Raw genomic sequence first — 114774 nt, forward strand, 5'->3', positions numbered from 1 at the left:
CCTATCTCTCCGTGGACCGGGACCTGGTCCTGGCGTACAAGGAATCGGCCCAGGGCCAGCTGATCCACCCCGGCATCAACGAAGCAGGGGCGGTCGCGGCGTTCACCGCCGCGGGAACTTCCTACGCCACCCACGGCGTACCGCTGATCCCGGTCTACGTGTTCTACTCCATGTTCGGGTTCCAGCGCACCGGCGACGCCTTCTGGGCCGCCGGTGACCAGATGGCCCGCGGCTTCATCATCGGCGCCACTGCCGGCCGGACCACCCTGACCGGTGAAGGCCTGCAGCACGCCGACGGCCACTCCCCGATCCTCGCCTCCACCAACCCGGCCGTCCTCACCTACGACCCGGCCTACGGGTACGAGATGGGCCACATCATCCGGGACGGCATCGAGCGCATGTACGGACCGGCCGCCAGCGGCGATGGAACCGGACCTGCATCCGATAAGAACCTGATGTACTACATAACGGTGTACAACGAGCCCATCTCCCAGCCGGCCGAACCTGAGAACCTCGACGTCAACGGAGTGCTGAAAGGCATCTACCGGGTGTCGGCGTCGGGCCTTGAAGGACCCAAGAGCCAGATCCTGGCCTCCGGCGTCTCCGTCCCCTGGGCTCTCGATGCCCAGCGGATCCTCGCCGAGGACTGGGGCGTCTCCGCCGACGTCTGGTCCGTGACGTCCTGGAACGAACTGCGCCGCGACGGGCTCGCGGCAGAGGAAGAGGCGTTCCTGAACCCGGGCCTGCCCGCCCGCGTACCGTTCGTTGCGCAGCAGCTCGCGGATGCGCGGGGGCCGGTGGTGGCGGTGACCGACTACATGAAGGCCGTCCCGGACCAGATCCGCCAGTTCCTCCCGCACCAGTTCGCTTCGCTCGGGGCAGACGGCTTCGGCTTCTCCGATACCCGTGCAGCTGCCCGCCGCTTCTTCAAGAACGACACCCACTCGATCGTTGTGAAGACCCTGCAGCTGCTGGCTTCGCGCGGTGAGGTGGACGGCGGCGCGCCCGCCTACGCGATGGACCGCTACAAGCTCCTGGACGTCAACGCCGGGACCACCGGCGGCACCGGAGGCGACGCCTGACCCCCCTCATCCAGACAACAGTTGACGGCAGTGTTCCTGTGGAACACTGCCGTCAACTGTCATGTGGCTGGATAGGCTGGGGCGATGGTTGACCTGGACAAACAACGCACGACGGCGGTGCTGCTCGCCGCCGGCGCCGGAACGCGGCTGGGGCTCGGCCCCAAGGCTTTGCTCCGGTTCCAGGGCCGCACGCTGGTTGAAGTGCTGGCCGACGTGCTGCTCGAAGGCGGCTGCCGGGAGGTGGTGACGGTGCTCGGAGCGGAAGCGGCAACGGTCCGCGCCGCCACCGATCTCAGCCGGCACCGGGCCATCGACAACCCGGACTGGGCCAGCGGAATGGGAAGTTCGTTCCGGGCGGGAGTTGCCGCCGCAGCCCCGGAGGACCATGTGCTCATCGCGCTCGTGGACCAGCCAGGCCTGGCCACCGAGACCGTTGCCCGTTTGCTGGCCTCCCACCGGCCCGGCCGCGTGACGGCCGCCGCCTACCGTGGCACGGACGGAAAGCTCCAGCGGGGACACCCGCTGCTCCTGGATTCCAGCCTGCGTGCTCAAGCCGCGGAAACGGCAACGGGCGATGCCGGGGCACGCTTCTTCCTCCAGGAGCACGCGGGGCTGATCGACCTCGTGGACTGCAGCGACCTCTCCGCCGGCGAAGACCTCGACACCCCCGAGCAGCTGCACCTCCTCGACTGAGGACCAGCCATGGATCGGTGGATCAAGGCTTAGTAATCCACCTGCCGCTTGAGTTTGTTGCCGAGCCACAGCATCGCCAGGCTCACTACCAGGAAGCCGACGGAAATGGCGAGGGCAAACACCAGCACCCCGCCCCAGCCACCTGCCCGCGCGGGGTCGACGAACCAGTACGGGTACCAGTTCACCAACGCCCCGCGGACCAGGCTGTAGACCAGGTAGCCGACGGGGTAGAGCAGCCAGTACCAGATGTGCTTGACCGTGAGCGTGGCCCGCGGCGGTTGGAAGAGCCAGTCCACCACCATGACCACCGGGATCAGGTAGTGCACCACGAAGTTGACCCACGGCAGCAGCGAGCCGAGGTCTTCCCCGGCGAGCAGCGCACCGAACACGAGTCCCACCACGGCCATGGCGATGGTTGCCGTGCCGCGCGTGACGTCGTCGATTTCGCTGGGGCGTTTGCGGATCAGCACCCTGTAGCCGCTGATGAGAAGCACCAACGCGGCGAAGATGTTGGACAAATTTGTGAAGTAGCTGAAGAAGTTCCAGACGTCGTAGCCCATGCCCAAATGAACTGTCAGCTGTGTTCCCACCGCCACCAACGTCAAAAGGCCAAAGAAAAAGCGTCCCCCGATAAGCACAGTTCTCTTGGTCATAGGCCCAATCCTTGCCGAATCCCCAGCTCAGACGCGGTTCGACACTCCAAAGTTGAATGGGCGGGGTCAATTCCAGACGCCAGGAAACCCCGCCCCTGATCAGGGGCGGGGTTCCGGGCGTTGGGTCTATGGTCAGCCGGGGATCCGGGGGCGGAAGTTACTGTCCGCCACCTGCGTCGGACGAGCTGTCAGGGGCGGCAGCGGCGTGGGTGGGCCGCCTCATGTGGAACTCGCGGATCTCTTCCGGGTTCGGTCCGCCGCGGAACTTGGGCGACGGCTCCTGTCCGCCGCTGATCCGCTCAAGCTCCTGGTCTTCGAACTCTTCCTCGACGCCAAGCATGATGGCGGAATCGTGGTTGGTGATCTCGCCGTTGAACGCCCTGACCATAACGCTCCGGTCGAACTGTCCCTCCCACTTGGAGACGACGAACGTGGCGACGCAGTTGCCCAGGAGGTTCACCACCACCCGCATGGAGTCCATGAGGCGGTCGGCACCGAGCAGCAGGGCCACGCCGGCGACGGGGAAGATCCCTAGTGCTGCGGCGGTGGCGGAGAGAGCCAGGAACGATGAACCGGGTACGCCGGCCATGCCCTTGGAGGTCAGCAGCAGGACGCCGAGCGCGGCCAGCTGCTGGCCGAGGTCCAGGTTGTGGCCGAAGGCCTGCGCCAGGAAGAGCAGGGAGATCGAAAGGTAGATTGCGGCGCCGTCGAGGTTGAACGAATAGCCGGTGGGCACCACCAGGCCGGTGGTGGCGCGGGAGCAGCCGGCGTTGGTCAGCTTGGTCATGATGCGCGGCATCACAGCCTCGGTGGAGGCGGTGCCGAGCGCCAGCAGGAATTCCTCGCGGGTGTACTTCAGGAAGTGCCACAGCGGGACGCGGGCAAAGCCCCAGGCCACGAGGAACAGCAGGCCGATGAAGACGATGGCCGCGCCGTAGCAGGCGGCAATGAGCAACGCATAGGTGCTGAGCGTGTCCAGCCCGTACTGGCCGATGATGAATGCCATGGCACCGAAAGCACCGATCGGGGCAACCTTCATGATCCAGGACATGATCTTGAAGATGAGCTCCAGGACGGTCTCCATGAGGCTGACGACAGGCATGCAGCGCTCGCGTCCGATAACGACGATGGCTGCTCCGAAGAAGACCGAGAAGAACAGGACCTGCAGGAGGCTGTTGCTCGCGAAGGCGCCGATGACGCTGGTGGGGATGACGTCCAGGATGAAGTGGGCGGCGTCCTTGGGCACGGCATTGCCGGTCTTGGCGGTCAGCGCTTCCTGGGAGAGGGTGTTGGGATCAATGTTCAGCCCGGCACCGGGCTGGACGATGTTGCCTACGATCAGGCCGAAGACCAGCGCGAAGAGCGTGGCCGCGGTGAAGTAGAGAAGGGCTTTGACTCCGACCCTTCCGACCGCCTTGACGTCGCCTACGGCCGAGATGCCGGTGACGATCACCAGGAAAATCAGCGGCGCGATGATCATTTTAATGAGCTGGATGAATCCATCACCGAGCGGCCTCAGCTGCGAGCCAAGGTTCGGCCAGAAATGTCCGATAAGAACACCTGCCACGACGGCGATCAGAATTTGGAAGAAGAGCGACCTATACAGGGGCTTCTTCTTCTGCGGGGCCGAACTCGCCTTCAGCGCCGCGGAATCTGGGATCTTCATTGATCTGTACCTATCAATCGGGAACAGCCCCGGAGATCGGGGTCTGTTTCAAACGTAACCCCGATCACACGATTCCGCAAGGGGAAATTGTATTTTCACAATGTGGAAACATGTGAAATTTCTGGGCGATGAAAAATCCGCCACCGAAATGGACGCCCGCCCGGCGAAACACCGGTGCGGACGTCCGCTTCCGCAGCGGAAAGGCGTGGATTATTCTTTGTCAGCCGCGGCCGATGAACGGCATGCCGGCGGCCGTGATCACCACGGAGCCCACGCTGGCCGACGGCGGCATGCCGGCCATCAGGAGCACGGCTCGCGCGGCGTCCTGCACCGGGAAAGTGGGCTCCACCCTGCGGCTGCCGTCAGCCTGCAGGGCGCCGGAGTCCACGCCGATGGTGGACATGATGTCCGTGGCCGTGTTGCCGATGTCGATCTGGCCGCAGGTGATGCCGAAGCCCCTGCCGTCCAGCTCGATGCTTTTGGTCAGGCCCGTCATGGCGTGCTTGGTGACCGTGTAGGCCACCGTCCGCGGCCGCGGCGAATGCGCTGAAATGGACCCGTTGTTGATGATCCGGCCGCCCTGCGGCTCCTGGGATTTCATGGCCCGGACGGCCGCGGCGGCGCACAGCATCGAGCCGGTCAGGTTCACCGCCACCACCGCGTCCCAGTCGGCCACGCTGATTTCATCCACCGACGCGGCCGGGCCGAACACTCCGGCGTTGTTGAACAGGAGGTCAACCCTCCCCCACTTCCCGAGTGCCGCGGCGAAAAGGCGCTCGACGTCGTCGGGCACTGTTACGTCGCAGGGCACCGTCAGCGCCTGGCGGTGGCCGGCCGCCGACTCCAGCAGCGGAGCCTCACGGCGGCCGGCCAACACCACGCGGTACCCGTCGGCCAGCAGGAGCCGCGCCACCGCCCTGCCAATCCCGGAGCCTGCACCGGTAACGACGGCGACCGGTGCCGGCCGGTGGGGATGTGCGGGCCGGTGGGTTGCAGCCATGGGTCGCTCCTTGGGTTGATGGCCGGGCTGTTGATCGCCGGCTTAGGGCGCAGCGGGCACGTCCGCTGCCGTTATTGGCCAGCCTATGACGGTCTTGGGCCGCGGGGTGGCGTAGGTCCGGACCTTTGAGGTGCTCAGCCGCAGCCGGACCAGCGATTCAGCGATGGTGACCGCAGCCGCCACACCGTCCACCACGGGGACCCCGGCACGCTTCCGGATTTCCTCGTCCAGGCCGGCCATGCCGCCGCAGCCCAAGACAATGACTTCCGCCTTGTCCTCACGGACAGCCAGCAGCGCCTGTTCGATGATGGCTTCCACAGCGCGCTCCGGCTCCTCCTCCAGCTCCAGGACGGCCATGCCGCTGGCCCGGACCGAGGCGCACCGGGCGTCGAGGCCGGCCAGCTTCAGCCGGTCCTCGATCAGCGGCACGGCCCGGTCCAGGGTGGTGATCACGGAGTACTTGTGGCCCAGGAACATCGCGGTGCTCGCGGCCGCCTCGGTGATGTCCACCACCGGAACGTCAAGGAGCTCCTGGAGCCCTTCGCGGCCGTGCTCGCCGTAGCCGGCCTGGATGACGGCGTCGAACGGCTCCGGGTAGTTGACGACGGCGTCCATCACCGCGATCGCTGCGAGGTAACTCTCAAAGTTTCCCTCGCAGGAGTCTGCGCCGAAGCGCGGAGTAATTCCCACAATCTCCGTGTCCGGCAGCGCGGCCTGTTTTGCCTGCGCGGCGATGGAATCGGTCATGGACTGTGTGGTGTTGACGTTGGCCACAAGGATGCGCATGGTGCTTTTCCTCTTTCGGGACAGGTTGGTTGGCCGGCGCGGGGGTTGGCCGGCGCGGGTGTCAGTGGGTGCTGGCGACGGCGATCGACTCGCCGTCGACGTCGTCGAGCCGCTGCCTGCGGTCCGAGATGACGTAGTAGACCACCGCGGCGATGCCGGCCGCGACGAACCACGCGAACGGGGCGGCCGCTTCCAGTGCCGGAACAAAGGCGATCAGGAGTGCAATGGCGGCAGCAGGCACCATGGCAATGATGGCCCGGGGGTTGTAACCCTTTTTGTAGTAGTAGGCACCTGCCGGGTCCTCGGAGTAGAGCTCAAGGACGTTGACCTTGCCGCGGCGCAGCAGCCAGTAATCGGCCATGACAACGCCGAACAGCGGGCCGAGCAGGGCTCCGAGTCCGCCCAGGAAGTACACGATGACGAGCGGGTTGTTGTACAGGTTCCACGGCAGGATGATGAGGCCGATGGCGCCGCTGACCCAGGCCGCCTTGCGGAAGTTCAGGTGCTTCGGGAAGAGGTTGGTCAGGGCATAGACAGGTGCCACAAAGTTGGCCATCAGGTTCACGGCGATGGTCAGGATCAGCAGGGCAAGGCAGGCCAGGACAAGGAACAGCGTATTCGGGATGGTCTGGACGATGTCCGACGGGCTCTGGATGACAGTGCCATTGATCTTGAACTGTCCACCGGCCATCACCACAACGATCGCGCCGAAGAGGAGCATGTTGATGGGGATGCCCCAGAAGTTGCCGCGAACCACGGCCTGCTTGGAGACGGCGGACCGGGTGAAGTCGCAGAAGTTCAGGACGAACGTTCCGTAGATGGCCACCCACAGGGCTCCGCCGGCGAAGATGGTGCGCCACATGTCGCCGCCTTCGAGGGCGTTGTCCCCGGCCCAGGCGATGGAGCCGCCGGCCTCGACGAAGATCCAGACGGCGATGGCCGCCATGGTGACCAGGATGATGGGGCCGGCGAAGGCCTCGTACTTGCGGATCATCTCCATGCCGAAGCTGACGATGATCAGCTGGACAATCCACAGGAATACGAACGAAGCCCAGCCCAGCGTGGACAGGCCGAGAATGGAGTTGGCATCGAGCTCCTGCAGCGAAGGAACCATGGCCACGAGCATGACCCTGAGCACCACGGACGCGAGGTACGTCTGGATGCCGAACCAGGCCACGGCCACTGCCCCGCGCAGGAGGCTGGCAATCTGGGCGCCCCTGATGCCGAAGCTGATCCGGCTCATGACCGGGAACGGGACACCGGTCTTTACCCCCATAAAGCCGGACAAGCTGAGAAGTGCAAACAGCAGGACGGCGCCGACCCCCAGGGCGAGCAGGATCTGCCAGCCGCCCAGCCCGAGGGCGAAGAGCCCGATGGCAAAGGCGTAGTTGCCAAGGCTGTGGACGTCGTTGGCCCACAGAGTGAAAATGCTGTAGCCGGTCCAGCGGCGGCCTTCCCGCTTCGTCGGGGCAAGGTCGATGTTGTAGAGGGTGGGGCTGATGGTTCTGCCGGAGGCGGCGCTGGCTATGTCGCAAAGCGTGTCGACACCCACGGAGGGGTGGGCTGCTTTGTCCAGGTCAACTGCTGCCTCGGGTGCCGGTTCAACGCCGGTCAACGGGGTTGTCTGCATCGTGATCTCACTTCTTGAAGATGTCTTCCATGTGTTCCGCTGTGGGATTTATGCCGGAATTACCGGCAGAAGCGTCGTTGCTTTTCCACAATGCGGAAAATGGGTATCGAGTAGTGAAATAACGGTATGACCCAGGTCACGCATCAGTCAAGGGGTTGCCGAAACGCGGCCAGTCACAAACGGTCAGCAACGGTGTCAGCGGGACGGAACTGCGGCTCCTTCCTTCAAGCCCAGGTAGATCTTGTCCCGGCCGATCGGCAGCTCCGCGAACCGGACCCCCGTCGCGTTCCGGACGGCGTTGGCCAGGGCGGGGGCCACCGGGTTGAACGGACTTTCGCTCATGGATTTCGCCCCGAGCGGGCCCACCTTGTCATTGGTGGAGGCGAAGTAGACCTCGCTGCGCGGCACGTCCGCGAAGGACGGGATGTGGTACTGCCGCAGGATGTCCGTGGTGACCCGGCCGACGTCGTCCACCCGGACCTCCTCATACAGTGCAGCGCCCAGCGCCTGCGCGATTCCTCCCTCGATCTGGCCGCGGCACTGCCGCGGATTAACCACCACGCCGGCGTCGGCTGCCTGGACACTCTGGAGAATCCGCAGCTCCCCCGTGCCGGTGTTGACCGCCACCCGGAACCCGTGGACGTTGAACGCCACCGATCGCGGGGTCCCGTCCCAGTGGCCCTCGACGGCGAGCTGCACGCCCTGGTGCAACGCGGCGACGTGGATGTCCGCGAGCAGAACCCGCCGTCCGGCACAGTCCACGCCGCCGTCGTCGAGCACACATTCGGTCTCCGGCACGCCGGTCAGCGCTGCGGCGACGGTGACGATCCGGGAGGCCAGCTCGGTAGCCGCCATCAGGGTGGCCTTGCCGGCCACCACCGTCCCGGCCGACCCGAACGCGCCGGTGTCGTGCTCCACCAAGTCGGTATCGGACTGCCGCACGGACACCTTGGCTGCTGTGGTGGACAGCGCCGTCGCGGCCAGCTGCGCGTGCACGGTGGTGGTGCCGTTACCGAATTCGGCGGTCCCGACGTCGGCCGCGAACGTTCCGTCCGGGAGCAGGCTCACGCGGGTGTGGGCGAAGTGGCCGCGGGGCGGGACGGTGTCGATCATGGACAGCGCGGAACCTTCGCCGGTGACCCAGTCCGGGCCGAGGTCGTCGAGGCCGGCGTCGCGGTAGCGCTGCTTGCCGCGGTCCAGGGCATCTCGCACCAGGGAGATGCACTGGTCCAGGCCGTAGCTGCCGTAGTGGACGTCTTCCTCGGGCTCGGGGTTGGTGGAGAGCATGTCATCGCCTTCGCGCACCATGTTCCGACGCCGGAATTCCAGGGGATCCATCCCGATGCCGACAGCCAGCTCATCGATGGCCGACTCGATCGCGAAGATCGTCTGGCTCAGCCCGTAGCCGCGGAACGCCCCGGCAGGCACAGTGTTGGTGTAGACGGCATGCGCGTCCACTTTCTTGTTGGCGCACTTGTACACGGCCAGCGATTCCCCGCAGCCGTGGAACATCACGCCGGGTGCGTGGTTGCCGTACGCGCCGGTGTTGGTGACGACGTCCAGCTGCAGCGCGGTGAGGAGCCCGTCCTTGCTGGCGCCCGCCTTGAGTTTGATGGTGAAGGGGTGCCGCGTGGTGGTGGCGGTGAACTGCTCCGTGCGCGTGAACTCCACCTGCACGGGCTGGCGCAGCGTGAGCGCGGCGAGGGCTACGAGGTCCTCGGTGAGCACTTCCTGCTTGCCGCCGAAGCCGCCGCCCACGCGCCCGGCCACCACGCGGATGCGGTCCTCCGGCAGGTCGAACACCCGGCCCAGCGTGCGCCGGACCAGGAACGGGACCTGGCTGGAGGTGCGGACCACGAGGCGGTCTTCCTCGTCGAGCCAGGCGATGGAGGAGTGCGTTTCCAGGGCGACGTGCTGCACGCGCTGCGTCCTGTACGTGTGCTCATGGATGAAGTCGGCAGCGGCGAAACCGTCCGCCACACTGCCCAGCTCCGAGTGCAGCTCGGCCACGACGTTCTGTCGCGGCCGCGAGATCCGGGCCTTCACGGCGTCCTTGTCCCCGTGCAGTGCCGGAGCGCCGGGGAGCATGGCGTCCTGCGGGCTGAAGACGGTGTCCAGCAGCTCGTATTCCACCTGCAGGGCGCGGGCCCCGGCTTCGGCGGCACCCACCGATTCGGCCACGACGGCGGCCACGCGCTGGCCGATGAACCGCACCACGTCATCGAGGACGCGGGTGTCGTCGGGATCGTCCGTGTAGAGCTCGTGCTGGGCGGTGGAAAAATGCTGCGCCGGTGCGTCCTCGTGGGTGAAGACCGCGACGACGCCGGGCACCTGGAGCGCGGCCGTCCTGTCGATGGAGACAATCCGGGCGTGCGCGTGGGGTGAGCGGAGCAGCTTCAGGTGCAGCAGGCCTTCTAGCTCGTCGGCGGGGACGTCCAGGGTGTAGCGGGCGGTGCCGGTGACGACGGCGAGGCCCGCCGGGGCGGGCACGTTGTCGCCGAGCTGCCCGGCGGGGGCTGACGTGGTGCCGGTGGCGGTATTGCTCACTGCGGTGCCGGCGGCGGAAGCCGGACGGACCGCGCCAGCTGCCGCGCCGCCGCCGTCGTGATTGTGCTTGCCGTGGGTCCCGCACACTGCGTCCGCGATGGAACGGTAGCCGGTGCAGCGGCAGAGGTTGCCCTTGAGGCTGCGGGGCAGGTTGGCTTTCTGTTCGTCGTCGAAGGTGGCTGCGGTCATCATCATGCCGGCGGTGCAGAAGCCGCACTGGAAGCCCTGTTCGGCCAGGAACTGCTCCTGCACGGGGTGCAGCGCTCCGCCGCTTGCACCGGACGTCCCGGCGAGTCCTTCGATGGTGGTGACGGCCTTGCCGTCGGCGCGGACGGCCGGGTAGATGCAGCTGTGCACGGGTGTGCCGTCCACGTGGACGGTGCAGGCACCGCAGTCGCCGCCGTCGCAGCCTTTTTTGACCCCGAAGTTGCCCTGTTCGCGCAGGAACGTGCGCAGGCACTGGCCCGGGCGGGGTGTGGCCGGGGCGGCGGTGCCATTGATTTCGATTGCCATGCTCAGGCCTCCTTCTGCTGCTTGTTCTCTGTCGTGACGGGTTGCGCGCTCGGCTGCGGCGAGGTGGCGTGCGGCCGGCCGGTCCAGAAATCGCCCGACACGGTGAGCCGTTCCTCCAGCAGTTCCGCACGGATCTCCTCGGCAAGCCGGAGGGTCATGTCCCGGCGCCACTCGGGCAGCCCGTGGATGTCGTCGTGGTACAGCTCCGCGGGAATGGCCTTCCCGACGGCGGCCGCCAGTGCCGCGGGGCCAGCCATCTTGGCAGCGGTGAACCGCAGCTGCACGGGACGTTTGGTGGCGGCGCTGACGGTAATGACCAGGCCGCCGTCGGCATCCCGCCGTCCGATCAGCAGGACTCCGGAACGGCCGAGGTTGCTGAGCGAGAGCCGCCGGAAGGCCACCTTCGCGGACAAGGCCGACGCCGGCAAGTGGATGCTGCGCAGGAGCTCGCCGGGTGCCAGGCTGTTTTGCCCGTCCCCGGTGATGAACGTGGCCACCGGGACCGTGCGGCTGCTGCCGCCGGGACCGAGGATAGTGGCGGTGGCGTCCAGCCCTGCGCAGAGCGAGATCATGGGCCCGGCCGGGAGCGAGGTGCACAGGTTGCCGCCCACGGTGGACATGTTCCAGACCTTGAACGATGCCACGAAGGAGTCGCAGCAGGGACGGAACAGGTCCAGGCCCGGCCACTCCCGGCCGGCAACTTCGTCCGAACCCGGCAGGGCGTAAAGCTCCGCGACGGTGCACGTGGCGGCCAGTTCTATCCCGGCGTCGCTCACGGTCACGGCGGGCCAACCCGCTTGGCCAAGGTCCAGCAGCCGCTTCAGGACCGTACTCCCGTAGGAGAACAGCACCGTGCCGCCGGCCAGCCAGGCATCGCCGTCGCGCCATTCGGCGGGGTCCGTCGTGGGCACGACGGCCTCGATCGTGTTCATGTCCATGGGTCCTCCTGGCGGGGTTCGTGCGTGCGGGGTTCGTGCGTGCGGGGTTCGTGCGTGCGGGATTCTGATGTGGGGTGGATGGGGCCGCTGCCGTCCTTGAGAGAGGGCGCCTTGAGCGGCGCCGGCGTGGTGCTGCCCCGTCCGGCCCGGCCGCGGGAGGCGATGATCTCGGCCGTAATGGACACCGCGACCTCGGCAGGCGTGACGGCGCCAAGATCCAGGCCGATGGGCGAATGGAGCCGCTCCAGTGCTTCGGCCGGCGTGCCGTCGGCGAGCAGCGCGTCGATCCGCTGGCGGTGGCTGCGCCGCGAACCCATGGCGCCCACATAGGCCAGGCCCAGGCCAAGCGCGGTTTCCAGCAGCGGGATATCGAACTTGGGGTCATGGGTCAGCACACACACCACGGTGCGGCCGTCCACGCGTCCTGCGGCTGCTTCTGCGGCGAGGTAGCGGTGCGGCCAGTCCGTGACCACTTGGTCGGCAGCGAGAAAGCGACCCTGGTTCGAAAACGCCGGCCGGGCATCACACAGGGTGACGTCATAGCCCAGCAGTTTCCCGGCCGGGAGCAGCGCGGCGCCGAAGTCGTTGGCGCCGAAGATCAGCATGCGCGCGGCCGGGAGCCGGCTTTCCACGAACAGGGTGATGGGTTCGGGGTGGGTCTGGTCCCGGCTGTCGGAGCAGCCGTCAGGTGGTGCCACGCGGACCAAACCGGCGCGGCCGCCTTGGAGCAGCGGCTCGAGCTGGGCGGCTGCCGCGTAAACAGTGGCGGGATGGTCACCCACCAGCCGGGCAAGTTCCGGGGACTCCATGGCGCGGAACCGCACAGGATCCTGCACGACGACGGCTCCCCCGCCGGCGTCGAGCCGGCGGATCAGTGCCAGGGCAGTGGTGGACTGGCGGCCCGCCAGGCTGTTCAGCATGGCGAAGTCCATGGCCTCCAGCGAGGATCCGAGCGGCTGGATGTGGACCTCCAGCTCTCCTCCGCAGGAGAGTCCGACGGCGAACGCGTCCTCGGCACTGTAGCCGAACGACTCAAGGCGGCTGCCGCCGTCGCGCATTACTGCAAGGGCGGCGTTCACCACGGCCCCCTCCACGCATCCGCCGGAGAGGCTGCCCAGGACGTCCCCGTGCTCCGACACAAGCATGGACGTGCCGAGCGGCCGGGGCACGGAGCCGCCCGCGGCCACGATGGTGGCGACGGCGCAGCGCTGGCCGGAGACCGCGGGCCGCCAGCCTCCCAGTGAAGGTATTAGGTCCAGCATGGCAACACGTCCTTTACCACTGAGGTCCCGGACGGGAATCCTGTCCGGAACAGAGCGCGGTCTTGCCTCATAATCTCATTCCTTGCTGGTGTAGAGGGAAAGTCACGGGAGTTGTTTGAGGGGACCGGGGCGGGGCCTCTAATCCCGCCCCGGTCCGTGACGGCCCAGCCGCACTCCACCGCCGCCCGCCGTCGTGGGTTCCGGTGCTGTGGACCACGGCGGCGGACGCCTACTCGATGCGGTGGGTGCGGATGGACCGCCGTTTAAGGCGCCCGAATGGGCGGTTACGCCGGGGACCTACGCGCCCAGCAGGGCGTTGATCGGCCCGCGGGCGAAGTAGATGATGAAGCCCGCGGTGACCACCCACATGAGCGGATGGACCTTGCCGGCCCGGCCGGACGCCGCACTGATGACCGCGAAAGAGATGAATCCGACGCCGATGCCGTTGGCGATCGAGTAGGTCAGCGGCATCGTGATGATGGTCAGGAAGGCCGGCAGTGCGATAGAGAACTTGCTGAACTTGATCTCGCGGATCTGTGCCATCATCATGGCGCCCACCACCACCAGGGCGGCAGCCGCCACTTCGAGCGGCACCACCGAGGTCAGCGGCGTAAAGAACATCGAGCCCAGGAACAGCACGCCGGTGACCACGGAGGCCAGGCCGGTACGGGCACCTTCGCCGATGCCGGCCGCGGAATCGATGTAAACGGTGTTGGACGAGCCGGACGTTCCGCCGCCCACCACTGCGCCCATGCCTTCGACGATGAAGGCCGACTTCAGCCTGGGGAACGTGCCGTCCTTGTGCGCCACTCCGGCGCTCTTGGCGAGCCCGGTCATGGTGCCCATGGCGTCGAAGAAGTTGGTGAACACCAGGGTGAACACCAGCATGGTGGCCGCGAGGCCGCCGATCCTTGAGAACGAGCCGAAGAGATCGAACTGGCCCACCAGGCTGAAGTCCGGGGCGGAGACCAGCTGGCCGGCGAGCACGGGCACGTTGAGGTGCCAGCCGCCGGGGTTGTCGGCGCTGCCGGGTCCGATGTGCATAACGGCCTCGACGACGGCGGCGAGGGCGGTGGTGGCGACGATGCCGATCAGGAGGCCGCCCTGGATCTTGCGGGCCACGAGGATTCCCATGACCAGCAGGCCGACGATGAAGACGAGGGTGGGGATGGACGTGATGGAGCCGTCGTTGCCGAGCTGGACCGGCGGGCCGCCTTTGGTGGGGCGGACAAAGCCGGAGTCGACGAAGCCGATGAAGGCGATGAACAGGCCGATGCCAACGGTGATGGCGGCCTTGAGTTCCTTGGGGACTGCCTTGAAGATCGCCGTCCGGGCACCCGTGGCGCCGAAGAGGACAATCAGGATGCCGTTGATGACCACCAGGCCCATGGCTTCGGGCCAGGTGACGTCCTGGATGACGGCCACTGCCAGGAACGAGTTGATGCCCAGGCCCGCCGCGAGCCCGAACGGGAGGTTGGCGACGAGGCCGAACACGATGGTCATAACGCCGGCGGTGAGCCCGGTAACGGCCCCCACCTGCGCTGCCGAGAGCCAGCCGCCGGCGACGTCCGTGGGGGCGTTCTCGGCCGAGAAACCGCCCAGGATCAGCGGGTTGAGGATCACGATGTAGGCCATCGTGAAGAACGTGACAATGCCGCCGCGGAATTCGCGGGCCAGCGTGGAGCCACGCTTGGTGATCTGGAAGAAACTATCCAGGAAGGATTTCGACGCCGGGGGCCGGGGTGCCGCCGTGTGCTCTGCGCCTTCGGGCGCAGCCTGCTTTTCAGCTGCGGTTCGCATTTCTGCGGGGTCCAGGATTGTCATTTCAGCCACCGGATCCTAGTAGTCAATCCTGGAATCGAGCGTGTTCCAGGTGTTGAACGGTTCCAGGATGGCGGGAGCCTGGGGGTCGCCCAGTTCCAGCTTGGCGACCGGCATCAGTGCATCCCGGTCCTCGTTCTCGAAGTACTCGTAGAAGACCGCGTCGTCGAAGCCCACGGAGGCTGCGTCGTGCCGGTCGGCGGCGAAGACCACGTTGCCGATCCGGGCCCACAGGGCCGAGGCCAGGCACATGGGGCAGGGCTCGCAGCTCGTGTAGAGGGTGGCTCCGCTGAGATCGAAGGTGCCGAGCTCGCGGCAGGCATTGCGGATGGCGGTGACCTCGGCGTGGGCCGTGGGGTCGTTCGTGGCGGTGACCCGGTTGACGCCTTCGAAGGCGCGGCCATCCGCGGTGACAACGACGGCGCCGAACGGGCCGCCACTGTCCAGGACGTTGGCTGTTGCCAGATTTATGGATGCGGCCAGGAAATGTTCGGCCGTGACGGTTGTGCTCATTTTGCGACTTCCTTAGTGGCAAGGAAGCCCAGTAACCCGACGGGGACGCGCCAGTGATACGGCTACCAGGCTTCAGCATGTGCTTTTGAAGGTTCGCCTGGTAGATAGCTTCCCGGAGTCCGGGTGCCCGCCTTTGGCAAGATCGAGATTAGCACCGGACCTGTGATCAGCGCCATAGTTTTCTGGAAACTTAATTTCGTGATGTGAAATTCAGGTTTCAGCGGGTCACATTGACGCGCTTCCGCGTGCGTCCTACGCTGATTGCCACCGGCTACCCATGGGCAGGCCGGCATCCTGGATCAGCAGACAGGGCCTAACTGAGCTGGAACGCATTTGTTGCCGACCAGACAAGGAGCCATCCATGGCCCACCCGCTTACCCCGTCCCCGGTCTCATCCCCTGCCCCATCCCCGTCCAGGCTCTGGATCAAGAACCCGCTCGCCGTTTTCACCGCCAACGGACTCGACGCCGGCGGCGGCATCGTGGTCAGCGGCGGCATCATCGCCGAGCTGGTTCCGGCCGGCGGACAGCCGTCCGCACCCTGCTCCGCCGTCTTCGATGCTTCCGCGCATGTCCTGATGCCGGGCCTGATCAACACGCACCACCACTTCTACCAAACCCTCACGCGCGCCTGGGGTCCGGTGGCCAACGCCCCGCTGTTCCCCTGGCTGCAGAACCTCTACCCGGTCTGGGCGCGCCTGACACCGGACAGCCTGGAACTCGCGGTGAAGGTAGCCCTGGCCGAGCTGCTGCTCTCCGGCTGCACTACGGCAGCCGACCACCACTACCTGTTCCCCGCGGGACTCGAGGACGCGATCGACGTGGAGGTCGGCGTCGTACGCGAATTGGGCATGCGGGCCACGCTCACGCGCGGCTCCATGACGTTGGGAACGGACGACGGCGGCCTGCCGCCGCAGTCCACCGTGCAGCGGCGGGAAGTCATCCTGGCGGACAGCGAACGACTCATTTCGAAGTACCACGAGCGCGGCGACGGTGCCGTCATCCAGATTGCACTGGCCCCGTGTTCGCCGTTCTCGGTGACCAAGGAAATCATGGCCGAGAGCGCCTTGATGGCAGAGCGGCTGGACGTCCGGCTGCACACGCACCTCGCCGAAACCATTGACGAGGAAGACTTCTGCCTCTCGATGTTCGGCCTGCGCACCGTGGACTACTTGGAGAGCGTCGGCTGGCTGGGCAACCGCACCTGGCTGGGCCACGGCATCCACTTCAACGACGACGAGATCGCCCGGCTGGGAGCCGCCGGCACCGCCGTCGCGCACTGCCCGACGTCGAACATGCGGCTCGCGTCAGGCACCGCACGCGTGCTGGAACTCGAGGCAGCCGGGGTCCCCGTGGGGCTGGGCGTGGACGGATCGGCGTCGAACGATGCCTCCAACATGATCCTGGAAGCCCGGCAAGCGCTCTATCTGCAGCGGCTGCGCTACGGCGCAGACGTGCCGGTGGAGCGCGCGCTGGGCTGGGCGACTCGGGGCTCGGCAGCCGTGCTGGGTCGCTCCGATATTGGTCAACTGGCGCCGGGGATGCAGGCCGACCTGGCACTCTTCCGCCTCGACGACCTGCGCTTCTCCGGGAGCCACGACCCCATTGCGGCACTGTTGCTGTGCGGCGCGGACCGCGCGGACCGGGTGATGGTTGGCGGGCAATGGCGCGTGGTGGACGGTCAGATCCCCGGCCTGGACGTCGCCGGGCTCATGGCGGAGCACTCGGCCGCGGCCCGGAAGCTCGTGAACGGCTAGTCCAGGGCAGGCTGCGGGCTCCGTCCGCTCCGTCCGGGCCGTCCGCCTCCCCCGTTTCGATGGTTCCCTGCGCAGACGATGGTTCGAACCATCGAGTATGCAGGGAACCATCGAAATGGCGCCGCTAACCTGCATGTCGGAGGGCCCGCAGGACGCGCATCTTGAACTCGTGTTCCTGGAACAGGTCCTGCCACTTGATCCGGATGAATGTCCACCCCTCCTCGGTCAGCGCCTTTTCACGTTGCCGCTCCTTGTAGATGACCTCGTCGGTTGGCTCGTAGTCGAAGTACTTCACCTTGCCGTCGAATTCCAGTGCCACCTTCTTCTCCCGCCAAGCGAAGTCCAGCCGGTGCTTGCCTTCCGGCGACCATACGACCACCTGGAGCTCGGGCGCTTCAATGCAGAGCCGGTGAATCAACTCACGCGTCAACGTCTCACCCGGTGACTCCGACCGCACGTCTGCGTTCTCAATGGCTCGACGCAGCGTTCGTACGCCATTGCGTCCCGCCAACGAAGCACTCATCCGACGGATTTCCGCCAGGTCAGCGCCCATCCTGAGGGCATGATCCATCAACACCAGGGCCTGCCTGTTGGTCAGCATGAGGCAGCAATCCACCACGGTGCGCTCCAGTGAAGTGCAGGGCATGCCGTCCACGAAGACAATGTCCGCTGTCTGCAGCGACCTGGTGTGGGCAACTACGTCGCGGCCATGGGAAGTGCGCGAAGGAGCCGACTCCTGGGTGACGTGCACACAATCGTCAACGTCCCACAGGTACAACCGGTGGAGGCGGGCAGCCGAGGTGTGGCTGTAGACGAAGCCGCCGCCCGACGTCGTGAGCGTTCCGTGAGCGTGCGCGGCGATCAGTTGCCGGCTGCGCACCCAAGGTTTTTGGCCCGCCCACGTGCTGCCGCGAATGTAACAACCTCGGCGGAGCCTGACCAGGCTGCCGGCTCGCACCAAAGCCGATACTTTGCGTGCATTGAGCCCGGACTCCTGCAGCTCGCCGGTCTGCCACAGGTCCATTCCAGTGGGCAGCACGCCACCCGTAGTCATCGTCAACTGCGCGTTGTTCGTCATGGGACAAGCCTCGAACGGCACTACCGGTGGGCGACAGCGGAGTTCGTCCTATGTGGATAACGCCGGATCGATGGTTCCCTGCGCACACGACGGTTCGAACCATCGAGTGCGCAGGGAACCATCGAATCGGCGCAGGCTCGGAGGCTCGTGAACGGCTAGGCATGTAAAAGCGGGCGGCACCTCCCCAGGTGCCACCCGCCCGTTGACTCTGTTGCGCAGAGTCCGCCCTGAACAGGGCCCACCGCCGCAGGGTTCCCTGTCCGAGCTTGCGAGGAGAGGGGCTGCTGGGGATGGAGCTCTTAGGGACGCTGCCGGCCGAATACCGGGAGCGCGCGCATCCAGCGGGAGAACCCGCCTGCACGGTCACAGTCGGCCGGAATGTAGAAGTCGGGATCCGTGGCGCCGAACGGCAGGTACAGCTCCTGGCCGGGGGCCGGGAAATCCACGACGTTGTTCTTATCCTTCGAGTCCATCTGTTCCTCCTCGTTCTTGCTGTTGACTTTTCCGTACTCCGGAAAACTTTTATTGTTATGTGGAAATTCTATGAGGGCCCGGGATCAGCGTCAAGACCTCGGCCGCAGGGACGCGCACCCGGCCGGTCACAATCGGAAAGTACATAACAATTCCCGGGAGGTGATGTACACCACTGGCAGGAGTGGGCTACGCTTTTTTCACTTCGTGGCGCAGGTCACGTAACCTGGGAGCAGCAGGCAGGGTCGTAATGAGCTGGCATCAATGGATGCCGGCTCTTTTTTGTTGGGTCGGCTCCACCAGAAACGCGTTGGAAATACGCGCTTAATTTCGTTGGTGGACCGTAAAGGTTCCACCTCGTAGAAGTTGGGATATGACCATGAGCAACAAAATCGTCCTCGGCGACAACCAGTACGGCAAGGCAGAAGTCCGCGTCGTCAAAGTCACCCGCGACACCGACCGCCACCAGATCGAAGACCTGAACGTAACGTCGCAGCTGCGCGGCGATTTCGAGGCTGCGCACCTGAAAGGCGACAACGCCCATGTCGTCGCCACGGACACCCAGAAGAACACCATCTACGCCTTCGCCAGGGCGGGCGTTGGCTCCCCCGAAGCCTTCCTTCTTCGCCTCAGCGAGCACTTCACGTCAGGCTTCGACTGGGTTACGGGCGGCCGCTGGGAAGCCGAGTCCTACACCTGGGACCGCATCCAGTCGCACGGATCCGAACACGACCACAGCTTTGTCCGGAACGGGCAGGAAGTCCGGACCGCCGTCGTGGTCCGGGACGGCAACACCACGCACGTGATCTCCGGGCTCAAGGACCTGACCGTCCTGAAGACCACCCAGTCCGGCTTTGTCGGCTACCCGCGAGACAAGTACACCACCCTGCCCGAGACCACGGACCGCATCCTGGCCACGGATGTTTCCGCCCGCTGGCGCTACAGTACGGGTCTGGACCACACGGCCACGGACTTCAACAAGAGCTACGAGGACATCAAGGCCCTGCTGCTCGAGGGCTTCACGGAGAACTACTCCCACGCCCTGCAGCAGACCCTGTTCGACATGGGCAAGAAGGTCCTGGAAGCACACGGCGAAGTGGACGAGATCAAGTTCTCGATGCCCAACAAGCACCACTTCCTGGTTGACCTCAGCCCATTCGGGCTCGACAACCCCAACGAGGTCTTCTTCGCCGCGGACCGCCCCTATGGCCTGATCGAGGCCACGGTCCAGCGCGAAAACTCAGGCACGGCCCCCGCCGCCTGGAACGGCATTGCCGGCTTCTGCTGATCTGCCACCGGGTCTCGACGGGCTCGACCACCGGACAACGCCGGTGGTTGGGCCCGTCTTCCCTGGTTGGGCCCGTCTTCCCTGGTTGGGCCCGTCCCCCTGGTTGGGCCCGTCTCCGGTGATTGAGCTTGTCGAAATCCACCCGGTCACGCTCCCCAAAGCCCCAAATTGTTAGCCAGACATTGTTAGCCAGACGAAGGCGTCTGCCATGAACCAAGAAAGTCTGCCATGAACAGCAAGAAGAATTCCCGGCCCGCGCCGACTAGTTCCGCGGCCCGCCCCGAGGACAAGCGCCTCTCCATCGGAAGCACGTTCGCGTACGGCTTCCAGCACGTATTGACCATGTATGGCGGCATCATCGCCCCGCCGCTCATCATCGGAGCCGCGGCCGGCATGTCCGCCACGGACATCGGCCTGCTCATCGCGGCCTGCCTGTTTGTGGGCGGCCTCGCCACCATTCTGCAGACCGTGGGCATCCCGTTCTTCGGATCGCAGCTGCCGCTGGTCCAGGGCGTCTCGTTCGCCGGCGTCTCCACCATGGTGGCGATCGTCCAGGGCGGCGGCGGCATCCAGGCCGTCTTCGGCTCCGTGATTGTGGCGTCCCTGATCGGCCTGGCCATCACGCCGCTCTTCTCCAGAATCATCAAGTTCTTCCCTCCTGTGGTCACCGGCACGGTCATCACCACGATCGGCCTGACCCTCATGCCGGTCGCCGCCAACTGGGCCATGGGCGGCAACGCCAAGGCCGAGAACTACGGGAGCGTGGCCAACATCGGCCTCGCCGCGGCCACCATGGGCATCGTCCTGCTGCTGAGCAAGGTGGGCAACGCCGCCATCTCCCGCCTGTCAATCCTGCTCGCCATGGTGATCGGCACCGTGATTGCACTGTTCACGGGCATGGCCGATTTCTCCAAAGTTGGCCAGGGCGACGTTGTCGCCTTCCCCACGCCGTTCGCCTTTGGCCTGCCGACCTTTGAGATTGCGGCGATCATTTCAATGCTGATTGTCATCCTGGTGACGCTCACCGAGACCTCGGCGGACATCATCGCGGTCGGCGAGATCGTGGACACCAAGGTGGACTCACGCCGCATCGGAGACGGCCTGCGTGCCGACATGCTCTCAAGCGCCATCTCGCCCCTGTTCAACTCCTTCACCCAGAGCGCCTTCGCCCAGAACGTGGGCCTCGTGGCGATCACGGGCATCAAGAGCCGCTTCGTGGTGAGCGCCGGCGGGCTCATCCTCGTGATCCTGGGCCTGCTGCCCATCCTTGGCCGAGTGGTCGCAGCGGTTCCGACCCCCGTCCTGGGCGGCGCCGGCGTCGTACTCTTTGGAACGGTGGCCGCCAGCGGCATCCGCACGCTTGCCAAGGTGGAGTACAAAAACAACATGAACCTGGTCATCGTGGCCGCCTCCATCGGCTTTGGCATGATCCCGATTGCGGCCCCGAAGTTCTACGACCAGTTCCCGTCCTGGTTCTCCACGATCTTCCACTCGGGCATCAGCTCGGCCGCCGTCATGGCCATCCTGCTGAATCTGCTCTTCAACCACCTCAAGGCCGGCAACTCGGAGAACCAGTCAGTGTTTGTGGCCGGCACCGCCCGGGTGGTCACTGAAGCCGACTTGAAGATCCTGGCCGACGGCGACCGGTACGAGGGCGGCAAGCTGATCGACGCCGAAGGCAAGGAAGTCCCGGTGGAGTCGTCGTCGAAGTCTGACCACTGACGTCACCCCACCACCCACAACGCCAAGCGCGAACGGGCACTTGGGGCCCAGAATCCGCAGATTCCAGGGCCCCAAGTGTCCGTTCGCGCTGTTGTGGTTAAGGGCGGACGACGGCGGGACGCATCAGTTCTGGTTGAGCTCCGCCGAGATCGCCAGCGCGGCCTGGCGCAGCAGCGGCACGGCGCGGTCGGCGAAACTCTGGTCCACGCGGCTGATCGGCCCGGAGACCGAGATCGCGGCAGGGGTGGGCGCGTTGGGCACGGCCATCGCGAAGCAGCGCACGCCAAGCTCCTGCTCTTCCTCGTCGATGGAGTAGCCGCGTTCACGGATCAGCTTGAGATCGGCCAAGAGGGAATCGATGTCGCCGATGCTCTTGGCCGTTGGGGTGGGCATGCCGGTGCGGGCCACGATGCCGCGCACCACGTCGTCGTCCAGCTGGGCCAGGATTGCCTTGCCGACGCCGGTGTCGTGCGTGTGGGCGCGGCGGCCCACCTCGGTGAACATGCGCATGGAGTGCAGGGAGGGCACCTGGGCCACGTAGATGACCATGTCCGAATCCAGCACGGCCATGTTGGAGGTTTCGCCGAGGCGCTCCACGAGGTTCTTCAGCTGCGGGCGGGCCACGGCTCCGAGCTGCTTGCTGGCGCCTTCGCCGAGCCGGATCAGCCGGGGGCCCAGTGCGTAGCGGCGGTTGGGCAGCTGGCGGATGTAGCCAAGCGAGACCAGCGTGCGCAGCAGTCGGTGGATGGTGGGCAGGGGCAGGTCCGTGGAGGAGGAGAGCTCGCTGAGCGTCACGTCTCCGCCGGCGTCCGTGATGAGTTCCAGCAGTTCGAAGACGCGCTCGACGGACTGCACGCCTCCGGAGGCTTTTTCAGCCATTCCGTTGCCTCCTTGGGGCTCAGATTCTGACAACTCTTATCCACATCGTGAAAAGAGTTGCTTAGAACACTCAACATACAGCACCGCCGGGCCGGACGCGATGCCCCCAAACATGACCGCCAGGGGGTTGCATTTCCACTTGGCAGATAATAATATCCATAATACGAAAACATTCGGTTGCACAAGCGGTCCGGAAACGGACCCCACGAGGAGGAAATTCAATGGCGAACCCGAGCCCCGGAAATTCGATCACCCTGCGCGTCGCGGCGCCGTCCAGCTTCACTGCCACGAGTGAACTCGCTGCCGCCGTCGGCGCAGCCGGTGCAGCCATCACGGCGCTTGACGTCACCGAATCCCACCACGACACCCTGGTTGTGGACGTCACCTGCAACACCACCGACGACGACCACGCCGCCCGCGTCAAGGACGCCCTGAACGCGCTCGACGGCGTCACGGTCCAGCACGTCTCGGACCGCACCTTCCTCATGCACCTCGGCGGCAAGCTCGAGGTGGTCCCCAAGGTAGCCCTGCGCAACCGCGACGACCTCTCCCGTGCCTACACGCCCGGCGTCGCCCGCGTCTGCCTCGCGATCGCCGAGGACCCGGCAGCGGCCCGCAACCTGACCGTCAAGCGCAACACCATCGCCGTCCTCACCGACGGTTCGGCCGTCCTGGGCCTGGGCAACATCGGCCCGGCCGCGGCGCTGCCCGTTATGGAAGGCAAGGCCGCCCTGTTCAAGCAGTTCGCCAACGTTGACGCCTGGCCGGTCTGCCTGGACACCCAGGACACCGAGGAAATCATCATGATCGCCAAGGCCATGGCGCCCGTCTACGGCGGCATCAACCTTGAGGACATTGCTGCGCCGCGCTGCTTTGAAATTGAGAAGCGCCTGCGCGATGAACTCGACATCCCCGTCTTCCACGACGACCAGCACGGCACCGCCATCGTCACCCTCGCGGCCCTCCACAACGCCCTGCGCGTGGTGGACAAGAAGCTCCCCGAGGTCCGCATTGTTGTCTCGGGCGTCGGCGCCGCCGGCTCGGCCATCATCCAGCTCCTCAAGGCCCAGGGCGCGCAGCACATCGTTGCCGCCGGCCGCTCCGGAGCCATCCACTCGGGCGAGCAGTACGACGACGAGCACCGCGCCTGGATTGCCGCGAACACCAACGAGGAGGGCTTCTCCGGAACCCTGCACGAGGCCATGGCTGGCGCCGACGTCTTCATCGGTGTCAGCGCCCCGTACGTGATCGGCGAGGAGCAGGTCGCCGCCATGGCTGAGAATGCGATCGTGTTCGCCATGGCCAACCCGACCCCGGAGATCGACCCTGTCATTGCGTCCAAGCACGCGGCCGTGGTGGCCACGGGCCGCAGCGACTTCCCCAACCAGATCAACAACGTGCTGGCCTTCCCGGGCTTCTTCCGGGGGCTGCTCGACGCCGGCGCGAGCGACATCACGCCGGAGATGCTGGTGGCCGCCGCAGACGCCATTGCCAACCGGGTAGCTGACGACGAGCTGAACGCGAGCTACATTATCCCCAGCGTCTTCGATCCTCATGTAGCCGCCGATGTGGCTGCCGCAGTGGCAGGCGCCGCTCACGCCGCCCGCGCTCTCTAGAAAAGGACTTACGAATATGGCTATCACTGTTACCGACCGCCAGCCGGTCGCCCGCGCCGAAGAGATCCTCACGCCCAAGGCCCTGGCCTTTATCGAGGATCTGCACCGGCGCTTCGCCGGAACGCGCAACGAGCTGCTCGAGGCCCGCCAGGCCAAGCGCGACGGCGTCGCCCGCACCAGCCGCCTGGACTTCCTCCCGGAGACGCAGGAAATCCGCGACGGCGACTGGAAGGTCGCCGAGGCGCCCGCCGCGCTGCAGGACCGCCGTGTCGAGATGACCGGCCCGGCCACCCCGGCCAAGATGGCCATCAACGCCCTGAACTCCGGCGCCAAGGTATGGCTGGCGGACCTCGAGGACGCCAGCACGCCCACGTGGCCCAACGTCATCGACTCCATTCTGAACCTGCGCGACGCCGCAACCGGCACCCTGGCCTACACCTCGCCCGAAGGCAAGGAATACACGCTCCGCACCGACGCGCCGCTGGCTGTTGTGGTGGCCCGCCCCCGCGGCTGGCACATGCCGGAAAGGCACCTGCTGATCGACGGCGAACCCGCCGTGGGTGCGCTGGTGGACTTCGGCCTGCACTTCTTCCACACCGCCAAGCAGCTGCTGCTCAACGGCCACGGCCCGTACTACTACCTGCCCAAGATGGAATCGCACCTCGAGGCCCGCCTCTGGAACGAGGTCTTCGTGTTCGCCCAGGACTTCCTCGGCATCCCGCAGGGCAGCGTCCGCGCCACCATGCTGATCGAAACCATCCCGGCCGCCTTCGAGATGGACGAGTTCCTTTACGAACTCCGGGACCACGCCTCGGGCCTGAACGCCGGCCGCTGGGACTACCTGTTCAGCATCATCAAGTACTTCCGCGACGCTGGCGAGGAATTTGTACTCCCGGACCGCGCCTCGGTGGTTATGACGGCTCCGTTTATGCGGGCCTACACCGAGCTGCTGGTGAAGACCTGCCACAAGCGCGGTGCCTTCGCCATGGGCGGCATGGCTGCCGTCATCCCCAACCGCCGGCACCCCGAGGTCACCGAGGCCGCTTTCGCCAAGGTCCGCGCGGACAAGACCCGCGAGGCCAACGACGGGTTCGACGGCTCCTGGGTGGCCCACCCGGACCTGGTCCCCACCTGCCGCGAGGTGTTCGACGCCGTCCTCGGCGAGCGCCCGAACCAGCTGGACAAGCAGCGCCCCGAGGTTTCGGTTACTGCGGACCAGCTGATCGACATCGCCTCGGCTGACGGCCAGGTCACCGAGGGCGGGCTGCGCCTGAACCTGTATGTCGCCGTCGCCTATACCGCCGTTTGGCTCTCCGGCAACGGCGCCGTGGCCATCCACAACCTCATGGAGGACGCCGCCACGGCCGAGATCTCCCGCTCGCAGGTGTGGCAGCAGATCCGCAACAAGTCCGTCCTCGCCGACACCGGAAACACCGTCACCCGCGAACTGGTCGAAAAGATCCTGGGCGAGGAAACGGAACGGCTCCGGACCGAATTCGGCGACGAGGCCTTCCGCCTGTACTACCAGCCGGCCAGCAAGCTGATCGCCGAGATCTGCCTGTCCGAGGACTACACGGACTTCCTCACCACTCCGGCCTACGAACTGGTGGGCTGAGTCATGGCGGTCTCCCCCACGCCGTCGCTCTCCGCGGCGGACCTTGCCGCCATCGACGCACAGCTGGCCGCCACCGACCAGTTGCTGGAACGTAATTACCCGGGCGACGACGGCACCCGCCAGCCCGTGCACACCGTGTACGTGCCGGCGGACCGTTTCACGCCGTCGTTCGCTGCCGACTGGGGTGCCCAGGCGCTTACGACGGCGGAGGCTCACGGCGGGCTCGAGAAGCTCGGCGCGCTGCTGGGTCAGGAGCCGGAGCTGGCTGCCGCCGTCGCCGCACGGGTCGGTGCCAAGCTGCGCACGGAACCGATCGAGGACCTGCGCCTCGACTTCGAGGATGGCTTCGGCGACCGCGGCGATGAGGCAGAGGACGCGGCAGCGGTCGCGGCCGCCAACGCTGTGGCCACCGCCGTCGCGGCCGGCACCGCGCCGCCGTTCATCGGCATCCGGTTCAAGTGCTTCGAGGCGCCCAGCCGGGCCCGCGGCCTGAAGACACTGGACCTGTTCGTCTCAACACTCGCGCAGGCCGGCGAACTTCCTGCCGGGCTCATCCTGACCCTGCCCAAGGTCACTACCGTGGCCCAGGTCCAGGCGATGGACTTCGCCGTGTCCCGGCTGGAGGAAGTCCACGGGCTTCGCGCCGGCCGGCTCCGCTTCGAGGTCCAGGTGGAGACGCCGCAGCTGATCCTCGGGCCGGAAGGCACCTCCCCTGTGGCGCAGTTGCCGCATGTGGTCCCGGGACGCATCAGCGCCCTGCACTACGGCACCTACGACTACTCCGCGTCGCTGCAGATCTCGGCCGAGTACCAGTCCATGGAGCACCCGGTGGCGGACTACGCCAAGGAAGTCATGCAGCTGGCCGTCGCCGGCACGGGCATCCGCCTCTCCGATGGTTCCACCAACATCATCCCGGTGGGCGACGCCGTCGAGGATGCCTGGAAGCTGCACGGACGCCTCGTCCGCCGCTCGCTGGAGCGCGGCTACTACCAGGGCTGGGACCTGCACGCCGCCCAGCTGCCCAGCCGTTTCGCCGCCACGTATGCGTTCTACCGCGAGGGGCTTCCGGCCGCCGCGGCACGCCTGCGCACCTACGTGGAACGAGACAACGCAGACGGCACCGAAGGCGGGGTCATGGACGAACCCGCCACCGCCCGGGCCCTGGCCGCCTTCGTCCTGCGCGGCGTCCAGTGCGGCGCAGTGGGGACCGAAGAGGTCCAGGCGCTCGCCGGCGTCGAACTTTCCCAGCTGACCGCACTGGCGCACCCGCGGCTGGCACACTCCACTTCAAAGTAAGGATCCAATGATGGGCAAGTACTACTACCCCCAGGGCGGGCTGCCGCCGCAGACGCACCTCACCACGGAGCGGGCCATCGTCACGGAGGCCTATACGGTCATCCCCAAGGGCGTTATGACCGACATCGTGACCAGCACCCTGCCGGGTTTCTCCAACACCCGCTCCTGGATCCTGGCCCGCCCGATCTCCGGGTTTGCCACCACGTTCTCGCAGCTGATCGTGGAGATTGGCCCCGGCGGCGGCGCTCCGAAGGCCGAGTTTGAGCCCGGCGTTGAAGGCGTCGTCTTTGTCACCAAGGGCAAGGTCAACCTGACGCTCGACGGCGAACTGCACCAGCTGGAGGAAGGCGGCTACGCCTACCTGGCCGCCGGTGCCACGTGGGGCCTGGAAAACATCTCCGACGATATTGTGTCCTTCCAATGGATCCGCAAGGCCTACGAGCGGCTGGAGGGTTACGAGGCAAAGTCCTTCGTCACCAGTGATGCCGAAGTGGAACCCACCGCGATGCCGGATACCAACGGCGCCTGGAAGACCACCCGCTTCACGGATTCCAGCGACCTGGCCCACGACATGCAGGTGAACATCGTGACGTTCCAGCCGGGCGGGGTCATCCCGTTCCCGGAGACCCACGTCATGGAGCACGGCCTGTACGTCCTGGAGGGCAAGGCCATGTACCTGCTCAACAACGACTGGGTCGAAGTGGAAGCAGGCGACTTCATGTGGCTGCGCGCCTTCTGCCCGCAGGCCTGCTACGCGGGTGGCCCGGGCGAGTTCCGGTACCTGCTCTACAAGGACATGAACCGCCAGATCAAACTGACCTAGGCCGCCGCTTACCGGCTGGCTCTTACCGGCTGGCTCTTACCGGCTGGCCGCCGAAATCGCTGGAACCATACCGGGTCGCTGCAAATTTGCGACCCGGACATGGTTCCGGCGATTTCGCGTTAACGGCCAATTCCCACCCCGCGGAAAATAAATTCCCACGCAATGGGAACTTCGTGATGCCATCCGTGATACCAGCCACTAACGTCGGTGTTATGCCTACAGATCCGAGCCATTCCGTGACACCGGAAGGCAACGCCTCGCGGTTCGTCGACATCCTGCTCGAATTCGCGCGGCACCGGACTCTGACTGCAGCCCAGATCAGCAAAACAACGGGCATCCCCGCCAGTGCCGTGTACCGGCACCTGGCACTGCTGGTGCAGTCCGGGCTGGTGGCGCAGACCAGGCGCCGCGGGCAGTACAGCGCCGGCCCGGAAACCCTGCGCCTCGCCGCCAACTTCCACCAGGAGGCCATGGTCAAGGGCCGCATCTCGGAGCAGCTACAGCTGCTCTCGGATGAAACCCAGGAGCTGGCCGCCTACCTGGTGGTCCGCGGTGCGGATGCCCTGTGCGTGGATGCCATCGAAGGCCCGCAGATGCTGCGCTGCAGCTACTCGCCGGGCAGCTCGCTCCCCCTGCTGAAGGGCGCCAGCGCCATGGCCCTGCTGGCACACCTGGACCCCCAGGAGCAGAGCAGGATCGTGGCCGGCCTCGGGCTTAGCTCCGAGGACGCAGACAACCTGAACCACGAGCTCCAGCTCGTCCAGGGCCGCGGCTTCGGCCTCAGCTACGGGGCGGTGGATGCGGGCGTCTGGGGCGTCAGTTTCCCCGTGTTCGACGACGGCGGCCGGCTTTTGGGTGCCGTCAGCACCATGGCTCCGGCGGACCGGGCGGTCCGGCGCGAAAAGCAACTCATAGCAAGCACCCGTGACGCCGCATTGGCGCTCGGACACGGAGAAGGATCCCGATGACCAACCCCACCACCCAGCACACGTGGACGGGCCGCGACGACGGCCCCGGCCCAGAGCACCGGCGCTGGCACCACGCAGTAAACACGGCCCAGGCCGGCACCACGGGAATCGCCATCCTTGGGTTCCGCAGCGATGAAGGCGTCCGCCGGAACAAAGGCCGGGTCGGCGCCGTCGACGGTCCCGCAAGCATCCGCTCCGCCCTGGCACCCATGGCGGCGCCGGCGGAACTCCTGGTCCACGACCTTGGCGACACCAGCGTTGTGGACGGAAACCTCGAGGACGGCCAGGAGCGCCTCGGTGCGGCCGTCCGCCAGGCCCTGGACGCGGGCCACCTGCCCGTCATCCTTGGCGGCGGCCACGAAACCGCCTTCGGCACGTACACGGGCCTCCGCGCCAGCCAGGTCACCGATGGACGCCGGATCGGCATCCTCAACCTGGACGCGCATTTCGATCTCCGAGCGGAGGCCATCCCGTCCTCGGGAACACCGTTCCGGCAAGTGGCCGAAGCGGAGCAAGCCTTGGGCCACGGGTTCAACTACACGGTGGTGGGCATCAGCCAGCCCGGCAACACCGAGGCCCTGTTCCAGACAGCCCGGGAGCTCGGCGTCACGTACCTCCTGGACGAGGAATGCACCGAGTCCAAGACTGAGCAGGTCCGGCAGTTCACGCAGGACTTCATCGACTCCGTGGACGTCGTCTACCTGACCATCGACCTCGACGTCCTCCCCGCGTACGTCGCCCCCGGTGTCAGCGCACCGGCGTCGTACGGCGTTCCGCTCTCCGTCGTCTTGGACGTATGCCGCCAGCTGGCCCGCTCCCCCAAGCTCGCCGTCGTCGACGTCGTCGAACTGAACCCCAGGTTCGACGTCGACTCCCGCACGGCCCGCACGGCCGCACGCCTCATCCACACGATCGCCGCAGAGCGATCCGGGCACCGGCATGCGTAGCCGCAAGCCCGCCTCCCCTCCCCAGAAACTCACGGTCAGGGCTCGGTAGCCGTCCGCTGTTCAGGTTCAATTGCCCACGCGGCTTCATGCAGGAGACTGGCCAGCCGCCGCTGGAAGATCGGCGCCCTGCCCCAACGGGCTGTACGCCTCCACCGCAATGCCCAGGGAGCGGTTCTTTGCCGCCAGCTCCTGCTGCTGGAACGAGGGGTGGATTTCGATCTGGTTGACGGCCGGGACAACGTCCGCCACCGCCAGGAGCGTGTCCAGGTGGTCAGCCAGGAAGTTCGCACGGGCGGGTTATGCATTCAACGCTAGGCACGCCGGCAGGCCGTGTCAGCAGATATGCCATTCCCTCCTTTTCCTAGGACTGGCACTCCTACCTTCGTCACTGGAAAGCGGGGACGCCGGCTTGGACAATGGAAGGCATGGGTCAGAGCGCGGAGTTTGGAAAGTTCCTGAAGGCAATGCGGTCGCGGCTGACGCCGGAGCAGGCCGGGATAGCCGCGACCACCGGTGGCAGGCGCGTCCCCGGGCTGCGACGCGAGGAAATCGCGCGCCTTGCGGACGTGAGCACCGACTACTACACCCGCCTCGAACAAGGCCGGAACATCCACCCGTCCCGGGCGGTGATGGATTCAGTGGCGCGGGCCCTGCGCCTGGATCCTGGCGAGCAGGCGCACATGTTCGACCTTCTGGAGAACTGCGCGAAGTCCCAGCATTCACCCATTCCGGAACAGGTTGTTCGGCCGGCTCTCCGCCAACTCCTGGACGCCGTGGGCAACGTTCCCGCCGTGATCCTGGGCCGCCGCACAGATGTTCTGGCCGGCAACCGCCTGGCGTTCCTTCTGCTTGCGGAATTCCCGGCCATGCCGGCGGCGGAGCGGAACCTCACCCGCTGGATCTTCCTCGATCCACGCTCCCACGATCTCTTCCGGGACTGGGAGACCGTGGCGGCCGAAGCCGTCGGGACCCTGCGCGCGGATATCGGCCGGCACCCCAACGACCCCCAGGCCAATCAGCTCGTCGGCGAACTCGCAGTGCACAGCGAACGCTTCCGCCAATGGTGGGCCGGACACCGGCTGGCAACGGGGTCCGCAGGCAGCGTTCGGCTGCACCATCCCGTCGTCGGGGACCTGGAACTGAACTTCGAAGACCTGACGCTTCCCGACGATCCAGACCAGGTGCTGCGGGTGTATTCAGCGAAGCCGGACTCGCCATCGGCCGATTCCCTGACCCTGCTCGGCAGCTTCGGCGCCGAAGTGCTGGCCGCCGCGGCAGCCCCTCGGGCCACGGAAGACACGGACGCGTCCGGCGCTAGCAAGGCGCCCTGACTTCCGGGAAGGACAGCGGGTCACATCCTGCGGTGGGCGTCTGTGACAAGACCTGACACCGGCCCCCGTGGTAGTCGTCGTAGGTCCGCATCGGGCTCGCCGGTGCGGACCTACACGACCCGAAGGATGGAAATGCGCAGCGCCACAGTAATGACCAGGAAGTCTTTGATAGTTGGATCCGGGCTGGGGCTGCTGGCACTTGTCACCGGCTGCAGCAGGTCTGCCGCCGGGGCCGCGGCACCATCGCCGTCCGCCTCCGCAGCTCCACACGCCTGGTCCTACGACGGCGCCGAGGGCCCTGAACACTGGGGCACCCTGAGTTCCGACTTCGGCTCCTGCTCGTCCGGCACCGCCCAGTCCCCCATCGAGGTCGGCGGCAGTTCGGGCCTTTCCCCCGCGCCGCTCGCCCTGGCCTATTCCGCCTCGGAAGGCGAGATGACGGACAACGGCCACACCACCGAGCTGCACGCCCTCTCGGCCCAGGGCATCACGGTTGGCGGCAAGCAGTACGCCTTCAAGCAGATGCATTTCCACGCCCCGTCCGAGCACACGCTGGGCGGTGTGCGGCACGAAGCGGAGTTCCACTTCGTCCACCAGGCCGACGACGGCGGGCTGGCCGTCGTCGGGATCCTCGCCACGGTGGGGGCTACCAATGCGGCGTGGGCGCCGTTCACGGACGGCGTGCCCGCCGCAGCCGGCGGGCAGAAGGTGGTGGCCGGCGTCGTGGACTTCCCGGCGCTGTTCCCGGCTTCGCTGGATCATTTCGCGTATGACGGCAGCCTGACCACTCCGCCCTGTTCGGAAGGCGTGCGCTGGCTGCTCCTCGAGACCCCCATTGAGCTGGGAGCCGGACAGCTCGCCACACTTCGCGCGGCGCACGCGGGCAACAGCCGGCCGCTCCAGCCGCTCAACGGGAGGGACGTCGTCGCGGCGGACCAGTAGAACCTCAGACCGTGGCGGGGTCCGTGTTGGCGCCGCAGAGGATCACGGCCACTCGTTCGCTGTCGTCCGGGACGTAGGCGCCGGAGAGCAGGGCGGCGAAAGCGGTGGCCGCGCCGTGCTCCACGATGATGCGGTACTCCTCCCACAGCAGGGAGCGGGCGGCCACGATGTCCTCGTCGGAGACCAACACGGCGCGGACACCGGTACGGACGGCCACGTCGAAGCCGATCCGGCCGATCTGCCGGGCCCCCAGCGAGTCGGCGGCGATCCCGGAGACGGCCACGTCCACGGGGGTCCCGGCCGCGAGCGCGGCGTGCAGGGTGGGCGTTGAGTGGGACTCGACGCCCACCACTTTGGCCCGGCCTTCCACGGCGGCCGCGACGCCCGCCATGAGCCCGCCGCCACCCACGGCCACCACCACGGTGTCCACGTCGCCCAGCTGCTCCAGCAGCTCGGTTCCGATGGTGCCGGCGCCGGCGGCGATCTCGGGCTGGTCGTAGGCGTGGCAGTAGACCGCGCCCGTCTCGGCGGCGTAAGCCATCGCGGCGTCGTAGGCCTCGGAGTATTCGGCGCCGCGCTGGACCACGTTGGCGCCGATGTCCCAGAGTTTCTTGACCTTCACGGCAGGGGCGGTCTCGGGCACGAACACCGTGGCCGGGACCCCCACTTCCGTGGCCGCGTAGGCGTTGGCGAGCCCGGCGTTGCCGCCGGAGGCCACCACAATGCCGACGTCGTCCTTGAGTTCGCCGCGCTCCCGGCAGGCCAGGACCCGGTTGAACGCACCCCGCGCCTTGAAGGTGCCGGTGTGCTGCATGAACTCGCATTTGAGCCACACCTCGCCGGGGAATTGGCCTCGGTCAGCCGCCAGCACGGGCGTGACGCGGATCCTCCCCGCAATCCGGGCAGCGGCTTCGTCGACGTCGGTGCGTGTGATCATGGGGAAATCCTCGTTCCGGGGTGGGGCTGGGTACAACGTTCAGGCTATCGCCCGCGTGGTGTCGCCGTCGTTCCGTCCCAGTGTCTCGGCGCAAAAGCGTCCCAAAGAGGGAAATGGGCCGCTTGCGCGCGCCGGGTTCGCGGCATGCCGGATTACCGGCCCTGCTGCCGGTCGTGTTCCCGGGGCCGCTTGAATTTGTTAACCGATGAAGATGACGAGGTCTTCGCAGAAGTCGCGTCCTGCCGTGTCCGCTTGCCCGTGACTGGCCGTCTCGCCGAGGTCCCTAATGAACTCGTCGTCGGAGGGGTCAGCAGGTGTGCCGCCGTGATCCATGAGGATCGCGAACCTGAAGGTACCCGTGTCCATGAAGAGACGCGTACCGTCCGGGCCGTAGACCTTTTGGACGCCGGAGACAGCGATCTCGACGGTCAGGGTGCCATCGCCGTTGTCGGTGATTTTGTGGTCCCGTGCCTGGCCTGACTCCGTGATCGTGTAGGTCTGCTCGTTCAAGGTGTTTGTCCACACATCGGTTGAGCGGATCGGACCCCCTCCGTATGCGAGGCCGTCGCCGTGATGAACGAAGAGGAACATCCCCTCGGCATGCCTGTCGTGTCGCACGGGGAAGTCTACGATCCCGGCGCAAAATCCGGGGAATTCTTCCTGGGCAATGGCGCTGCTGGACTCTGTAAAGTGGTCGTGCTCGAGCGGCCGCCCGGCCAACGCAGGGGCAGCCGATGCGACCGAGATTCCGATCGCGGAGATCACCGCTCCCACGGTGGCGAGTACCTTGTGCTTCATTTCATCCTCCTCGATTAGTGGCCCGCAGCAGCGAGCCAGAGATCATCTGTTCGTTGCTTGGGTGGCGATCGACGGAGAGGAGGCAACCACGGCCAGGGAATTCAGAAGCATCACGCACAAGACAATGAGTTTGAGATTCGGCTGTGATGCCGCTCCACCACTTTTCACAAGGGGCACCTCCACACCAAGAATGTGTCCGGAGCCCAGATCAGCGGAGATTTCTGATGCGGAAAACGCTACTCTCAGGGCGCCGTTGGCACCAGAGTTCAACACAAGAGACACATTCCGAACGAAATATCCCTGCGGGCGCCGGTGTTTCCCCGGATATGACAACCATCGGAATCATCGGCGCAGGACACATTGGCAGCCAGGTTGCCCGCAAAGCGGTGGAACTCGGCTACGACGTGGTGATCAGCAATTCCCGCGGCCCCGAAACGCTGGCCGCACTCGTGGCGGAACTGGGACCCCGCGCCGGGGCCGCGACGCCGGCCGAAGCGGCAGCGGCGGGCGATTTCGCCGTCGTGACCATTCCTTTCAGGAGCCTCGGCAGCATCCCCGTGGAGCCGCTCGCGGGGAAGATCGTGATCGATACCGGCAACTACTACTGGAAGCGCGACGGCCGTGTTCCGGCCCTCGACGCCGGCGAAACCACGTCCTCCGCACTGGTCCAGAAACACCTGCCGACGTCCAAGGTGGCGAAGGGCTTCAACCACATCCGGTACAGCGAGATCACCACGGACGGCACGCCTCCCGGCACCCCTAACCGCCGTGCCCTGGCCACCGCGAGCGACTTCGCCGAGGCCAGCGGGCTCGTGACGAAGCTGTATGACGAGTTCGGCTTCGACACGGTGGACCTCGGCCCGCTCTCAGAGAGCTGGCGCGCGGAGCCGGGCCGTCCGGCGAATGTGGTGCGGCAGAACGCTGCTGAACTCAGCGAGACCCTGGCCAAGGCGCCGCGGACCGTCTGACGCTTGGCGGGCGGTGCCGGCCTGGCAGTGCGGCTCTGGTCACCCGCCCGACGACGGCTGGTTGTCTGGTGTGCGGCCGGCGGGCTTCTCGCGGTGCAGGCCACGGTGACGGTTCAGGCGTTTTCAGCGCTCGACGCCGGCTTGGCGGGCGGAGCGCTGTCAGGCGTCTATTTCGCCGGGCTGCTCGCAGGGGTCATCGCAGCCATCGCTGCGAGCATGGTGGCGCTCCTGCTCGGTCGGCGAAATCCAGGGGCCTGACGGCCACGGGTATCGGACCCGACGGCGGGGCCGGCCCGACCGTCCTCCTGGCACTGGCCATCGGTCTGGCGGGCGCAGCCGTCCAGGATTTCGTCCGCCGGCGTCGGCGTCGCTGAAGGCCAGGACTCAGCCGCGGGACCGATACCGGAACTACCTAAATCCCCCGCATTCCCGCAGATCTTTTGGGCTGCCCACCGGTCCGTGGGGGCCATTCCTTTCTACAATTTAAGTGGCGGCATAGGCGGCAATCAGCCGAACCAGCCGCACCACAAGGAGGACCGCAATGGGTTTGGGTGACAGGATCCACAACGCCGCGGAGAGGCTTCACGGCAAGGGAAAGAAAGCCGCCGGTGAGGTCAGCGGAAACGACCGCATGAGGGCGGAAGGCAAGGCCCGCGCAGTCCGGGCCGACCTCAAGCAAGCCGGCGAAAAGATCAGGCACGCCTTCAAGCGGCACTGAATACGATCAATCGAACGGGCGGCCCCGCCAGGAGCCGCCCGTTTTTCTGTGCGCGGTCGGGAAGAGTTTGCTGTCCCCACCCCCTCCCAACCCACACACCCCCTTGACTCGCGCCTCCACCTTCCCTAAACTTTTCATAAAGCAGAATCTAAATTCCACAAAGCGGAAACTCGAGAAGAGCCAAGCAAGCGGAAGATAGATCAAAGCCCTCCCCGGAAGGACCTACGATGACGTACACAGTGAACTGCTCCATCCTCTTGACGGAGCTTCCCCTGCTCGAGCGCCCCGCAGCCGCAAAGGCTGCCGGGTTTGACGCCGTCGAGTTCTGGTGGCCCTTCGACACCTCCGTCCCCACGGACGCCCAGGTCACCGGGTTTGAGAACGCCATCAAGGATGCCGGCGTCCAGCTCACCGGCCTGAACTTCAACGCCGGCAACATGCCCGGCGGCGACCGCGGCCTGGTCTCATGGCCCGCGCGTTCCACCGAATTCCTGGACAACATCGACGTCGTCGCCGGCATCGGCGAGCACCTCGGCTGCAAGGCCTTCAACGCCCTCTACGGCAACCGCGTCGACGGCGAATCGGCCGAGAAGCAGGACGCCGTCGGCGCCGAAAACCTCGCCGCGGCAGCTGCCGGCGTCGCAGGCATCGGCGGCACCGTCCTCCTCGAACCCGTCAGCGGCGCCGCCAAGTACCCGCTCCTCACGGCAGCGGACGCCCTCAAGGTGATCGCCCGCGTCAAGGCGGAATCCGGCGCGGAGAACATCAAGCTCCTCGCGGACTTCTACCACCTGGCAGTCAATGGGGACGACGTCGCAGCCGTCATCGAAAACCATGCCAAGGACTTCGGCCACATCCAGATTGCCGACAACCCCGGCCGCGGGGCTCCCGGAACCGGCGAGCTTCCCCTCGGCGAATGGATCGCCCGCAGCCGCGAACTCGGCTACGACGGCTACATCGGCCTCGAATACAAGGAACCGGCGGAAACCGCCTTCAGCTGGGCCATCCGCCAGCGCGCCAGCCGCTAGTCCCCACAAACTTTCAGTAAAGGAACCACAATGAGCAACGTTGCAGTCATCGGACTCGGAATCATGGGCCTCCCCATGGCCATCAACCTCGTCAAGGCCGGCCACACCGTCACCGGCTTTAACCGCAGCCAAGACAAGATCGACAAGCTCGTCTCCGAAGGCGGCCAGGGTGCCACGAGCATCGCGGACGCCGTCAAGGACGCCGACGTCGTCATGACCATGGTGCCGGACTCCCCCGACGTCGAGGGCGTAGTCAGCGGCAAGGACGGCGTCTTCGCCAATGCGAAGAAGGGCACCTTGTGGATCGACGCCAGCAGCATCCGCCCGGACGTCGCCAAGCGCCTCGCCGACGATGCCAAAGAAGCCGGCATCCGCCCCCTCGACGCCCCGGTCTCCGGCGGCGAACAGGGCGCCATCAACGCCACACTCTCCATCATGGTGGGCGGCGAGGCAGCCGACTTCGAGGCAGCACAGGATGTCCTGAACGCCGTTGGCAAGACCATCGTCCATGTCGGCCCGTCAGGCTCCGGCCAGACCGTCAAGGCAGCCAACCAGCTGATCGTGGCCGTCAACATCCAGGTCCTCGGCGAAGCGATCGCCTTCCTTGAGGCCTACGGCGTGGACACCGACGCCGCCCTCAAGGTCCTCGGCGGCGGCCTGGCCGGCTCCAAGGTCCTCGACCAGAAGGGCCAGAAGATGCTCGACCGCAACTTCGACCCCGGTTTCCGCCTGGCCCTCCACCACAAGGACCTCGGCATCGTCACCTCAGCAGCCCGCGAAGCCAACGTCGCCGTCCCCTCGGCGCCGTCGTCGCACAGCTCGTCGCCGCCACCGTCAACCAGGGCGACGGCGGCCTCGACCACTCCGGCCTCTTCAAGCAGGTCCTGCAGCTCAGCGGCCGCAAGTAGGCACCTCCGGCAGTAGCCGGACAAGAAGCAAACCGGTGATCCGCCGTCGTACATCACGACGGCGGCTCCCCCACCACACCCAAATTCCGCCCCCAGCGGGCACCCCACAGACTTTTCAAGGAGTACACAATGACTAAGATGCGCACCGTTGACGCTGCCGTCGCGATCCTGGTTAAGGAAGGCGCCATTGAGGCGTTCGGCTTGCCAGGGGCGGCAATCAACCCGTTCTATTCGGCAATGCGGAAGAACGGCGGCGTCCGCCACACGCTGGCCCGCCACGTAGAAGGCGCCAGCCATATGGCGGACGGCTATTCCCGGGCCAAGGATGGCAACATCGGCATCTGCATCGGCACCTCGGGCCCTGCCGGCACGGACATGATCACCGGCCTGTACGCGGCCTGGGCGGATTCCATCCCCATGCTCTGCATCACCGGCCAGGCCCCCGTGGCCAAGCTGCACAAGGAAGACTTCCAGGCCGTGGACATCCAGACCATTGCCGCCCCGGTCACCAAGATGGCCATGACCATCATGGAGCCCGGCCAGGTTCCGGGCGCGTTCCAGAAGGCCTTCCAGCTGATGCGTTCCGGCCGTCCGGGCCCGGTCCTGCTGGACCTGCCGTTCGACGTGCAGATGGCCGAGATCGAATTCGACATCGACGCCTACGAGCCCATCGTTGTCCAGAAGCCCACGGCCAGCCGCAAGCAGCTGGAAAAGGCCCTGGACATGCTGACCGCAGCCGAGCGCCCGCTGATCGTGGCCGGTGGCGGCATCATCAACGCCGGCGCCTCCGCGCAGCTGGTGGAACTGGCCGAACTGCTGAACGTTCCGGTCATCCCCACCCTGATGGGCTGGGGCACCATCCCGGACGACCACGTGCTGATGGCCGGCATGGTGGGGCTGCAGACCAGCCACCGCTACGGCAACGAGACCATGCTGGCCTCCGACTTCGTGATCGGCATCGGCAACCGCTGGGCCAACCGCCACACCGGCGGTCTGGACACCTACACGGCCGGCCGCAAGTTCGTGCACATCGACATCGAGCCCACCCAGATCGGCCGCGTGTTCTCACCGGACCTGGGCATCGCGTCCGACGCCGGTGCGGCGCTGGACGGGCTGATTGAGCTGGCACGCGAGCGCCAGGCAGCGAAGTCCCTGCCGGACTACGCCGGCTGGGTTGCCGAGTGCACCGCACGCAAGGGCTCCCTGCAGCGCAAGACGCACTTCGAGAACGTACCGATCAAGCCGCAGCGCGTGTACGAGGAAATGAACAAGGCGTTCGGCAAGGACACCACGTACGTGTCCACCATCGGCCTGTCGCAGATCGCCGGCGCGCAGCTGCTGCACGTGTTCGGCCCGCGCCAGTGGATCAACGCCGGCCAGGCGGGCCCTCTGGGCTGGACCGCCCCGGCCGCCCTGGGCGTGGTCCGCGGCAAGCCGGACGAGACCGTGGTTGCCCTGTCCGGTGACTACGACTTCCAGTTCATGATCGAGGAGCTGGCCGTGGGCGCGCAGTTCAACCTGCCGTACATCCACGTGGTGGTGAACAACTCCTACCTGGGCCTGATCCGCCAGTCGCAGCGCGGCTTCGAGATGGAACAGAACGTGTCCCTGGCGTTCGAGAACATCAACAGCCCCGAGACCAACGGCTACGGCGTGGACCACGTCAAGGTGGCCGAGGGCCTGGGCTGCAAGGCCATCCGCGTGGAAGACCCGTCGGATCTGCCGGCCGCTTTCGACAAGGCCAAGGCACTGATGGGCGAGTTCCAGGTTCCCGTGGTGGTTGAAGTGATCCTGGAGAAGATCACCAACATCTCCATGGGCGTGGAAATCAACGCCGTGAACGAGTTCGAGGAGCTGGCGGCCCGCGGCGCGGACGCCCCCACTTCGATCATCGCCCTGCTGGACTAGTAGAAAACTGAGAGGAGGTACCGGAATGCGTGTGGTCATCGCCCCGGACAAGTTCAAAGGTTCGCTGTCCGCCCCCGACGTCGCCAGCCGCCTGAGCGCGGGACTGCAGTCAGCTGTGGCGGACCTCGAGACCACACTCATTCCGGTGGCCGACGGCGGCGAGGGAACCCTCGACGCCGCCGTCGGCTCCGGCTTCACCCGCCGGACCGCCACTGTCACCGGCCCCACGGGCCAGCCGGTCCGCGCCGACTTCGCGGTCCGCGGCCGGGAGGCCGTGATTGAAATGGCCGCGGCATCCGGGCTCGCGCTGCTGCCCTCTGTCATCCACGGCGGCGGCCCGGACTCCGGAACGGCCACCACCGCCACCAGCATGGGCACCGGAGAACTCATCCGTGCCGCCCTGGACCTGGGATGCCGGCAGATCATCCTGGGCGTTGGCGGCAGCGCCAACACCGACGGCGGCGCCGGCGTCCTGCAGGGCCTCGGCGCGGTCTTCCTCGACAAAGAGGGCAACGAGCTCCCCGGCGGCGGGGCCGCCCTGGCCCGCCTGGACCGGATCGATTTCTCCGGCCTGGACGTCCGGCTGGAGGACGCCCGCTTCACCCTGGCGTCCGACGTCGACAATCCCCTGCTGGGGTCCAGCGGCGCCGCCGCGATCTTCGGACCGCAGAAAGGCGCGACCCCGAGTGACGTCATCGCCCTCGACGCCGCCCTGGCGAACTTCGTCTCGGTCCTCGCCGGCGAGATCGGCACCCGCGCCGAGAGGGCCGCCGTCGCACCCGGTGCGGGAGCGGCCGGCGGCGTCGGCTACATTGCCATCGCGGCGCTGGCCGCGGCACGCAGGCCGGGCATCGACGTCGTCCTCGAATTCACTGGACTGGAGCAGCGGCTGGCCGGCGCGGACCTGGTGATCACCGGCGAAGGCAGCCTGGACGAGCAGAGCCTGCTCGGCAAAACGCCCATGGGGGTGGCACGCGCCGCGGCACGTGCCGGAATCCCTGTGATTGCCGTCTGCGGCCGCAGTACGCTGAGCCCGGAACAACTCACCGAAGCCGGATTCAAAGCCGTTCACGCCCTGACCGATCTTGAGACCAATGTAGAAAAATGTATGGCCGAAGCAGGCCCGCTGCTTGAAGAATTGGGTAGGCACATCGGCGTGCACCTGCCTGCGAATGCAGCGCGTACCGACACCAAGGAGAACGTCCATGTCTGAAGAAATCACCCCGGCGGCCGGCTCGTTTGACACCGTCATCCGCGGCCAGCGCATCCTCACCACCGCCGGCATCACCGCCCGCGAAGTCGGCATCCGCGGCGGCGTGATCGTCGCCATCGAACCGTTCGGCAACGGCCTCACCGGCACGCAGGTCATTGACCTGGCCGACGACGAAACCCTCATCCCCGGCCTCGTGGACACGCACGTCCACGTCAACGAGCCCGGCCGCACCGAGTGGGAGGGCTTCGCCTCCGCCACCCGTGCCGCCGCCGCCGGCGGTGTCACCACCATCATCGACATGCCGCTGAACTCCATCCCGCCCACCACCACGGTGGAAGGCCTCAAGCTCAAGCGCGAGGTTGCCGAGGACCAGGCGTTTGTGGACGTCGGATTCTGGGGCGGCGCCGTACCGGGCAACAAGAAGGACCTCCGCGGCCTGCATGACGAGGGCGTGTTCGGCTTCAAGTGCTTCCTGCTGCACTCCGGCGTGGACGAGTTCCCGCACCTCGAAGCGGACGAGATGGAGGAGGACATGGCCGAACTCAAGTCCTTCGACTCGCTCATGATCGTCCATGCCGAGGACTCCCACGCGATCGACCGCGCCCCGCACCCCGGCGGCGACCACTACGAAACGTTCCTGGCCTCCCGCCCCCGCGGCGCCGAGAACAAGGCCATCGCCGAGGTCATCGAGCGGGCCCGCTGGACCGGCGCCCGCGCCCACATCCTGCACCTCTCGTCCTCCGATGCGCTGCCCATGATCGCGAGCGCAAAGCGCGACGGCGTCCACCTCACCGTGGAGACGTGCCCGCACTACCTCACCCTGATGGCCGAGGAAATCCCCGACGGCGCCACGGCGTACAAGTGCTGCCCGCCGATCCGTGAGGCCTCCAACCGCGAGCTGCTCTGGAAGGGCCTGCAGGACGGCACCATCGACTGCATCGTCTCGGACCACTCCCCCTCCACCCTGGACCTGAAGGACCTGGAAAACGGCGACTTCGCCGTGGCCTGGGGCGGCGTCTCCTCGCTGCAGCTGGGCCTGTCCCTGATCTGGACCGAGGCCCGGCACCGCGGCATCAGCCTGGAACAGGTGGTGTCCTGGATGGCTGAGAAGCCCGCCGCGCTGGCTCGCCTGCACAACAAGGGCCAGCTGGCCCTCGGCTACGACGCGGACTTCTCCATCTTCGCGCCGGATGACGCGTTCGTGGTCGACGTCACCAAGCTCAAGCACAAGAACCCCATCACGCCCTACGACGGCAAGGCGCTCTCCGGCGTCGTCCGCAAAACGTTCCTTCGCGGCAACGAGATCGACGGCCGCACGCCCAGCGGCAAGCTGATCCGCCGCGGCGGCGTCTGAGGCGCAGCGCGATGGCCGTCAACGTCCATGCCCCGTACCCGGGGCGCGCCGGCTCCCGTGTTGGCGTTAGTCCGGGCGCCCGTCCCGGCCTCCAGCCAGGGCTTCAGCCGCGCGGCCTGGCGGTGTGGCTCCAGCCCTGTGAAGGCCAGGACATCGACCCGGCGGTCTGGGCCCAGGCAGCCCAAGCGGTCCTGGCGCGTGCCCGCCAGCTCGCTCCGGAAGCCGGATTCCACCTGTGGACCGCGGCAGGAACCGGGACGTCCGGCGTCGAAGGTTCAGCCGGTCCCGACGTTCCCGACGGCGGCGCGAATGTTTCAGAAACGGCGTCCGACGCCGGAAACGGCACCGCCGCCGTCGTCGCCCCGCCAGTCTCCCTGGCCGGGCGGCGGAGCATCGTGGCAGTGGATCTGGCCGCGGACACCGTCCTTCTGGATGGTGTCCCGGTCAGCTTCACCCACATGGAATTCAGCCTCCTGAGGTACCTTGTGGAAAACCAGTCGCGGACGATTCAACGTGAAGAACTGCAACGCGTCCTGGAATCCCTGGACTGCCCCGGCGCGGCATTCCGCTCCATCGACGTGTATGTTGGACGCGTCCGGCGCAAGCTGGGCTCGGCCCGCCACGCCATCGCCACGGTGCGCGGCGGCGGCTACCAGTTTGTGCCCGGACCGGGCAGCACTGTCCGCGGACCCGCGGAATACTGCATCTAGGCATCCCGTTGCACCGGTAGCTGATCGCCGGCCACGGCGGTTGCCCCACAACTCGTTTGCCCCACGAATCAAGGATCGAAACATGACCCAGAAACTCCTCGCCGGAACCCAGGCCCCCGATTTTGCACTGCTCAACGCCGACGGCCAGAAGGTCTCCCTCTCCGATTACCGCGGACGCAACGTCATTGTGTACTTCTACCCGGAGGCCGCCACCCCCGGCTGCACCACCGAGGCCTGCGACTTCCGCGACAATCTCGCCAGTCTGCAGTCCTCCGGCTACGAGGTCCTGGGCATCTCCCCGGACGCGCCGGAGAAGCTGGCAGCCTTCACCGGCGACTTCGCCCTGACGTTCCCGCTGCTCTCCGACGAGGACCACGCCGTGGCGCTGGCCTACGGCGCCTGGGGCGAAAAGCTCGTGAACGGCGAAGTGGTTGACGGACTGGTCCGTTCCACCGTGGTGCTTGACGCCGAAGGCAAGGTCACGCTCACCCAGTACCAGATCAAGGCCCAGGGCCACGTCGCAGCGCTTAAGGCTGAGCTCGGCGTCTAAGGAAACCTGCGCGAACGGACACTGCGGCCCTGGCCGAGCGGACGCACGACGGCGGGACCTCCCGCCGTCGTAGCTGCTTCTGCCGTCGTAGCTGCTTCTTGCGGGTTATTTGTTGCGTCCGCGCGCGGCCACGTGCCAGCGGTCCACGATTTCGCCTCGGCTGACCACGGTGACGTCGTCGACGAGGTTCATGGCGATGCAGACGTGATTGGGGACCACACGCAGCCGGTCTCCGAGAGCCGGCAGCGTTGCCTCTTCCGGCCATACAACGGTGGCGTGGTGTTCTGACAGCGCGGTGATGCGGGCGTCCGGGTGGTCAAGGAGCCGCCCGAAGCCGGTGGCCCAGCCGGGCCGGTCCCCGCCGAGGATCTTGCTGCCGGAGTCCAGGATGGCCCTCCGCGGGATGAGGTCGGTGCCTTCATGCCGGCTGACGACTGTTGCCGCGATGGTCAGTGCGATGTCTTCGGCTGCGCAGCGTTCCAGTTCCAGCTGCTGGGCATCTCCGAAGACGTACACGCCGGGCCGGACTTCTGTCGCTCCGGAGTTGCCCGTGAGGGTGGCGGTGGGCGTGGACCCGCCGCTGACGTGGGTGATGGGGAAACCTGCTGCGGTGAGCAGGTCGGCGGCTTTGCCGAGGGCCAACCGTTCCTCGTCCGCAGCCTTCAGCGGCATGCCCGGGGCATAGCTGTGCCCTGGAAACGTGAAAATTCCCGTTACCCGCAGCCCTGCCCGCGCCGCGGCCTGGGCGACGTCGACAGCGGCGTCGGGTGCTATCCCGCTGCGGTGATGGCCGCTGTCGATCTCCAGCACCACCTCAATCTCACCGACGGCACCGCCGAGCGACGCGGCCATGGTTTCGGCTGCTTCCCGCGAGTCCAGACCAACTGCGATCCTGGCTTTTGCTGCAAGGCGCCGGAGGCGTTCAGCCTGTCGGGGACCGACCCAGAGTGGATACGCGATGAAGAGGTCTTTGGCCCCGTGCTCTGCAAAGACTTCGGCCTCTCCGAGGGTGGCCACAGTCAGTCCGACGGCTCCGGCTGCCAGCTGCAGTTCAGCGATTTCGGGCACTTTGTGCGTCTTGACATGCGGCCGGAGGTGCAGGCCCTTGGCCCGGACAGCCGTTGCCATGCGGTCGATATTTCGCTGGAGCACGTCCCGGTCGATGATGATCTCAGGTGTGTCGATTTCCGCTGGGATGGTCATCCTTACACCTTATGTTGAACCCCTCGCATACTCTATGTATACAACACTGACCGTCGGTGGGACTGAAGGAGATGCAATGCGCAAACCGGAGCTGGAGTTCCACGAACCGATCGTTGGCTGGCAGAAGACAAACGGCGACGCCGAACACGGAATCTGGGAGCAGATCCTCGCTGCGGACCCCCTTAGCGGAGATTCGACCCTGCTCCAACGGTATGAGCCCGGTGCCGACACCCTAGCCAGCGGCGTGATCGTCCACGACTACTGGGAAGAGGTCATGCTTCTCTCGGGCGAACTCACCGATGTGACCCTCGGGAAGACCTTTACCGCCGGCATGTACGCGTGCCGTCCGCCCGGCATGCGTCACGGCCCTTACGTCAGCGGCGCCGGCTGCAGCATGCTCGTTGTTGTTCGGCCCTCCCCGTAACCCGGCGCGAACGGACACTTGGAGCCCCAAACAAGCGGACGCACGACGGCGGGACCTCCCGCCGTCGTCCGCTCTCGTTAATGCCCTAACTGCGTCCGCACGGGAACAGACAGCGGGCCGAGTTCGGCCGAGTGGGGCGGGTTTGCCCCCGGCCGGGAGCAGGTGATCGCCGCGGCTGCGTTGGCGTAGGCGGCGAGCGCATGCAGTTCATCGTGGGACAGGCTTTGGAGCCGTTGCCGGCCGCCGGTTCCGAGCGCCGCGAGCTGGTCCAGGCCGGAGATGAGTGCGGCCATGAAGGAGTCGCCGGCGCCCACGGTGTCTGCCAGGGTAACGGGTTCGGCAGCCATTTCCACGCGACCTTGGCGGGCCAGAATGACCGGGCCGGATGCGCCGCGGGTCAGGGCTACGAGTGCGGGACCGAGTTCAAGCCAGGCGGCCAGGCTTTCCTCCGGCGTTCGGTGCGGATAAAGCCAGGCGAGGTCTTCATCGCTGGCTTTGACGATGTCGCTGGCGGCGACGAAGCGTTCCGCCTGCGTGCGGGCCGCGGCAACATCGGGGCCTATCGCCGGCCGGCAATTGGGGTCGAAACTGATCGTCGCCCGCTCACGGGCGGCCTCCAACAGTCCATACGTGGCTTGGTCACCCGGCCCCAGCACGGCCGCGATCGATCCCGTGTGGACGTGTTTGGAGTCCTGCACCGCTTCAAGTGCAGGAAGGGCCGCCCCGTTGATGTCCCAACTGATGTCGAACGCGTAGGTGGCGCCGCCGTCGGGACCCAGCGTGGCGATCGCCGTCGACGTCCGTGCGCTGCCGCCCCTAATCGCGGTGACGCCGCTCGCGCTCAGGTGCTCCTCGACCATGTGCCCAGGCGGATCATCGGCGTAGTGCGTCACAAGGTTGGTCGCCAGACCCAGCCGCGCCACGCCCACAGCCACGTTGAGGGGACTGCCTCCCGGATGGGCCTGGATTCCGCCAGGCCTGCGGGGGTCGCTGATGATGTCCACGAGCGCTTCGCCGATGACGGTGATCATGGTCAACGGCCCGGGTAGACGACGGCTTTGAGCTGGCCGGCCTGCTTGCCGGCTTTCAGGGCTTCCTCGGACTCGGCAAGCGTGAACTTTCCGGTCACGAGGATGTCCAGGTCCACCTTTCCGTCGGCGATCAGCTGGATGGCCAGCGGCCAGGTGTTGGTGTAGCGGAACACGCCGGAGAGCCAGATTTCCCGGTTCTGGATGAACGAGACGGGAAGCTCGACGTCGTCCGCCCCCAAACCGACAAGGATGACCCTGCCGGCCGGTCCGACGGCTTTGATTCCTGAACGGACCGCCTGCGGTGCGCCGGAAGCGTCAATGAACGCGTCGACGTCGAGCCCTTCCACACTGTCCGTCCTGGCGTTCAGCGCGTGCGTTGCGCCGTGTTCGAGCGCGAACGCGAGCCGGTCCTCGGCGATGTCAGTGATGTAGATTTCCGTGGCGCCGAACGCGCGTGCGGCCTGGGCGGCGATAATTCCGATCGGGCCGGCGCCGGCGATCAGGACCCGGCTGCCCGGCTTGATCTCTGCACGCTCACAGGCCCAGAGGCCCACGGAGAGCGGCTCGATGAGGGCCGCCGCCTCGTCGCTGACACCGTCCGGGATGTCGTAGGCGAAGTCGGACTGGATGGTGACGTACTCGGCGAAGGCGCCGTCGATCGGCGGGGTGGCGTAGAACTCGATGTCCGGGCACAGGTTGTAGCGTCCGGCCTTGCACTGCTTGCAGGTGCGGCAGGGGCGCTGGGGTTCGACGGCGACGCGGTTGCCGATGCGGGCCGGGTCAACGGCGCTTCCGACGGCGGCGATCCGGCCGGAGAGTTCGTGGCCCAGGATCAACGGGTGGTCCACCACGTAGTCGCCGATCCGGCCGTGCTCGTAGTAGTGGACGTCGCTGCCGCAGACGCCGACGGCGGCCACCTGCACCAGGACCTGGTCTGCGTCGAGCTGCGGAAGGGGCAGGGTTTCCATCACCATGTCACCCTGACGCTTCAGGACGGAGGCGCGCATCGTTGCCGGCAGGTCAGCGGGGGCCAGGGTGGTGGACTGGGCGGTGGGTGTTGTCATCGGAGTGGTCCTTTCGGGAATTCGGAAGTGGAGGGCCGGGTGCCTGAACCCGTTATTTCACGGCGCCGAGGGACAGGCCCTGGACGAGCTTGTCCTGGGCGGCGAACCCGGCGAACAGCACCGGGAGGGAGATCACGACGGCGGCCGCGCAGACCTTCGCCAGGAAGAGGCCCTGGCCTGAAACGAAGCCGGTCAGGAAGACGGGCGCCGTTCCCGCCACCACGCCGGTGAGGACCCGGGCCAGGAGCAGTTCGTTCCAGCTGAAGATGAAGCAGATCAGGGCGGTCGCGGCGATGCCGGGCATCGCGACGGGTGCCACCACCTTGCGAAGCGTGAGGAGCAGCCCGGCGCCGTCGATCTGGGCGGCTTCGAGCATTTCGACCGGAACTTCAGCGAGGAATGACCGCATCATCCAGACCGCGATCGGGAGGTTCATGGACGTGTACATCAGGATCAGGAACCAGATGTTATCCAGGGCCCCGACCGTCCTGGCGAAGAGGTAGAGGGGCAGGATCGCAGCCACCACCGGCATCATTTTCGTGGAGAGGAAGAAGAACATCACGTCTGTCCACTTCTTCACCGGCCGGATGGACAGGGCATAGGCCGCAGGTATGGCCAGGACCAGCACGAGGACTGTGGACAGGATGGAGGCTGTGGCGGAGTTGATCAGCGCCGGCCAAGGGCTGACGCCGGATGTTTCGCCGAAGAACTCCCGGTACGCGTCCAGGGTGAGGTTCGCAGCTATGGACGGCGGGTTCGTGGCGGCGTCCGTTTCTGAGTGGAAGGACGTGAGGATCATCCACATCACAGGGGCGGCGAAGAGCAGTGCGAGCAGCCAGGCCGCCAGGCCCGCGGCGGTGTTGTTGCGGGTGGGGTCCATGCGCGACTTGCCTCGCCGGAGTGGTCCGGTGGCGCGTGCGGCGAGTGATGTGAAACGGGCCTGGCCCGACTCACGGGGTGCGGCAGGAGTGAGTGTGCTCATCGTGCTGCCTCCTTCTTGAAGAGCGAAAAGACGGTGCGGAGGGCAAAAGTGGCCACGATGATGGTGCCAATGACCACTACGACGCCGGCGGCGGAAGCCAGGCCGTATTCGTTGGCGAAGTAGAACGTCTGGTAGATGGCGTACGGCAGGTTGGCGGTGCCCAGCCCGCCTGCGGTAAGGGTGAAGACTGCGTCGAAGTTCTGCACGATGTAGATCGCGCCGAGCAGACCGCCCAGCTCCAGATATTGGCGCAGGTGCGGCAGGGTGAGGTGGCGGAAGATCGCCCACGGTGTGGCGCCGTCCATCTGGGCCGCCTCCACAGTGTCCATGGGACGTGACTGCAGGCCCGCGAGCAGGATGAGCATCATAAAGGGCGTCCACTGCCAGACCAGGGACACGATGACGGCCATCATCGGGGCCTGGGACAGCAGGTCCAGCTGGGGCGCTGTGGTGCTGCCGAAGAGGGACCAGAGCCAGGTCAGGATGCCGTTGATCAGCCCGTAGGTGGGGTTGAGCAAGGCGTGCTTCCAGATGAGGGCCGCGGCGACGGGCACCACCAGGAACGGTGCGATCAGCAGCGTCCGTGCCAGTCCGCGGCCGATGAACTTCTTGTCCAGCAGCAGGGCCAGGCCCAGCCCGACGACCAGGCTGGCCAGGACCACCGAGACGGTGAGGAGGATGGTGGTGAAGATGGCCTGGCGCAGGTCCGGATCGGTGAGGACCGTGACGTAGTTTTCCACGCCGGCGAAGGCCGTCTTGTCAGGGCTCAGGCTGTTCCAGTTCAGGAACGAGATGATCAGCGTCACCACGAACGGAAGCTGGGTGACAAGAATGAGGAAGATCAGGGCCGGAAGCAGCGGTGCACGCCGGGCCCAGGCCAGGGCGCGTTCCCGCGACCGGGTGTCTCTTTGAGGTTTGGCTGCGTGGTGTCCCGGGCGGGAGATGCGCGCCGTTGCGGTAGTCATGAGGTTCTCCTGCTGTTCGGTCATTGCTACTTGTACTTATTGCCGACTTTTTGGGCGGCTTCCTGGCCCTTGGCCAGTGCGTCGGCCACAGTGCCCTGGCCCGCGATGGCGGAGCTGACGCCCTGGGAGACGTTGGTGCCCAAGGCGGCGAACTCCGGGATACCGAAGAACTGAATGCCGACGGCGGGACGTTCCTGCGTGCCAGGGTTCTTCGGGTCGGCGTTCTCAATGGCGAAGCGTTCGGCCTCGAAGAACGGCGCCGCCTTTTGGAATTCTTTGTTCTCGTAGGTGGAGATGCGCTTGCCGGAGGGAACCTTTGCCCAGCCGAGCTTGGACGCCACGAGTGCTTCGTAGTCCTTCGAGCTGGCCCAGGCGATGAACTTCCCCGCCGCGTCCTGCTTCTTTGAGGCCGCCTGCACAGCCCATGACCAGGTCCAGAGCCAGCCGGAGGATTTGGTTTCCTTGACCGGGGCCTGGGCGTAGCCGATCTTCCCCTTCACCGGTGACGTATCGGCTTCCAGGGCGCCTGCGGCCGACGTGGCGTCGTACCACATGGCCACTTTGCTCTGGCTCATGTTGTTCAGGCACTCGGTGAAGCCCGCCTGCGCGGCTCCTGCCTCACCGTGTTCGCGGACCAGCTTGGTGTAGAACTCCACCGCTGCCGTGAACTCCGGACTGTTGACCTGTGCATTCCAATCCTTGTCGAACCACGTGCCGCCGTACGTGTTCACCACGGTGGTCAGCGGTGCGAAGACCTGGCCCCAGCCCGGCTGGCCGCGCAGGCAGATCCCCTTCATCCCCGGAGCAGCACCGTCGGCCTGCGCCGCTATTGCCGCGACTTCATCCCAGGTGGGCTTCTCCGGCATGGTCAGGCCCTTGGCCTCCAGGATGTCTTTCCGGTACATCAGGAAGGAGGACTCGCCGTAGAACGGTTCGCCGTAAAGCTTGCCGTCCTCTCCGGTAAGCGAGGCCGTGTACGCCGGCAGGATGTCGTCCTGGTCAAAGCCGGCATCGTTGGCTACGTTGTCCAGCGGTGCGAGCCAGCCATTGGCGGAGTAGAACGGGATCTCGTAGTTCGACAGCGAGGCTACATCGTACTGGCCGGCCTGGCTGGAGAACTCCTGGCTGATCTTGGCGCGGACGTCGTTCTCCGGCAGGATCGTGTAGTTGACCTTGATGCCGGTTTCCTTGGTGAAATTATCGGCGGTGAGCCGCTGCAGGTCCTCCATCTGGGGGTTGTTCACCATCAGGACGTTGATGCTGTTGGGGTCTCCGGCGGAATTGCCTCCGCCGGCGCCGGCACAGGCCGAGGCGCTAAGGGCCACGCACAGGGCGCCGGCGGCAATCGCGGCAGCGCGCATTTTTGGGCGCATTGAGGACTCCTTTGTTCTTCAGGGGGTACACAACCAGCTCGCGTCGACTGCGGTATCGACGTACTCGGCCTGGGGGGTCCGGTCATCGGGATTTCGATGTGCCGGGCTGGTATTCCTCAACTTTAGGCGTGTGGGGTAGGGCACAACTAGCGCCCTGGATGCCAGTTTCTGATACTAATTTTCCCTACCGGCTTTCCGTGCGCAGGCGCTACTGTGGGAAGGCGCCAACGGCGCTGTCCATATTTCATGAACCCGGATCCCTGGAGAACCACTATGAGCGCTGCAGATCCCAGCGACGGGGCATCGGCCAGGCTCGCCGAAAGACTACTGGGTATGCGTGCCAGCCGCGAGGTCGTACCGCCGGATCCGAACCATTCTGTCCGGTGGCATGAGCATGACTATCCCACCGCGGCGGCCCGCTGGAACTACCATCCCGAGTACGAGATCCACCTGATCAGGAAGGGCACTGGCAAGTTCATCGTCGGGGACCATATCGGCACATTCGAGGCAGGGCACGTGTCCCTGGTGGGATCAGGACTGCCCCACGACTGGGTCAGCGACCTCGAGCCCGGCGAGGTCATTGAAGGCAGGGACGCCCTGATCCAGTTCGATGGAAAGTGGGTGGAGCAGACCGCGGCGTTGGTTCCGGAGCTGGCCGAGATCGAGCCCCTGCTGGAACAGTCCGCCCGCGGGATCGAGTTCCTCGGACGCACGGCACGGGATGCGGCCGCCTCCATCGAAGCGATGGGCACGTCCACCGGGTTAGGACGGCTGCACCACCTGGTGGAACTGTTCGCCATTCTTGCGCAGTCACCACTGCAGGACCGGCGCTACCTTGCGGACGAATGGTTCAGGCCACAGCTGGACGGACAGGCCGCGGCCGTGGTGGACATCGTCCTGGAGTATGTGTTCGGCAATCACGCCGGCAGCGTCAAGATGTCCGAGGCGGCGGCCCTGGTGGGAATGTCCGAACCAACCTTCTCGAAATACTTCAAGCGCGCCACCGGCCAAAACTTCAGCGATCTGGTCCGCAAACTCCGGTTGGCCCATGCACGGCGGCTGCTGGAGCGCAGCGACAAACCCATCTCGGACATTTGCTACGAAGTCGGGTTTTCGAACCTGTCCAACTTCAACCGGCATTTCCTCAACGACGCCGGCGAGACACCCCGGAGCTACCGCCAACGGGTGCAGGGCTGAGCACTTCCGACGCGTCCAAAGCCATCGGCGAGCTAGAGTGAAAGCCAAATTTCGAGGAGGCCGCATGGAGAAGGAACCAACGTCGCCGCAGGCCAAAGATCCCGGGCCCTTCTACCACGGCACCAAAGCCGAACTGAAGCCCGGGGACTTGCTGAAACCCGGCTATGCCTCGAATTTCGGGGAGCGAAAGACGGCGAACTACATCTACCTGACCGCGACGTTGGATGCGGCCACCTGGGGAGCGGAACTCGGGGTGGGCGAGGGACCAGGCCGGATCTACCGGGTGGAACCCACAGGCCCCTTCGAGGATGATCCTCATCTGACGGACAAGAGGTTCCCGGGCAACCCGACGAGGTCATACCGTACCCAGGAGCCCCTGCGGGTAGTTGACGAGATCCTGGATTGGCAGCCCCATTCCCCCGAGGTGCTTCAGAACATGCGGGACCACCTTGAAGAACTCAAACGGCTGGGCATCGAGGCAATCAACTGAACTCCAGCCCTGCGCAGGCGCAGAGAGCTCCGGCCGGGCAGACCCGCCGGATCGGCGAGGGACTGGCAGTGCGGGGCGAGGAGGTCCAGGATGCCGGACCGGACATCAAATCCTGGCTACAGCGCACCGGGCTGCTCAAAATCTAGCCCACCGCAGACGCCTCCGCCCAGCTTGTTCCATCGCGGTAGCCAAGGAAATCTTTAGCTCCTGAATCCGCGCACCGCCGAGGAGCGGACGACGGCGGGACCTCCCGCCGTCGTCCGCTCTCTGTTTCAGAGGGGTGCTTTAGCGGCGATGAACTGCCGGATCCACTGAATGGTTTCCGGGCGGTCCAGGTGGAGGCCGTGGCCGGCGCCCGGGACCTTGACCAGCGTGGAGCGGCGGATGTGCCGGTGCAGCTGGAGGGCGTTTGGCATGGGCGTCAGAGCGTCATCGGTGCCGTGGAGGATGAGGGTGGGAGATTCGATGGAGCCGAGCTGGCTCCATGCGTCGTGGTCCCGGCTGGCGCGGAAGTGGCGTGCTTTGGCCCAGGCCGTGGCCCGCGAATTGAAGAAGGTGTGTGTTGCCTCCGGGCGGTCCGCAGCCCATTCCGGTGCGAAGAAGAGGGGCTCGAGGCGCACCATGTCGCCGCTGACCAGAGCTTCCATGGCGTCCTTGGTGGGCTCGGCTCCGGGCAGCTTGCCCCCGCTGGTCGCGGCAAGGATCAGCGTGCAAACACTCTGCGGATGGTCGATCGCGAGCCATTGGGCCACCCGCCCGCCCATGGAGTGGCCGTACACGTGTGCCGACTCGACGTTCGCCGCTTTGAGGACTGCAACAGCGTCGGCGGCAAGGAGCCTCGTGGTGTAGCGGCCGGCGTCGCCATTGCTGCTCCCGCCGATCCCCCGGTGGTCGAAGCGGATAACGCGGAAATGCTCAGCGAGGGCCTTGGCTGTTGGTCCCCAGCCGTCCATGGCCGTTGCCTGGCCGGCGACCAGAAGGAGGGGCTCGCCCTGCCCTTCTTCGACCCACGCCAGTTCGGCGCCGTCGGGAGCCAGGGCAATCTTCACCGTGACACTCTATCTTTACGCACGGCCAGGGCGCTGTGGTGCAGGGCACGGCGGGCATAGACGGGCCAACCCGGAACGCCGTCCGGAGGGCCCTTTAATTTGCCACTACCCAGATGGATTCTGCTGCGGAGGGGCCCAGATCAACGTCGCGGTCCCCAACCCGAATCGTGGTCACGTCAGCATACGGGCGGTGTGCCAAGACTTGGAGCCGGGTGTCCGGTCCCAGCCCGAGCTGGGTGAAGTACCGGAGCATGTCCGGGTCCGCGTCCGAGATTCTGGTGATGGTGACCGTCTGTTCCGGTTCCACGGATGTCAGGGGATCCCCTTGCGGCGGGTGGGGCAGCCCATCCCCCGAGGGGATGGGGTCTCCGTGGGGATCCCTCGTGGGGTGGCCAAGCTTCTCGTCGATGCGCCGGATCATGGTGTCGGAAACGGCGTGCTCAAGGATCTCGGCCTCGTCGTGCACCTCATCCCAGCCGTATCCCAGAATCTGTACGAGGAATGTTTCCAGGAGGCGGTGCCTGCGCACCATTTCGACGGCGTGTGCCCGGCCGGCGGGCGTCAGCTCGATGCTGCCATAGGGGGCATGAGTGACCAGGCCCTGCTTTGCCAGCCGACGGATGCCGTCCGAAACGGTTGACGGTTTGACCGCCATCCGCTCGGCCATGGCGCCAACAGTGATGGGAGCCTCTGCCCATTCCGTTGAGGACCAGATCATCTTCAGGTAGTCCTGCGCGGAAGCTGTCAGCTCGGAGACGGTCATATCCCCATATTACCAGCCGAACATGAATGTTAGACTGGCCTAACAAAAGTGTTTGATCAATGGAGATAAAATGGACGGCACGCCGAAAACCAAAGGAAAGACGATGCCGACGCGCCGTGCCATGCTCGCAGGAGCGGCGGCTTTCGCCGCGGCGCCTGCGCTGGTCGGATGGGTGCCGTTGGACTCCAAGGATCCCGGGCACCATGCCGGGCACGGCACGGTCTCCGGTCAGGCGGCGAAGACCACCACGGACGGTTCCTCTGCGGCAGGCGCTGGTTCGTCCCGCACGGACTCCGGCCACCTGGCGAACCATGCCGGTCACGCAGGCTTCGCCGGCGGGTCCGTCCCGCCGGAGCGCGCCGGGATCGACCCAACCGCGATCCTGCACGATTTTGACCGGGGGAAAACCAGCACTCTTCCGGACGGCCGCACCCTCCGGGAGTGGGACATCGTCGCGGTGGACAAAGATTTCGAGATCGCCCCGGGCGTGACGTTCCCGGGCTGGAGCTACAACGGCCGGATCCCCGGTCCGACCCTCTGGGCGCAGGAAGGCGACGCCCTCAGGATCCACTTCACCAACGCTGGCGCACACCTCCACACCATCCACTTCCACGGGATCCACCGGGCAGAGATGGACGGCACCCCGGGGATCGGCGCCGGGTCCATCGCCCCGGGCCAAAGCTTCACCTACGAATTCGATGCCACCCCGTTCGGCACCCACCTCTATCACTGCCACCAGTCACCGCTGGCCCCGCACATCGCCAAGGGCCTCTACGGCGGCTTCATCATCGAACCCAAGGAAGGCCGGCCGAAAGCCGACAACGAGATGGTCATGGTGATGAACGGCTACAACACCGACGGCGGCGACGACAACGAGTTCTACTCCGTCAACGGGCTGCCCTTCCACTTCATGGACTTCCCTGTCCAGGTCAGGCAGCACGAGCTGGTCCGGATCCACCTGATCAACGTCCTCGAATACGATCCGATCAATTCCTTCCACGTGCACGGGAACTTCTTCCACTACTACCCCACCGGCACCATGCTGACTCCCGCTGAGTTCACGGACACCATCTCCCAGGTACAGGGCCAGCGGGGCATTGTGGAGATCCGCTTCCCGTACCCGGGCAAGTACATGTTCCACGCCCACAAGACCGAGTTCGCTGAACTGGGCTGGATGGGTTTCTTCGAGGTGAGCCCATCATGAGCCTTGACGAAAAGTCGGCTGACGCCCTGGCCGCAGCACCCCACAGGCGGCCGCCGGTCCCTCGGTGGCTGCTCGGCATTGGGCCGCTGGTCCTGATCGCCATGCTGCTGGGGCTGTTCACCCTGCTCAACGCACCCGGTCTCAACAAACTCTCCGAGGGTGTTCCGCCGAAGGAGGAGGTCGCCGTCGAAGACGTCCGCCTGACGGCCGGACAGATCGCCATCACCGTCCGGAACGAGGGACCGGATCCGGTGTCCATCGCGCAGGTCAATGTCTCGGACTACTACGCCGTGTTCACGCAGACCCGGGAAACCATGGCGCCGCTGGAGTCCACCACCCTCACCATCATCTACAACTGGGTGGAAGGTGACCCCTACGAGGTGGCGCTGGTGACCTCGAACGGCGGCAAGATCCCGGCGGTTATTGACGCGGCCGCCCTGAGTCCGGAGCGCGGCAGCTCCTTCTTCGGACTCATGTTGCTCATGGGGATCTATGTTGGCGTGATACCCGTGGCCCTGGGAATGCTGTGGATGCCGTTCGTGCGCCGTTCGTCCGCGTCCTGGGTCCGCGTCCTCTTGGGAGTCACCGTCGGGCTGCTGGCCTTCCTGGCCATCGACGCGACCCTCGAAGCCGTGGGACTCGTGGCCGGCAGCGGCGCGTTCGGCGGCCCCATGGTCGTCTTCCTCGGCGCCGTGACCGCCTACCTCATCCTCGAGGGAACGGATGCGTGGATGCGCCGGCACCAGAACTCGACTACCGCCCACCAACCTTCAGCCCTGCCGCCCCAGCGTCTGGCGCCCCAGCGTCTGGCACTGCTGATCGCCATCGGCATCGGCCTGCACAACTTCGGCGAAGGCCTCGCTATCGGATCCGCGTACGCGGTGGGCTCGCTCGCCCTGGGCGCGTCCCTGATCGTCGGCTTCGCCATCCACAACACCACCGAGGGCCTGGCGATCGTTACCCCGCTTGCCAAGCAGCCCCCTGGCCTGGGCCGCCTGGCAATCCTGGGACTCATCGCAGGAGCGCCCGCGGCCGCCGGCGCCCTCCTCGGAGCGACCGTGTACCAGCCGGCCCTTTCAGCCTTCCTGCTCGGCATCGGAGCCGGGGCCGTCGCCCAGGTGGCCGTCAAACTCCTGCCAATGCTCAAGGACCCCGCGGGCAAGACCTTCACCCCGCTCACCGGCGCAGGCGTCGTCCTGGGAATGGGCCTGATGTTCGCCACCGGCCTGCTGGTCCAGGCTTAGGCCAGAACAGGCCTGGGCCAGGCGCGTACGACGGCGGTACCTCCCGCCGTCGTACTCTGACGTTTCGCTGGGTTCCCCCGATTTTTTCGGCGTGCCTATTGCCCCGGGGCCACCGCCTCAGGCACACTGGCTACAGATCCGCAGGAACAAATGCTTCCGCCGATCCAGCCCGCCGGACAATTCGGCCGGCCACCGCCCCATCAGAGATGCCGGGCAACCCCTCTGGAACCACCGCTTTCCGCCTCCCCGGGTACGCCCGGCCCCGGAAGCCTGTGCCTCCCCAGAGTCCCGGGATCCCGCCGAGAAAGAGACCACCATGATCAAGCGCCACTCTGACCTTGTCCTGGCAATCACAGCCCATGATCCTGACACGGTCGAAAACGACCTCAACACCGCCGTGGAAATGGCCCGCGAACACGCCATGAGGGAAAGCCGCCACGGCATCCTGGTCACCCAGCACAGCTACACCGACTACACGGTCGCCGTCAGCCGCGATGTCCCCTACGGGCAGACACACGAAAGGCGCGATCTCCCCGCATAGCAGTAAGGCGAGCGGACGACGGCGGGGACATCCCGCCGTCGTCCGCTGGCGTTTGGAGCCGTTCCCCACTGCGCGAACGGACACTTAAGCCCCCGCGCGGCGGAGTAGTTTTGTGGCATGACTGAAACCTATCGGTACGGCGTGGAGGTCCTGCATCTCCTGGTGTCGCCGGTGCACGCCTACTTCGGCCGGGCCCGCGAGGGTGCCGCGGATGTCCCCACGACGGATGCCGGGCGGGTGGAGTTCGTGGCGGGCAAGGGCATCGTTGGGGATCGGTTTTTCGGCAAGGCCGCGCATATGGACGCCGCAGTCACGCTGTTCTCGATCGAGTCACTCGAGGCCATCGCTGCGGAGCTGGGGACCGCACAGCTGGACCCGCTCCTGACCCGGCGCAACGTTGTGCTCCGAGGCGCCCACCTGGCTCCGCTCCTGGGGCACGACTTTGCCCTGGAATCCCAGGGAGACCTGGTGCGGCTTACGGCCGGGCGGCCCGCCCACCCCTGCGTCTGGATGGATGAGATGCTCGCCCCGGGCGCCCACAAAGCGATGCGCGGGCGCGGCGGTGTGCGTTGCCGGGTGTTGTCCGACGGCGTCCTGCACCGCGGACCGGCAGTGCTGGTCAGCCCGGTGCCGCTGGAGCCCGAACGGGCCGGCGAGGCCACACTGCTGCGGGCGTCGCGGCTGCCCTAGTCAGACGTGCTGATCCACCAGCACCGGGTTGCCGTCCGGATCCACGACAATAAAGCTCCCCGGCCCGGTGGTCGCCTCATCGGCCTCGGACACGAACTCCGTGCCCCCGGCCTTGAGTTCCCGCTGGAGGTCGCGCACATCGGTGAAGGAGTCCAGCGCTTCCGCGTTCTGGCTCCAGCCCGGGTTGAACGTCAGCATGTTCTTCTCAAACATCCCCTGGAAGAGGCCAATAACGGTCTCGCCGTTCTTGAGGATCAGCCAGTTCTGTGTGATGTCGCCACCGAACCTGCTGAAGCCCAGTTTCTCGTAGAACGCCGCTGAGGCCGCGATGTCCTTGACGGTGAGGCTGATCGAAAAAGCGCCGAGCTGCATGAGTAACTCCACTCTCAAAGGGACGGGTGTTCCGATGATACCCACAGGCGCAAACGGACGACGGCGGGAGGTCCCGCCGTCGTCCGCTCCCGGTCATCCCCGCTCGAGTCGGGCACCCCTGGCGGTCCAGTCCCGCTGGTGCAGCCGTTCGATGCCGTCGAGGAGGAGGTCCAGGGCGAACTCGAATTCAAACTGGTCGTCGCAGCCGCTGCCGACTACCGAGCCGTCATCGTGGCTGGCAGCAGTCGCCACTTGCAGGACGTTCGGGTAGCTGGCGGACATTTCCTGGTACACGGCGGCCTGGACTTCCGGTGCCACCGGCGCGGGAGCGTCGCCATCGGAAGTGGCCGTGGAGTCGAACAGTTCCTGCGTGAAACCCCACATCCGGCTTCCGATGGCATGCATCACGTGGTGCGTGAGGTCTACGGAAAAGCCCCCGGCGAAGAACATGCCGATGAACGAGTCCATGTAGCCCAGGACGGCGGGGGTCGGGTTGGTGCGGGTTTCCAGGACGCGCCTGGCCCACTTGTGGCGCTGGAGCACCCGCCTTGCAGACAGCACCCGCAGCCGCACGGCGCTCTTCCAGTCAGCACCGGCAACGGGAGGGTCAATCTCGCCGATGACCACGTCCACCATGCCGTCGAGGAGCTCCTCCTTGTTGGCCACGTGTTTATACAGCGCCATGGGCACAACGTCGAGCTCCTGGGCGAGGCGGCGCATGCTCAGCGGGCCGCTCCCCACCTCATCAGCGAGGGAGACGGCCGCCTGCAGCACACGATCCCGGTTCAACCGCGGCCGGCGTTCCACGGCAATCCGCTGAGCCACTGTTCCCTGCTTCCGACGCTGCAAACATCTTCCATTGACAAGTGTACTAAGTACACCTAATGTCAGTCCCATCAGATAGGTGTACGTCGTACACCTCATGGAATATCGAGGAGCCAAACCATGAACCCAAGCCAGCCGGCGGCCGCTACAGCCGCGGGAGCCCGGACCATGAAAGCCGCGACCTACCGCCGGTTCGGCGGGCCGGACGTGGTCCGCGTCGAGGAGATCGCACAGCCCGCTCCGCGCGCCGGAGAGGTGCTCATCAAAGTCATGGCCAGCACGGTCAGCGTCGCCGACCACCGCGTCCGCAGCCGCAATGTCCCCAAGGGACTTGTGGCACTCACGGCCCTGACCCTCGGCCTCTTCCGCCCGCGGACCCGGGTCCTCGGCATGGATGTGGCCGGCGTGGTGGAGTCCGTCGGCCAGGGCGTGACCACGTTCCGGCCCGGCGATGAGGTTATTGCGATGCTCGGCGCCCGGTTTGGCGGGCATGCCGAGTACGTGTCGCTCCCGGCGGACGGGCCGATCGCCGCCAAGCCGCGGAACATGAACTTCGAGGAGGCAGTCACGCTGCTCTTCGGCGGACTCACGGCGAAAACGTTCCTGAGCCTGGCGGCCGTCAAGACCGGCGACACTGTTCTTATCAACGGCGCCTCCGGAGCCGTGGGAACGGCCGCCATCCAGCTGGCCAAGCACCTCGGCGCCCACGTCACCGCCGTGAGCAGCGGGGCGAACAGGGAACTGGTGGAATCACTCGGCGCGGACAGCTTCATCGACTACACCGCAGCGGATTTCACCGCAGACGGCACAACGTACGACGTCGTGATGGACTGTGTGGGGAACGCTCCGTTCGCGAGGGCGCAAGGGAGTATCGCCCCGGGAGGTGCCTTGCTCCTGGTCATCGCCGACCTCAAGGGCATGCTCGGCGCGCGAGGACAGAGCCGCCGAAGCGGCAAGCTGGTCACTTTCGGCGGCCTCAAGCTCACGTACACCGCCGACGACGTCGCCTACCTTGTGAACCTCGCGGAGGAGGGCACGTACCAGGCAGTCATCGACCGGACCTACAACCTGGCCGACGTCGTCGAGGCCCACCGCTTCGTGGACACCGGACGCAAGCGGGGCAACGTGGTCCTGCGGGTCCCCTAAGCAGCGTGCCCCCTGATCACTTCTCCTCGGGGGACCCTTCTAGGGGTCCTTCGCCCTCGCTGTCCACCGGCCCGGTTCCTTCGGGTTGAGCCTCCGCATGGTGATGCGCATCGTCTTTCTGGCGAGCCTCCTGGAGGTGGTGCTCCAATTTCTCCTCCGCCTCCCGGCGGCGTTGACCTACGGTCCGCATTTGCTGCGTTGTCGGAGCGGCATGGGCGTGCTGGTGCGGGCCGTGATCCTGCACGCCGTCAGCGATCTTCTCACTCATACTGAAATCGTCCCACCGTGAGCCGGCGTCGGGAAGGCGCAAGTTCGGGTGTAACGGACGACGGCGGGACGTCCCGCCGTCGTCCGCTTGCCTCTGGCGCGCAGCGGGTTGTCGGGCTCCGGGGTTGAGATCACCGGCGGCGGAAACCCGGAGGCAGGCTGAGGCCAGCACTGCGCAAGGTGCAGGCGCACGCTGCTCTTAGGCACCCGTCAGGCGGTGGAATGGAGGAACCGTTCCACGCCGTTCTCTCCAAGAGACAGCCCGATGTGAACAAAATCCGGATCGCCGCAACCTTCGCGCGGCGTGGGGAGCCAGTGCCCGTTCCTGCGCGCTTCCGATTTTGGTTCTTTTGGCCAGTGTGGTGGTTCCCAGTCCTGGTGTTCGCTCTTGTAGTGCCGGCCAGTGGGCGATATCCAGCCAGGTGGTTCATTCTTTGTGGCTGGTGTGGGTTGCCAGGCGCTGGTGTGTCTCAGGCGGTGATGTTTGGGGCAGGGTTGACCCAAATTCGAGACGCCGGTGGTTCCGCCCTTGTCCCAGGCGAGGATGTGGTCTGCTTCGTTGTCCAGTGAATGGTTGGAACAGCCTGGGAAGGGGCACTGGCCGTCGCGTAGCCGGAGCCAGTTCCGCATGGCCGTGGTCAGACGGTAGTTGGCCCGGCCGATCTCCAGGGGTGCCCCGTCCCGGGGATCAACCAGGACCCGGTAGAACGAATCGGCCCCGTTCGCCACGAGGTCCCGGGCCATCGAGGCCGGGATCGGGCCGTAGCCGTCAAGCATCGCCGGTTCCTCGGTGGCGCCGAGCAGGGAAAACACCGGGACCGTCACCATCACGAGGGCCCGGGGCGGCGGAACCTGCCCGGGATCATGTTCTGCGGGGTTCCCGCCGCCGAGGAGGGCGGCGGCGAAGATGTCGGCCCGGAGCTGTGTGAGGGTCAGGGGCTCGTCCGGGCCCTGCAGACCGCGGGCGATCGCGGTGGTCCGGTTCCAGATTGCTGCCGCCTGGTCCGCGGGGAGGTAGGCCGAGAGCCAGGCCATCCCGTCCTGATCCGGGGCGTACTCGACCCGGCGGTCCAGGACGCCTTTGGCGTGGCGCTTCTCGATGCTCTCGGTGTGGTGGCGTTCGCGCCACGTGCGTGCCTGGTGACGGAACCGGGACGCCGGCATTTCCCCTGCAGGACAGCCGCGGGCGGGGTTCGGCGCTTCCGGGTCCAAAAAGTGGGCCTCCAGAGCTGCGGCCCCGGCCGGGTCAAGGGTTGCGGCTTCATCCACCATGGCCCGCGCGTGCTGCCACGAAATAGTGCCCGCTTGCAGAGCGGACAGCGTCAGCGGCAAGGCAGTCGTGAGCATTTGTGACTGGTTCAGCAACGCCCCCGCAGCCCGTTCGCCGATGGTCAGCGCGCACGCGACCTCCGCGGTCACCGCCATCTCCTGCGCCTGCACCGGGGCACCTGGCGAAGCGATGGCTTGGGCGGTGTCCGCATACTCCACTGCGGCCCGGGCCTTCAGGGCAGCCATCCGCGCCTCCACTCCCGCGGCGCCGGAGAGGATGTCCAGGCACGTATCCTCCAGGCCACGCAAAGGATCAGCCTCCGATGACACCACAGAACCGGACCCGACAGCCCCGTTCAGTACGGAATTCAGCACAGCAATGGCAGCAATGATGTCCGCATATGCCTTCGCCACCGCCGCGTTTCCCATGTCTCCATCATCTAGTGAGGGTCTGACATTTAAGCGAGAACGGTTTCGGGGCGTATGGCCAAAATGGAAGCCGGCCCTTGGCGATCAATGCAACCGCCCCGGATCATTTCTCCGCCGGGATACTATCGTCCCCGCTGTCCCGCCGGCCCCGCCTCCTCGGACTGAGACACCGCATCGTGCCGGGATGGCGCCACGAACGACGGCGCGAGGCCCCGCCGTCGCGCGGCACGTGGAAGTATTCAGGTATGACTACCGATAACGATGCTGCCAATACTCCGGCGCCAATGGACTCACCCGGCACAGACGCCTCTACCGAAGCCAGCCGCGGCTGGGACCACATCGGTGCCATCATTGTCGATGCCACGCTCCAGCGCCGGCAGAACTACAACGAAACCGTCAAGCCTCGCGTCGAAGCCATGGTCGCGGAATGGCCGGATGCCGCCACGACCAGTGGATTCCGGCAGCACCTGGATACGGGGAAGCTCTCGGAAGTTATCGACTGGCCGTCGCCTGGCCGCCTGGCCCAAGTAGAGGACATCACGCAAGTGTTCGAGCGTGAGGGCATCGAAACGGTAGCGGAACTCCGCGGCACGCTCGAGAATCACGCCAAAGGTGCCGCCCTTCGGGAAGCCTTGGCGGAGGTGCGGCACGTCAGTCCCAAGACGCTGGATTACATTGGCACGCTGACCGGGATCTCAACAGGTGCGGCCGCCGACCGGGCTGCCGGCGTGGAGGACCTGACCTAAGCGCAGATCGCTTTTAGTCGGCAAGTCAGCCAATGCGTTCTGGGTTGTCTGGCCGAAGCCGGAGGGCAACCCATAAACCGCAGCGCCGGCAAATGTAGGCGGGTTCGGTGCCGAGTGCATGAAGCTTCTTGCGACTCATCGTCCTGCCGCAGCAGGAGCATCTGCAGGTGGCTTCAGAGTCCATTGTTTTTGAGCGCTTCGGTTATTTGGCTGATCGTCGGAAGGCCCGCCAGCCCGCTTGGAGTCGCGTATATCCGGCAGGCCAGGTCGTCTGCAGTGGCACCGGTCGGAAAAATGTCGGACCCATTGAGGGTGATCGTGGGGGAACCCGCGAATCCCGTGCCCGCCGTATCGGGCGCGGACTCCATGAGTCGTATGGTCACCGGAATATCGCTGTGTCCCAAGGCGGTCAGGGCCGATTCCAGTCGCTCCTGCGCCTTAGCAAGGTTGGGGCACTCGTCGATGTGGAGCAGTTCGATCCTCATAGAATCATTCTCCACCCCCAGCATCAGCCTCCGGGACTCACCGGCGGTGACGCGGCCAACGGCTACGTGAGCGAAATTTACGACAACCTCAGATACATTTTGTTGTTTCATCAACTTCGCTCCTCGCTGCGCTACGGTAAGCATCACCATCAATTTTTCAAGGGGGAAAAATGGAGTTTGCAGAAAAGCTCTCGGCTTTGGCAGCAAAGGTGCGCCAGCAGCGAGAGGTAATCCAGACCGAAGAGGCAACAAAGAATGCGTTTGTGATGCCCTTCATTTCAACAATCCTTGGCTACGACGTCTTTAATCCAATGGAGGTCGTGCCGGAATTCATCGCGGATGTCGGCCTGAAAAAGGGCGAGAAGATCGACTACGCGATTGTTAAGGACGGCGAAGTCCAGATCCTCATCGAGTGCAAGAAGTCCTCGGAGCCGGTGAAAATCGAGCACGCGTCGCAGCTATTCCGCTATTTCGCCGTGACGAACGCGCGCATAGCGATCCTCACCAATGGCGAGTTGTACCAGTTCTTCACGGACCTCGATGCTCCGAACCGGATGGACGCGAAGCCGTTCCTGGTCCTGGACCTCACGGACATCGATGAGTCCTTGATCCCTGAGCTGCAGAAGCTGTCCAAGGACGTCTTTGACCTCGATTCGATCATCAACGCCGCCGGTGAACTGAAGTACATCGGCGAGTTGAAGCGGACCCTGGCAGCGCAGTTCAAGGAACCGGAGGATGAATGGATCAAGTTCCTCACTGGCCGCGTCTATCCCGGCGCGTACACACAGAAAGTGCGTGAGCAGTTCACGGCGCTGGTGACAAAAGCGTCCAAGCAATTCCTTAACGACCAGGTCAACGAGCGTCTGAAGAAAGCCCTCGGCGCCCCTGGCTTCCCACAGACTGAGGTCGCGGCCGCAAGTGTCACCAGCGCGCCGGTGGCCGAAGCCGACCTGGCCGACGCCGAAGCCCTCGAGACCACCCTTGAGGAGATCGAGGGCTACCAGATCGTCCGCGCCATCGTCTGCAGCGAGGTCAAGCCGGCCCGCGTTGTCCAGCGCGATGCCAAGTCCTACTTCGCGGTGCTGCTGGACGACAACAACCGCAAACCGATCGCGCGCCTGCACTTCAACCGGACGCAGAAGTATATCGGGATCTTCGATGACAACAGGGAAGAAACCCGTGTCCCGATTTCCTCCCTCGAGGAGATCTACGAGCACACCGAGGCCCTGCGCGCCAGCGTCAAGAGCTACCTGAGCGCGTCGCCCTCAAGCAACTAAGGGGAATCGCACAGCGTCGGACGACGGCGGGGCCTCCTTGAGTTCTAGCGGTCGATGTGAAAGGTCTCGCCCTTCTCGGTTCCCTTGTAACCCTGAAGCGTTCCGCTTCTGGGGGCCACGAGGGTAGGTTCTCCGCCGGCATCCTTGACGGCGTTCCATGGGCTCGTGAGCTCCACTTGTTCCAGGCCGTCGGTCAGCAGGAAAGCAACCTTCTTGCCTGCAATATTGTGCCCAGACATGTGTCCACCTCTTGCTTGAGCGAGCGATCAGGCGGGGACACTGCCCTCGGCTGCCCGCCCACCGTGGCCTGGCAGCAGGTACTGCACAAACCAATCCCTGGCCAGAATCGCCGCCTCCTCCAGAGTCCCAGGTTCTTCGAACAGGTGGGAGGCTCCCTGGACGAGCTCCAGCCGGTTGGGGCAGCGCATCAGGGCTTTCGCCCGGCGGTTGAGTTCGAGGACCCTGTGATCCGCACTGCCGACAATCAGGAGCGTCGGGGCGCGGACAAGGGCCAGCCTCTCGCCGGCCAGGTCCGGACGGCCTCCCCTTGAGACGACGGCACCGATCCGTGCGCCCTGTTCGGCCGCAGCCCACAAGGCTGCCCCGGCTCCGGTACTCGCGCCGAAGAATCCCACGCTGCATGACGCCGTGTCCGGCCTGCTGCCAAGCCAGTTCGTTGCCGAGGTCAGCCGGAGCGCAAGCAGTTCGATGTTGAACACGTTCGCGCGGTCGAGCTCTTCCCCGGGGCCGAGCAGGTCAAGCAGCAAGGTGCCCAGCCCTGCTCGCTGGAGCGTCGAGGCTACGAATCGGTTTCGCGGACTGTGGCGGCCGCTGCCGCTGCCGTGGGCGAACACCACCACTCCGGCAGCCGGCACGGGAAGGTGCATGTGTCCTTGGAGCCGCACGCCATCCGATTGGATCTGCACGTCTACATCGAGGCCAGGGTTTCCGGCCGCCGAACGCGCACGTTCCAGACGCTCAGCAGCAGCGTCGAGCAGCCACACGACTTCGTCGTCGCTCGTCGGCGAGAAGCTGCGGTAGTAGTAGCCGACAGCTGTGAGTTGCCGGGGCGTGGCAAGGCACACCACCTCGTCCGGCTCCGTCAGGGTGGCGAGGGTGTCGGCAGGGGCAACAGGAACGGCCAGGATCACTCTCGCAGCCCCCATCTTTCGCGCGATGCTGCATGCCACCCGGGCAGTTAACCCGGTAGCGATCCCATCATCGACGACGACGGCGATGCGGCCATGCAGATCCATGCGGGTCCGGCCTGTCCGGAATCGTGCCACCCGGGCATCGAGCAGAGCCCGTTCCTGTCTTTCGACGGCCCGCAGTTCTTCCTGCTTGACCTTCATGAATGAGACGGCATGCTTGTCGAGCGCGTAGGTGCCGTCTTCCCCGATGGCTCCCATCGCGAGTTCGGGCTGAACCGGTACTCCAAGCTTGCGCACGATGATCACATCCAGCGGCGCGTCAAGGGCCGCCGCAACCTCGAACGCTACCGGAACGCCGCCCCGAGGCAGTCCCAGGACAACTGCGTCCTGGGCACGCAGATACGCCAGACGCAGCCCCAGCTGCCGCCCTGCATCAGCCCTGTCCGCAAAAATGCCCATCGCCGCGACGTTCCCATCAGGACAGCGGCCGCAGGCCCCGTCCAAACCAGCAAACAGCACGGAATGAACGACGACGGCCGCCTGCTCCAACTATCTCTCAAGAATCGGGACCAAGCGAGAGTTTTTGCGGTACAACGAACGTCCGACGACGAGCGTCCTGCCATCGGCCGCAGCGCCATTGGGATTGAACACCGAACTGGCACCAGACCACGAAGCGGTCCATCCTGATAGAAAAGGCCCTGCCAACGTGGAGGTGGAGCATGCGGATCGCACTGCTGGGGGACGTCATGCTCGGACGGCTGGTGAACGAGCAGCTGAAAGTGGCCGATCCCGCCTATCCCTGGGGCGATACCCGCCCAGTCCTCCGGCAGGCGGACATCAGGTTCGCCAACCTCGAATGTGTCCTGGCGGACGGCGGAACACCTGTGGTGGGCAAAGCGTTCCGCTTCCGCTCGGACGTCAAGAACGTAGAGAGTCTGACGTCCGCGGCGATCGATGTGGTGTCGCTGGCCAACAACCATGTGCTGGATTACGGGATTGACGCGCTTCGGGAGATGTTGCCGGCGCTCGATCGGCACGGGATCCTCAGGGCCGGGGCTGGGATGGACGCTGAAGCTGCCCGGCAGCCGGCAGTCCGGCTGGTGGGCCCAACTGCGGTCGGCTTCATTGCCTTTACCGACAACGAACCGGGCTGGGAGGCGACCACCCAGTCTCCCGGGATCCATTACGTGCCCGTGGACGCCGGTGACCAGCGGGTGACGGATTTGCTGGAACTGGTCCGGCGGACGAAGGGCCGCGTCCAGCTGCTGATCGTTTCGGCGCACTGGGGCCCCAACTGGGGGGCCGCTGTCCCGGCCGCGCATCAGAGCCTGGCGCGGGCGCTGATAGATGCCGGGGCCGACGTCATGTTCGGGCATTCGGCCCACATTTTCCGCGGCGTCGAGATCTACAGGGACCGGCCCATTATCTATAGCGCCGGCGACTTCGTGGATGACTACGCAGTGGACCCAGCAGAACGCAACGATCAGTCATTCATCTTCCTGTTGGAAGCCCGCGAAAGCGCACCGCTCAAGCTACGCCTGCATCCGACGACAATCACCGATTTCCAGACCCGGCTGGCACGTCGGAGCGCGCGGAAAATTGCCGAACGGATGCAGCGGCTGAGCGAGCAGCTCGGCACGCGGAGCGTCTGGATCGAGGCCGAAAACGTGCTGGAAATCCCGATCGACTCGATCCGAGAAGGCTCAACGGGCGCGAGGACACGGAGGTAGATGCACTCTAAGAAGCCACAGCACCGTCGAGCGGACGACGGCGGGACCTCCCGCCGTCGTCCGCTCGGTGGTTGAGCTTGTCGAAACCTGGCGCTCGCCTACGCCGCGGCGGAGGCGGGAACCTTCAGCGGCTCCACCTTGCCCAGGACGAACAGGTAGTTCGCCGCACCGGCCAGCGACACCAATCCGATGACCGCGAGCGGTGCCACATAGGATCCCGTCTGGTCCACCAGGACACCGATCAGGACCGGCGTGAAGATGCCTGCCAGGTTGGAGGCGAAGTTCTGGAGCCCGCCAATGGATCCGACGTGGCGGGAGCTCGGGGCAACGTCCGCGGGGAGCGACCAGATGCCGGTGGCGGCGACGGTGAGGCTGGAGTATGCCACCGACAGGAGGGCAAGTGCCATCCATGCCTCGGGGACCACGGCGGCGAACATAATGATCGAACCGCCGATCAGACCGCCGGCGATGGCGGTCTTGCGGACCCGTGTGACCGAGACCCCGCGCTGGACGGCCCGGTCGGCAACGTAGCCGGCCAGCCAGCCGAAGGCCACCGCGCAGATGCCCGGGATGGCACCGAAGAGGCCGAGCTTGAGCAGGTCGAAGCCGCGTTCCTTCACGAGGTAGCTCGGGAAGAAGGTGATGAAGAAGTAGATGGCGCTGTTCAGGCAGAAGAAGCCGAACATCATGCTGAGGATGGTGCGGTATTTGAAGAGTGAGCGCCAGGGGAGCTTCGCTGCATCGGCGTCGTCGTTCGCTTCGCTCCTGGCACCGCCTCCCCGGATGTAGGCCCGCTCCTCGTCATTGGCCGTCGGGTGATCCTCGGGGCTGCGGTAGATCTTCCACCACACAACAGCCCAGATCAGGCCGGCCACACCGATGATGATGAAGACCGCGTGCCAGGACGTGAAGGCGACGATCAACGTGACGATCGGCAGCGCGATGACCGCACCCACCCGGGAGCCGGAATCCCAGATGCTGGTGGCAAAGGCCCGTTCGCGGACCGGGAACCAGGTGGCCACCACCTTGGCGGCGGTGCTGGGGGCCGGACTTTCACCGACACCGAGCAGGAACCGCGCGGCGAACAGCGACCAGAAATTCTGCGCAAAGGCGGTGACCATGGTGAAGACGGACCACCAAACGGCTGCCAGGGTGAAGGACTTCCGCGGCCCAACCTTGTCCACGTACCACCCGGCAGCCAGCTGGCAGAAGTCGTACGCCCAGAAGAAGGCGGCGAAAATGAGGCCTTGCTGGGTTGCCGAGAGCTCAAAATCCTTACCCATGAACGGCAGGGCCACGCTGAGGCTGGAGCGGTCAAGGTAGTTAATGCTGAGCCCCACGAACGCGAGCCAGATGATCACCCAGCGCTTGCGGGTCATGGTGCGGGGAGCCTTGGAGGAAAGATCGGGGGAAGAATTGGGGGCGAGCCTGCTGCCTAGGACAGTCATACCGTCTCCTTTGACGTAAACGTGGCTTTCGGGTGCCTGGACACCGGGGAGGGCGCCGAGGATTCCGGCGCAATATCATGTAGGAATCGGAATAATCATATAGTTAATGTGATCCAGAGCAACTTCTGGACGAAAACACCCCACCCCGCCCGCTCCCACCCGTGGAATATGATTCCCACAGCGACTCCACCAACCAGCACAAAGAGGTAACCGCGTGCCCACACGTCAATCATCCGATGCATCCAAAGGCAAGGCAGCCGTCAGTGACGTCTACGCCGCCATGCGGGCCTCCATCCTCAAGGGCGAAATTGCACCCGGCGCACGGATCAATATTGATGCGGTCTCCCGCAGCCTGGGCGTCTCACAGACCCCGGTCCGCGAAGTTCTGCAACGGCTGGAGGGCGACAACCTCGTGGTCTACAGTCCCGGCCGAGGATACAGCACCACACCCCTGCTGGACCTGCCCGCGCTGCGATCGCTCTTTGAGTTCCGGCTACTGGTGGAACCGTGGGCCGCGCGGTCCGCGGCCGTGGACCGCCTCGCCAACCCTGCCGCGGCCCTGGAGAAGGAGCTGTCGGCCATCCGCACTTCCATGAAGACCACCAGCGGCGACGCCCGGCAGGACCTCGTGGCCCATGACACGCGCTTCCATGACACCATCCTGCTGGCGGCGGGGAACCCGGTAGTCCAGCACGCCTTCGCCCAGACCCACTGCCACCTGCACACCTTCCGCCTCTACCCGGCAGACATCGACGGCGCCATCACCATCGCCGAGCACGCCACCGTGCGGGAGGCCATCGCCGCATGCCTGCCCGACCGCGCCGAGGAGGCCATGGCCGAGCACATCAGGAACTCCTTCGCCCGGTTCGCCAAGGCCTTCGAAGGCAAGGCGGACCTCTCGCCACTGGAGAGCGACGGGCCACCAAAAAGGCATATCGTCACCTGAAATCGAAGCTCCGGCCTGCTGGCCGGGGCTTCTTTTTTCTCCGGCACTTGATCTGGATCGCCATTCCTATATGATTATGAGAATTCATATAGGAATCGTGTCCACGAAGTGAATTGACCAGAGAGAGAAGTAACCCATGACCTCCATCATTTCCATCCATACCCAAGACGTGCGGTTCCCCACGTCCCTGGAGCTCGACGGTTCCGACGCGGTCAACGTTGACCCGGACTACTCCGCCGCGTACGTTGTCATCCGCACCGACGCGGGCGACGAAGGCCACGGCTTTGTGTTCACCTGCGGCCGCGGCAACGAAATCCTCACGCACGCCATTGACGCCTACGCCGGCCTGCTCCTCGGCCGGGACATCAATGAACTGATCTACGACCTCGGTGGCGCGTCGAAGCGGCTCATCCACGATTCCCAGCTGCGCTGGCTCGGCCCCGAGAAGGGCGTCACGCAGATGGCGGCCGGCGCCCTTGTCAGCGCACTCTGGGACATCCGCGCACGGCGCGAGAACAAGCCGCTGTGGCTCCTGCTCAGCGAGATGCCCGCCGAAGAAATCGTCGACGTCGTCGATTTCACCCACATCCGCGACGCGCTCAGCCCCCAGCAGGCACTGGACATCCTGCGCGCCGGCGAAGACGGCAAGGCCGCCCGGATCGCCGCCCTGAAGGTTGACGGCTACCCCGCCTACACCACCTCGCCGGGCTGGCTGGGCTACAGCGACGAGAAGCTCGTCCGGCTGAGCAAGGAAGCCGCCGCGGACGGCTTCTCCATGATCAAGCTGAAGGTGGGCGGCGACATCAATGACGACCGCCGCCGCATGGCCCTGGCCCGAAAGGCCGTGGGCGATCTCCCGATCGCCATCGACGCCAACCAGCGGTGGGAAGTCTCCGAGGCCATCGAGTGGGTCAACCAGCTCTCCGAGTTCAACCCCTACTGGATCGAAGAACCCACCAGCACGGACGACATCCTGGGCCACGCGGAGATCCGGAAGGGCGTTGCCCCCGTCCGGGTCGCCACCGGCGAGGCCGTCGCCAGCCGCATCGTGTTCAAGCAGCTGCTCCAGGCGGGTTCCATCGATGTCCTCCAGCTGGATTCCACGCGCGTGGGCGGCGTCAACGAGAACATCGCCAACCTCCTGCTCGCGGCCCGCTTCAACGTACCGGTCTGCCCGCACGCCGGCGGCGTGGGGCTGTGCGAACTCGTCCAGCACTTCTCGTTCTTCGACTACGCGGCCATCACCGGCAGCCAGGACGGCCGGATGATCGAGTACGTTGACCACCTGCACGAGCACTTCGCCGAGCCGGTCCGCATCGTCAACGGCCGCTACGCCGCCCCGGAACTCCCGGGCACCGGCGCCGAAATGCTCAGCGCCTCGCGGGCCCGCTGGGAGTTCCCCGCCGGGGCCGGATGGCTCGAAGTGGGCGACCGCGCCGCGGTGACAGGCGCCTCGGTGACGGGCGCCTCCGTGACCGGAGCCGGTGCGCACCGATGACAACCACTGTCGATGACCTCAAGGCGAGTGTTGACGCCGCCCACGCCGCCTTCGAAAAGGGCCGCGCCGCGGACCCCGACACCCGCGCGGCCTGGCTGGAGGCGATAGCCGCCGCACTGGAGAACGACGCCGATGCGCTGGTGGAGACCGCTGTCCAGGAAACCCACCTGGGCGAGCCACGGCTCCGGGGCGAGCTCAAGCGCACGGTCTTCCAGCTCAGGCTCTTCGCCACGGAGGTCCGCGACGGCGAGCACTTCGACGCCACCATCGATCATGTGGACGCGGACTGGGGCATGGGCCCGCGGCCGGATCTGCGCCGGCTCAACGTGCCCATCGGCGTCGTGGGCGTCTTCGGGGCCTCCAACTTCCCCTTCGCCTTCAGCGTGATGGGCGGCGACAGCGCCTCGGCACTCGCCGCCGGGTGCGCCGTGGTGCACAAGGCACACGACGGGCACCGGAACCTCGCGCTCCGCACCGCCGATACCGTCATCGCAGCACTCGACGCCGCCGGAGCACCTTCCGGACTGTTCTCGCTCGTCACCGGCCGGCCTGCCGCGGAGGCCCTGGTGGACCATCCTGCCGTGAAGGCCATCGGGTTCACGGGGTCGACGGCGGGCGGCCGGGCTCTGTTCAACCGTGCCGCCGCCCGTCCCGAACCCATTCCCTTCTTCGGCGAACTGGGCGGCATCAACGCTGTGTTCGTCACCGAGAATGCCTGGGCGGGGCGGCGCGACGAAATCATCAGCGGATACGCCGCTTCATTCACGATGGGAATGGGCCAGTTCTGCACCAAGCCGGGGCTGCTGTTTGTTCCGGCTGGACAGGCCGACGGCGTCCGGCAGGTTCTGAGCGGCGCGCTGGCGGACTTTGCCGCAGCACGGCTGCTGAGCCCGCGGTTGCACGAAGGCTACCGGCAGTCCGTGCAGGATCTGCAGGGCACCACCGGCGTGGAGGTTCTTGTGGAAGGAGACTTCGACGAGGCACCGGCGCCAACCGTGCTCCACACGACGTCCGCGGCTGTCCGCAGTGATCCGTCAATCCTGCGGCAGGAAATGTTCGGGCCCGCCAGCCTCGTGGTGGAGTACGGCGACGAATCGGAACTCCTGGAACTCACCGGACTGCTGGAGGGACAGCTGACCACCACGCTCCAGGCGGAGCCGGAGGATGACGTGTCAGAACTGGCCGCACGGCTGACGGACATCAGCGGCCGGGTCCTCTGGAACGGCTGGCCCACGGGGGTCACGGTCAGCTACGCCCAGCACCACGGCGGACCGTACCCCGCCACAACATCGGCCACCACCTCCGTAGGAACGGCCGCGATCCGGCGCTTCCTCCGGCCCGTGGCCTTCCAGTCGTTCCCGGAAGGTCGCCGGCCCGAACCTCTGCAGGACGCCAATCCCTGGCGCGTTCCGCAGCGAGTGGATGGGGTGTGGCAGCGGCGCACACGGCAGCGGCCCACCCGGCAGGGACAGACTGCAGTCCAGACTGCAGGAAACGAGGTCCGGCCGTGAGCGCCGCACTGGACCTCGCCGGCGCATCAGTCCTCCCGGACGACGCGGCACGGGCACTCCTGATCGGCCGGGTCTGGGACGTCGAAACCGGCGGACCACGCGTGGTCGCCGTCCAGGAGCATGACGTCTTCGACCTCCAGCATCTGGCCGAAACCGTATCCGAGCTCCTGGAACGGCCGGATCTCGTGGCGGCCGTCCGCGCCGCCATGACGCTGCCCCGGTGGAAGACCAGCGAGATCATCCACGCGTCGCTGACGCAGGACGCGTCCCGTCCGCATTTCCTGGCTCCGGTGGATCTCCAGGTCATCAAGGCCTGCGGCGTGACGTTCGTGGACAGCATGATCGAACGGGTCATCGAGGAGCGCTGCGGCGGAGACGCCAGCCGCGCGGCCGAGATGCGGGAACTGGTGGGCCGTGCACTCGGCGGCAGCATCAGCTCCATCCGGCCCGGCTCCCCCGCGGCTGCCGAAGCCAAGAAGGTGCTCATCGCCGAAGGGCTCTGGTCGCAGTACCTGGAGGTGGGGATCGGGCCGGATCCCGAGGTCTTCACAAAGGCCCCCGTGCTCTCCTCGGTGGGGCTGGGCGCGGGGGTCGGGATCCCTGCGTTCTCCTCCTGGAACAACCCGGAACCGGAGCTGGTGCTTATTGCCACCTCGGCCGGCACAGTTGTGGGCGCAACCCTGGGCAACGACGTGAACCTGCGCGACGTGGAGGGCCGGAGTGCCTTGCTGCTGGGAAAGGCGAAGGACAACAACGCGTCCAGCGCCCTGGGTCCATTGATCCGGTTGTTCGAAGACGGTTTCACCCTGGAGACGCTGCGCCAGGAGGAGATCCTGCTGCGCGTTGAAGGCGAGGACGGCTACTCGCTGGAGGGACGCAACTCCGTGTCCCGGATCAGCCGTCCGTTCGAGGAGCTCGTCGCCGCGACGGTTGGAAAGCACCACCAGTACCCGGACGGCTTCGCCCTGTTCACCGGCACGCTGTTCGCGCCGACCCAGGACAGGGACCACCCGGGACAGGGGTTCACGCACCACATGGGCGACACCGTGACCATCCGCAGCCGCCACCTCGGCGCCCTCGTGAACGTCGTGGGGCCGGCGGAACAGCTGCCGGAATGGTCGTTTGGCCTGCGGCAGCTGTTCGGCTATCTTCAGGCCCAACGCGAAGTCCACGCATCAAGCAGTAAGGAATACGCCTCATGAAGTTCGCCCAGATTGGCGCCCCGGGCGCCGAACAGCCCGTCCTGGTCCACGGGGACCGGCACTACTCGCTCCAGAGCATCACACCGGCCATCAACGGTGACTTTCTGTCCAACGGTGGCCCCGCGGCTGCCGCCGCCGCACTGGCCGCAGGCACACTGCCGGAAGTCACCTCCGACGTCGTACGCTACGGCGCCCCGGTGGTGCGCCCGTCCGCCGTCGTCTGCGTTGGCCTGAACTACGCCGCCCACGCAGCGGAATCGGGCGCCCAGCCGCCTGAGCATCCGGTCATCTTCCTCAAGACACCCAATACGGTGAGCGGGCCGGACGATGCCGTGGCCATCCCCCGGGGAGCCACCAAGACCGACTGGGAGGTGGAGCTCGGGATCATCATCGGAAAACGCGCCTCCTACCTCGACTCCCCCGAAGCCGCCCGCGACAACATCGGCGGGTTTGTGGTGGTGGACGATCTCTCGGAGCGCGACTTCCAGCTGAACGTTTCCGGCGGCCAGTGGTCCAAGGGCAAGAGCTCACCGGGGTTCTGCCCCACGGGTCCCTACCTGGTCACCCCCGACGAGGTCGACGCCGGCAATCTGCGGCTGCGCAGCTGGGTCAACGGCGAAATCCGCCAGGATTCCTCCACGGCGGACATGATTTTCGACGCCGAGACCATCGTCTGGAACCTGAGCCAGTACATGGTGCTCGAGCCCGGCGATCTCATCTGCACCGGCACCCCCGAGGGCGTCGCGCTGTCCGGGCGGTTCCCGTACCTGAAGGCCGGCGACATTGTGGAAATCGAAATTGACGGGCTGGGGCGGCAGCGCCATGAATTCATCGCATGAACGGACACCCAGCCATGGAGTTTGAAGGCATCCGTGCCATCGTCACCGGCGGGGCATCCGGCATCGGAGCGGCCACAACAGCGCATCTGACCCGGCGCGGGGCGAAGGTGGCGGTGCTGGATCTGAATCCCGAGGCAGCGTCCGAAGCGGCGCTGTCGATTCGATGCGATGTGGCCGATGACGCTTCGGTGCGTGCCGCCGTCGAACGCGTTGCCCGGGAATTCGGGGGGATCGACGTCGTGGTCAACAACGCAGGCATTGGAGCCCAGGGCACCGTTGCGGACAATGACGACGCCGAGTGGCAGCGCGTTCTGGACGTCAACGTGATCGGCGCGGTGCGGGTGAGCCGTGCCGCCCTGCCCCATCTCCGGCAGTCCCCCGCCGCCGCGATCGTCAACACGTCCTCCATCGCCGCCACGGCCGGGCTGCCCGCCCGCGCACTCTACGCGGCCACCAAGGGCGCCATCCGGGCGCTGACGCTCAGCATGGCGGCCGATCACGTCCGCGAAGGCATCCGGGTCAACTGCGTCAATCCGGGCACGGCTGACACGCCCTGGATCAACCGGCTGCTGAGCCAGGCGGATGACCCGGCAGCGGAACGCGCGGCGCTGGAGGCCCGCCAGCCGCACGGCCGCCTGGTGGCGCCGGAGGAGGTTGCAGCGGCGATTGCGTACTTGGCCAGTCCGCTGGCCGGTTCGACGACGGGCACTGAACTGGCGGTCGACGGCGGCATGCAGGCGGTGCGCCTGCGTCCCGTCGAGTAGCGTCCCGCCGGGGTAACGCCCCGGCGAGTAACGTCCCGCCGAAGTAAGAAGCTGCGAGGCGCCGTCGTGTCCTGATTTACCGGGGCACGGCGGCGCCTTTGGCGTTTCGGGAGGAAGGTGCGGTCCCCTTCCGGCGGGCGCACGCAAGCGGTTTTCAGGAGGGTCTTGACCTGCGTCACATCCCCTATATGATAGTTCGTATTCCTATATGATCTTCGATGGCGAACGACCGGGATCCCCGGACTCCGTCACCCCCGCATCCGATCCGCATCAACAATCTCCAGGAGAGCACCCATGTTCAAAGCAACACCGAAGTTGCTTCTTGTCCCGGCTATCGCGTTGGCCCTCACGCTGGGAGGCTGCTCATCCGGCGGCGCCTCAGCCGGCGCTGCGAGCGCAACAGGAGCCGTGGCGGACAGCCACCTCACACAGATCCTCAAGACGAAAACGATCAAGATCGCCGTCAGTGCCGACTCTCCGGGATACGGCGTGATGACGTCATCAGGTGAGCACGAGGGCTTCGACATTGATGTCGCGAACGCGCTCGGCGCCTCGCTGGGCGCCAAGGTTGAGTTCGTCACGGCCACGAACGAAAGCCGCATCCCGCTGCTGCAGACCGACAAGGCGGACGCTGTCATTGCCACCTTCACGGCATCGGATGCGCGTGCCCAGGTGGTGGACATGTCCGAGCCGTACGCCGCCAGTTCCACCGTCTTTATGGTGCCCGCGGGAAGCCCGATCGCCAGCTACGCGGATCTGGACGGGAAATCCGTGGCCACGTCGCGCGGAAGTGTGGGCGAGCAAATCCTCAAGGCCACCTTCCCGAACGCCAAGATCGCCGGCTTCAACACCACGGCCGATTCCATCCAGGCCCTCAAGAGCGGCAAAGTGGACGCGCTGATTGAAAACAACGCCATCATCGGCGGGCTCGTGAAGAGTGATCCGTCCGCATTCCAGGTGCTCAAGGGCGACCCGATCAAGCCGGCGCTGTTCTCCATCGGCGTCAAGCAGGGCGACCAGACGTGGGTTAACTACATCAACAACTTCATCCGGAACTACACCATCTCCGGACAGAACGAGGCCTCCCTGCAGAAGTGGTTCGGGCTGGAACTTCCGCCCTTCCTCGCCCACTAACAGTATTCGGACGCACTCTCCGGTGTGGGTGGACGGCAGGCAGTCATTCACCCACACCGCCGTTCACGGATAGGACCCTTTGCTCATGGCTTTATATTTCGGAGACCTTCTCCCGTTCAGCTCGCTATTGCTTGAGGGGCTCTGGACAGCTCTGTACATCACGCTCGTGGCCATGGTGGCGGGAAGCGCACTCGGCGTCTTCCTGTACCTGGGGAAGGTCGGGCCCGGAAAAGCAGTCAGCATCTTCTGCACGTGCTACATCGAGGCCATCCGCAACACGCCTCTGCTGGTGCAGCTGTACCTGATCTACTTTGCCCTTCCCGCGCTGGGCATCAACCTCGAACCCATCTGGGCCGCCGTTATTGGCCTGACCCTCAACAACGCGGCATACACGGCGGAAATTTACCGGGCCGGCTTCGAGTCGGTGCCACACGGCCTGCGTGAGGCCGGCAAGGCGCTGGGCATGAAGAACGCCCAGATCGTACGCTACATCGTCCTGCTGCCGGCCACCCGGAACGTTTTCCCCGCACTGACCAACCAGCTGATTCTGCTGTTCCTGGCTTCGTCGATTGGATCCATCATCTCGCTTCCTGAACTGACCAACGCGATCATGAGCGTCAGCAACACCACGTACCGGACCATCGAGGTGCTCGCAGTGGGCGGGCTGCTCTACCTTGGCGTATCCGCCCTGCTGTCGCTGGCCTCGAAACGGGCCGAAACGACGCTGTTCCGGTGGGCGGTGGGCGCACGTGTTTAGGGCCTTTGACTGGCAGGACCTCATTCCGCTGGCCAAGGGGGCATGGCTGACCATTCAGCTCTGCGCCATGTCCGGCATTCTCGGCATCATCTTCGGGCTGATCCTCGGCATTGCCAGAACGTCCCCCAGCAGGATCGCCCGGTGGATCAGCACCATCTACATCAGCTGCGTGCGCGGCATCCCGATTCTGGTCATCATCTTCTTCATCTTCTTCGGGATCCCGCTGCTGTTTCCCGGCCTGGAACTGGACAAGTTCGCCTCGGCCGTCATTGCGCTGACCTGCTTCGCCGCCGCCTATGTGGCAGAAATTGTGCGGGGCAGCATCGAAGCCGTGCCCCGGGGACAAAGTGAGGCTGCAGAAGCCCTCGGGCTCAACTACTGGGCGAAGCTCCGGTATGTGGTCATGCCGCAGGCCAGGAAGATCATGGTGCCGCCCGGCGTCGGCTTCATCATTGGCCTGGTGAAGGATTCCTCCCTGGTAACGGTGACCGGGCTGGTGGAGCTGACGCACGCGGGCAACATTGTCACCAACCTCACCGGCGACCCCATCATGACGTTCCTAACCGTCGCCGCCATGTACTTCGTCATTTGCTACAGCATCTCCCTGCTGGGGCGCCTGTACGAGAAACGGACCGGCATCCAGGTGGACCCCCTCAAACTTCCCGAGCCCGCGAGCGTATAGATCGGAATATGACTGTGATTTTTGTTGAGAATTTGAATAAGAAGTTCGGCCCCAACCATGTCCTCAAAGGCGTTGACTGCCACATCCGTGAGCGTGAGGTGGTGTGCGTCATCGGCCCCTCGGGTTCAGGCAAGAGCACGTTCCTGAGGTGCATGAACGGCCTGGAATCGATCACGTCCGGCAGCATCGTGATCAACAAGCACCGGTTGGACGATTCGAAAACGAACATCAACCTGGTCCGGCAGGAAGCGGGAATGGTCTTCCAGCATTTCAACCTGTTCCCGCACCTGAAGGTCATCGACAACGTCATGCTGGCCCCGCTCAAGGTGGCCAAGGTCAACAGGGACGAAGCCCGCGCCAAAGCCGAAATGCTGCTGGCAAAGGTAGGACTGGCCGAAAAGATGGAGGCCTTTCCCGGGAGCCTGTCCGGCGGTCAGATGCAGCGTGTGGCCATAGCCCGTGCGCTGGCCATGGATCCAAAAATCATGCTCTTTGACGAGCCCACCTCGGCCCTGGACCCGGAAATTGTCGGCGAGGTGCTGACCGTCATGAAGGACCTGGCCAATGAGGGCATGACCATGGTGGTGGTCACCCACGAAATGGGCTTCGCCCGGGAAGTCGCTGACCGCGTGCTTTTTATGGACCAAGGACTGATCGTCGAGGAAGGCTCCCCCGATGAGATCTTCTCCTCGCCGCGGAACGCCAGGACCCAGGGGTTCCTCAGCAAGGTTCTGTAACCGGAGCACGCAGTGAGCGGACGACGGCGGGACTTCCCGCCGTCGTCCGCTCGGTGGTTGGTGCCCGCGCGCCCAAGGTTGCTCGTGGCACTTCCCGCGTCGTCGCCCTGATGTTCCTCGTCGGGCTGGGTTTCACGGAATGTCGCCCGGGAGGGTCAACGGGCCGGGCCGAAGTTATTCAGTGCGTAATCCAGGACAACGGTGAAATCGTTGGCCTCTCCGGCGTCGACATACTGCGTGTGGGGCAGTGGATCGCACCGGAACGTGTCCGGGCGCTCAAGGTAGGGCGACCATATGGTCGCTACCGGGCGGCCGTAGTTATCCACGGCCACCCACTCCCCTTCCCGGATCCGACGGGCCTGTCCGAGATGTGCGGTGGTGGGGCTAGTGAAGGTGCCGTGGTCAGGGTTGAAGCCGATCATGCCAGCACCTAGGCCTGGGTGCCGCTGTACGCGGCGGTCCGGTGTGTTTCCACGGTTGCGGGGTCGTCGATGGCATCTCTCGGGTCATCAAGGTCGCGGCCGATCGTCTCCGGCGTGAAGAAGGTCGCCACGATGGTGATGGCGGTCAGCAGGGCGAGGTACCCGGCGATCGGCAGCCAAGCGCCGAGGCCGGCTTCGGCGACGCCTGTTCCGCCGTTCGCAGCCACGACCAGGGAGATGATCCATGCGCCGATCAGGGGTGCAACGCCGCCGGAGATGACCGCGGAGATCTCGCGGGCGACCGAGACGCCCAGGTACCGCTGGCGTGCGCCGAACAGTTCGGACATGAATGCGCTCTGGGCACCGAACATTCCCCACGTGCCAATTCCGAGGCCGAGCGAAAGGACCACGATGGTCAGGACGGTGTCTCCCAGGCTGAGGACGTACCAGACGGGGAAGGCGGCGACGAGTTGGAAGATGGCGAAGCCGCGGTAGGTCTTGACCCGCCCGAAGCGGTCGGAGAGCTTGCCGGCGATCGGGACGACGATGGCGCCCAGGCTGGCGGCGAACACCAGGGACAGGGCGCCGATCGGGCCGGTCACTCCCACTGCCGCGCTGGTGACGTAGCCGATGGCCAAGGCCTGGTAAATCGATGAGGATCCGTTCTCGGCAAGCCGCAGTCCGATCCCACGAAGGAGCGTCTTGCGTGAGGTCTTGATCAGCGTGGCCAGCGGCCTGTCCACGATCATCTGATGCGCTTCGAGCTTGGAGAATGTCGGGGATTCCTTGAGCTTGAGCCGGATGAAGATGGCAACAAACAGGATGACGACGCTTGCCAGGAAGGGGATGCGCCACAGCCACGTGTCGGTGATCTTGACGGCCTGGTTGGCATTGAGCAGGACGAAGTACACGAGGGCTGCCGTAACCGTGCCGACCTGCACTCCCAGGAACGGCAGCGAGGCGTAGAAGCCGCGCTCCTTCCGGGGAGCGTATTCGGTCATCAGGATCGACGCGCCGGCCATTTCTGCGCCGGCACCGAGGCCCTGGAGAAGCCGCAGGGTAATGAGCAGGATGGGCGCGAGAATGCCCACTCCCCCGCCGTACCAGTCGCCTGCCGAACCGTTGTAGGTCGGCAGGAAGCCGATGAGCGTGCTTGCCCCGCCCATCAGGGTGACCGTGGCGAGCAGCACAAACTTGCGTCCGAGCCGGTCGCCGAGCCGTCCGAAGATGATCCCGCCCAGCGGGCGCACGGCGAACCCGAGGAAATAGGTACCGAAGCTGAGGATCAGCCCTGTGGAGGGGTTGGTCCCGGGGAAGAAGAGCGGGCCGAAAATCAGCGCAGAAGCCAGGCTGTAGAGGGCGAAGTCGTAGTACTCCAATGCGCTGCCCAAAGAACTGGCCCACGCTGCGCGGAGCAGATCTGCGCGGGTCACCGTGTTCGTGGTGGCGGCCGGCGCGGCCTTAACGCGATCGTTAATTGACATGTTGATTACCTATCTTGAGTGGCAGGATCTTGCCGGTTATAGCGTTTGCGGTGTCCTGCCGATAGCCAGGGCCTGTGCGGAGGTGGTTAATATCGGGCCGAGGTCAGTAATGCCACGAGCTCCCTGACTGCCGCGGCGCCGTCGTCGGTTGAAAAGTCTGAGCTGAGTCCGACGACGCTGACGCCGGCATCGAGGTACGTGAGGGCCGTGGCTGCCCGCATTCCGCCGGTGGCGATGAACTGTACGTCCGGGAACGGTCCCTTCATGGCTTTGACCCAGTCCGGCCCCAGGACGGACGCCGGGAACGCCTTGACCCAGGACATCCCGAAGGCCCTGGCCCGGAGGATTTCGCTGGCGGTCGCCACACCGGGCAGATGAGGAAGGCCGCGGCGGATACTTTCGTGGACAATGCTGTCGTCCAGGCCCGGGGAGACTGTGAAGGATGCGTTGGCTGCTGCGGCAGCGTCGAGCTGTTCCACGCTGACGATGGTTCCGGCGCCGACGGCGACGCCACGCTCAGTCGCTGCGCTGGCGACAGCGGCGAGTGAAGGTATCGCATCGGGGGTCTCGATTGTCACTTCGACGTGTTCAACGCCCGCGTCCCAGGCCCGGGTTGCTGACCTGACGGCCTCTGCCGGAGCAAGACCGCGGAGGACGGCAATGACCGGAACCCGGAAGAAATCGTCGTGGAACCAGTTCTGAGGGAGGGTGTGTGCCAAGGTGTTCTCTTTCGGAGTTGTGGTGCGGGCGGTCTTCGGTGGCGTCCGGTGGTCAGCTGACGCTGATGCGGTTGCCGTTGGATCCAAAGCTGCGGGGAACGGTGCCGTGGCCCGGCCGGAAGTCCGCGCGTGTCCCCAAGGTCCAGGCAGCGAAAGAGTGTCCGAGTGCCAGCCGGTCTTCCGGGCCGTCTCCCCGGAGCAGCCCGGCGAGGTAGCCGGCGGCAAATGCGTCTCCGGCTCCCACGGGTTCGACGACGTCGACGCGGTGGGCAGGGACGCGGAACACGTGCTCAAGGTTGTTGTCCTCGCGGACGAATTCCACTGCTTCCGTGGCCGAGTCCTTGATGACGAGGTGGCGTGGGCCGTGCAGGAGCGCGGCGACGTCGTCGGCAGTATTGCAGCCCCACAATGTTTCAGCTTCGTCGAGGCCGACGAGGACCACAGTGGCCATGTTGGCCAGTTCCAGCAGGCGCGGCGCCGCGACCTCAACGTTCCACAAGGCCGGGCGGTAGTTGACGTCGAAGGAGACTTTGTAGCCCGCGTCTGGTGCGATGGTGAGGAGGTGCCGGGTCAGGTCCGAGCACGAGGCCGAGAGCGCGGCGTTGATACCGCTGGTGTGGATCCAGCCTGTCTGCTCCAGCGGCCAGCTCCGGGAGTCATCGGGCGCCATCCGGGAGGCCGCCGATCCCGCCCTGTAATAGAGGGCCTTGGCGCCGTGGCCGAGGTCGGGGTCCTTGAAATACACGCCCGTGGGGGCGGCGCTGTCACGGGTGACCAAGCTGACGTCGACACCACGTGCCTCAAGGCCCTCGATGATGCGGTCACCGAAGGGGTCCTGGCCGAGCCTGCTTGCCCATCCGGTCCTGTAGCCAAACTCGGCCAGATGGGCAGCGACGTTGGATTCGGCTCCTCCGAAGCCGAGCAGGCATGCTTCGGCCCGGAGAAGGGGCTCGGCTTTCGCCGGCGTGATGACTGCCATGGTCTCTCCGACGCACAGGATGTCCAGTGCCGTCATTTGACAGCTCCGGCGGTGAGTCCGCTGACGAAGTAGCGGCCCAGGACGAGGTAGAGAAGGACCGTGGGGGCGGCGACTAGAACGGCGCCGGCCATCAGTTCGGAGTAGTCAACGGTGGTGGTGCCGATGAGGTTGTTCAGTGTGACGGTGGCCGGCCAGGCCGCCGGGGAGGCCAGGATAAACCCGAACAGGAAGTCATTCCAGATGTTGGTGCACTGGAAGATTCCGGCGACCACAAAGCCGGGAACGGACAGCGGGAGCATGACGCGGAAGTAGGTCTTCCAGATCCCGGCCCCGTCAATGGCTGCGGCCTCGATGATGGCGCTGGGAATGCCCTCGTAGTAGTTGCGGAAGATGAGAGTCGTGATGGGGATGCCGTAAATGACGTGAACCACGATGAGGCCGATGATGCTGCCTTGGAGGTGGAGCATGTTCAGGAACTGGAAGACGGGAATGATGACTGCCTGGAACGGGATGAACATCCCGACGAGGAGAACCGTGAACAGGGCGTTGGACCCCCGGAACGGGAACTTGGATAGAACGAAGCCGTTGATCGAGCCCAGGAGGCAGGAGACCAGAGCCGCAGGGACCGTGATCTGGAGTGAGTTTGCCAGTGAGCCATGGAGCTTTGTCCAGGCACCCTTGAAGGCGTCCAGGCTGGGCGCGTCGGGGAAGGCGAGGAAGAAGCTGGGCGCTCCGGTGCTCCCGGACAGTGCCGTCGTGAGGATGACGTAAACGGGTACGAGCATGCCAAAGGTTGCGACGGCGCAGACAACCAGGACAACCCACTCTCCTGGGGTCTTGGGCATCCTCCAGGACCGGGGCTTTTTGCCCGTGGGGACCAGCCGTCGGTGTGCGGACTCGATGGGACGTGACGGGGTCGGTTCAAGTGTTTCGACGGCCATTTCTATGCCTTTCGCTCTTTCCGGTATCCGCGGATGAGATACGGGACGATTACCACGAGGGTCAGCAGGAGCAGGATGATCGCCATTGCGGAAGCCTTGTCGTAACGGCTGGTGAGGTAGTTGTAGATGTAGATACCGGGGACGTCCGTGACGAACCCGGGGCCGGAGCCTGACATCGCGACGACGAGGTCGAAGATCTTCAGGGCTACGTGCAGCAGGAGCACAAAACAGGTGATGGTGGAGGGCCATAGCTGCGGGAGGACAATGTGGCGCAGCCGCTGCCAGGTGCTGGCGCCGTCGACGCTTGCAGCCTCAAGGTGTTCTTCCGGGATTGACGCGAGACCGGCGAGGTACATCGCCATGGCGAAGCCCACCAGCTGCCAGGCGGCGGCGAAGATGATGGGCAACAGCGCGACGGGGATGCCGAACTGGACTTTCAGGAAATCCGTGCCCGTGGGATCGTTCAGGGCGCCGAGGATGGTGGTGTCGGTGGTCCAGCCGGGCGGGTTTTCGATCCCGATGCTCCGCAGAATTTCGTTGACGCCGGTGGAGGGTGCGAAGATCCAGCGCCAGGCCACACCCGTAACGATGAAGGACAGCGCGTACGGCAGCAGGAACACGGTCCGGAACAGGCTCTTGCCGACGGTCACGTGGTGGATGAAGAGCGCCGCGACGAGGCCGCCGAGTATGGACAGGACCAGGAAGATGATCGTGAAGATCACGACGTTCCGGATGTCAGCCTGGAACCGCTGTTCCTGGACGATTTCGCCGTACGTGCCGCCGAGCGGTTGGCGGAGGCTCAGGTCAGGGCTGGTGCCGATCTTCCAGTTGGAGAGGGAGATGTAGACGGTGATGCCGATGAAGACGTACACGAAGAGGAAGCTGACCAGCAGGCTGGGGGCAAAGATCCACGCGGCGCGGCGGGAGGTCTTGACGTTGTGGGGGACTGTTTTCCTGGCCCTGGGGCGGGGACCCGCCGGGGCGGGTGGCAGTGCTGTTGAGGTTGTCATGAGAACTGATCCTGTCCGGGGTGTGGCTGCATCGGACTGCAGCCACACCCGTGGCGACTTGGGTTGGCTAGCCGGCTGTTACAGCTGGGATTTCTGCGCCTGCGTCATGCTGGCGGTGAAGGCGGCGATGTTTCCGCTGCCGTTGAAGGTGGATACGGCGTCAGCGTAGGTCTGGGCGAATTCAGCGCCGGACGCCTGTGCGTGGGCAAGGGATGAAACCACCGCTGCTGACTTGAAGCTCGCCGCGGCCTCTTGCTGGTACTGGGACAGTCCGGAGATATCAGCGGTGCTCAGGGCCGGGATGGATCCCTTCTTCGCCGCGAAGTCCGTCTGGATTTTCGGATCCATCAGGGTCTTCAGCCAGGCTTTGGCGGCTTCGGCGTGCGGGATGTTCTTGGCGGGGATGGAGAAGCCGTCGCCGACGTAGTCGAAAATGTCTTCTTTCCCGGGGAAGGCCACCCAGCCAAAGTCCGTTCCGGGCTTCTTGCCGGCGTTGAGGAGTTCGCCGTAGGCCCAGTCGCCCATGAGGTTGACTGCGCAGTCACCCTCAGCCATGTTCTTTGAGGCTTCGTCCCATGTGATCGCGGAATGGTCCTTGTTGGCCAGGGCGAGGATGGTCTTGTAATCCTCCAGGGCCTGCTTCACCTCGGGGGCGTCGAAGGAGTACTCATTGGTGAAGAGCTTCTTCCAGTTGTCCGCTCCGGCCCTGGACATGATGATGGATTCCAGCAGCTGGGACGAAGCGAAGATGTCCTTGTCACCGAGGCACACAGCGGTGGTTCCGCTGTCCTGGACCTGCTGCAGTGACGCGATCAGCGCGTCCAGGTCACCGGTGGGATCGATGGTGACGTTGGCCTTGGTGAGCACTGAAGGGTTGGTCCACAGGACATTGCCGCGGTGCACACCGATGGGAACGGTGTAGTACTTGCCGTCTACCTGCTGTGCTTCGGCCACGTCCTTGGGCAATTGGGAGGCCCAGTCGCCCTCGGTCCAAAGGTCCGTCAGGTCAGCCGCCTGACCGCCCACCACGTAGCTCTTGAGCTGCCCCGCCGGGTGCACCTGCCACGAATCCGGCGGGCTTCCGGCCTGGAGCCGGGCAGCCAGGGCCTGCCGGGCATTGGAGCCGCCGCCGCCGGATACGGCTGCATTGTCCACCGCCAGTCCCGGTGACCCCTTCTTCACGCCGTCGATGAGCACATTCAGCGCGTCGGCTTCAGAGCCGGAGGTCCACCACGAAGTGATTTCCAGCTTGTCGGTTCCCCCACCGTCGGAACTTCCTGAGGGCTGATTGGCCGAACAGCCAGTTACTGCGATGAGGCTTGCGGCGGCCGTTACGGCCAGTGAGGTCTTGAGCTTGCTTGATGCACGCATGACTACTCTCCTTTGGGTTGTCAGACGCCGGAATGGCCCGGCTAGAGCCTGCGTTGTGGTTCAGGTTACATAGTTAAGTAGATCGATGCAATAGTCTTAACGTGAATCAGGGAATTCTGCCCGCACTCCCCGCGAACGCATCGTCCATGGTGCTGCCATATGGCCAAGTTCAGCGATTTTTGCATCAAGTAGATCTAGTAGATCGGTCTAGCAACCTTCAGCGAAACATGATAGAAATATTGAAACGTCTACGAAGGAGGTGGAACCAAAGTGAAAAAAATTACGCTGAATGACGTCAGCCGCGTCGCCGGAGTGTCTCGATCTACTGCGTCGTTGGTACTGCGCGGCAGCTCACGCATTCCGGAGGCCACTTCCGACCGTGTCCGGCTGGCCATGGCTGAACTCGGTTACGTGTACAACCGGCACGCAGCGAATATGCGCCGCAGTGAATCCATGACCCTTGGCCTCCTCGTCACCGACATCCGCAACCCGTATTTTGCGGGGCTGACCATGGCCATCGAGGAAGCCGCCCACGACGCGGGATACACCCTGTTCGTGGGCTACAGCCGGGACGATGTGGAACGGCAGTCCCTGCATCTGGAGACCATGGTCCAGCAGCAGGTGGACGGCATCTTCCTGCTTCCCGCAACAGGATCGGAGCTGAACCCTATCTGTGGAATCGTGGACCGTTCCTCCGTGCCGGTCCTGCAGCTGGCCCGCTATTTTTCCGAAGAGCTCGACTATGTGGGACCCGACAATATTGCTGCCGGGACACAGCTCGCCCAGCATGTCGCTTCGCTGGGCGCTGCCTCTGCTGTTCTGATCGGCGGACCTGATCATTCCTCGGCCAGGACCGAGCGAATCAAGGGCCTGGAGGCTGGCTTCGCCGGGAGCGGTGTGACTTTTGATCCCCTGCTGTCCGCGGCAACGACCAACAACGCCGCGGGCGGGGCTGAAGGAATTGCCCGGGTGCTGGATCAGGGTGTGTGGCCGGACGCCATCATCGCCTACAGCGACGCCGTCGCCCTCGGCATTTACGCCGAACTGCGACGCAGGAACCTCGAACCGGGCCGGGACGTCTCGGTCGCGAGCTTCGATGACATTGCAATGGCGGAACTGCTGCTACCGCCGCTGACTTCGGTGTCAACGTACCCGGAACTCATCGGGCGGACAGCCGCGGAGCTGCTGCTGAACCGCATCCGCGACCCGTCGCTGGAACCCCAGCGTTCCCTCATCGACCCGGCGCTGAAAGTCCGCGCCTCCACCGCCCAGTGGCGACCCAGAACATAGGAGTGACCAAATGCCAGCACTGAAGTGGGGCCTCATCGGCGCCAGTGACATCGCTGCCACCCGAGTGATCGGTGCCATCCGCAGCACTGGAGGCGAGACTGTCGGGGTCTTCAGCGGATCAGCCGAACGCGCCCGGGAATTTGCCGCCGGCAACGGGCTGCCCGGCGCCACCACGGATCTTGACGAGATCCTTGCCTGGCACATCGACGCGGTCTACATCTCCTCGACCAACGACAAGCACTTCGATCAGGCCTGCAGTGCCCTGCGGGCAGGCAAGCACGTTCTGTGCGAGAAGCCGCTGGCCCTCACCACAGACCAGGCCCAGGCCATGGTGAACCTTGCTGAAGAGTTGGGTCTGGTCCTTGCTGCCAACCACCACCTTCCCGGCAGTCCCCTCCACGCCAAGGTCCGGGAACTCGTCGACGCCGGGGCCATCGGAACCGTGCTTTCAGCCAAAATTGCACACGCCGTACTCCTGCCGGAGCGCCTGCGCGGCTGGCGGATCGGTGGTGGAACACCCGGTTCCGGGGTGATCCTGGACATCACCTGCCACGACGCCTCCGTGCTGAACCCGCTGCTGGGTACACCCGTGGCTGTCAGTGCAGTCGCGGTGAACCAGGCCGACTGGAACACAGGCGGCCAGGACGATGCCGCCATGACGGTCATCCGCTACGAACGGAGCGGCCGGCCTCCGGTTCTGGCACAGACCCACGATTCGTTCACCGTCGGATTCGCCGGGACATCGCTTGAAGTCCACGGCACGGCCGGGACCATCGAAGTGCTCGATGCCATGACCCAGGACACCGGGGGCCAGATCCTGCTGACCACCGGAGCCGGCCGGCAGAGTGTCGACGTCGACTGCTCCCAGGATCTCTACGTCATCGCTGTTCAGGCGTTCACCGCCGCCGTGAACGGGACCGGTGTTCCCACCGCAACCGGCAGGGACGGCCTGATGGCCCTCAAAGTCGCCCTCGCGGCGCGGGAATCCGCTCTCTCCGGACGCACCGTCCACCTCAACTAACAGCCAGAAAGAAACATCATGCAGAAGGTACAGATCCTCACAGCCCGCGAGGCAGCCGAGCTCATCAACGACGACGACGTCATCACCGTCAGCTCCTCCAGCGCCATGGGGTGCCCGGACAGTGTCCTCGCCGGAATCGGTCAGCGATTCGCGGAAACCTCGCACCCGCAGAACCTGACCTCGGTCCACCCGATCGCCGCCGGCGACATGTACGGGGTCAAAGGCATCGACCACATTGCCCGGCCCGGGCTGCTGCGCAAAGTCATCGCCGGCTCATACCCCTCAGGTCCCTCCAGCGCCGAGCCGCCCCTGATCTGGCAGATGATCGAACGCGAGGAAGTGGAAGCCTACAACTTCCCGTCCGGCGTCATCTACCAGATGCACCGCACCGCTGCCGCGAAACAGCCCGGCGTCTTTACCCAGGTCGGCCTGGACACCTTCATCGACCCCCGGCTCCAGGGCGGCCGTATGAACAACACCACCCCCGTCGCGCACGTCGAGACCGCCACACTGTCCGGGAAAGAATGGCTGTTCTTCCCCTCCGTCATCCCCAACGTCGCCATCGTCCGCGCCACCACCGCCGATGAATACGGCAACCTGACGTTCGAGGACGAGGGATCCCCGCTCGGAGCCCTCGACCTGGCCTACGCCGCGCACAACAACGGCGGAGTGGTCATCGCCCAGGTCAAGCGCCTGGCTGAGGCCGGCAGCCTCCACCCCCAGCACGTGAAGGTGCCCGGCATCCTCGTCGATGCCATCGTGATCGCCGCGGACCAGCTGCAGACCACCCTCACGCCAAACGACCCCGCCATCTCAGGGCAACTCCGCCGCCCACTGAGCTCGCTCCCCCACGTCGATTTCTCACTGGAGAAGATCACCGCACGGAGGGCCGCCCAGGAACTTAAAGCCGGCGAAATCGTCAACCTAGGATTCGGCGTCTCCGCCCTTGTCCCCCACGTCCTGGTCGAAGAAAACCAGGGCCGGGAAGTCAGCTGGGTCATCGAACAAGGAGCTGTCGGCGGCATCCCGCTGCTGGACTTCGCCTTCGGCTGCGCACAGAACCCCGACGCGATCGTGGCCAGCATTGACCAGTTCACCCTGCTGCAGGGCGGGGGCTTCAACCGCTCCCTGCTTTCGTTCCTGGAAATCGACCGGCACGGAAACGTCAACGTCCACCACCTGCCCAAGAAGCGCCACGTCACTGCGGGCGTCGGCGGGTTCGCCGACATCACCTCCTCGGCGCCGGAGATCATCTTCATGGGCGCTTTCACCGCCGGCCGCCGCGATATCTCCGCCGGCGAAGACGGCCTGGACATCCGCTCTGACGGGCCCTTCACCAAGCTCGTCAACGACGTTTCAGCCGTCACATTCTCCGGGCCCCGGGCGTTGGCCCGCGGCCAGAAAGTCAAGTACATCACCGAACGCGCCGTCCTGGAATTGACCCCTGAAGGTCTGGTCGTCACCGAAATAGCACCGGGCGTCGACCTTCAAAAGGACGTACTGGACCGCTGTGAATTCCCGCTGATCGTTGCAGCGGACCTGCGCACCATGGACCCCACCCTGTTCGCCGACGCCCCGATCGGCCTCCACCTTCCGACGCTGCCGCTGCACGAGCGGATCGAACAGCGATCCTCCGCCCTGGCCGCGCACTGACGCTCGGCCGAAACGCCCCGAAAGGAACTCCCTGCCATGAGAAACCTCCGCATCCTGACGCCCTACGAAACCGAACTCGCCGACGCCCTGTTCGAGGCGATGTTTCCCTCCGACGGTGAAAGCCCCGACGTCCGCGACGCGGGGGTCACCGAATACCTGGATCTGACATTGGAAGGGTACGGCCGCAAAGACCTGCCCCGGTACCAGTGGCTGTTCGGTGCACTGGATCGCTATGCCGAGGACAAGCACGGCAGGAACTTCGCCGCCCTCACCCTGGATGAACGCACCGACATGCTGGTGCTGCTCGAACACGGTGAACTGACCAGCCAGGTCCCGGCGGAGGACCAACGGAACCTGTTCGGACTGGTCATCTCCCACCTGCAGGAGGGTCTCTTCGCGGACCCGGCCCACGGCGGCAACAAAGACGGCGTCGGCTGGAAGTTCCTCAAACACCCCGGTGTTTGGCTCGAAAACTCGGCTGAGGAAAACCTCAGCACCGAACACGTGACCAAGGGCAGGGTCATCAAGACCCTCGCCGACGCGATGCAGGAAATCCCACGCGACACCGAGGGCCACCGGCTCAAGCAGCTCGGCTACGAGAACGCCGTCAACCCCCAGATGACCGATGAAGTGGACGTCCTGCTCGTCGGCGTCGGCGCCATGGGTGGACTCAGCGCCCAGGTCTTCGCCGAGGCAGGTCTAAGCGTCGTTGGCCTCGAAGCCGGGCCGTTCCGGCCGCTGGATGAATTCCTTCCGGATGAACTCGAACACGCCTACTACACCCGTGGCGGGCTTGGCCCGAAATTCCAGCAGGAGACCCCGCGCTGGCGCGAAACCGCGGACGAGGAAGAAAGCCGCGAGGCCACGTTCTCCCTGGGCCGCATGGTCAACGGCGTCGGCGGTTCCGCCGGACACTACGGTTCCTGGCTGCGGCGCTTCCACCCCTGGCAGTTCGCCCCCAAGAGCCATTACGACGGCCTCTACGGACCCAACGCACTGCCGGAGGACTGCACCCTGGCCGACTGGCCCGTGACCTACGATGAGCTCGAGCCGTTTTACACGAAGCTCGAACACCTGATCGGCATCGCCGGCGACGAATCAAACCCCTTCATCAAGCGCAGCAAGCCGCTCCCGCTGCCGGCAACGCGTCCGTTCATCCTGGGCAAAAAGTTCACCGAGACCACCAAGGCCGCCGGTCTGCACCCGCACCCTGTCCCCGTCGGGTTCACCACCGAGTCCTACGGCGGACGGGCCGCCACCGGATACAGCGCCTGGAACAACGGACTCGGTTCCTTCCGCGGCGACCGCTGGCACCCGGGCCTTGGCCCCGTGCCTGCCGCCATCGAAACCGGGAACTTTGAACTGCGCACGCACTCACGCGTCACCCGGATCATCATGGATGACTCCGGCGCCGCACGCGGCGTTGAGTGGGTGGACCCGCTCGGCCGGGTACGGCGCCAATACGCCCGCTCAGTCATCCTGTCCGCCTACACGTACGAGAACCTGCGCCTGATGTACCTGTCCGCCGACGCCAAGCACGATGGCGGCCTCGGTAACAACACTGGCCAGCTGGGCCTGCACTACATGACCAAGATGTTCGGCCATGTGGACGCCATGTTCCCGGGCACCGAATTCAACCGGCACACCGGTCCCGCTGCGCAGGGCGTTGTTCTGGACGACTTCCTTTCCCCCGAATTCCGGTCACTGGACCACGGCTTCATCGGCGGCGCGACCCTCGGCGCCGAACAGCAGGCCCTGCCGCTGCAGATCGCCCGCGAAACCCTGCCCGAGGACGTCCGCCGCTGGGGCGCCGGCTACCGTGACCACCTCAAGCTCTGGTCCCAGCAGGGCGTGATCCGCATCCAGCCGGATGCGCTGCCGTATGCGTCGCACCGGCTGGAAATCGACCCCCGGCACCGCGACTCCTCCGGGCTCGGCATGCCGTTGGTCCGCGTGACCTACCGGCTCCGCGAGAACGAGCGACGCCTCGCCTCCTGGATGGCTGACCGCGCCACCGGACTGCTCAAGGACATGGGGCCACCAAGACCTGGCAGGGGCCCTACTTCACCGGGGTCGGCTCCAGCCACGACCTCGGCGGGGCACGCTTCGGCCATGACCCCGCGGGCACTGTGCTGGATGAACACCTCGCTGTCCACGACACCCCCAACCTGTACATGTATTCCGGCGCCGCTTTCCCCAGTTGCCCCGGCATCAACCCGACCCTGACCATCTGGGCGATCGTCATGCGCGCCGCCGAACACCTCGCCGGCAAGCTCGGCGGCGAGCGAAAGGATAAGCCATGAGCATCGAAGCCACCCCCGTCACACCGGCAACCGAACAGGCCTCCGAACGGGTGACCGTTGAGTACTCACCTGACGGGCACACGGCCACCATCCTCATCGACCGTGCATCGAAGCTGAACGCGTTGACGCTGTCCCTGCTCGAGGACCTGGCCGCTGCCGCCCGGGAGGTCACCGCCTCGTCCGCCCGCCTGGTCATCGTGCGCACCGCCGGTGAGAAAGTCTTCTGTGTCGGGGCGGACATCAACCACTTCGCTGGCCTCGGCGCGGCCGGGATGTGGCGGGACTGGATCGCCACCGGGCACCGCGCTTTCGACGCCATCGCCGCGCTGCGCCAACCCAGCATCGCCGTCATCGACGGGCTCGCGTTCGGCGGCGGGCTGGAACTCGCCCTGGCTTGCGACTTCCGCGTGATCGCCTCAGAGGCCCGTGTCGCCTTGCCCGAAACGGGGCTCGGAACGATTCCAGGATGGGGTGGCACCGAGCGTGCCACCGAGCTCGTCGGCAGGGCCCGGGCCAAAGAGCTCATCCTGACCCGGCGTCAGCTCACCGGAGACGAGGCAGTGACCTGGGGGCTGGCCACCGCCGCCGCGCCCAAGGAGTATCTGGACGCGACCGTCGCCCGCCTCAGCGCAGACATTCTCGCCGGAGCACCCCTGGCTGTACAACTGAGCAAACAGCTGATCGACGCCGCGGCCGACGGGGCACCCTCCCGGATTCTCGAAGCCCTCGCCAGCGGCCTTGCCGCCGCGACCGACGACCTCACCGAGGGCGTAGCCGCCTTCCGCGAAAAGCGCACAGCGCACTTCACGGACAACTGACATCGCCAGCCGGACCACACAACATTTTCTAAGGACACCTGTAATGGAAACCAAGAGCTACACGCTCGACGACGTCGAGCCCACCTACCGGCCGATGATCATCGACGGCGAAGACACCCAGGCTTTGAGCGGCGCCAGGTTCACCCGCCTGAGCCCCGCCCACGAAGTCGAAGTCAGTTCATTCCCGGAAGGCGCCCGAGAGGACGTCGACCGTGCCGTCACCGCCGCCCGAAAAGCCCTGGACCGGGGGTGGCGCCAGTCCAGCGGGTCCCAGCGGTCCAAACTCCTATTGAAAGTCGCCGACCTCGTCCGCCGCGACGCCGAACCCCTGGCCCTGGCCGAAACCCTGGAGACAGGCAAGCCCATCACCCAGTCCCGCAATGAGGTCGCCGGCACCGCGGAACTCTGGGAATACGCGGCAAGCCTTGCCCGGAACACCCAGGGCGAGGCCCACAACGCGCTGGGCCGGGACACGCTGGCCATGGTCGTGCACGAACCCATCGGCGTCGTCGGCATGATCACGCCCTGGAACTTCCCGTTGCTGATCATCAGCCAGAAGCTTCCGTTCGCGCTGGCAGCAGGCAATACCGCCGTGGTCAAGCCCAGCGAAAGCACCTCAGCCACCACGGTGATGCTGGGACAACTGATCCGCGAAGCAGGGTTCCCGGACGGTGTGGTGAACATTGTTACCGGCGACCGCGTAGTCGGCTCGGCGATCGCCGAGCACCCCGGAATCGACATGATCAGCTTCACCGGTTCAACAGGGGTCGGCAAGAGCATCGCCTCCGCCGCGGGCCGGGACCTGAAAAAGGTCGAACTGGAGCTCGGTGGGAAAAACCCGCAGATCATCACACCCAACGCCGACTTCACGGCCGCCGTTGACGCAGGTGTATTCGGCGGATATTTCAACGTCGGTCAGTGCTGCAACTCCGGCAGCCGGCTCATCGTCCACCGTTCCCTGGCGGACGAATTCGCCGCGGCCGTCGTCGAACGCGCCAAGCTCATGCGCGTAGGAGACCCGCTGAAATCCGACACCCTGGTAGGTTCCCTTGTCAACGACGCCCAGCTCGCCGTCGTCGAACGCTACGTGGCCGAAGGCCGCGACGCCGGAGCACACCTGCTCACCGGCGGAGGCCGCCTCGAAACCGGCCTCAACGGCCGCTTCTTCCAGCCAACCGTCTTCACCGACGTCACCGCCCAGATGTCCATCGCCACCGATGAAATCTTCGGTCCCGTCCTCTCCGTGCTGCCCTACGACACCGTGGAGGAGGCCATCGGCATCGCCAACTCCACGTCGTTCGGCCTCTCCGCCGGGATCTGGAGCAACGACATCAACGAAGCCCTGACCGCCGCACGCGACCTGCGCGCCGGGACCGTCTGGGTCAACCGCTGGATGGACGGGTACCCCGAAGTACCGTTCGGCGGCTACGGACACAGCGGCATCGGCCGCGAACTCGGCCGCCAGGCGTTGGCCGAATTCAGCGAACTCAAAACCATCCAGCTCCAGGTCGGCCTCCGCGAAAACCGCTGGGTCGACGCCCCGGACGCCCCCCGCCGCTAAGACACTCCCTGAAGGAAACAAGACATGACAACCACACCCACCATGGCCCCGCACCCGCCCAGGCCGTCGTCCTGCCAACCATCCTGCCGCTCACCCTCCCTGCCGGGTACGAGGTGCCGGCAGGATTCCGGGAGTCCGCCGACAAGGCGTGGAAAACCGCCTCCGCGAAACTCGTTGGGCTGATCACCAACCACCCGGACCGCTTCCCGCTCTACACCGAAGAAGGTAAATGGGTGGTCGACGGCGAAGCCTGGACCAACTGGTGCGAAGGCTTCCTCGGCGGTCAGCTGTGGATGCTCTCAGACCGGGCCGACGAGGCCGACCGTGCCCGCTTCCGCAGCGCGGCCGAGCATTACTCCGAGCTCATCGAAGAACGAAAAAGCGACAACACCGTCCACGACCTGGGATTCCTCTTCTGGTCCACCTACCGGCGCTGGTTCGAAGCGACTGGCGACACCACCAAACGCGACGTCGTCATCGAAGCCGGACGCACCACGGCAAGCCGTTACCGCGAAGCCGGGCAGTACATGCCCAGCTTCCGCCAGCCCGACAGCCTGTTCATCGACATCATGATGAACATCCATATGGCCCTGTACGCAGCTCAACAGACCGGTGACCAGGACATGGCCCGCAAAGCCGTGGATCACTGCCTGACCACCCGCAGGTTCCTGATGCGTGGCGACGGATCCGCGTCGCACGAGGGCATGTTCGATCTGGAAACCGGAGCCTTCCTGAAGCAGACCACCCAGCAGGGCTTCTCCGACGACGGATCCTGGGCCCGCGGCCAGGCCTGGGCGCTCTACGGCTTCGGCACCGTCTACCGCTTCACCGGCGACCTGCGCTTCCTCGAAACAGCCATCGCAGCAGCCGACTTCTACATCGAGCGGACCGGCGACCGCTTCGTTCCGCCCAACGACTGGGCAGAACCCAACCCTGTCAGGCCCTACGAAACGTCCGCAGCGGCCGCGGCCGCCGGCGGATTCTGGCAGCTCGCCGGCCTTGTCCAGGACCGAGCTAAGGCCCGCGTCTACGCCGACTACGCCGTTGACATCCTGCGCCGCCTGACCGAAGACGATTTTCTCGCCAGCCCGGGCGAAGAGTGGGAAGGTGTGCTCAAGCACGGCAGCTACCACGAAGGAAAGGACCTTGGCGTGGACGAATCGGTCATGTGGGGCGACTACTGGTTCCTCGATGCCGTCGACCAGATCCAGCAGTTCGACGAAACCCAGCGGAGCCGTTGACCACCATGCCTTGGCCAACCATTGACGAGACACCTCTTCCGGACGGGCAGCCGCCCTCTGCCCGTCCGGAGGAGGTCATCCGGACCGACATCGCGATCATCGGATCCGGCATGGGCGGCGGAACCATGGCCTACGCACTCAAGGACTCCGACGCCAAGGTCCTGATCATCGAACGAGGCCACCGGCTGCCCGCGGAACCGCAGAACTCCGACCTCGACGAGGTGTACATCAAAGGCCGCTACAAGAACGCCGACACCTGGTACAACGGCCGCAACGGAGTACCCTTCAAACCCGGCGTCTACTACTGGGTAGGCGGGAACACGAAGGTCTACGGCGCCTGCCTGCCCCGCTTCCGCGCCAGCGACTTCGAAGCGACCCAGCACCAGGACGGCATTTCGCCCGCATGGCCGTTCAGCTATGCGGACCTGGAGCCCTACTACACACGGGCCGAGAGGCTTTACCAAGTCAGGGGCCAGATCGGTGAAGACCCGACCGAACCCCTCCACTCCGAGGCCTACCCGCACCCGTCCCTGGACCACGAACCAACCATCCAGCGGCTCGCCGACTCCCTGATCCGCCAAGGACTGCACCCGTTCCGGATGCCCAACGGCCTCGACGCCGATTCCTCGGCGAAGCGGGCGCTGTGCGCGACCAGTGACGGCGCGCCGAACCAGGCAGGGCTGAAGTCCGACGCCGAGAAGGTCGCGGTTAACCCGGCGCTGGCGGCCGGGGTTGAACTCATGACAGGCACCAAGGTCGTCCGCCTGATTCTCGGGCCCGACGGCCGCACCGTCGTCGCAGCCCTGGCCGAACGGGATGGCCGGATCATCCGGGTCGAAGCTGACAAGTTCATCCTCGCCGCAGGGGCAGTGAACTCGGCCGCGTTGCTCCTGGGCTCCGCCACTCCTGAGTATCCACGTGGCCTGGCCAACTCCTCCGGGCTGGTGGGCCGGAACTACATGGTGCACAACAGCACCTTCTTCATCGGCATCAACCCGCTCAAGGTCAACCGGACGCTGTGGCAAAAGACCCTGGGCCTGAACGACTGGTACGAAGCCGGACCCACCAACCGGTACCCCCTGGGGAACCTGCAGATGCTCGGCAAGCTGCGCGCCAGCATGCTCAAGATGGCCCGGCCCTGGGCGCCGACCCGGGTCCTGAAGGCCATGTCCGACCGCAGCGTGGACATCTACCTCACCACTGAGGACCTGCCCCGGCGAAACAACGGCATCAGTGTTGTCGACGGCACTATCCACGTCTGGTGGGAGCCGAACAACCTGGCGCCCCATGGCGAACTGGTCCGCCGGATCAGCAAGGCCGTCCGGAAGGCCGGATATCCAATCATCTTCACGGAGCGCATGGGTATCGAAACCAACTCCCACCAATGCGGAACAGCCGTAGCCGGACACGATCCCGCCACAAGCGTCCTCACCCCGGACTGCCGTACGCATGACCTGGACAACCTCTGGGTCGTGGACAGCTCCTTTTTCCCTTCCTCGGCGGCACTCAACCCCGCCCTGACCATCGCAGCGAACGCCCTCCGCGTTGCGGACACCATCATCGGCGCGGGCAACGCCTCCATCCAGGGTTCGTTGGGAAAGGATTGATAAAGTCGAGAGGCGGGGAGCGCCGCTTCTCCGCCTATCGAACCACCGGCAGGATTCCCGCATGGCCCCGCGCATCACCCTCGAAGACGTGAGCAAGGCCGCCGGCGTCTCACGTTCGACCGCTTCCCTCGTCGTTCGCGGCAGCTCCCGCATCCCGGAGTCCACAGCGGTCAAGGTACGCGAAGCCATGAACGAGCTGGGCTACGTGTACAACCGGCAGGCCGCCAACCTGCGCCAGAGCCGCTCCATGACCATCGGGCTCATCGTCACGGAAATCATCAACCCCTACTTCGCCGAGCTGGCAATGGCGGTCGACCAGATAGCCCACGACGCCGGCTACACCATCTTCATCGGTTACAGCCGCGACCATGCCGACCGGCAGCTGGAAATCATCTCCTCCATGATCGAACGCCAGGTCGACGGGATCCTCCTGCTCCCGGCGCCCGACACTGACCCGGAGGCACTCTCCAAGCACCTCAATGCCGCCAACGTCCCGGTTGTGCTGCTCGCCCGCCGATTCGCCGGCTTCGACTACGTGGGCAGCGACAACGTCAAGGGGGCAACCATCCTCGGAGACCACCTCTCGGCTTTGGGCTGCAGAAGCGTGGCGTTCCTCGGTGGCCTGACCGCCAGCTCCCTCGCCGAACGGGAGCAAGGCCTGAGAGCGTCACTTGAACCCAAAGGCTGCGAAGTGTGGAGCATGGACGAATTCCGCAGCCCCATCACACCCGAAGGGGGTGCGGCCGCCGTCGTTCGGCTCTTCGACCAAGGCAAGCTCCCGGATGCGATCATCGCCTACAACGACGCCGTCGCCCAGGGCGTTTACGACGAAATGCGCCGCCGGGGCCTGGAACCCGGCCGCGACCTGGCAGTGGCATCATTCGATGACACCCGCATCGCTGTAAGCCAAGTACCTCCCATGACGTCCGTCGCCGGATTCCCCCAGCAGATCGGGGCAAAGGGCATGGAGATGCTCATGACCCGCCTCGCTGACGGAAACGCTGACATACCCACACAACTGACCCTCATCCAACCCCAACTCAAAATCCGGTCCTCGACAGCGACCTGGCGTCCCCGACGCTGACGGTCCGTCCCCTTTCGGCTGAGGGGGCTGCGCTGCCCGTCTGGCGCGGCGCAGCCTGAACGGTCGCCAGTTGGCGCCGATACTGCCAAACTGAGCCAATGAATGAGGCCCTCTCACCTTCCCGCAGGCCAGGCATCCGAGCTGCGATGTTTGTTGATTTCGACAACGTCTTCACCGGCCTGCAGGCACTGGATCCGCTGGCGGCGAAGCGCTTTGCCGAAGACCCGAAGCACTGGGCCGACGCGTTGTCAGCCGGCGGTTCCGGCGAGGACGCCCGCAGGTTCCTGATCCGCAACTGCTACCTGAATCCGGTGGTGTACTCGAAGTACCGGACCTACTGGACCCGCGCCGGTTTCCGCGTGATCGACTGTCCGTCGCTGACGCAGCGCGGCAAGAGCAGCACGGACATCAATCTGGTGCTCGACGCCATGGACGCGCTGTCCGGCAACGTTGGCATCGAAGAGTTCTTCATCGCCTCGGCCGATGCCGACTTCACGTCCCTGATCCAGCGGTTCCGGGCCGCTGACCGGATGACCACGGTCATCGCGGCCGGCGCCGTGGCCTTCGCGTACCGAGAGATGGCGGACCATGTGGTGGAATCCCACGACTTCGTCGCCATCCTCAACGGCTCAACGGTGGAGCCGGTTCATGCAGTGGCGTCCGGGAAGCAGCAGACTGTCCCCGCCGCAGCGAAGGCGAAGGCCAAGTCCGCCTCGCCCGCCATCCGTGAGGTCCTCGAGTTTGTCCGCGCCGCTCCGGGACCGGTAAACGGCGCGATGGTGGCCCACCGGGCGCTCACGGCAGAGCCATCCCTGAAGACGGACTGGGGCGGCTGGGGAAAGTTTGGGACATGGGTGTCCCAGATCGGCCAGGGCGTCGAATATTCCCCGGCACAAGGTGGCTGGGTCTGGGACGCGAAGCGCTTCTCGAGCGAGGACCTGCCTGCGCCCGCGGACCTGCAGCCGGGCATCGAGGAACAGGTCACCAGGGTGACGGACGTGCCGGCCCTTTCCGCAGCCCAGTTCCGGCAGATGTTCCAGTCCATGGCAGCCAGGCTTCGTGAGCATCCGCTCAACCGCACCGAACTGTCCCGGCAGGTGAGGGACGACTGCGTCAACGCGGACCAGCCGGTCTCCCGCAACGCCGTGAGCTTTGTCCTTCAGGGCCTGGCCTACGTCAATTTCCCGCTCACCGACGAGGCGACGGCGGAAGGCCTGGCCGCAGCCTGGACCGCGAACGTCGAGGAACTCTGCCGGGTGGCGCTCCTGGAGTTCGACGCCGCCGAGAAGCTCGCCGTCCGCCGCTGGGCCAGCGGCGGACTCCTGGACAACTGAACAACGGGAGAAGCGGACGACGGCGGGAGGTCCCGCCGTCGTCCGCTCACCTTCAGGGGCGCTGAGCACATGGTGCGTTAGGACGCCACCAGCGTCCCGTTTACAACGGCTTCGAGTTCCTGCAGGCGCGGAAGCGCCCGTGTTGTCAGCAGTTGCTCGCGGACTTCTGCCGAGACAGCCAGGCTGTCCTTCCAGAGTGAGCGTCCCGCCATGGCGCCGCCGGCGCCATTTGCGACAGCGATCTCTACCTGCCTGATGAACGTCTCGTGGTCCACACCTGCAGACAGCACGGCCCACGGCACGCCGGCAGCCGCCTCGGTGACCAAGGCGCTCGCCTCCCCGGATCCGGGGTACTGCAGCTTAAGCACCTTGGCGCCGCATTCGACCGAGAGCCGGGCAGAGCTGGCGACCAGTCCGGGGAACGCGGCGGCGTAGGCTTCCTCGCTTTCGCCCTCGAGGCGGTAGACCAGGATCTCGACGATGAGGAGGAGTCCTTCGTCGGTGCATGCCGTGACGAGCTCGCGGATTTCGTCCGCGACGCGGGAGCCGGCGTCCTGAAGGTCGGGGCGCATGTACCAGAGCATCTTCGCCACGTCGCCACCGAGTTCACGCACCCTGCGTGGCGTCATTCCCGGGACAAACTTTGTGTAGCGCAGGCCGTCGACGGTGTCGAAACCCGAAGCGTCAAGACCTACAACCAGGGCGGTGTCGCGGGAGAGAACGCCCTCATCCGCCACGCGGGGCAGGGCAATCTCAGGGTCGAGCAGAATGGCCGGCGCGGCGTTTCCCAGGTAGCGGACCAGGTCCACTTTCGCGTCGGAGAGCTGCTCGGCTGTGATGGAGCCCGGCCCGTCCGGTGCGTCGTTCATAACGGCCTTCATGCCGTTGCGCTGGTCGGCCGCAACGATGAGCATCTTGCCGCCGGCGGTCGAGATCGCTGCCATGCCGCGGCGCTCGAGAGTCGTGAGAGTGTTCACTGGTATCTCCTAAATAGATGGTTTGGTTTTGTGAGGTTCTGGACCGGCGGCCGGATGCACCGGAAACCGCCGTGATGAGGGCGCGACAAATCGCGTCTCGAAGGACGTGCGCCTTGGGAGGCGTGGCCCCTCGGTAGGGAATGGCGGGGTAACCGCTAGCGGCGGCTCAGTGCACGGCCTCGCGCACCGCGAAGTCCGACAGGAAGTGCTCGAGCTGTTGACGCGGCGTAAGTCGGCCATCGATGCGGATATGCCCGACGCCGGGGGCCTGCGTAACCTCCGGAGAGAGGAATCGCCCCGGATTCTTGACCTTGTCGAGGTCGCGTGCCGCTCCGCGGAGCCGCATGCGCCTCACCACCTCGCCCGGCGGGGTGTCCATCCAGGCGAGGTGCACCCGCGATTCAGGGATCGCGAGGCGCTCGACGAGGCGTGCCCATGCAGCCGGGAAGGTGCGTTCGGACGTGAACGGGGCAACAACAACCACGCTGTTGCCCAGTGCGAGGTTCTCCCGGGTGGTGTCGAAGAGGCAGGTGTAGCGAATGTCGTTCACACTCGCACGCACAGCTGGTTGCGCTGTGGGGACATCGACCAGGAATTCGCCGCCCATGTGCTCAAACAAGGGGTTCGTGACGGTGTCCAGGTCGAGGATGGTCCAGTGGAGCTCGCGGGCCAGGTCATGGGCAAAGGTCGTCTTGCCACTCGCCGGCACCCCGCAGACGATAATCGCCTCGGATGCGCGTTCTTCGGTCAGGTTCATTGTTATCCATTTCAAACTGAGGTCCGGTCGCAGCGCCCCGCGCCGGAAACGGCGGTCAGCGGCTGGTGTAGCCGCCGTCGATCGGGAGGGAAACGCCGGTGATCATGCCGGCGGCGTCACTGAGCAGGAAGACAATGGGGCCGGCGACGTCGTCGACTGTGGCCCATCGTCCGAGTGGCATCTGCTCAAGGAACGGGCCGCCGACTTCCGGTCGTCCCCAGTAGAAGTTGGACATGTCGGTCATGACCACCGTCGGGTTGACGCTGTTGACGCGGATGTTGTGCTTGCCAAGTTCCAGGGCCGATACCCGGGTGATGTTGTCCAGGGCGGCTTTGGAGGAGCCGTAGGAGATGTGGCCATGAAGTGCGACCATGCTGGCCTGGCTGGAGACGTTGACGATTGCGCCGCCGTTGCCCTGGCGGATCATGGAGGGCACCGCATGTTTGATGACCAGGAGGGCGCCGCGGGCGTTGATGCTGATGACCTGGTCGAAGACGTCGATGTCGGTGTCCTGCGGTGTAGCGATTTCGCCGCCGAAGCCGCCGCAGTTCACGACGCCCCACAGGTCCAGGGCCTCGATGGCGTCTCTAATGCTTTCCTCGGAGGTCAGGTCAAACGCCAGCGGCTGGGCGCCGGTTTCATCGCAGAGCGGGGCCAACGAATCCAACGTCCGGGCGCTGGCGATGACTTTGGCCCCCGCGGCGGTGAGCTGCTTTACGGTGGCGGCCCCGATGCCGCCGCTGGCTCCGGTGACGAGGATGGAACGGCCGTTGAAGTCGGTTGTTGCAGACCGGGCTTCGACTGCCGTGCTGGCTGTGGGTGGGTTAGTCACGAAGTACTCCTTGTAGGCATCAAGAGTTCAGTCAGGTCCTTAACGGCGGTTCGCGCCCCGGAGCGTTGCAGGGCTTCGCGGGCCTGCCGGTACGCGGCGGCGAAGCGGGCGTCCTGGCCCAGGTCGCCGAATATTTCGGTCAGGTTGAGGAAGGCGCCCGGCTCTCTCTGGTCCGCACGGGCAGCCGCGCGGAGTTCGCTTAGGCGCCGGTCGTCGGCTACCGGTTCGCCATGTTCGTCTGTGCTGTCCAGGAACCGCGCCCAGGCTGCGATCGCGAGCGCGGCCCTGTCTATGGGACCTCCGAGTTCGAGCTGTTCACGCACCACCGGAAGCACGAATTTGGGGATTCGCTCGGATGCGTCGACCATTTGGCGGGCGAGCGTGTCCTTGATGGCGGGGTTGGCGAAGCGGTGGATAAGTTCAATCCGGTACGCCTGCAGGTCGATGCCGGGCACGGGTCGCAGGGTGGGTGTCGCCTCCCGTTCCATGAAGCCGCTGATGAAATCGGCGAACAGCGGATCGGCGCAGACCTCATGGACGTACGTGTGTCCGGCGAGATATCCGAGATAGCTCATGACCTGGTGGCTCGCGTTGAGCAGCCGAAGTTTCATGAGTTCATAAGGCTCGACGTCGTCCACGATCTGCACACCGGCGTCTTCCAAAGGCGGACGCCCGGCTGTGAACTGGTCCTCGAGAACCCATTGCTCAAACGGCTCGGCAACGACCGGCCATGCATCTGAGAATCCGTAGGCTTCGGCCACCGCAGCCCGGTCATGGTCGGTGGTGACTGGGGTGATGCGGTCGACCATGGAGTTGGGAAAGGCCACGGTCTCGGCGATCCAGCCGGCCAGTTCGGGATCCATGAGCCGGGCGAAGGACACGAGCGCTTTGCGGGCGACGTTGCCATTCCCCTGAATGTTGTCGCAGGACATGACGGTGAACGGGGCAGTGCCCTGATCACGGCGCCGTGCCAGGGCTGCGGTGATCAGACCGAACGCGGAGCCTGGAACGGTGTTCGGTATCAGGTCGCGGAGAATGTCCGGCGTTCGGGGATCAAATTCTCCTGTGCTGTCGCTGATGCTGTAGCCGCCCTCGGTAATGGACAGGGAGACTATGCGGGTAGTGGGATCTGCGAGTTTGCGGATGACCGCGGCCGGGTCGTCAGGGGCATAAAGGTACTCGGTGATGGAACCGATGATTCTGGCCTCTTCGGTGCCTTCTGCGCCCTTCAGCACGAGTGTGTACAGGCCGTCCTGGTTTTCGAGGACATCGCGCATGAGGGCATCCGAGGGCAGGACGCCGACGCCGCAGATTCCCCAGTCCTGGGAGCCGCCCAGGTTCAGGAGGCGGTCGATGAACATGGCCTGGTGCGATCGGTGGAATCCGCCGACGCCGAAGTGGACAATCCCGGTCCGGACCGCACGGCGCTGATACGAGGGGATGGGTAGCCGGCCCGCCGCTTCTGGAAGGGCCGCTTCATTGAGGGAGGTCATGTCATTCTTCTCTTCGATCGGGAGAGGTGGGATGGTGCCGTTGCCAGCTTGAGAGTCGGCAGGCAACGGCACCGGAACGCTCGCTGTTAGCAGGAGGACTTGTAGACGTACTCGGCGCCGTCACCGCTGATGTTGTCCGCGGTGATCTGCTTGAACCCGGTCTGGATTTCCTTCTCTGTGGGCTCGCCCTTGATGGCCTTGAGTGCCTGGTCCACACCCTTAGTCCCGATTGACGCCGGCTCCTGTGCGATCAGGGCTTGGACGATGCCCTCCTTGAGCTGCTTGACCTGTGCCGGCCCGGCATCGAAGCCGACGATTTTCACCTGGTTCTGTTTGCCGGCCTGGCGAATGCCCGTAGCTGTTCCTTCTGCCGCGAACGTGTTGGCCGCGAAGACGCCGACAATGTCCGGGTCCTTGGTCAACGCAGCAGAAACGAGCCGGGCGGCTTCGGCCGGATCGTTGTGGCTGTACTGCACTCCCAGGTACTGGAAGGCTGAGTCGGCTTTGGCACCCTCTTCGAAGCCCGCAACACGGGCATCGGCTGTCGAGACACCGGGATCGGTGGAAATGACGAGGACTTTGCCCCCGTTGGGGCTGAGGTTCTTGATTGCCTTGAAGGCCTCAAGGCCGCCGCCTTTGTTGTCCGAAGCGATCGCAGACGCGGCGAACGAGGGGTCCTGCACCGTGGTGTCAACGAGGATGACCTTGATGCCCGCTGCCGCGGCTGCCTTCAGGGGCGCCTGCATTGCCGCCACGTCCGTTGGCGCGATCAGGATGGCATCCGGCTGGGATGCCACCACGGAATCAACGATAGGCTTTTGGAGGGTCGGGTCGAACTTGGCCGGCCCTTGCGTGTTGATGTTTGCGCCGGCCGCCTTGGCAGCGGCGTCGATGCCGCACTGCATGCTGACGTAGAACTCGTCACCGGCGACACCCTGGATGAAGGTGAGCTTGGGCTGGGCTCCGGCTGGGCTCCCGGCCGAGGCGCTTCCGCCGGCACAGGCCGTGAGGGACGTTGCGGCGAGGAGGCCGGCGGCGAGCAGGGTGGCTTTAGGGGTCAACTTCATTGTGTAGCTCCTAGTTTGCTTGGACGGGTTGATGCGGGGAGGAAGATCAGTTGGAGCGTCGGCCGAACAGCTTCTTTTTGCCTTCAGGCTTGGCGGACTGCCCTCGGGCTGCCGCGGCCCTGCGGCGCTGGTCGACATAGACGGCGACGACGAGAACGGCACCGACTGCCACCTGCTGCCAGAACGGCTGAATGCCGACGATGACGAAGCCGTTTTGGAGTACCGCGGGGATGAAGAGGCCGATGACGGTTCCGAAGATGGTGCCGACGCCGCCGAAGAGTGAGGTTCCACCGATCACGACGGCGGCGATTACGTTAAGGTTTGTCGCTGACTGGCCGGCGATGGCGGTAGTGCCGTATTGGGACAGTGACAGGATGCCTGCCACGCCGGCGAGGCCACCGGAGAGTGCGTAGATGGAAATCAGTTGGCGGTCCACTTTCACGCCAACCCGGCGGGCGGATTCCTCGTTGGAGCCGACGGCAAAGGTGTAGAGGCCGAATTTGGTCCGGTGGAGCACAGTACCGAAGATCAGGATCAGGATCATCGCGATCAGGGAAATTGTTGGCCAGGTGGTTCCCGGAACGTTGCCGTATCCGATGGTGTCCTGGAGAACCGCAGGGACTTCGCGGATGTCCACGCCGCCTGTTATGACCTGCGCCAGGCCCAAGGCGCCGCCAAGTGTTCCGAGGGTGACAATCAGCGGCGGCACCTTGGCCTTGGCGATGAGGACCCCATTGAGAAGCCCCCAGCCGAGCCCGCATCCGACGGCGACGAAGATGCCGACAATGGCAGTTCCCCATCCGGAACCGCCCATGGCCTGCATAACCTTTGCCGCCACGACTCCGGAGAAGACCAGGTTGGACCCGACGGACAGGTCGATGCCCGAGGTGACGATGACGAAGGTCATGCCGATACCCAGGACACCAAGGATCGAGACATTCTGGATGATCTGGCGGACGTTGCCCCACGTCGGAAACACATCCGGTGCCAAGGCTGTGAAGGCCAGGAAGATGACCACCAGAACAAGCAGGATTTGGAACGATTGAACCCGGAGAACTTGCTGGAGGGTGTGTGGGTATGAGATCTCGGATGCGGTCCCGGCTGTGCGGGGTACGGCTTCGGTTGTGGTCATGAGTGTGCTCCATCTAGTGCGCCGGTCATTGCGCCGACTAGTTCTTCCACCGTCGTTTTCTTCGCCTCGTAGGTGGCCACGCGGCGTCCGAGCCGGAGTACCTGGACTCGGTCGGCTACATCGATGACGTGCGGCATCGAGTGGCTGATGAACACGACGCCCACACCTTTGTCACGGACCCGCCGGATGGTCTCGAGTACGTTTTTTGTCTGCACGACTCCCAGTGCGGCTGTCGGTTCGTCCAGGAAGATGACGCCCTTGGCCCAGGCAACAGCCCGTGCAATGGCGATCGCCTGCTTCTGGCCTCCCGACATGCTGCCGACTGGGTCGGAGAGGCTTCGAACCGTGGCTCCAAGTTCATCGAAGGCTTCCTTGGACTTGGCACGCATCGTCCTGTTGTCCATGAATCCGAGCCGCCCTTGAAAGCCGGGCTTGGGGATTTCTCGGCCGAGGAACATGTTTTGGGCCGCGTTCAGGTGTGGTGCCAGGGCAAGGTCCTGATAGACGGTTTCGATGCCCAGGCTGCTGGCATGACTCGGGGAATTTAGTTCAACCTCGCCGCCGGCAAACAGGATCTTGCCGGAGTCCAAAGCAAGGTTCCCCGACAGCGCCTTTACGAGGGTCGATTTTCCGGCGCCGTTGTCACCTATGAGTGCAACCACTTCGCCTGCGTTGACGTCGAAGTCGACGCAATCGAGGGCGCGTACGTTGCCAAAGCTGCGGGTAAGGCCGCGGGCTTCCAAAACGGGGATTGTTGTCATGGTGTAACACCTGTCAGCTGGTACGGGACGAATGCGGCGGCCCCGGCCATGCAGCCGGAGACACTTCGTTGTGCTGTCACTTCTGTCTTCCTCTTCATTCAGGCCTTCGTGAAGGTTTCACGGCTGTCGGAGTAGCTCAGGTCGATGATCAAATCGGCGCGTTCCCGGGTAGCAGAAACCACCGCAGCATTCCTCTGGTCGCTGCCCAGGACCCACGCCTCTGCTTCCGCGGGCGGCTTTCCGAAGGCTTCGTGGCGCCGGAGCAGCCGCAGCTGCCGCTCGTCGTCGCTGAGGTTCAGAAACCAGACCTCGTCGATCTGCGCCCGGCTCTCCCGCCAGCCCTCGGCGTCCAGGAGAAGATAATTCCCTTCGGTAATGACCAGCGGCACCTCGCGGGCCACAGGGATCGCGCAGCCGATGGATTCCTCCAGGCTGCGATCGAACATCGGGGCGTAAACAACCGGCTCGCCGTTCGTCTTGAGCCGGCGCAGCAGGTTGGCAAATCCCCAGGGGTCAAATGTGTCCGGAGCGCCCTTGCGGTCCGTCGAGCCACGTGCAGCAAGAACTCCGTTCGCCAGATGGAAAGCATCCATTCCGACCCGGGCGGCCTGGCCATCCAAGGCATCGGCGATAGCCTGCGCCACTGTGGACTTTCCTGCACCAGGCGCTCCCGTAATGCCCAGGATGCGACGGTTTCCACTGGCCGCGAGAGTGCGGGCCCGCCCTATCAGCTCGTCCAAGGTGCAAGTCAGATGCTCGGCTTCTCGCTGGGAAACCGGTGTCCGAACTTCAGCGGTGTTCATCACTGTCTCCTCCGTTGGTTATGCCACGGTGAAGAAGCTCTGCTGCTACACCCTTGAAGCGCTGACCTGAATCAAACTCACAGGTCTGCATCGAATGGCTCGAACCTTCGGCTTCGAGGAACTCGCTGTGACCTGCCTTACAGAAACTTAGATTGCCCATGTCATCGATGTCAAGGGAAACTGAAAAACTCATGTCATCGATGACATGAGTTGCTTGAAGTTGCTGCGGACATCGGGCAGGATGGGGTGGGCAGCTGATTGTCACCGATGACATCCTGAGCAGTAGAGGCGCTCCCGCATTCGAACAGCCCAGCCTGTAGGGTGTGCCCAGCGAACAAAGAAGGAGCCGAACGTGACTACGATGCAGGATGTGGCCACGCGCGCCGGAGTGAGTGCCAAGACGGTTTCCAGGGTTTTTAACGACGACCCGCACGTCACGGAAGACACGCGGCAGCGCGTTCAGTCGGCCATGCGAGAACTCAAGTACGTGCCGAACATGCTCGCGCGCACCTTCCGCGAGGGCAAATCCGCCGTCATTGGCATCGCTGTGCCTGACGTCGCCGACCCCTTCTTCGCTGCCGTCACGAAGGGAATTGAGCTGGCAGCACGCGAACACGACATGGCCATAGTCGTGACCAGCCTCGGGGACAACCCGTCCTTGGAGCAAAGCATCATCGAAGCGACGGTCCGCCGCCAGATCGACGGCCTCATCATCGCCCCGATCGCAGCCGATCAGTCCTACCTCGCACGGTGGCAGGACAGCTTCCCCATCGTCTTCATTGACCGCACACCCACCAAGCTCAACGCCGACTACTTCGTCGAAGATGACTTCGGGGGGGCCTTCGAAGCGACGCAGCACCTCATCGCCCACGGCCACCGCCGCATCGCTATCGTCGGAGACTCACCGGACGTCCCCACCACGAGACTGCGCCTGGAAGGATATCGTGCCGCCCTTGATGATGCCGGTTTGGGCGTCGACGAGGAACTGATTGTGCTTGGGTCGCGCGACGCGGACGCTGCCGCCCAAGTCTGCAAGACCCTACTGGCGCTGCGCGATGCGCCGACGGCCATCTTCTCCTCTAACGCGCGGTTTTCAACAGGCGTTTTCCCAGCCCTTCAGGCTTTGAAAAGAAGCGACATTGCGCTCATCAGTTTTGGCGACTTTCCCATGGCGGATGTCCTCCAACCCTCAGTTTCAGTCATTGATCAAAATCCTCGCCAGGTCGGACGCGTTGCTGCCGAGCGAATTTTCGCCCGAATCGCGACGCCCGACAAGAGGTTCCGGCGCAAAAACGTCATTCCCGTCAGGCTGATCGAACGCCAGTCGTGCCGGCCGGCCGGAGCTGTCCTGGCAACTTCAGCCGCAGTGTGACGCCCTTCACTCCGACCGGATTGTCTTTTCCATCGACAGATACCGTCAGGAAGCGGACGACGGCGGGACCTCCCGCCGTCGTCCGCTGACGTCTAGTACGGCCCCACTGAGGCGGGCCGCCAGCCGTCCAGCTTGAGGAGCCGCGCGGCATTTCCGCCGAAGATCTGCTGAAGCCCGGCAGCGGGCATTCCCATTTCCCAGCAGATCCTGAGTTGGTCCACGAGGTACCGCCGCGCGAAACCGCGCGGGAACCACGACGAGTCCGAGCCGAAGATGATGCGTTCGGATCCCATGGTTTCGTAGAAACGGCGGAAAAGGTCCTCCAGGGTCAGCCGCTGCGCCATGTACCTGACCCACTGGTTGGAACCGGACGTATCCACCACCACGTTGGGGCAGGCCCACATCAGGAAGAGCACCTCCTGGACGTGCTGGATTCCGAAGTGCGGGATCACGAACGTGATCTCCGGGTATCTTTTGGCCGCGCGTTCGAGGCTCGCAGGGTTGCTGTACGCATTCTGCGCGATGCCGCCCGCCGATCCACAGTGGCCGAAGTGGATCAGGACGGGGACGTTGCGGCGGGACGCGACGTCCCACACGGCGTCTGCCCCCGGATCGTCCATCCGCGCCGATGCCAGGGGCGCGAACAGTTTCAGGCCTCGGAGTCCCCGGGCCACTGCGTTTTCGAACTCCCGGGCAGCTCCCGGCGCGAACGGGTCAGCCATCGCGGCCAGGCCCAGGAACTTTCCGGCGCCGTGGGCAACCAGCTCCACCATGGCGTCGTTCCCGCCGGCGGTCACGAAGGAGGCGTGCTCGATCCCGTTGTCGGCCAGCTCCCTGGTCCAGCGGTCCGCTTCCGCTTCCCAGCCGGCGTCCGCCGACAACGGTTCGGGGTCGGCGAAGTCCCAGCTCCGGCGCCATTGGGCAGAGGTCCGGGCGACGGCGGCGGACCGGGCGGCCTGGCCGGCGTCGTATTCCTCGCAGCCGCTTCTGTCGTCGGCGCCGCCGTCCGGCCCGAACTGACCGCCCGCCAGGGAGCGGGGCGGGTCAAGGGGTCGTGGGGCATCCGGAAATGCAGGTGGAAGTCGATGATGGAAAGCCCCTGGACGGTGGGGCGGCCGTTGACGATGTCTGTTTGCACTGGGATTCCCCTCTAGCTCAGTGTCGCGGTTGAAGTACGACGGCGGCCCGGCGTTCCGGCGCGGTGGCCACCATTTCGGTGGCGTAGCCGACCCCGGATGCCAGGGCGTCCGGCCAGACTGCGCCGCGTGCCGCTGACACGAGGAATGCCGCGTTGAACCCGTCCCCCGCCCCCGTTGAATCGACCACGTCAACGCGTGCCGCCGGCTGGGCGGACCATCCCCCGTCAGGGGAGGCCAGGCCGGCGCCGCGGGCGCCCATCTTGACCGCAACGAGCGTATTCGTGGTCACGGACAACCGGCGGGCGGCCCGTTCGGTGTTCCCGTCATCCATGAGGCCGTGCAGTTCGTCGTCGTTGGGCAGGAAGATGTCCACCAGGGCAAGGGCGCTGAGCACTTCCTGCCGCGTGGCCGCGGTCCACCCCTCCGGCGGCCAGCCGGTGTCCAATACCGTCCGGGCGCCCGACAGTCCGGCCCGTCCGAACAGTTCCGCCGACGCGGGGCCGCGCATCCCGGGCAGCAGGAAGTAGCCGGCCAGGGCGACGTACCTGCTGGAAAGCATGTCTTCAGTGATGTCGTCAGGAGTCATCGACGCCATGGCGCCCAGGGAGGAAATGAACGCACGGTCGCGCCCCGGCGCCTCCACGGCAACGGTGATGCCGCTGGGTTCACCCGGGGTCCGAAGCAGCCGCGCCTGGAGCGACGGCAGCCGGAGCTCCGCTTCCAGGACCATCACCGACGTGTCGTCGCCAACGCGACTGACCAGGATGGTGGGGAAGTCCAGGCCGGCGCACCGGACAGCGAAGTTTCCCGCCGAACCGCCCAGCCGGAGGGAAACCGAGGACACCACGCGCTCGGTTCCCGGCTCGGGCAGGTCCCGGGTGTCCGCCACCACAACATCGATATTGGTGTTCCCGATGATGGTGATTCCATCAGTCACCAATGGCCTCTTCCTGCGTCCGCGGCGGCTGCCATCAGCCGTTCCCTGGCCGAGTCAATCTGGCTCCGTCTGCGTTGGACATCACGGCCGAAATCGTCTGCGCGCTGCCGTGACTCGGCGGCGTTGCGCCGCACGGCCTCGCTGCCGGGACTTCCGTCCTGCGTCCGGGCAAGGATCAGTTCCGGCTGCTGTCCGGCGCTCAACGTCGTGGCCACCAGCTCCTCGTCAAGGCCGGCGTCTATGCCGGCATCCGCGAAGGCCTTCGCGACCCCGTCCGCGGTCCAGTCCGCCGGCGCGTCGGCGCGCACCAGCCGGCCGACGACGTCGTGGGCCGTCCGCCACGGGATTCCCCGGGCGGCGAGCGCCTCCGCAACGGCGGTGGTGGTGGCCCCGGAGGCGACGATTTCCGCACGGTCCGGCAGCTGGAGCACCTTCAGGTCCAGCAGCAGCCCGTCCATCATCCGCATAAAACGGACCACACGTTCCCCGGCGCGCCACAAGTGCTTTTGCACATCAGTGGTGGCGTTGTTGGAGTCCTCGTACCAGGCCGAGCCGATGTTCGCGTAGGTGGCTGCCATGTCCGCCGCGGTAACACCGGCCATGGACACCATGTGCTCCAGCACCACGGGGTTCTTCTTCTGCGGCATGATCGACGAGCCCTGGGTGTAGGCGGTTGGCGTTTCCACCCATTTGAAGGTCATCCACTCAAGCAGCACGCGGGCGAAGCGGGCGCCGGTGGCGGTGATGCGGGCCTGGACCGCGGCCAGCCGCATGAAGTGTTCCGCTCCCGCCACGGCCTCATAGCTGGAGGTGAAGCTGGAATCGAAGCCGGTCAGCTCGCCCACCATCAGCGGGTCGATCGGCAGGTCGGTGCCGGTGAACGCGGCCGATCCCAGCGGCGAAACGTTCAGCTCGTCGTAGATGCTGAGCATCTCCTTTGCCTGGCTGAGCATCGCTTCGGAGAGACCGGCGAGGACGTGGCCGATCGTCGTCGGCTGGGCGGGGCGGCGGTGGGTGAACCCGATGATCAGGCTGTCTGCGTTCGCGGCGGCCTGCACGGCCGCGTCGTTGGCTGCCTGGACCACCAGGGCGGCCTGGTCCAGCAGTTGGCGCCGCAGGACCATCCGGAACACGCCGGCGTCGAGATCGTTCCGGCTCCTGGCCAGCTGGACGTCGAGTTCGGAGGTTGGGATCCCGCACTCGGCGGCGAGTTGCTGCTCCAGGAAGTAATACGGATCCTCGACGCTGCCATCGAAAACGTAAGCCTGTTCGCCCGATTCGGTCCTGGCCCACAGGGTCAGCAACCCCTTCATCAGGACTTCCCCCCGGCCACGCGGAAGGATGCCCTGCCGGGTCAGCATCAGGACGTGGGCCAGGCTTGCTTCGACCATGCCCGGGTAGATGTGCGGTGCTGCTTCGTAGAAGGCGTCCCGCAGGTGGTTGTCCCAGTAGATGCTGAGGTTTTCCTGGTCCTTGAGGTCGGGGCGCGGCATGGACGGATCGGTGGGGGTGTTCATTCGTATCTCCGGTTCCATGGATCAGGTGGGTGTGGGGGCCATAACGGGACTAAGGGGCGCACCGGCGGGCTGCCCGCCCCGTGCCTTCCTGTCGCGGCGGGGTGTCTCCAGCCGCTGGGCGATGACCAGCACGATGAGGATCAGCGCCATCTGAAGCGTGCCGTAGGCCGCGGCCGTGCCGAACTCGTTGGAGTAGATGCGGTTGTAGATCTCCACGGACAGCGGCGCAAAGCGTGCCGGGTAGACCACCACGGACGCCACGTACTCACCGAAGCCCTGGATAAACGCCATCAGCGCACCGGCCAGGATGCCGCGGGACATCAGGGGCACCGTCACGGTGCGCAGGGCACGCCAGGGACCCGCGCCAAGGTTCCGTGCCGCTTCCTCGACGCTGGGGTCGATCTGGGCCAGCGACGCGTTGGCGGAGCGGAACACCAGGGCCAGGAAGCGGACGAAATAGGCCACCGGGAGGATCCACAGGGATCCGATGAGTACCTGGCCGAGATTGAACGGGCCCGGGGTGGCGAAGGCCGTGACGATGTTGACGCCGATGACGGTGCCGGGGAGTGCCCACGGGAGCATCACCATCACATCGAGCAAACCCCTGCCCGGGCCTTTCCACCGGGTGACCACCCAGGCGGCAAGGACCCCGACCAGGATGCAGCCGATCATGGCCACGAAGGACATCTGGGCGCTGACCAGGATGGGGCGCAGCGTGACGGGGTCCGTGAAGATCCGGGCGAAGTTGTCCAGGGTGTAGTCCGGCGGCAGGATCTGTGTGGTCCACGACCCGTCCACGGTGAAGGACAGCAGGGCGATCGTGGCCGGCGGCGCCATCAGGAACAGGACCAGCAGCAACGATCCGACCCCGGCAAGGGTGCGGGGCAGCACACCGTGCAGGACCTTCACGGCCTGGGGCGTTCCCTTGGAGGAACCGCGGTGGAGGCGCCGGTTTTCGTACCAGCGCATGGCCAGCAGGAAGAAGATTGACACGACGGAAAGGACCACCGCCTGGGCCGCGGCGACATCGTACGCGCCGCTGGTTCGTGAGGCGACGATCTGCATGGTCAGGGTCTGCACGTTGTAGAACTGGGGCGCGGTGAAGGATGCCATCGAGACCATAAAGGTCAGCAGCGTTCCGGAAACCAGCGCCGGGGTGAGCATGGGCAGGAGAACCGTGCGCCACATGCGGAAGCGGCTCGCGCCCAGGTTGAGCGCCGCCTCCTCCATGGACGCGTCGGATCCGGCCAGCGCCGAGGAGACGGCGAGGTAGAAATAGGGGTACATGGTCATGGTGTGGACCAGGAGCACGCCCCAGACGCCGTTGGCGGAGACGGCCGCGGCGTCGGCGCCGAAGTAGCGCTCCAGAAAGCGCGGAACAATGCCGCTTTCGGCGTACAGGAAGTAGAAGGACACGGCGCCGATCAGCGGAGGCAGCGCCATGGGCAGCAGCGCGAAGAGCCGCAGCACCCTGCGGCCCGGAAAATCAAAGCGCGACAACAGGACGGCGAGCGCCGTGCCGAGTACACCGGTGGTCAGGACCGATCCCACCGAGATGCCCACCGAGAGTCCCAGCGCCGTGGCGGATGAGCCGTTGATGAATCCCTTGTAGGCGCTCCCTCCGCTCTCGGCGCTGGTGGTGGCGGTGGCCAGCATCGGCACCACGATGTACACCAGGAGCACCAGAACCACCGGGGCGGCGAGGAAGTAGACGAACCGGTCCGACGACGTCAGGGAGGACCGGTTCCGCAGCCTCGGAACGGTGACCGTCACGGCTCCACCAGCCACACGCGGTCCTGGTGCGGTGCCATCGATACGAGGTCCCCGGGTTCGGCGCGGTCCACGGTGTCCGGCGCAGAAACAACGATCTGCTCGCCGTGCCAGTCGATCTCGTAGATATTGACGGCGCCGGTGAACTCGGCGGTAAGGACCCTCCCGGCGAGTTGGCCCGCCGTCTCCTTCCCCTGGCTGACGGTGAGGCCGATGGATTCCGGCCGGAGCGACACCGCGGCCTTGTCCCCGGCGGAGACCCGGGCCGATATCGACCCCTCCACCCGGGGTGTCTTGAGAACGGTGCCATCGGCCAGGCTGATGCTGACGGAGCCGCCGTCGGCGCCGCCGTCCACACCCAGCACGGTACAGGGCAGCACGTTGGAGCGGCCGATGAATCTGGCGACGAAGGCCGTGGCGGGGCGGTTGTAGACCTCGCGGGGAGAGCCGACCTGGTGGAGCTCGCCTTCGTTAAGCACCGCCACGCGGTCGCTCATCGCCATTGCCTCGGCCTGGTCATGGGTGACGTAGAGGCACGTGGTGCCTGCCGCCTTCTGCGTGGACCTGATTTCGGTACGCGTTTCCTCGCGCAGCTTCGCGTCCAGGTTGGAGAGCGGCTCGTCCAGCAGCAGGGCCGCCGGGCGGATCACCAGGGCCCGGGCCAAAGCCACGCGCTGCTGCTGCCCGCCGGAAAGCATGTCGATCCGGCGGTCGCCGAACTCCTGGAGTCCCACCTGGGCGAGCGCCTCGTCGATCCGCCTGTTCTTGTCCTGCTTGGGCACGTTGCGCGCATTCAGGCCGTAGGCAACGTTTCCCCGGACGCTCATGTGCGGGAACAAGGCGTAGTTCTGGAAGACCATGCCGGTGTCCCGCTTGTTGGGTGCCGTGTTGGTGACGTCCTTGTCGCCGAAGTGGATGCTTCCGCTGGAAGGCTGGATGAATCCTGCCACCATCCGCAGCGTTGTTGACTTGCCACAGCCGGAGGGACCCAGCAGGGTGAAGAACTCGCCGTCCTC

The 114774-nt window shown here is 65.6% G+C and carries 105 protein-coding genes and 4 pseudogenes (2 of these 109 only partly in view); 57 read left to right on the forward strand and 52 right to left on the reverse strand.

Annotated elements, in window-relative coordinates:
* Together aceE and nboR are read left to right on the forward strand one after the other, a co-directional pair.
* Positions 1-1082, forward strand: the final stretch of a protein-coding gene (aceE, locus tag NIBR502772_RS21130) for a pyruvate dehydrogenase (acetyl-transferring), homodimeric type (protein WP_141142207.1). Its footprint begins 1684 nt before the window's first position; 1082 of the gene's 2766 nt are visible here — the last part of the coding sequence; the start codon falls outside the window, past its left edge; it ends in the stop codon at positions 1080-1082.
* An 84-nt stretch (positions 1083-1166) separates the two neighbouring features.
* Entirely contained in the window at positions 1167-1775 is a 609-nt protein-coding gene (nboR, locus tag NIBR502772_RS21135; protein WP_141141672.1) for a nicotine blue oxidoreductase, read from the forward strand.
* 29 nt (positions 1776-1804) lie between these two features.
* On the opposite strand, the gene NIBR502772_RS21140 is transcribed toward nboR, so the two are convergent.
* From NIBR502772_RS21140 to NIBR502772_RS21185, 10 genes are all read right to left on the reverse strand, one after another.
* Complete coding sequence (locus NIBR502772_RS21140) at positions 1805-2428, reverse strand: Pr6Pr family membrane protein (RefSeq protein ID WP_141141673.1); 624 nt, start codon at positions 2426-2428, stop codon at positions 1805-1807.
* 157 nt (positions 2429-2585) lie between these two features.
* Complete coding sequence (locus tag NIBR502772_RS21145; protein ID WP_141141674.1) at positions 2586-4094, reverse strand: cation:dicarboxylate symporter family transporter; 1509 nt, start codon at positions 4092-4094, stop codon at positions 2586-2588.
* A 220-nt stretch (positions 4095-4314) separates the two neighbouring features.
* A complete protein-coding gene (locus tag NIBR502772_RS21150) occupies positions 4315-5094 on the reverse strand; it encodes an SDR family oxidoreductase (protein ID WP_141141675.1) in 780 nt (259 codons plus the stop codon).
* A 42-nt stretch (positions 5095-5136) separates the two neighbouring features.
* Positions 5137-5880: an aspartate/glutamate racemase family protein gene (locus tag NIBR502772_RS21155; RefSeq protein ID WP_141141676.1), complete on the reverse strand. Its 744-nt coding sequence runs from the start codon at positions 5878-5880 to the stop codon at positions 5137-5139.
* A gap of 61 nt (positions 5881-5941) precedes the next feature.
* Positions 5942-7510: an NCS1 family nucleobase:cation symporter-1 gene (locus NIBR502772_RS21160; RefSeq protein WP_141141677.1), complete on the reverse strand. Its 1569-nt coding sequence runs from the start codon at positions 7508-7510 to the stop codon at positions 5942-5944.
* Positions 7511-7705: 195 nt separating this feature from the next.
* Positions 7706-10570, reverse strand: a complete 2865-nt coding sequence (locus NIBR502772_RS21165) for a molybdopterin-dependent oxidoreductase (RefSeq protein ID WP_141141678.1) — start codon at positions 10568-10570, stop codon at positions 7706-7708.
* 2 nt (positions 10571-10572) lie between these two features.
* Entirely contained in the window at positions 10573-11508 is a 936-nt protein-coding gene (locus NIBR502772_RS21170; RefSeq protein WP_141141679.1) for an FAD binding domain-containing protein, read from the reverse strand.
* Positions 11499-12770 carry an XdhC family protein gene (locus NIBR502772_RS21175; RefSeq protein ID WP_141141680.1) on the reverse strand — a complete coding sequence of 424 codons (1272 nt, stop codon included), beginning with the start codon at positions 12768-12770 and terminating at the stop codon, positions 11499-11501. The genes NIBR502772_RS21170 and NIBR502772_RS21175 overlap by 10 nt, the downstream gene beginning before the upstream one ends.
* Before the next feature lie 297 nt (positions 12771-13067).
* A complete protein-coding gene (locus NIBR502772_RS21180) occupies positions 13068-14594 on the reverse strand; it encodes an NCS2 family permease (protein ID WP_246848832.1) in 1527 nt (508 codons plus the stop codon).
* A gap of 15 nt (positions 14595-14609) precedes the next feature.
* Positions 14610-15104: a nucleoside deaminase gene (locus NIBR502772_RS21185; protein ID WP_141141682.1), complete on the reverse strand. Its 495-nt coding sequence runs from the start codon at positions 15102-15104 to the stop codon at positions 14610-14612.
* A gap of 361 nt (positions 15105-15465) precedes the next feature.
* Between NIBR502772_RS21185 and NIBR502772_RS21190 the strand changes: the two genes are divergently transcribed.
* A complete protein-coding gene (locus tag NIBR502772_RS21190; protein WP_141141683.1) occupies positions 15466-16860 on the forward strand; it encodes an 8-oxoguanine deaminase in 1395 nt (464 codons plus the stop codon).
* Between the two features lie 124 nt (positions 16861-16984).
* Here the strand turns inward: NIBR502772_RS21190 and NIBR502772_RS21195 are convergent, their stop codons facing one another.
* Together NIBR502772_RS21195 and NIBR502772_RS22560 are read right to left on the reverse strand one after the other, a co-directional pair.
* Positions 16985-17938: a type IV toxin-antitoxin system AbiEi family antitoxin domain-containing protein gene (locus NIBR502772_RS21195; RefSeq protein WP_210412335.1), complete on the reverse strand. Its 954-nt coding sequence runs from the start codon at positions 17936-17938 to the stop codon at positions 16985-16987.
* Between the two features lie 299 nt (positions 17939-18237).
* A complete protein-coding gene (locus NIBR502772_RS22560; protein WP_167349832.1) occupies positions 18238-18411 on the reverse strand; it encodes a hypothetical protein in 174 nt (57 codons plus the stop codon).
* A 371-nt stretch (positions 18412-18782) separates the two neighbouring features.
* Between NIBR502772_RS22560 and pucL the strand changes: the two genes are divergently transcribed.
* Positions 18783-19697 carry a factor-independent urate hydroxylase gene (pucL, locus tag NIBR502772_RS21200; RefSeq protein WP_210412336.1) on the forward strand — a complete coding sequence of 305 codons (915 nt, stop codon included), beginning with the start codon at positions 18783-18785 and terminating at the stop codon, positions 19695-19697.
* Positions 19698-19925: 228 nt separating this feature from the next.
* Entirely contained in the window at positions 19926-21419 is a 1494-nt protein-coding gene (locus tag NIBR502772_RS21205; protein WP_141141685.1) for a nucleobase:cation symporter-2 family protein, read from the forward strand.
* A 123-nt stretch (positions 21420-21542) separates the two neighbouring features.
* Here the strand turns inward: NIBR502772_RS21205 and NIBR502772_RS21210 are convergent, their stop codons facing one another.
* A complete protein-coding gene (locus tag NIBR502772_RS21210; protein WP_141141686.1) occupies positions 21543-22298 on the reverse strand; it encodes an IclR family transcriptional regulator in 756 nt (251 codons plus the stop codon).
* A 221-nt stretch (positions 22299-22519) separates the two neighbouring features.
* On the opposite strand from NIBR502772_RS21210, the gene NIBR502772_RS21215 reads away from it, so the two are divergent.
* From NIBR502772_RS21215 to hutG, 6 genes are all read left to right on the forward strand, one after another.
* Positions 22520-23914 carry an NAD-dependent malic enzyme gene (locus NIBR502772_RS21215; protein ID WP_141141687.1) on the forward strand — a complete coding sequence of 465 codons (1395 nt, stop codon included), beginning with the start codon at positions 22520-22522 and terminating at the stop codon, positions 23912-23914.
* A gap of 16 nt (positions 23915-23930) precedes the next feature.
* The gene (aceB, locus tag NIBR502772_RS21220; protein WP_141141688.1) at positions 23931-25529 is read left to right on the forward strand and encodes a malate synthase A; all 1599 of its coding nucleotides are present in this window, start codon (positions 23931-23933) and stop codon (positions 25527-25529) included.
* Between the two features lie 3 nt (positions 25530-25532).
* Positions 25533-26825: an aldolase gene (locus tag NIBR502772_RS21225; RefSeq protein WP_141141689.1), complete on the forward strand. Its 1293-nt coding sequence runs from the start codon at positions 25533-25535 to the stop codon at positions 26823-26825.
* Between the two features lie 10 nt (positions 26826-26835).
* The gene (locus tag NIBR502772_RS21230; protein ID WP_141142209.1) at positions 26836-27648 is read left to right on the forward strand and encodes a bifunctional allantoicase/(S)-ureidoglycine aminohydrolase; all 813 of its coding nucleotides are present in this window, start codon (positions 26836-26838) and stop codon (positions 27646-27648) included.
* A 212-nt stretch (positions 27649-27860) separates the two neighbouring features.
* Positions 27861-28616 (forward strand): IclR family transcriptional regulator, encoded by a 756-nt coding sequence (locus tag NIBR502772_RS21235; RefSeq protein ID WP_168223594.1) that lies wholly within the window; start codon positions 27861-27863, stop codon positions 28614-28616.
* On the forward strand, positions 28613-29563 hold the full coding sequence (gene hutG, locus NIBR502772_RS21240) for a formimidoylglutamase (protein ID WP_141141691.1): 951 nt from the start codon (positions 28613-28615) through the stop codon (positions 29561-29563). Before NIBR502772_RS21235 ends, hutG begins: the two co-directional genes overlap by 4 nt.
* Before the next feature lie 102 nt (positions 29564-29665).
* Here hutG and NIBR502772_RS21245 read toward each other — a convergent pair.
* Positions 29666-29851, reverse strand: a pseudogene (locus tag NIBR502772_RS21245) (aldo/keto reductase); the annotation flags it as partial.
* A gap of 137 nt (positions 29852-29988) precedes the next feature.
* On the opposite strand from NIBR502772_RS21245, the gene NIBR502772_RS21250 reads away from it, so the two are divergent.
* Positions 29989-30894 (forward strand): helix-turn-helix transcriptional regulator, encoded by a 906-nt coding sequence (locus tag NIBR502772_RS21250; RefSeq protein ID WP_141141692.1) that lies wholly within the window; start codon positions 29989-29991, stop codon positions 30892-30894.
* 132 nt (positions 30895-31026) lie between these two features.
* The gene (locus NIBR502772_RS21255; RefSeq protein ID WP_168223595.1) at positions 31027-31836 is read left to right on the forward strand and encodes a carbonic anhydrase; all 810 of its coding nucleotides are present in this window, start codon (positions 31027-31029) and stop codon (positions 31834-31836) included.
* Between the two features lie 4 nt (positions 31837-31840).
* Here NIBR502772_RS21255 and NIBR502772_RS21260 read toward each other — a convergent pair whose 3' ends face one another.
* On the reverse strand, positions 31841-32773 hold the full coding sequence (locus NIBR502772_RS21260) for a threonine/serine dehydratase (protein ID WP_141141694.1): 933 nt from the start codon (positions 32771-32773) through the stop codon (positions 31841-31843).
* Between the two features lie 198 nt (positions 32774-32971).
* On the reverse strand, positions 32972-33571 hold the full coding sequence (locus NIBR502772_RS21265) for a hypothetical protein (RefSeq protein ID WP_141141695.1): 600 nt from the start codon (positions 33569-33571) through the stop codon (positions 32972-32974).
* A 326-nt stretch (positions 33572-33897) separates the two neighbouring features.
* Here NIBR502772_RS21265 and NIBR502772_RS21270 point away from each other — a divergent pair, with 326 nt between their 5' ends.
* The 10 genes and pseudogenes from NIBR502772_RS21270 (at position 33898) to bcp (ending at position 42928) form a co-directional block, all read left to right on the forward strand.
* Positions 33898-34539, forward strand: a complete 642-nt coding sequence (locus NIBR502772_RS21270; RefSeq protein WP_246848623.1) for an NADPH-dependent F420 reductase — start codon at positions 33898-33900, stop codon at positions 34537-34539.
* Positions 34540-34542: 3 nt separating this feature from the next.
* Complete coding sequence (locus tag NIBR502772_RS21275) at positions 34543-34797, forward strand: hypothetical protein (RefSeq protein WP_141141697.1); 255 nt, start codon at positions 34543-34545, stop codon at positions 34795-34797.
* Positions 34798-35080: 283 nt separating this feature from the next.
* On the forward strand, positions 35081-35257 hold the full coding sequence (locus tag NIBR502772_RS21280) for a CsbD family protein (RefSeq protein ID WP_056340807.1): 177 nt from the start codon (positions 35081-35083) through the stop codon (positions 35255-35257).
* A gap of 227 nt (positions 35258-35484) precedes the next feature.
* Positions 35485-36285 (forward strand): hydroxypyruvate isomerase family protein, encoded by an 801-nt coding sequence (locus NIBR502772_RS21285; RefSeq protein ID WP_141141698.1) that lies wholly within the window; start codon positions 35485-35487, stop codon positions 36283-36285.
* Positions 36286-36315: 30 nt separating this feature from the next.
* Positions 36316-37193: pseudogene (locus tag NIBR502772_RS21290) on the forward strand (2-hydroxy-3-oxopropionate reductase).
* Positions 37194-37322: 129 nt separating this feature from the next.
* Positions 37323-39101, forward strand: coding sequence for a glyoxylate carboligase (gene gcl, locus NIBR502772_RS21295; protein WP_141141699.1), 1779 nt, complete (start codon positions 37323-37325; stop codon positions 39099-39101).
* 25 nt (positions 39102-39126) lie between these two features.
* Positions 39127-40314: a glycerate kinase gene (locus NIBR502772_RS21300; protein ID WP_141141700.1), complete on the forward strand. Its 1188-nt coding sequence runs from the start codon at positions 39127-39129 to the stop codon at positions 40312-40314.
* Positions 40307-41668: an allantoinase AllB gene (gene allB, locus NIBR502772_RS21305; protein WP_141141701.1), complete on the forward strand. Its 1362-nt coding sequence runs from the start codon at positions 40307-40309 to the stop codon at positions 41666-41668. Before NIBR502772_RS21300 ends, allB begins: the two co-directional genes overlap by 8 nt.
* 11 nt (positions 41669-41679) lie before the next feature.
* Complete coding sequence (locus NIBR502772_RS21310; protein ID WP_141141702.1) at positions 41680-42378, forward strand: winged helix-turn-helix domain-containing protein; 699 nt, start codon at positions 41680-41682, stop codon at positions 42376-42378.
* Between the two features lie 82 nt (positions 42379-42460).
* Positions 42461-42928, forward strand: a complete 468-nt coding sequence (gene bcp / locus NIBR502772_RS21315; protein WP_141141703.1) for a thioredoxin-dependent thiol peroxidase — start codon at positions 42461-42463, stop codon at positions 42926-42928.
* Between the two features lie 105 nt (positions 42929-43033).
* On the opposite strand, the gene NIBR502772_RS21320 is transcribed toward bcp, so the two are convergent.
* Positions 43034-44131, reverse strand: a complete 1098-nt coding sequence (locus NIBR502772_RS21320) for a D-TA family PLP-dependent enzyme (RefSeq protein ID WP_141141704.1) — start codon at positions 44129-44131, stop codon at positions 43034-43036.
* A gap of 76 nt (positions 44132-44207) precedes the next feature.
* Here NIBR502772_RS21320 and NIBR502772_RS21325 point away from each other — a divergent pair, with 76 nt between their 5' ends.
* Positions 44208-44555 carry a cupin domain-containing protein gene (locus NIBR502772_RS21325; protein ID WP_141141705.1) on the forward strand — a complete coding sequence of 116 codons (348 nt, stop codon included), beginning with the start codon at positions 44208-44210 and terminating at the stop codon, positions 44553-44555.
* A 77-nt stretch (positions 44556-44632) separates the two neighbouring features.
* On the opposite strand, the gene NIBR502772_RS21330 is transcribed toward NIBR502772_RS21325, so the two are convergent.
* The 5 genes from NIBR502772_RS21330 to NIBR502772_RS21350 are packed head-to-tail and all read right to left on the reverse strand — an operon-like array spanning position 44633 to position 49970.
* A complete protein-coding gene (locus NIBR502772_RS21330) occupies positions 44633-45586 on the reverse strand; it encodes a carbohydrate kinase (protein ID WP_141141706.1) in 954 nt (317 codons plus the stop codon).
* Between the two features lie 2 nt (positions 45587-45588).
* A complete protein-coding gene (locus NIBR502772_RS21335; protein WP_141141707.1) occupies positions 45589-46650 on the reverse strand; it encodes an NAD(P)-dependent alcohol dehydrogenase in 1062 nt (353 codons plus the stop codon).
* A 52-nt stretch (positions 46651-46702) separates the two neighbouring features.
* Positions 46703-47632: a carbohydrate ABC transporter permease gene (locus NIBR502772_RS21340; RefSeq protein WP_141141708.1), complete on the reverse strand. Its 930-nt coding sequence runs from the start codon at positions 47630-47632 to the stop codon at positions 46703-46705.
* Positions 47629-48597 (reverse strand): carbohydrate ABC transporter permease, encoded by a 969-nt coding sequence (locus tag NIBR502772_RS21345; protein ID WP_141141709.1) that lies wholly within the window; start codon positions 48595-48597, stop codon positions 47629-47631. The genes NIBR502772_RS21340 and NIBR502772_RS21345 overlap by 4 nt, the downstream gene beginning before the upstream one ends.
* Before the next feature lie 26 nt (positions 48598-48623).
* On the reverse strand, positions 48624-49970 hold the full coding sequence (locus tag NIBR502772_RS21350) for a sugar ABC transporter substrate-binding protein (RefSeq protein ID WP_141141710.1): 1347 nt from the start codon (positions 49968-49970) through the stop codon (positions 48624-48626).
* 273 nt (positions 49971-50243) lie between these two features.
* Here NIBR502772_RS21350 and NIBR502772_RS21355 point away from each other — a divergent pair, with 273 nt between their 5' ends.
* Together NIBR502772_RS21355 and arr are read left to right on the forward strand one after the other, a co-directional pair.
* On the forward strand, positions 50244-51167 hold the full coding sequence (locus NIBR502772_RS21355) for an AraC family transcriptional regulator (protein ID WP_141141711.1): 924 nt from the start codon (positions 50244-50246) through the stop codon (positions 51165-51167).
* Between the two features lie 64 nt (positions 51168-51231).
* On the forward strand, positions 51232-51657 hold the full coding sequence (gene arr / locus NIBR502772_RS21360) for an NAD(+)--rifampin ADP-ribosyltransferase (protein ID WP_141141712.1): 426 nt from the start codon (positions 51232-51234) through the stop codon (positions 51655-51657).
* A 272-nt stretch (positions 51658-51929) separates the two neighbouring features.
* Here the strand turns inward: arr and NIBR502772_RS21365 are convergent, their stop codons facing one another.
* On the reverse strand, positions 51930-52706 hold the full coding sequence (locus tag NIBR502772_RS21365; protein ID WP_141141713.1) for an alpha/beta fold hydrolase: 777 nt from the start codon (positions 52704-52706) through the stop codon (positions 51930-51932).
* 94 nt (positions 52707-52800) lie between these two features.
* Positions 52801-53469 (reverse strand): metal-dependent transcriptional regulator, encoded by a 669-nt coding sequence (locus NIBR502772_RS21370; RefSeq protein ID WP_141141714.1) that lies wholly within the window; start codon positions 53467-53469, stop codon positions 52801-52803.
* 103 nt (positions 53470-53572) lie between these two features.
* Here NIBR502772_RS21370 and NIBR502772_RS21375 point away from each other — a divergent pair, with 103 nt between their 5' ends.
* From NIBR502772_RS21375 to NIBR502772_RS21390, 4 genes are all read left to right on the forward strand, one after another.
* The gene (locus NIBR502772_RS21375; RefSeq protein WP_246848624.1) at positions 53573-54673 is read left to right on the forward strand and encodes a multicopper oxidase domain-containing protein; all 1101 of its coding nucleotides are present in this window, start codon (positions 53573-53575) and stop codon (positions 54671-54673) included.
* Positions 54670-55917: a ZIP family metal transporter gene (locus NIBR502772_RS21380; RefSeq protein ID WP_141141715.1), complete on the forward strand. Its 1248-nt coding sequence runs from the start codon at positions 54670-54672 to the stop codon at positions 55915-55917. Before NIBR502772_RS21375 ends, NIBR502772_RS21380 begins: the two co-directional genes overlap by 4 nt.
* 316 nt (positions 55918-56233) lie before the next feature.
* Positions 56234-56458, forward strand: a complete 225-nt coding sequence (locus NIBR502772_RS21385) for a hypothetical protein (RefSeq protein ID WP_141141716.1) — start codon at positions 56234-56236, stop codon at positions 56456-56458.
* Between the two features lie 117 nt (positions 56459-56575).
* Positions 56576-57148, forward strand: coding sequence for an MOSC domain-containing protein (locus NIBR502772_RS21390; RefSeq protein ID WP_141141717.1), 573 nt, complete (start codon positions 56576-56578; stop codon positions 57146-57148).
* On the opposite strand, the gene NIBR502772_RS21395 is transcribed toward NIBR502772_RS21390, so the two are convergent.
* Together NIBR502772_RS21395 and NIBR502772_RS21400 are read right to left on the reverse strand one after the other, a co-directional pair.
* Positions 57149-57520, reverse strand: a complete 372-nt coding sequence (locus tag NIBR502772_RS21395) for a VOC family protein (RefSeq protein WP_141141718.1) — start codon at positions 57518-57520, stop codon at positions 57149-57151.
* 93 nt (positions 57521-57613) lie between these two features.
* Positions 57614-58345 (reverse strand): TetR/AcrR family transcriptional regulator, encoded by a 732-nt coding sequence (locus NIBR502772_RS21400; protein ID WP_141141719.1) that lies wholly within the window; start codon positions 58343-58345, stop codon positions 57614-57616.
* Between the two features lie 120 nt (positions 58346-58465).
* Between NIBR502772_RS21400 and NIBR502772_RS21405 the strand changes: the two genes are divergently transcribed.
* Positions 58466-59491, forward strand: coding sequence for an NAD(P)-dependent alcohol dehydrogenase (locus NIBR502772_RS21405; RefSeq protein ID WP_246848625.1), 1026 nt, complete (start codon positions 58466-58468; stop codon positions 59489-59491).
* Positions 59492-59588: 97 nt separating this feature from the next.
* On the forward strand, positions 59589-59780 hold the full coding sequence (locus tag NIBR502772_RS22645) for a hypothetical protein (RefSeq protein WP_210412338.1): 192 nt from the start codon (positions 59589-59591) through the stop codon (positions 59778-59780).
* 188 nt (positions 59781-59968) lie between these two features.
* Here the strand turns inward: NIBR502772_RS22645 and NIBR502772_RS21415 are convergent, their stop codons facing one another.
* A complete protein-coding gene (locus NIBR502772_RS21415; protein WP_141141721.1) occupies positions 59969-61456 on the reverse strand; it encodes an HNH endonuclease signature motif containing protein in 1488 nt (495 codons plus the stop codon).
* A 245-nt stretch (positions 61457-61701) separates the two neighbouring features.
* On the opposite strand from NIBR502772_RS21415, the gene NIBR502772_RS21420 reads away from it, so the two are divergent.
* Entirely contained in the window at positions 61702-62202 is a 501-nt protein-coding gene (locus tag NIBR502772_RS21420) for a hypothetical protein (protein ID WP_141141722.1), read from the forward strand.
* Between the two features lie 173 nt (positions 62203-62375).
* Here the strand turns inward: NIBR502772_RS21420 and NIBR502772_RS21425 are convergent, their stop codons facing one another.
* On the reverse strand, positions 62376-62687 hold the full coding sequence (locus NIBR502772_RS21425) for a thioredoxin family protein (protein WP_141141723.1): 312 nt from the start codon (positions 62685-62687) through the stop codon (positions 62376-62378).
* A gap of 170 nt (positions 62688-62857) precedes the next feature.
* On the opposite strand from NIBR502772_RS21425, the gene NIBR502772_RS21430 reads away from it, so the two are divergent.
* A complete protein-coding gene (locus NIBR502772_RS21430; protein WP_141141724.1) occupies positions 62858-63964 on the forward strand; it encodes a type I restriction endonuclease in 1107 nt (368 codons plus the stop codon).
* Between the two features lie 50 nt (positions 63965-64014).
* Here the strand turns inward: NIBR502772_RS21430 and NIBR502772_RS21435 are convergent.
* Positions 64015-64203, reverse strand: a pseudogene (locus tag NIBR502772_RS21435) (DJ-1/PfpI family protein); the annotation flags it as partial.
* Positions 64204-64230: 27 nt separating this feature from the next.
* Positions 64231-65574, reverse strand: a complete 1344-nt coding sequence (locus NIBR502772_RS21440; protein ID WP_141141725.1) for a phosphoribosyltransferase family protein — start codon at positions 65572-65574, stop codon at positions 64231-64233.
* Positions 65575-65834: 260 nt separating this feature from the next.
* On the opposite strand from NIBR502772_RS21440, the gene NIBR502772_RS21445 reads away from it, so the two are divergent.
* A complete protein-coding gene (locus tag NIBR502772_RS21445; RefSeq protein ID WP_141141726.1) occupies positions 65835-66845 on the forward strand; it encodes a CapA family protein in 1011 nt (336 codons plus the stop codon).
* 98 nt (positions 66846-66943) lie between these two features.
* Here the strand turns inward: NIBR502772_RS21445 and NIBR502772_RS21450 are convergent, their stop codons facing one another.
* Positions 66944-68293, reverse strand: coding sequence for an MFS transporter (locus tag NIBR502772_RS21450; RefSeq protein WP_141141727.1), 1350 nt, complete (start codon positions 68291-68293; stop codon positions 66944-66946).
* Positions 68294-68507: 214 nt separating this feature from the next.
* Here NIBR502772_RS21450 and NIBR502772_RS21455 point away from each other — a divergent pair, with 214 nt between their 5' ends.
* The 10 genes from NIBR502772_RS21455 (at position 68508) to NIBR502772_RS21500 (ending at position 78363) form a co-directional block, all read left to right on the forward strand.
* Positions 68508-69239: a GntR family transcriptional regulator gene (locus NIBR502772_RS21455; protein WP_141141728.1), complete on the forward strand. Its 732-nt coding sequence runs from the start codon at positions 68508-68510 to the stop codon at positions 69237-69239.
* A 136-nt stretch (positions 69240-69375) separates the two neighbouring features.
* Positions 69376-70737, forward strand: a complete 1362-nt coding sequence (locus NIBR502772_RS21460; RefSeq protein WP_141141729.1) for an enolase C-terminal domain-like protein — start codon at positions 69376-69378, stop codon at positions 70735-70737.
* Positions 70734-72248, forward strand: coding sequence for an aldehyde dehydrogenase (NADP(+)) (locus NIBR502772_RS21465; protein ID WP_141141730.1), 1515 nt, complete (start codon positions 70734-70736; stop codon positions 72246-72248). Before NIBR502772_RS21460 ends, NIBR502772_RS21465 begins: the two co-directional genes overlap by 4 nt.
* A complete protein-coding gene (locus NIBR502772_RS21470; RefSeq protein ID WP_246848627.1) occupies positions 72245-73450 on the forward strand; it encodes a fumarylacetoacetate hydrolase family protein in 1206 nt (401 codons plus the stop codon). The genes NIBR502772_RS21465 and NIBR502772_RS21470 overlap by 4 nt, the downstream gene beginning before the upstream one ends.
* Complete coding sequence (locus NIBR502772_RS21475; RefSeq protein ID WP_141141731.1) at positions 73447-74289, forward strand: fumarylacetoacetate hydrolase family protein; 843 nt, start codon at positions 73447-73449, stop codon at positions 74287-74289. Before NIBR502772_RS21470 ends, NIBR502772_RS21475 begins: the two co-directional genes overlap by 4 nt.
* Before the next feature lie 14 nt (positions 74290-74303).
* Positions 74304-75053 carry an SDR family NAD(P)-dependent oxidoreductase gene (locus tag NIBR502772_RS21480; protein ID WP_141142213.1) on the forward strand — a complete coding sequence of 250 codons (750 nt, stop codon included), beginning with the start codon at positions 74304-74306 and terminating at the stop codon, positions 75051-75053.
* 294 nt (positions 75054-75347) lie between these two features.
* Complete coding sequence (locus NIBR502772_RS21485) at positions 75348-76187, forward strand: transporter substrate-binding domain-containing protein (RefSeq protein WP_141141732.1); 840 nt, start codon at positions 75348-75350, stop codon at positions 76185-76187.
* A gap of 85 nt (positions 76188-76272) precedes the next feature.
* Positions 76273-76944 carry an amino acid ABC transporter permease gene (locus NIBR502772_RS21490; protein WP_056340879.1) on the forward strand — a complete coding sequence of 224 codons (672 nt, stop codon included), beginning with the start codon at positions 76273-76275 and terminating at the stop codon, positions 76942-76944.
* Positions 76937-77626 carry an amino acid ABC transporter permease gene (locus tag NIBR502772_RS21495; protein ID WP_141141733.1) on the forward strand — a complete coding sequence of 230 codons (690 nt, stop codon included), beginning with the start codon at positions 76937-76939 and terminating at the stop codon, positions 77624-77626. The genes NIBR502772_RS21490 and NIBR502772_RS21495 overlap by 8 nt, the downstream gene beginning before the upstream one ends.
* A gap of 8 nt (positions 77627-77634) precedes the next feature.
* The gene (locus NIBR502772_RS21500) at positions 77635-78363 is read left to right on the forward strand and encodes an amino acid ABC transporter ATP-binding protein (protein ID WP_276203716.1); all 729 of its coding nucleotides are present in this window, start codon (positions 77635-77637) and stop codon (positions 78361-78363) included.
* A 155-nt stretch (positions 78364-78518) separates the two neighbouring features.
* Here NIBR502772_RS21500 and NIBR502772_RS21505 read toward each other — a convergent pair whose 3' ends face one another.
* The 7 genes from NIBR502772_RS21505 to NIBR502772_RS21535 all read right to left on the reverse strand — a co-directional run bounded on the left by NIBR502772_RS21505 (position 78519) and on the right by NIBR502772_RS21535 (position 85289).
* Entirely contained in the window at positions 78519-78785 is a 267-nt protein-coding gene (locus NIBR502772_RS21505; RefSeq protein WP_141141734.1) for a hypothetical protein, read from the reverse strand.
* Between the two features lie 8 nt (positions 78786-78793).
* The gene (locus tag NIBR502772_RS21510) at positions 78794-80269 is read right to left on the reverse strand and encodes an MFS transporter (protein WP_141141735.1); all 1476 of its coding nucleotides are present in this window, start codon (positions 80267-80269) and stop codon (positions 78794-78796) included.
* An 86-nt stretch (positions 80270-80355) separates the two neighbouring features.
* Positions 80356-80988, reverse strand: a complete 633-nt coding sequence (locus NIBR502772_RS21515) for a bifunctional 4-hydroxy-2-oxoglutarate aldolase/2-dehydro-3-deoxy-phosphogluconate aldolase (RefSeq protein WP_141141736.1) — start codon at positions 80986-80988, stop codon at positions 80356-80358.
* 52 nt (positions 80989-81040) lie between these two features.
* Positions 81041-82003, reverse strand: coding sequence for a sugar kinase (locus NIBR502772_RS21520; RefSeq protein WP_141141737.1), 963 nt, complete (start codon positions 82001-82003; stop codon positions 81041-81043).
* A complete protein-coding gene (locus tag NIBR502772_RS21525) occupies positions 82000-82908 on the reverse strand; it encodes a carbohydrate ABC transporter permease (protein ID WP_141141738.1) in 909 nt (302 codons plus the stop codon). Before NIBR502772_RS21525 ends, NIBR502772_RS21520 begins: the two co-directional genes overlap by 4 nt.
* Positions 82909-82910: 2 nt before the next feature.
* Positions 82911-83918: a carbohydrate ABC transporter permease gene (locus NIBR502772_RS21530; protein ID WP_141141739.1), complete on the reverse strand. Its 1008-nt coding sequence runs from the start codon at positions 83916-83918 to the stop codon at positions 82911-82913.
* A gap of 78 nt (positions 83919-83996) precedes the next feature.
* Complete coding sequence (locus NIBR502772_RS21535) at positions 83997-85289, reverse strand: ABC transporter substrate-binding protein (protein WP_141141740.1); 1293 nt, start codon at positions 85287-85289, stop codon at positions 83997-83999.
* A gap of 270 nt (positions 85290-85559) precedes the next feature.
* On the opposite strand from NIBR502772_RS21535, the gene NIBR502772_RS21540 reads away from it, so the two are divergent.
* The 11 genes and pseudogenes from NIBR502772_RS21540 to NIBR502772_RS21590 all read left to right on the forward strand — a co-directional run bounded on the left by NIBR502772_RS21540 (position 85560) and on the right by NIBR502772_RS21590 (position 99201).
* On the forward strand, positions 85560-86579 hold the full coding sequence (locus NIBR502772_RS21540; RefSeq protein WP_141141741.1) for a LacI family DNA-binding transcriptional regulator: 1020 nt from the start codon (positions 85560-85562) through the stop codon (positions 86577-86579).
* 10 nt (positions 86580-86589) lie between these two features.
* Positions 86590-87600: a Gfo/Idh/MocA family protein gene (locus tag NIBR502772_RS21545; RefSeq protein WP_141141742.1), complete on the forward strand. Its 1011-nt coding sequence runs from the start codon at positions 86590-86592 to the stop codon at positions 87598-87600.
* A gap of 18 nt (positions 87601-87618) precedes the next feature.
* On the forward strand, positions 87619-89253 hold the full coding sequence (locus NIBR502772_RS21550; RefSeq protein WP_141141743.1) for an acyl CoA:acetate/3-ketoacid CoA transferase: 1635 nt from the start codon (positions 87619-87621) through the stop codon (positions 89251-89253).
* A 99-nt stretch (positions 89254-89352) separates the two neighbouring features.
* Positions 89353-89652 (forward strand): annotated as a pseudogene (locus NIBR502772_RS23170) (gluconate 2-dehydrogenase subunit 3 family protein); the annotation flags it as partial.
* 1730 nt (positions 89653-91382) lie between these two features.
* A complete protein-coding gene (locus tag NIBR502772_RS23175) occupies positions 91383-91556 on the forward strand; it encodes a GMC oxidoreductase (protein WP_371706735.1) in 174 nt (57 codons plus the stop codon).
* Positions 91553-92374 carry an enoyl-CoA hydratase/isomerase family protein gene (locus tag NIBR502772_RS21565; RefSeq protein ID WP_141141745.1) on the forward strand — a complete coding sequence of 274 codons (822 nt, stop codon included), beginning with the start codon at positions 91553-91555 and terminating at the stop codon, positions 92372-92374. Before NIBR502772_RS23175 ends, NIBR502772_RS21565 begins: the two co-directional genes overlap by 4 nt.
* 43 nt (positions 92375-92417) lie before the next feature.
* Positions 92418-93935, forward strand: a complete 1518-nt coding sequence (locus NIBR502772_RS21570) for an aldehyde dehydrogenase family protein (protein WP_141141746.1) — start codon at positions 92418-92420, stop codon at positions 93933-93935.
* A 113-nt stretch (positions 93936-94048) separates the two neighbouring features.
* On the forward strand, positions 94049-95176 hold the full coding sequence (locus NIBR502772_RS21575) for a glycoside hydrolase family 88 protein (protein WP_141141747.1): 1128 nt from the start codon (positions 94049-94051) through the stop codon (positions 95174-95176).
* A 5-nt stretch (positions 95177-95181) separates the two neighbouring features.
* Positions 95182-96783 carry a GMC oxidoreductase gene (locus tag NIBR502772_RS21580; RefSeq protein ID WP_141141748.1) on the forward strand — a complete coding sequence of 534 codons (1602 nt, stop codon included), beginning with the start codon at positions 95182-95184 and terminating at the stop codon, positions 96781-96783.
* Between the two features lie 61 nt (positions 96784-96844).
* A complete protein-coding gene (locus NIBR502772_RS21585; protein WP_141141749.1) occupies positions 96845-97867 on the forward strand; it encodes a LacI family DNA-binding transcriptional regulator in 1023 nt (340 codons plus the stop codon).
* 98 nt (positions 97868-97965) lie between these two features.
* The gene (locus NIBR502772_RS21590; RefSeq protein ID WP_141141750.1) at positions 97966-99201 is read left to right on the forward strand and encodes an NYN domain-containing protein; all 1236 of its coding nucleotides are present in this window, start codon (positions 97966-97968) and stop codon (positions 99199-99201) included.
* 77 nt (positions 99202-99278) lie between these two features.
* Here the strand turns inward: NIBR502772_RS21590 and NIBR502772_RS21595 are convergent, their stop codons facing one another.
* The 9 genes from NIBR502772_RS21595 to NIBR502772_RS21635 form a co-directional block, all read right to left on the reverse strand.
* Positions 99279-100178, reverse strand: a complete 900-nt coding sequence (locus tag NIBR502772_RS21595; protein WP_210412339.1) for a hypothetical protein — start codon at positions 100176-100178, stop codon at positions 99279-99281.
* A gap of 166 nt (positions 100179-100344) precedes the next feature.
* A complete protein-coding gene (locus NIBR502772_RS21600) occupies positions 100345-100935 on the reverse strand; it encodes an ATP-binding protein (RefSeq protein WP_141141751.1) in 591 nt (196 codons plus the stop codon).
* Positions 100936-100990: 55 nt separating this feature from the next.
* Positions 100991-101767 (reverse strand): SDR family oxidoreductase, encoded by a 777-nt coding sequence (locus tag NIBR502772_RS21605; protein ID WP_141141752.1) that lies wholly within the window; start codon positions 101765-101767, stop codon positions 100991-100993.
* Positions 101764-103260, reverse strand: coding sequence for a mannitol dehydrogenase family protein (locus NIBR502772_RS21610; protein ID WP_141141753.1), 1497 nt, complete (start codon positions 103258-103260; stop codon positions 101764-101766). The genes NIBR502772_RS21605 and NIBR502772_RS21610 overlap by 4 nt, the downstream gene beginning before the upstream one ends.
* Before the next feature lie 86 nt (positions 103261-103346).
* The gene (locus NIBR502772_RS21615) at positions 103347-104327 is read right to left on the reverse strand and encodes an ABC transporter substrate-binding protein (RefSeq protein WP_141141754.1); all 981 of its coding nucleotides are present in this window, start codon (positions 104325-104327) and stop codon (positions 103347-103349) included.
* A gap of 46 nt (positions 104328-104373) precedes the next feature.
* Positions 104374-105459: an ABC transporter permease gene (locus NIBR502772_RS21620; protein WP_141141755.1), complete on the reverse strand. Its 1086-nt coding sequence runs from the start codon at positions 105457-105459 to the stop codon at positions 104374-104376.
* Positions 105456-106220: an ATP-binding cassette domain-containing protein gene (locus NIBR502772_RS21625; RefSeq protein WP_141141756.1), complete on the reverse strand. Its 765-nt coding sequence runs from the start codon at positions 106218-106220 to the stop codon at positions 105456-105458. Before NIBR502772_RS21625 ends, NIBR502772_RS21620 begins: the two co-directional genes overlap by 4 nt.
* A 98-nt stretch (positions 106221-106318) precedes the next feature.
* Positions 106319-107023: a nucleoside/nucleotide kinase family protein gene (locus tag NIBR502772_RS21630; protein ID WP_141141757.1), complete on the reverse strand. Its 705-nt coding sequence runs from the start codon at positions 107021-107023 to the stop codon at positions 106319-106321.
* Positions 107010-107216: a hypothetical protein gene (locus NIBR502772_RS21635; RefSeq protein ID WP_141141758.1), complete on the reverse strand. Its 207-nt coding sequence runs from the start codon at positions 107214-107216 to the stop codon at positions 107010-107012. The genes NIBR502772_RS21630 and NIBR502772_RS21635 overlap by 14 nt, the downstream gene beginning before the upstream one ends.
* Before the next feature lie 168 nt (positions 107217-107384).
* On the opposite strand from NIBR502772_RS21635, the gene NIBR502772_RS21640 reads away from it, so the two are divergent.
* Positions 107385-108395: a LacI family DNA-binding transcriptional regulator gene (locus tag NIBR502772_RS21640; RefSeq protein ID WP_246848833.1), complete on the forward strand. Its 1011-nt coding sequence runs from the start codon at positions 107385-107387 to the stop codon at positions 108393-108395.
* Positions 108396-108487: 92 nt separating this feature from the next.
* On the opposite strand, the gene NIBR502772_RS21645 is transcribed toward NIBR502772_RS21640, so the two are convergent.
* The 5 genes from NIBR502772_RS21645 to NIBR502772_RS21665 all read right to left on the reverse strand — a co-directional run.
* Entirely contained in the window at positions 108488-109426 is a 939-nt protein-coding gene (locus tag NIBR502772_RS21645) for an amidohydrolase family protein (RefSeq protein ID WP_246848834.1), read from the reverse strand.
* Positions 109427-109550: 124 nt separating this feature from the next.
* Entirely contained in the window at positions 109551-110471 is a 921-nt protein-coding gene (locus NIBR502772_RS21650) for a carbohydrate kinase family protein (RefSeq protein ID WP_168223596.1), read from the reverse strand.
* Positions 110468-111988: a lyase family protein gene (locus tag NIBR502772_RS21655; protein WP_210412340.1), complete on the reverse strand. Its 1521-nt coding sequence runs from the start codon at positions 111986-111988 to the stop codon at positions 110468-110470. The genes NIBR502772_RS21650 and NIBR502772_RS21655 overlap by 4 nt, the downstream gene beginning before the upstream one ends.
* A 21-nt stretch (positions 111989-112009) precedes the next feature.
* Positions 112010-113761: an iron ABC transporter permease gene (locus NIBR502772_RS21660; protein WP_246848628.1), complete on the reverse strand. Its 1752-nt coding sequence runs from the start codon at positions 113759-113761 to the stop codon at positions 112010-112012.
* A protein-coding gene (locus NIBR502772_RS21665; RefSeq protein WP_141141762.1) for an ABC transporter ATP-binding protein crosses the window boundary here: on the reverse strand, positions 113758-114774 show its 3' portion. Its footprint extends 81 nt past the window's final position; the window shows 1017 of its 1098 coding nt (coding positions 82-1098); the start codon falls outside the window, past its right edge — the gene reads right to left on this strand; the stop codon is at positions 113758-113760. Before NIBR502772_RS21665 ends, NIBR502772_RS21660 begins: the two co-directional genes overlap by 4 nt.

Source organism: Pseudarthrobacter sp. NIBRBAC000502772 (assembly GCF_006517235.1).
In the GTDB taxonomy this organism is placed as follows: Bacteria; Actinomycetota; Actinomycetes; order Actinomycetales; family Micrococcaceae; genus Arthrobacter.

Coding starts and splice junctions, on each gene's coding strand:
- NIBR502772_RS21545 (WP_141141742.1), top strand. CDS start 86,590: ATGCCAGCACTGAAGTGGGGCCTCATCGGCGCCAGTGACATCGCTGCC.
- NIBR502772_RS21210 (WP_141141686.1), bottom strand. CDS start 22,298: ATGGCTGAAAAAGCCTCCGGAGGCGTGCAGTCCGTCGAGCGCGTCTTC.
- NIBR502772_RS21500 (WP_276203716.1), top strand. CDS start 77,635: ATGACTGTGATTTTTGTTGAGAATTTGAATAAGAAGTTCGGCCCCAAC.
- NIBR502772_RS21375 (WP_246848624.1), top strand. CDS start 53,573: ATGCCGACGCGCCGTGCCATGCTCGCAGGAGCGGCGGCTTTCGCCGCG.
- NIBR502772_RS21525 (WP_141141738.1), bottom strand. CDS start 82,908: ATGGCCGTCGAAACACTTGAACCGACCCCGTCACGTCCCATCGAGTCC.
- NIBR502772_RS21490 (WP_056340879.1), top strand. CDS start 76,273: ATGGCTTTATATTTCGGAGACCTTCTCCCGTTCAGCTCGCTATTGCTT.
- NIBR502772_RS21160 (WP_141141677.1), bottom strand. CDS start 7,510: ATGCAGACAACCCCGTTGACCGGCGTTGAACCGGCACCCGAGGCAGCA.
- NIBR502772_RS21145 (WP_141141674.1), bottom strand. CDS start 4,094: ATGAAGATCCCAGATTCCGCGGCGCTGAAGGCGAGTTCGGCCCCGCAG.
- NIBR502772_RS21640 (WP_246848833.1), top strand. CDS start 107,385: ATGCAGGATGTGGCCACGCGCGCCGGAGTGAGTGCCAAGACGGTTTCC.
- NIBR502772_RS21150 (WP_141141675.1), bottom strand. CDS start 5,094: ATGGCTGCAACCCACCGGCCCGCACATCCCCACCGGCCGGCACCGGTC.
- NIBR502772_RS21600 (WP_141141751.1), bottom strand. CDS start 100,935: ATGAACCTGACCGAAGAACGCGCATCCGAGGCGATTATCGTCTGCGGG.
- NIBR502772_RS21215 (WP_141141687.1), top strand. CDS start 22,520: ATGGCGAACCCGAGCCCCGGAAATTCGATCACCCTGCGCGTCGCGGCG.
- bcp (WP_141141703.1), top strand. CDS start 42,461: ATGACCCAGAAACTCCTCGCCGGAACCCAGGCCCCCGATTTTGCACTG.
- NIBR502772_RS21155 (WP_141141676.1), bottom strand. CDS start 5,880: ATGCGCATCCTTGTGGCCAACGTCAACACCACACAGTCCATGACCGAT.
- NIBR502772_RS21505 (WP_141141734.1), bottom strand. CDS start 78,785: ATGATCGGCTTCAACCCTGACCACGGCACCTTCACTAGCCCCACCACC.
- allB (WP_141141701.1), top strand. CDS start 40,307: ATGTCTGAAGAAATCACCCCGGCGGCCGGCTCGTTTGACACCGTCATC.
- NIBR502772_RS21445 (WP_141141726.1), top strand. CDS start 65,835: ATGCGGATCGCACTGCTGGGGGACGTCATGCTCGGACGGCTGGTGAAC.
- NIBR502772_RS21460 (WP_141141729.1), top strand. CDS start 69,376: ATGACCTCCATCATTTCCATCCATACCCAAGACGTGCGGTTCCCCACG.
- NIBR502772_RS21580 (WP_141141748.1), top strand. CDS start 95,182: ATGCCTTGGCCAACCATTGACGAGACACCTCTTCCGGACGGGCAGCCG.
- NIBR502772_RS21310 (WP_141141702.1), top strand. CDS start 41,680: ATGGCCGTCAACGTCCATGCCCCGTACCCGGGGCGCGCCGGCTCCCGT.
- NIBR502772_RS21325 (WP_141141705.1), top strand. CDS start 44,208: ATGCGCAAACCGGAGCTGGAGTTCCACGAACCGATCGTTGGCTGGCAG.
- NIBR502772_RS21140 (WP_141141673.1), bottom strand. CDS start 2,428: ATGACCAAGAGAACTGTGCTTATCGGGGGACGCTTTTTCTTTGGCCTT.
- NIBR502772_RS21170 (WP_141141679.1), bottom strand. CDS start 11,508: ATGGACATGAACACGATCGAGGCCGTCGTGCCCACGACGGACCCCGCC.
- NIBR502772_RS21655 (WP_210412340.1), bottom strand. CDS start 111,988: ATGAACACCCCCACCGATCCGTCCATGCCGCGCCCCGACCTCAAGGAC.
- NIBR502772_RS21585 (WP_141141749.1), top strand. CDS start 96,845: ATGGCCCCGCGCATCACCCTCGAAGACGTGAGCAAGGCCGCCGGCGTC.
- NIBR502772_RS21415 (WP_141141721.1), bottom strand. CDS start 61,456: ATGGGAAACGCGGCGGTGGCGAAGGCATATGCGGACATCATTGCTGCC.
- NIBR502772_RS21475 (WP_141141731.1), top strand. CDS start 73,447: ATGAAGTTCGCCCAGATTGGCGCCCCGGGCGCCGAACAGCCCGTCCTG.
- NIBR502772_RS21520 (WP_141141737.1), bottom strand. CDS start 82,003: ATGACGGCACTGGACATCCTGTGCGTCGGAGAGACCATGGCAGTCATC.
- NIBR502772_RS21195 (WP_210412335.1), bottom strand. CDS start 17,938: ATGACGAACAACGCGCAGTTGACGATGACTACGGGTGGCGTGCTGCCC.
- NIBR502772_RS21620 (WP_141141755.1), bottom strand. CDS start 105,459: ATGACCACAACCGAAGCCGTACCCCGCACAGCCGGGACCGCATCCGAG.
- NIBR502772_RS21385 (WP_141141716.1), top strand. CDS start 56,234: ATGATCAAGCGCCACTCTGACCTTGTCCTGGCAATCACAGCCCATGAT.
- NIBR502772_RS21180 (WP_246848832.1), bottom strand. CDS start 14,594: ATGACAATCCTGGACCCCGCAGAAATGCGAACCGCAGCTGAAAAGCAG.
- NIBR502772_RS21225 (WP_141141689.1), top strand. CDS start 25,533: ATGGCGGTCTCCCCCACGCCGTCGCTCTCCGCGGCGGACCTTGCCGCC.
- NIBR502772_RS21350 (WP_141141710.1), bottom strand. CDS start 49,970: ATGCGCCCAAAAATGCGCGCTGCCGCGATTGCCGCCGGCGCCCTGTGC.
- NIBR502772_RS21480 (WP_141142213.1), top strand. CDS start 74,304: ATGGAGTTTGAAGGCATCCGTGCCATCGTCACCGGCGGGGCATCCGGC.
- NIBR502772_RS21380 (WP_141141715.1), top strand. CDS start 54,670: ATGAGCCTTGACGAAAAGTCGGCTGACGCCCTGGCCGCAGCACCCCAC.
- NIBR502772_RS21260 (WP_141141694.1), bottom strand. CDS start 32,773: ATGATCACACGCACCGACGTCGACGAAGCCGCTGCCCGGATTGCGGGG.
- NIBR502772_RS21535 (WP_141141740.1), bottom strand. CDS start 85,289: ATGCGTGCATCAAGCAAGCTCAAGACCTCACTGGCCGTAACGGCCGCC.
- NIBR502772_RS21280 (WP_056340807.1), top strand. CDS start 35,081: ATGGGTTTGGGTGACAGGATCCACAACGCCGCGGAGAGGCTTCACGGC.
- NIBR502772_RS21165 (WP_141141678.1), bottom strand. CDS start 10,570: ATGGCAATCGAAATCAATGGCACCGCCGCCCCGGCCACACCCCGCCCG.
- NIBR502772_RS21565 (WP_141141745.1), top strand. CDS start 91,553: ATGAGCATCGAAGCCACCCCCGTCACACCGGCAACCGAACAGGCCTCC.
- NIBR502772_RS21530 (WP_141141739.1), bottom strand. CDS start 83,918: ATGACAACCTCAACAGCACTGCCACCCGCCCCGGCGGGTCCCCGCCCC.
- NIBR502772_RS21265 (WP_141141695.1), bottom strand. CDS start 33,571: ATGAAGCACAAGGTACTCGCCACCGTGGGAGCGGTGATCTCCGCGATC.
- nboR (WP_141141672.1), top strand. CDS start 1,167: ATGGTTGACCTGGACAAACAACGCACGACGGCGGTGCTGCTCGCCGCC.
- NIBR502772_RS21570 (WP_141141746.1), top strand. CDS start 92,418: ATGGAAACCAAGAGCTACACGCTCGACGACGTCGAGCCCACCTACCGG.
- NIBR502772_RS21355 (WP_141141711.1), top strand. CDS start 50,244: ATGAGCGCTGCAGATCCCAGCGACGGGGCATCGGCCAGGCTCGCCGAA.
- NIBR502772_RS21330 (WP_141141706.1), bottom strand. CDS start 45,586: ATGATCACCGTCATCGGCGAAGCGCTCGTGGACATCATCAGCGACCCC.
- hutG (WP_141141691.1), top strand. CDS start 28,613: ATGACCAACCCCACCACCCAGCACACGTGGACGGGCCGCGACGACGGC.
- arr (WP_141141712.1), top strand. CDS start 51,232: ATGGAGAAGGAACCAACGTCGCCGCAGGCCAAAGATCCCGGGCCCTTC.
- NIBR502772_RS21340 (WP_141141708.1), bottom strand. CDS start 47,632: ATGAGCACACTCACTCCTGCCGCACCCCGTGAGTCGGGCCAGGCCCGT.
- pucL (WP_210412336.1), top strand. CDS start 18,783: ATGACCATGAGCAACAAAATCGTCCTCGGCGACAACCAGTACGGCAAG.
- NIBR502772_RS21255 (WP_168223595.1), top strand. CDS start 31,027: ATGCGCAGCGCCACAGTAATGACCAGGAAGTCTTTGATAGTTGGATCC.
- gcl (WP_141141699.1), top strand. CDS start 37,323: ATGACTAAGATGCGCACCGTTGACGCTGCCGTCGCGATCCTGGTTAAG.
- NIBR502772_RS22645 (WP_210412338.1), top strand. CDS start 59,589: ATGGTGATGCGCATCGTCTTTCTGGCGAGCCTCCTGGAGGTGGTGCTC.
- NIBR502772_RS21205 (WP_141141685.1), top strand. CDS start 19,926: ATGAACAGCAAGAAGAATTCCCGGCCCGCGCCGACTAGTTCCGCGGCC.
- NIBR502772_RS21615 (WP_141141754.1), bottom strand. CDS start 104,327: ATGAAGTTGACCCCTAAAGCCACCCTGCTCGCCGCCGGCCTCCTCGCC.
- NIBR502772_RS21430 (WP_141141724.1), top strand. CDS start 62,858: ATGGAGTTTGCAGAAAAGCTCTCGGCTTTGGCAGCAAAGGTGCGCCAG.
- NIBR502772_RS21335 (WP_141141707.1), bottom strand. CDS start 46,650: ATGACAACACCCACCGCCCAGTCCACCACCCTGGCCCCCGCTGACCTG.
- NIBR502772_RS21300 (WP_141141700.1), top strand. CDS start 39,127: ATGCGTGTGGTCATCGCCCCGGACAAGTTCAAAGGTTCGCTGTCCGCC.
- NIBR502772_RS21630 (WP_141141757.1), bottom strand. CDS start 107,023: ATGAACACCGCTGAAGTTCGGACACCGGTTTCCCAGCGAGAAGCCGAG.
- NIBR502772_RS21625 (WP_141141756.1), bottom strand. CDS start 106,220: ATGACAACAATCCCCGTTTTGGAAGCCCGCGGCCTTACCCGCAGCTTT.
- NIBR502772_RS21345 (WP_141141709.1), bottom strand. CDS start 48,597: ATGACTACCGCAACGGCGCGCATCTCCCGCCCGGGACACCACGCAGCC.
- NIBR502772_RS21175 (WP_141141680.1), bottom strand. CDS start 12,770: ATGCTGGACCTAATACCTTCACTGGGAGGCTGGCGGCCCGCGGTCTCC.
- NIBR502772_RS21190 (WP_141141683.1), top strand. CDS start 15,466: ATGGCCCACCCGCTTACCCCGTCCCCGGTCTCATCCCCTGCCCCATCC.
- NIBR502772_RS22560 (WP_167349832.1), bottom strand. CDS start 18,411: ATGGACTCGAAGGATAAGAACAACGTCGTGGATTTCCCGGCCCCCGGC.
- NIBR502772_RS21465 (WP_141141730.1), top strand. CDS start 70,734: ATGACAACCACTGTCGATGACCTCAAGGCGAGTGTTGACGCCGCCCAC.
- NIBR502772_RS21270 (WP_246848623.1), top strand. CDS start 33,898: ATGACAACCATCGGAATCATCGGCGCAGGACACATTGGCAGCCAGGTT.
- NIBR502772_RS21370 (WP_141141714.1), bottom strand. CDS start 53,469: ATGACCGTCTCCGAGCTGACAGCTTCCGCGCAGGACTACCTGAAGATG.
- NIBR502772_RS21320 (WP_141141704.1), bottom strand. CDS start 44,131: ATGACCATCCCAGCGGAAATCGACACACCTGAGATCATCATCGACCGG.
- NIBR502772_RS21395 (WP_141141718.1), bottom strand. CDS start 57,520: ATGCAGCTCGGCGCTTTTTCGATCAGCCTCACCGTCAAGGACATCGCG.
- NIBR502772_RS21425 (WP_141141723.1), bottom strand. CDS start 62,687: ATGAGGATCGAACTGCTCCACATCGACGAGTGCCCCAACCTTGCTAAG.
- NIBR502772_RS21440 (WP_141141725.1), bottom strand. CDS start 65,574: ATGGGCATTTTTGCGGACAGGGCTGATGCAGGGCGGCAGCTGGGGCTG.
- NIBR502772_RS21250 (WP_141141692.1), top strand. CDS start 29,989: ATGGGTCAGAGCGCGGAGTTTGGAAAGTTCCTGAAGGCAATGCGGTCG.
- NIBR502772_RS21405 (WP_246848625.1), top strand. CDS start 58,466: ATGAACCCAAGCCAGCCGGCGGCCGCTACAGCCGCGGGAGCCCGGACC.
- NIBR502772_RS21185 (WP_141141682.1), bottom strand. CDS start 15,104: ATGAGCACAACCGTCACGGCCGAACATTTCCTGGCCGCATCCATAAAT.
- aceB (WP_141141688.1), top strand. CDS start 23,931: ATGGCTATCACTGTTACCGACCGCCAGCCGGTCGCCCGCGCCGAAGAG.
- NIBR502772_RS21635 (WP_141141758.1), bottom strand. CDS start 107,216: ATGAGTTTTTCAGTTTCCCTTGACATCGATGACATGGGCAATCTAAGT.
- NIBR502772_RS21420 (WP_141141722.1), top strand. CDS start 61,702: ATGACTACCGATAACGATGCTGCCAATACTCCGGCGCCAATGGACTCA.
- NIBR502772_RS21235 (WP_168223594.1), top strand. CDS start 27,861: ATGCCTACAGATCCGAGCCATTCCGTGACACCGGAAGGCAACGCCTCG.
- NIBR502772_RS21390 (WP_141141717.1), top strand. CDS start 56,576: ATGACTGAAACCTATCGGTACGGCGTGGAGGTCCTGCATCTCCTGGTG.
- NIBR502772_RS21510 (WP_141141735.1), bottom strand. CDS start 80,269: ATGTCAATTAACGATCGCGTTAAGGCCGCGCCGGCCGCCACCACGAAC.
- NIBR502772_RS21450 (WP_141141727.1), bottom strand. CDS start 68,293: ATGACTGTCCTAGGCAGCAGGCTCGCCCCCAATTCTTCCCCCGATCTT.
- NIBR502772_RS21590 (WP_141141750.1), top strand. CDS start 97,966: ATGAATGAGGCCCTCTCACCTTCCCGCAGGCCAGGCATCCGAGCTGCG.
- NIBR502772_RS21285 (WP_141141698.1), top strand. CDS start 35,485: ATGACGTACACAGTGAACTGCTCCATCCTCTTGACGGAGCTTCCCCTG.
- NIBR502772_RS21550 (WP_141141743.1), top strand. CDS start 87,619: ATGCAGAAGGTACAGATCCTCACAGCCCGCGAGGCAGCCGAGCTCATC.
- NIBR502772_RS21230 (WP_141142209.1), top strand. CDS start 26,836: ATGGGCAAGTACTACTACCCCCAGGGCGGGCTGCCGCCGCAGACGCAC.
- NIBR502772_RS21610 (WP_141141753.1), bottom strand. CDS start 103,260: ATGACCTCCCTCAATGAAGCGGCCCTTCCAGAAGCGGCGGGCCGGCTA.
- NIBR502772_RS21485 (WP_141141732.1), top strand. CDS start 75,348: ATGTTCAAAGCAACACCGAAGTTGCTTCTTGTCCCGGCTATCGCGTTG.